Genomic DNA, 114414 nt, shown 5'->3' on the forward strand with positions numbered 1-114414 from the left:
AGCACGTCGGCCAGCCCGGCCGCCCGCGCGGCGGCCAATCCGGAGCCCACACCGAACCAGCCCGGCACGATCTGCCGGGTCTGCGTCCAGCCGAACACCCACGGGATGGCCCGCAGGCCGGACAGGCCGGCGCCGGTGTTCGGGCGCTTCGCCGGCCGGGAACCGATGTTCAGCGCACCGAGCAGCTCGGTCGGGGTGGACGCCCAGAAGTACGCGGGCAGGTCCGGGTCCTCGACCAGCGACCGGTACGACCGGAACGCCGAGGAGGACACCACGTCCATCGCCGCGTCCCAGCGCTCCAGCATCTCGGCCGGCTGCCGGGGAGCGGTGTGCAGCAGCGTCGCCTGGAGCACCGCCGCGACCGTCAGTTCCAGGTTCTCCCGGGCCAGCGCCGGCAGCGTGTACTTGTCGGAGATGACCTCACCCTGCTCGGTCACCTTGATCGCGCCGTCCAGCGTGCCGTACGGCTGGGCCAGGATCGCGTCGTGCGTGGGGCCGCCGCCCCGGCCGACGGTGCCGCCCCGGCCGTGGAACAACCGCAGATGTACGCCGTGCCGCGCGGCCACGTCCCGCAGCGCGCGCTGCGCCCGGTGGATGGACCACTGGCTGGTGGTGATGCCGGCCTCCTTGTTGGAGTCGGAGTAGCCGAGCATCACCTCCTGCACGTCGCCCCGGGCCGCCACGAGCGCCCGGTACGCGGGCAACGACAGCAGCTCGTCCAGCAGCTCACCACCGGCGTTCAGCTCGGCCGGGGTCTCCAGCAGCGGCACGATGCCGATGCGGGCCCGCCCGGAGTGCACGTCCACCAGGCCGGCCTCGCGGGCCAGCACCACGGCGGCCAGCACGTCGTCCACGCCGAGCGTCATCGAGATGATGTACGACTCGATCACCTCGGGGCCGAACCGGTCCTGCGCCTCGCGGATCGCCGCGAACACGTCGAACGTCTTGCGGGCCGACTCGGTGAGCGGGCTGTCCTGGGTGGAGAGCGGCCGGCGGCCGGTCAGCTCGTCGGCGAGCAGCTTGGTGCGTTCCAGCCGGGACAGCGCCGGGTAGTCGGACACCTCGCCCACCGCCTCGTAGAGCTGGGCCAGCACCTCGTGGTGCTTCTCCGCGTGCTCCCGGATGTCCATGGTGGCCAGGTGCAGGCCGAACGCGGACACCGTACGGATGGCCGAGGCGAGCCGCCCGACGGCGGTGAGCTGGCCGGAGTTACGGGCCAGCGACGCGCGCAGCAGTTCCAGGTCGGCGATCAGCTCGGCCGAGCCCCGGTAGTCGCGCCCCGGCACGTGCGGGGTGTCGGCGCGCAGCCGCTCCCGGGTGTTGGCGAGCTTCGCCTTCACGCACCGCGCCTTGAGCCGGTACGGCTCCTCCGCGTTGACCCGGCGGAACCGCGGCGCCACCTCTGGCAGCGCGTCCAGGTCCTTGGCCAGGCTGGCGGACAGGTCGAGCGACACCGCGCGCAGCCGCCGGGACACGCTGACCTCGGTGATCAGCTCGTCCATCGCCTTCTCGGTGGCGGCGATGCCGTGCTCGTGCTGGATGCGCAGCACCTCGCGGGTGACCACCGGCGTGACGAACGGGTTGCCGTCGCGGTCGCCGCCGATCCAGGTGCCGAAGCTCAGCGGGCGGGACGTCGGTGACGTCTCCACGCCGAGCGTGCGCAGCGTGTCGGCGAGGTCGTCGAGGACCTGCGGCGCGGCCTCGGCGTACAGGTCGCGCAGGTAGTAGATCGCGTTGCGCGCCTCGTCTGTCGGGTCCGGCCGGTCCAGCCGCAGCTCGTCGGTCTGCCACATGAGATCGAGCAGTTCGGCCAGGCGGCGGTTCGCCGGGCCCTCGTCGCTGGCGCCGTACAGGATCGCGTTCGCGGTCTCGGTGTCCAGCTCGTCGGCCACCGCGCGCAGCTTGGACAGGATGGACCGGCGGGCCGCCTCGGTGGGGTGGGCGGTGAAGACCGGGCGTACGGCCAGCCGGCGGGCCGCGGCGGCGATCTCCTCGGCCGGTACGCCGCGCTCGGCGATCATCTTGGCCGCCTGGTCCAGCCAGCCGCCGTGGGTGGCGCGGCGGCGGCGCAGGTCCCGGGCGCGGTGCACCTGCTCGGTGATGTTCGCCAGGTGGAAGTAGGTGGAGAAGGCACGGGCCAGCTTCGTGCCGGTGGTGACGTCGAGCCCGGCGAGGCGCTGGGCGGCGGCCGGCGCGTCGGAGCGGACCTGGGCGCGGATCTCCTCGACCAGGTCGAGCAGCGGCCGGCCCTCCTGACGGGCGAGCGTCTGCCCGAGCAGCGTGCCGAGGCGGCGGATGTCGGCCCGGAGAGCGGCGTCGGGGCCGTCGTGGTCGTGCTGGTCGGTCACGGTTGCGCTCCTTACGCGAGGACGAAGGACAGCGCTGTCCGACTCCTCTGGATGGTATCCGCGCGGCCCCGGGGGACAGGAGGGGGACGGCGTGATGATCTGCACTCTGGGACGGCCCGCCGGTCAACCCCGCTCGACCGCGTGCCGTCCCGCCTTCGGTCCGCGGCGCGCCCGGAACATGGTCGCGGTGAGCAGGCCGGCCAGGCCGGCGACCACCCAGACCAGCAGCCCGGTCAGTGCCCAGCCGCCGCCGCGCCAGTCGAAGTAGATCGCCGACTTGAACAGGTCGGTGGCCAGGCCGGGCACGTTCCAGCGGTGCATCCCGCGCAGGAACGGCGGCAGGAACTCGGGCGCGTAGATACCGCCCGAGCCGGGGTTGCCGAGCACCACGAGCAGCAGGATCACGATGCCGGTGCCGAGCAGCCCGAGCCAGCCCTGCACGGCGGCGGCGACCATCCCGGCCGCGAACGCGGCGAGCGCGCCGACCACCGCCACCGTCGCCACCTGATCGGGGAACACGCCGAGCACCGGCCCGACCAGGATCGCCCCGATGACGCCGAGCAGGATGGCGTGCACCGCCAGCGTGGCGATCCGCAGCCCGGCCCGGCGCAGGTCGCGCGGGCTGGTGCCGAGCGAGATGCCGAGCGCCGTGGACGCCAGGTAGCCGCCGAGCACCACGCCGACGGCCAGGTAGAACGGGACCAGGCCGCGCGGGTCGTCGGCGGAGACCGGCACGTCGTCGGTGACCTCCAGTGGCACCCCGGCCTGCCGGGCCGCCTCGGTGAACACCTCGGTGACGAGTTCGGTGGCGGCGGGCGCTCCCGCGCTGGCGGTGGCGAGCGTCAGGCCGCCGTCCGGGGCGGAGCTGAGCACCGCGTACACCGATCGGTCGGTGAGTCCGTCCTGGGCGGCGCCGCGGCTGTCGTACCCGACGGGTTTGATCGTGTCGGTGCGGGCGCGGACGGCGGACGTCACGGCCTGGGCCTGCTGGTCGCTCGTGACCACGGCGACCGGCACGTCACGCGGGTCCGGCTTGTGCAGCGCGCCGACGTAGGCGGCGATGAACGCGCTCGCCAGCGCGAGGGTGCCGAGGATCAGCGCCGCCGTGCGGGGCAGCCAGTCGCGGGTACGCAGCTCCGGCTCGTCGTCCACGGCCTCAGCCTATTGCGGGCATATGCCCGGCTCGTGGGGTTTCGCCTGGTGAAAACCGGTGGCCCGGGCCGGTAGCGTCGGACCATGCAGGCACCCATCTATCCCGCCAAACCGCAGCCCGGCGACCGGGTCGCGGTCGTCTCACCCTCCGCCGGCCTGCCGGGTCTCTTCCCCCACGTGTACGAGCTGGGCCTGCGCCGGCTCCGCGACGAGCTGGGGCTGGAACCGGTGGAGTACCCGACCACCCGCGTCATGGGCGCCGACCCGCGCGACCGGGCGCGTGACCTGACCGCCGCGTTCGCCGACCCGACGATCACCGCCGTGCTGGCCACGGTCGGCGGGGACGACCTGATCACCGTCACGCCGTACCTGGACGACGAGGTGCTGCGGGCCAACCCGAAGCCGTACTTCGGCTACTCGGACAACACCAACGTGCTCAACCACCTGTACCGGCTGGGTGTCGTCGGCTACCACGGCGGCTCGGTGCTGGTGCACCTCGGGCGCTCCGGCAAGCCGCACCCGCTCACGCTCGACTCGCTGCGCGCCGCGCTGTTCACCACCGGCTGGTACGACCTGACCGCCGCCCCCGAGTGGGGCGACGAGCCGTGCGACTGGCGTGACCCGGCCGCGCTGGCCGAGGAGCCGCCGATGTACCCGTCCGACGGTTGGCGCTGGCACGGCCCGGCCCGGGTGGTGCAGGGCCGGACGTGGGGCGGCTGCCTGGAGATCGTGCACTGGCTGATGGCGACCGACCGCGTTCCGTCGGCGGCCGACCTGGCCGGGTCGGTGCTGGTGCTGGAGACGTCGAACGAGCTGCCGCCCGCGCAGGAGGTCTTCCGGATCGTGCGGAACATGGGCGAGCGAGGGCTGCTCGCCGCCGTCCCGGCGATCGTGGTGGGCCGCCCCAAGGCGTGGGACTTCGACCGTCCGCACTCCGTCGCGGAGCGGCTGGCCTGGGGTGAGGAGCAGCGGGCGGCGATCCTGTCGGCACTCGCCCCCTACGCCGACGACCCGGTGGTGGTCTTCGACGTCGACCTGGGCCACACCGACCCGCAGCTGATCATCCCGTACGGCGGCGAGATCCGCGTTGACGCGGTGGAGCGCCGCATCGCCGTCCGCTACTGACCCGCCCTCACCCGCCGCCTCACCCCTCGGTTGGCGGCGTGGGCGACGCAGGCAAGATCCACTCCGTTTCGCCGAGGTGGCGGCATTGGAGGGCGTTGGACCCCGCCATTTCGGGGAAGTGGAGTGGATCTTGCGCGAGGATCAGACGATCGCGAAGGCGCGGACCGGGAACGTGCCCATGCCTGCTACCCGCGGCGGGGCGGCGGTGAACCGGAAGCCGGTCGGGGGCAGCGCGTCCAGGCCGGTCAGGTGCTCCACGATCGGGATGCCGGCGGCCAGCAGACCGGTGTGCGCCGGGCGCTGACCCGCTGCCGCCGGAGTCATGTCGTCGATGTTGATCGAGTCGATGCCGACCAGCGCCGCGCCCGCCTCGGCCAGCCACTGCGCGCCGTCACCGGTCAGGTAGGGCGCCTCCGCAGCGGCGTACGCGTCGGTGCCGAAGTGTGCGTCCCAGCCGGTGTGCAGCAGCACCGCGCACCCGGCCACGTCGTACGGGGCGAGCATCAGCCGGTCCACCGCCCGCGTACCGGCCGGCACGCGTACCACCAGGCCGGGCAGGTCGGCGAGACGGTCCAGCGGCATCCCGGTCAGGTCCGGGCCGTCGGCGAAGCGGTGCGACGGCGTGTCCACGTACGTGCCGGTGTTGGCGATCATGTTGATCCGCGCGACGTGGAACTCGACACCCGGCGCGTACCGCTTCCGGGAGTCCTCCCGGGTCAGCCAGTCGGTGATCGACGGTCCGGGCCAGCCGGGCAGCGTGACCATGCCGTCGGTGACCACGTGACTCAGTTCGACGAGCTTCCGCCCACCGGAGGCTGGCACATCGAGGCCCCGCCCGCCCTTGTGCGGCTCCTCGACGACGGTCCGGTCGGTGATCCGTACCTCGCCGACCATGAGCAGCCCGAGGTGCCGGACCAGCAGCGCGGCCACCTCGTCGTCGGTGACGTCCGGGTGCGGCACGTCCAGCCGGAACCCGTCGGTGCGCAGACCACCGCCGTTGGAGAAAAGCACCTCGGCGTCGAAGACCGTCCGATACTCGACCATCCACCCACCGCACCACGCCCGGTGGCAGCCGGTCAAGATCGAAGATCGGGCGGGCCCGGATCGTCGGTGGAGGGGGATAGGCTCGAACGGTGCACCCCCCGTCCGGCTGGACGCGGGGTCGTCGTCGTGTGTCGATCCGCTGGAAGTGATCACTGATGCTCACCGGACTCTTCTCCGCCGCCCTGGCCGACCCGGGGCTGGCCCGGGCGCGTGACCTGGCGCGCTCCGGTGCCGCGCAGGTCGACGGGCTCGACCTCACCGCCCCGGCCGCGCTGCGCCCGTTCGCGGTCGCCGCGGTCGCCGCCGACGAGCCGGCCGGTGGCGCGGGGCGCCCCGTGCTCGCGGTCACCGCCACCACCCGCGAGGCCGACGACCTGGCCTCCGCACTGGGCAGTCTGCTGCCGCCGGAGCAGGTGGCGGTCTTCCCGTCCTGGGAGACGCTGCCGCACGAGCGCCTGTCGCCCCGCTCCGACACGGTCGGGCGGCGCCTCGCCGTGCTCCGCCGCCTGGCCCACCCGGACGCCGCCGACGCGCACGGCCGCACCGGCCCGCTGCGGGTCGTCGTGGCGCCGGTCCGGTCGCTGCTCCAGCCGCAGCTCAAGGGGCTCGGCGACCTGGAGCCGGTGCAGCTCGCCGCCGGGGACGAGGCCGACCTGGAGGAGGTCGCCCGCCGGCTCACCGACATGGCGTACGCCCGGGTCGACCTGGTCACCAAGCGCGGCGAGTTCGCCGTACGCGGCGGCATCCTGGACGTCTTCCCGCCCACCGACGAGCACCCGTCCCGGGTCGAGTTCTGGGGCGACGAGGTGGAGGAGATCCGCACCTTCGCGGTCGCCGACCAGCGCACCATCGAGGGCGTCGCGCAGCTCTGGGCGCCGCCGTGCCGGGAGCTGCTGCTGACCCCGGCGGTGCGGGAGCGGGCCGCCGCGCTGGCCGCCGAGCACCCGGAGCTGGCCGAGATCCTGGACAAGCTGGCCGAGGGCATCCCGGTCGAGGGCATGGAGTCCCTCGCCCCCGCGCTGATCGGCGCCGACGCGCTGGAACTGCTCGTCGACTGCATGCCGGCCGGCACCCACGTACTCCTCTGCGACCCCGAGCGCATCCGCACCCGCGCGCACGACCTGGTCCGTACCTCGGAGGAGTTCCTCCAGGCCAGCTGGGCCGCGGCCGCCGTCGGCGGCCAGGCCCCGGTCGACCTCGGCGCCGCCGCCTTCAAGACCCTGGCCGAGGTACGCACGGCAGCCCGCGCCCTGCGCCAGCCCTGGTGGACGCTCGCGCCGTTCGGCCTGGTCGAGGCGGACGCGGCACCGGCCCGGCAGCCCTGGGAGGACGAGCCCGCCGAGGTCGACGTCACCCCCGACGACGCCATCGCGGTGAGCCTGGCCGCCCAGCCGGCCCCGCTCTACCACGGCGAGACCGCCCGGGTGGTCGACGACCTCAAGCGGTGGGCCGGCGAGGGCTGGTCGATCGCGCTCGTCTTCGAGGGGCACGGCCCCGCCCAGCGGGCCGTCGAGGTGCTCCGCGACGCCGGTCTCGGCGCCCGGCTCACCGAGGAGGTGCCCGCCGCGCCGGCACCGGGCGAGCTGCTCGTGTCGTGTGGCTGCCTGACCGCCGGGTTCGTCGACGAAGCGTCGAAGTTCGTGCTGCTCACCGGCAACGACGTCACCGGCGGCCGGGGCACCTCCACCCGCGACATGCGCAAGATGCCCAGCCGGCGGCGCAACACCATCGACCCGCTGGAGCTGAAGGCCGGCGACTACGTCGTGCACGAGCAGCACGGCATCGGCCGGTACGTCGAGCTGGTGCAGCGCACCGTCAACGGTGCCAGCCGCGAATACCTGGTCATCGAGTACGCGCCCAGCAAGCGCGGCCAGCCCGGCGACCGCCTGTTCGTCCCCACCGACCAGCTCGACCAGCTCTCCCGCTACGTCGGCGGTGAGCAGCCCACGCTGCACAAGATGGGCGGCTCGGACTGGCAGAAGTCCAAGGCCCGGGCGCGCAAGGCGGTCCGTGAGATCGCCGCACAGCTCATCCAGCTGTACGCCGCCCGTAAGGCGTCGAAGGGGCACAACTTCGGCCCCGACACCCCGTGGCAGCGGGAGCTGGAGGACGCGTTCCCCTGGCAGGAGACGCCCGACCAGCTGGCCGCCATCGAGGAGGTCAAGCGGGACATGGAACAGACCGTCCCGATGGACCGGCTGATCTGCGGCGACGTCGGCTACGGCAAGACCGAGATCGCGGTACGGGCGGCGTTCAAGGCGGTGCAGGACGGCAAGCAGGTGGCGGTGCTGGTGCCGACCACGCTGCTGGTGCAGCAGCACTACAACACGTTCGCCGAGCGGATGAGCCAGTTCCCGGTGTCGATCCGGCAGCTGTCCCGGTTCCAGACGCCGAAGGAGACCGAGCAGACGCTGGAGATGGTCGCCGCCGGCACCGTCGACATCGTCATCGGCACCCACCGGCTGCTCCAGGCGTCCACCCGGTTCAAGTCTCTGGGGCTGGTCATCATCGACGAGGAGCAGCGGTTCGGCGTCGAGCACAAGGAGCACCTGAAGACGCTGCGCGCCTCGGTCGACGTGCTCGCCATGTCGGCCACCCCGATCCCGCGCACGCTGGAGATGGCGATCACCGGCATCCGGGAGATGTCCACCATCGCCACCCCGCCGGAGGAGCGGCACCCGGTGCTCACGTTCGTCGGGGCGTACGACGACCGGCAGGTGGCCGCCTCCATCCACCGTGAGCTGCTGCGCGACGGGCAGGTCTTCTACCTGCACAACCGGGTCGAGTCGATCGAGAAGACCGCCCGCAGGCTGCGGGAGCTGGTGCCGGAGGCCCGGGTCGCGGTGGCGCACGGCCAGATGGGCGAGGAAGCGCTGGAGAAGGTGATGGTCGGCTTCTGGGAGAAGGAGTTCGACGTCCTCGTCTGCACCACCATCGTCGAGTCCGGCATCGACATCCCGAACGCCAACACGCTCATCGTCGAGCGGGCCGACCTGCTCGGCCTGGCCCAGCTGCACCAGATCCGCGGCCGGGTCGGCCGAGGCCGGGAGCGGGCGTACGCGTACTTCCTCTACCCGCCGGAGAAGCCGCTCACCGAGAACGCGCACGAGCGGCTGGCCACCATCGCCCAGCACACCGAACTCGGCGCGGGCATGTACGTGGCGATGAAGGACCTGGAGATCCGCGGCGCCGGCAACCTGCTCGGCGGCGAGCAGTCCGGCCACATCGAGGGCGTCGGCTTCGACCTGTACGTCCGGATGGTCGGCGAGGCCGTGTCCGCCTTCAAGGGCGAGAGCACTGAGGAGGAGAGCGAGGTCAAGGTCGACCTGCCGATCGACGCGCACCTGCCGCACGACTACGTGGCGGTGGAGCGACTGCGTCTGGAGATGTACCGCAAGCTCGCCGAGGCCCGTGACTCCGAACGCCTGCGCGAGGTGGTCGCCGAGATGACCGACCGGTACGGCGAGCCGCCCGCGCCGGTGCAGAACCTGGTCGCGGTGGCGCGGTTCCGGCTGCTGGCCCGCCGCTACGGGCTGACCGACGTGTCGATGCAGGGCAAGCACATCCGGTTCGGCCCGCTGCCGCTGCCCGACTCGAAGCAGATGCGGCTCAAGCGCTACCACCCGGACTCGGTCTACAAGCAGGCGCTCGACCAGGTCAGTGTGCCCCGGCCGAGCACCCGGCGGATCGGCGGCGAGCCGTTGCGCGACCAGGCCCTGCTGGAGTGGTGCGGTCAGCTCCTGGCCGACGTCCTCGGCAAGCCCGAGGAGCTGGCCGGTGTTGCCAGCCCCGCAGTGGCGAGCGGACGATGACACAGCAAGCCCGAGGAGTTCGCCGGTGTCGCCCGGTCCGGGGCGGGTGCGCGATGAGGTGGGCGGAGTCACAGGCCGGTACTCGGCGTGAGAGAGTGACCCTCATGCGTGCTCGCCGTTCCCTCGTCGCTGTCAGCGTCGCGGCCCTCGCCGCGCTCTCCCTCGCCGCCTGTGGCCGCTCCGCCCCGGACGTCGCCGCGTACGTCGGCGACACCCGGTACTCCGTCGACCGGGTCGACGCGATCTACGAGGACGCGCAGCGGCAGTACGCGGACGCCGTCCGTAGCCAGGCCCCGCAGACGCCGTCGCCGGCGGAGCTGCGGTCCTCGGTGACCCGGCAGGACGTGCTGAACCTGCTGGTCGCGATCGACCTGGGCAAGCGTGTGGCGGCCGAGAAGGGCCTCCAGGTCACCGACCAGATCTCTCCGGAGCAGATCCAGCAGGCGCTCCGCATGCCGGCGACCACCGAGTACACGAAGCTGTGGGGCGAGTGGGTCGACCTCTCCGGCACGCTCCAGCAGAGCCTGCCTCCGGCCGACCTCAGCGACGAGTCCCTGATGGCCGTCTACCACGCCATCGAGAAGACCGGGGCGATCCAGCCGGGCCTGAGCGTCGACCAGGTCCGGCAGGCGTTCGGCGAGGCCGGCTTCGTCCGCACCGCCACCGCGCTCAGCAGCGCGCTGCAGGAGCAGGCCGACAAGTCGGACGTCCGGGTCAACCCCCGCTTCGGCGTGACCGGCGTGCCGTCGCTCGTCAACACCGGCCAGTCGTTCGTCTTCTACTCCCTGCCGTACGTCGACAAGGACGGCCCGGTCACCGACATCTCCACGTCGGAGGCGCCGGCCTCCGGATCGCCGGCTCCCGGAGCCGCATGACCGCCCGCATCGTCCTGCTCGTCACCTCACCCCGGCTGCCCGCCGGCCTGCTGACCTCGGCCGCCTGGGACTCCGTACGCTCCGCGCCGGTCCTCGCCGGTGCGGAGAGCGAGTTGACCCGCGCGGTCCGGACGGCCGGCGCCGAGGTGAGCGTGGTGACCGAGGGTGCGACCCAGGCACTGCTCGACGCCGCCGCCGCGCACGGCGGGGCGGTGTGGCTGGCCGGCCCGGCCGGCGACGAGGCGCTGGCCCGTGAGCTGGGGCTGCGGCTTGCCCGCGAGCCCGGGCTGGCCGAGCTGGAGCTGATGTACGGCTCGTGGGATCCGCCCGGCGCCCGGCTGCTCGACGCGGTCGAGGTGATGGACCGGCTGGCCTCCCCTGGCGGCGACCCGTGGAAGCGGGCGCAGACCCACCGCAGCCTGGCCGGTTTCCTGCTGGAGGAGTGCTACGAGGCGTACGACGCGATCAGCGCCGACGACACCGACGCGCTCCGCGAGGAACTGGGCGACGTGCTGCTCCAGGTGCTGCTGCACGCCCGGCTGGCGGAGAACCTGCCGGAGGGCGAGAGCTGGACCGTCGACGACGTCGCGGGCACCCTGGTCGACAAGATGGTGCGACGCAACCCGCATGTGTTCTCCGGTGAGCCGGCCGGTTCGATCGAGGAGATCGAGGCGAACTGGGAGCGGATCAAGCGGGCCGAGAAGACCCGCGAATCGGTACTCGACGGCATCGCGCTGAGCCAGCCCGCGCTGTCGCTGGCCGCGAAGATCCTGGACCGGGCCGGTCGGGTCGGTCTCGCCGTACCGCCCCCGCTGGCCGAGTCGCAGGTGGACCCGGAGGCCCGGCTCGGCGCGAGCCTGCTGGCCACGGTCGCCGCCGCCCGTCAGGCCGGTATCGACCCCGAGGCCGCCCTGCGGCGGGCCACCTTGGCGTACGCCGAAGCAGTCAGAGCCGCCGAACGCCCCACCCCGAACCACCCCACCTGACCCAACCCACCCCCGCCCCCGCCCCCGCCCCGCGATCTTGCACTTTCGGCCCGATCGGTGCCGCAAATGCCCCATCTGCCCGGGCGCAAAGTGCAAGATCGCCGAGTCGGACTGCCGGGCCGGCACCCCGGCAGGCGCCGGCCTTCCAGGGGACGCCCGGGTGATCAAGGGGTTTGGGTCAGGGGCGGGCTCGGGCGGGGACATCAACTCCTTGATCAACGGGGGGCGGCGAGGCGGGGGAGTGGGCGGGAGGGTCGGTAGGGTCGGGGGATGGAAGCGTTCGTGCCGCTGGCGGAGCGGATCGTGGAGGCGTTGCTGGAGAGCCGGCCCGGGCTGGCCACCTCCGTCGGGGACCACCGCTACGACGACCGGCTGCCCGATCTCTCCGCCGACGCCCTCGCCGCGGACCAGGCGATGCTGAAGGACGCGGCCGACGCACTCGCCGAGATCGACCCGGACGCGCTCGACCCGGCGGAGGGCGTCGACCACGCGCTGCTCACCAGCCTCGTCGACCGAGGTCTGTTCGAGGCCACCGAGATCCGCACCCACGAGTGGGATCCGCTGCACCACAATCCGGGGCCGCTGCTGCACGCCCTGCTGGCTCGTCCCTTCGCCCCGGCCGAGGAGCGCCTGACCAGTCTCGCCGGGCGTCTGTCGGCCGTACCCGATGCGCTGTCGACGGCGCGCGCGACGTTGCGGGACATGCCGCGGGTCCACGCGGAGACGGCGGTCGGGCAGTTCACCGGTACGGCGGCGCTGATCCGCGACGAGGTGCCCGGCCTGCTGGCCGAGGCGCCGGCGATGCGCGACCGGGTCGGCCCGGCGGCCACCGAGGCGATCGCCGCGCTGGAGGAGTTCGTGGCCTGGCTGCGACACGGCCTGGCCGCCGACGCCGGCCCGGGGCGTGACCCGCGGCTGGGCCGGCGGCGGTGGGAGGCGCGGCTGTGGCACACGCTCGACACCGAGCTGAGCGCCGCCGAGGTGCAGCGCCGCGCCTGGGCCAACCTCGAGCGGGTCACCGAGGAGATCCGCGCGGCGTCGGTCGAGCTGGTCGGTGGTCCGGCCGACGACGAGACGGTACGCCGGGCGCTGGACCTGCTGGCCGCCGAGCACCCGGACGACGCCACGATCGTCGACCTCGCCTCGGTGACGCTGGACGAGGCGAGTGACTTCGTCCGCCACCACGACCTGGTCAGCATGGTCGGCGACCCGTGCGTGATCCAGGAGATGCCGGAGTTCGCGCGCGGCGTGGCGGTGGCCTACTGCGACTCGCCGGGCCCGCTGGAGACGGCCGACGTGCCCACGTTCTACTGCATCTCGCCCACCCCGGCGGACTGGCCGGCGCAGCGGGTCGAGTCGTTCTACCGTGAGTACAACGACCACATGATCCGCAACCTGACCGTGCACGAGGCGATGCCCGGCCACTTCCTTCAGCTCGCGCACGCCCGCCGGTACGACGGCCCGACCCGGGTACGCGCGCTCACCGAGTCGGGTGTGTTCGTGGAGGGCTGGGCGGTCTACGCGGAGGAGCTGATGGCCGGGCTCGGCTTCGGCGGTCTGCCGGTGCGGTTGCAGCAGCTCAAGATGCAGCTCCGGATGACCATCAACGCGCTGCTGGACCAGCTCGTGCACTGCGACGACCTGCCCGAGTCCGAGGCGATGGCGCTGATGACCGGGCGCGGCTTCCAGGAGGAGGGCGAGGCGGCCGGCAAGTGGCGGCGGGCGCTGCTCACCTCGACGCAGCTCTCCACGTACTTCGTCGGGTACAGCGAGATGGCCGACATCGCCGCCGCCCGGCCGGACGGCGTGACGGTGCGCGACTGGCACGACGCCATGCTGGCGCACGACTGCCCGCCGCCGCGTCACCTGCGCACGCTGCTGGGGGTGTGAGGCTCACCGCCGGGCGGCGGCCCGCCTGCGGTCACCGCCCGGCGGCGACCGCGTCGATCAGCCAGCGGGACAGGGAGTACGCGGGCGGCAGCTCGGCGGGCAGCGCGTCGGCCGGGAACCAGCGCGCCTCGGTCAGCTCGGTGCCGTCGACGACGGGTTCGGCGGCCGGGTCGGTCACCTCGGCGGTGAACCCGGCGAGCAGCGTGCCCGGCCCGGACAGCGCCCAGGGTTGGCTGTCCACGTAGACCGGTCGCCGCAGCGTCAGGCCGACCTCCTCGGCGACCTCGCGGTGTACCGCCGCCTCCAGCGACTCGCCCGCCTCGACGAACCCGGCGACGAGCGCCCACAGCTGCGTCGGCCCCTGCGCGTGCCGGACCAGCAGCAGTTCGCCGGGGCCGCCGGCCGGTCCGGGGCGGGTGATCGCGGTCAGCACCGCGACGGACAGGGGCAGGAACGAGGTGAGCCCGCAGTCCGGGCAGCGCCGCGCGGTCTCGCCCGGCACGTCGGTCAGCTCGGCCCGGCACGCCCCGCACCACCTGTGGGTACGCCGCCAGGTGACCACGGCGAGCGCCCGCCCGGCCAGGTCGGCGTGGGGTGCGGGCAGTTCGGCGGCGAGGCCCCGCCAGCTGCGCCAGCGGCCGGGTAGCGACTCCGGGTCGGTCACCTCGGCCGCCCACGCGGGGATGCCGTCGAGCGTGCCGACCGAGGTCCAGGCGAGGTCGCCGGGCAGCGCGCCGATCCGCAGCGGCTGCTCGTCCGGGCCGGTCAGCAGCTTCCGCCCGGACACCGGCAGCGCCAGGTCGTCCGGGCGCGGCGGACGCCCGTGATCGGCAGCGGGCAGGAACCCCGGGGTCACGACGTGGACGGGCGGCGGTCCACCACGCCGGCGCCGGCCGGAACCGCGAACGCGGCCGCCTCGACGCTCTCGGTGTAGCGGCTCAGCGTCACCTCGGCGGGCTTGCCGTCGAGCGTGCCGGAGAAGCTGCCCAGCACGCCCTCGGTCGTCACGCACGCGTTGAAGCGTTCCCCGTCGTGGGTGACGTCGACGCAGGTTGCGTGGCGGCCGGCGAGCGTGGTGTCGCTCTGCTCGATGACCGCGTCCGGTGCGAGCGCCGCGTCGGTGAGCAGCCGGATCACCGCGGGCGGCGTGACCAGGCCCTGCTTGCGCGCCTCGTCGTAGACGATCACCGACGGCTTCCCGGCGGTGAGCACCGGCGGCGAGACGGTGCAGGAGGTACGGGCGGCGGTGCTGGCGCACCGGGTCACCGACTCCTGGGTCACGGTGATCTTGCCGCCGGGCCAGGTGTACGTGGAGCGCAGCGGCTTCTTGGTCTGCGCGATCGAGGCGGTCCGGCCGCCGTCGATCTGGTAGTCGGCGGCCCAGGTCTGCTCCAGCGCCCGGTCCATCCGCGCGGCGAGGTCGTTGACCAGGTCGGCGCGACCGAGTGCGACGTTCGCGTCGTCCAGGGCCTGACAGCCGGTGACCGAGAGCGACGCGATGACCGAGGCGGCGAGCACGCGGAGAGTCGTCGAGGCGGCAGGCATGATGCCCAGCCTTGTCGATTGACGCAACGTCTCGCAAACCGGTTGCCGGTTGACGACCGGTAATCCGGGAATGTCCGTCTCAGCAAGCGCCTCGGGGGCCGCCCCGAGCGGGGTGCGGGAGGGCGGGGACCGATACGCTGCGTTCAACACCTGCCTCAGCCGCACCGTCGCGGCCCATACGGACCGGAACCACACAAACGAGGAGCGACTCAGTGGCAACCATCGAGGGAATCGTCGCCCGGGAGATCCTGGACTCGCGGGGCAACCCGACGGTCGAGGTCGAGGTCGGGCTCGACGACGGCACGATCGCCCGCGCCGCGGTGCCGTCCGGCGCCTCCACCGGCGCCTTCGAGGCGGTCGAGCTGCGCGACGGTGACAAGGATCGCTACCTGGGCAAGGGTGTCGAGAAGGCGGTCGCCAACATCGAGGACCGCATCGTCGACCAGCTCATCGGCTACGAGGCCAGCGAGCAGCGGCTGATCGACCAGAAGATGATCGACATCGACGGCTCGGACAACAAGGGTGAGCTGGGCGCGAACGCCATCCTCGGCGTCTCCCTGGCCGTGGCGAAGGCCGCCGCCGGCAGCGCCGAGCTGAGCCTGTTCCGCTACCTGGGCGGCCCGAACGCGCACCTGCTCCCGGTGCCGATGATGAACATCCTCAACGGTGGCGCGCACGCCGACTCGAACGTCGACATCCAGGAGTTCATGATCGCGCCGATCGGCGCGCCGACGTTCCGGGACGCGCTGCGCTCGGGCGCCGAGGTCTACCACGCGCTGAAGTCGGTGCTGAAGAAGAAGGATCTGTCGACCGGCCTGGGTGACGAGGGCGGCTTCGCCCCGAACCTGCCCACCAACGCCGCCGCGCTGGACCTGATCGCCGAGGCCGTGGAGAAGGCCGGCTACCGGCTGGGCACCGACATCGTCTTCGCGCTCGACGTGGCCGCCACCGAGTTCTTCGACAACGGCACCTACACGTTCGAGGGCAGCGCCAAGAGCGCCGAGGAGATGAGCAACTACTACACCAAGCTCGCCGGCGACTACCCGATCGTGTCGATCGAGGACCCGCTGGCCGAGGACGACTGGAGCGGCTGGGCCACCCTCACCGCCGCGCTCGGCGACCGCATCCAGATCGTCGGCGACGACCTGTTCGTGACCAACCCGCAGCGCATCGCCCGGGGCATCGCGGAGCAGGCCGCCAACGCGGTGCTCGTCAAGGTCAACCAGATCGGCTCGCTCACCGAGACGCTCGACGCCGTCGACCTGGCCCACCGGGCCGGCTTCAAGTGCATGATGAGCCACCGTTCCGGCGAGACCGAGGACACCACCATCGCCGACCTGGCCGTCGCCACCGGCTGCGGGCAGATCAAGACCGGCGCGCCGGCCCGCTCGGACCGGGTGGCCAAGTACAACCAGCTCCTGCGGATCGAGGAGGAGCTGGCCGACGCGGCGCGGTACGCCGGTGCCGGCGCGTTCCCGCGCTACCGTTCGGCCTGAGCGAGCGCTCCGGGGGAGGGGTGTGACGATGCAGCAGCGCCGCACACCGGGTGGCCAGCGGCCCGCCCGTCGGCCGGGGCAGCCCGGCCGGACGGGCGGTGCCCGGGTCCGGTCCACGGCACGCGACAACGGCGTCCGCGCGGAGGCGCGCACCGCCGGCCGGTCACCCGGCGCGTCTCGTGCCACCGACGGCGTACGCTCCGCGAGCCGCCCCGCCGCGGCTCGGCGTACCGCCGCCGGTGGTCCGGTCAAGCGGCTCACCGCACCCCAACCCCGGCGCTTCACCGGGCGCGCCACGGTGCTGTTCGCGGTGCTGATCGCGCTCGCCCTGGCGTACACCTATCCGGTCCGGGTCTACCTGGACCAGCAGGCCGACATCGAGCGGATGGAAGCCGCGCAGGCCGCCCAGCGGGCCGAGATCGAGCGGCTCACCGCCGAGGCGGCCAAGTGGCAGGACCCGGAGTACGTCAAGACGCAGGCCCGGGAGCGGTTCTTCATGGGCAAGCCGGGCGAGACGCTGCTCGTGGTGCTCTCCGACCCGGAGGGCGCCGCGAAGGACGCCGGCAAGGGCGCGAAGCCGGGGGCGCCGAAGCCGCCCGAGCCCTGGTACGACACCCTGTGGTCGAGCGTGCGGGCGGCCAACGCCGACCGCGGGGACAAGTGAGCTTTGATTCGAGAGGCACAACCTTGAGCGTCGTACCACCGCAGGAGCCGGCGGCGGACTCCGTACCCCCGCCGGAACGCCAGCCGGCCACCGAGGCCGACCTGGCCGCGGTGGCCGCGCAGCTCGGACGCCCGCCGCGCGGCACCCGCGCGGTGGCCCACAGGTGTCCGTGTGGTCTGCCCGACGTGGTGGAGACGACGCCCCGGCTGGCCGACGGCACGCCGTTCCCGACGCTGTTCTACCTGACCTGCCCGCGCGCCACCGCGGCGTGCAGCCGGCTGGAGTCGGCCGGGCTGATGAAGGAGATGGCCGAGCGGCTGGCGGAGGATCCGGAGCTGGCGGCGCGGTACCGGGCGGCGCACGAGGACTACCTGACCCGCCGGGAGGCGATCGGTGAGGTGCCGGAGATCGCCGGCATCTCGGCCGGCGGCATGCCGGGGCGGGTGAAGTGCCTGCACGTGCATCTCGGGCACGCGCTCGCCGCCGGGCCGGGGGTAAACCCGTTCGGCGACGAGACGCTGGCGCTGGTGGAGAAGTGGTGGGCGGCCGGCCCCTGCGTGGACGTGCCGCCGGCGGAGTGAGATGAGCGCCGACGAGATCACTGTGCGCCGGGCCCGCACCACCGACGTGCGCGGCATCCGGCGGCTGGTGGACACCTACACCGACGACCGGCGGCTGCTCAGCAAGGCGACTGTGACGCTGTACGAGGACGTACAGGAGTTCCGGGTCGCGGTGACCTCGGACGGCACTGTGGTCGGCTGCGGCGCGCTGCACGTCATGTGGGAGGACCTGGCCGAGATCCGGACGGTGGCGGTCGACCCGTCCTGCCGGGGTCACAAGATCGGGCATCGGATCGTCGGCGGGCTGATCGACGCGGCACGGGAGCTGGGCATCGCCCGGATCTTCGTGCTCACGTTCGAGACCGGCTTCTTCGGCTCGTTCGGTTTCCGCGAGATCGACGGCGCACCCGTCCCGCAGCCGGTGTACGAGCAGCTCCTGCGCTCGTACGACGAGGGCGTCGCGGAGTTCCTGGACCTGGAACGGGTCAAGCCCAACACCCTGGGCAACACTCGAATGCTGCTGCGCCTCTGACCGCGCGGGCCCGGGGTTGGGCTGCCGTAGGGTGGGCGCCGTGAGTGCGCGTGTGGCCGCCATCGACTGCGGGACCAACTCGATCCGACTGCTGATCGCCGACCTGCCCGAGCCGTCGGCCGGGGACGCCGCGCCACTGGTGGACGTCTCGCGGCGGATGGAGATCGTCCGGCTGGGGCAGGGCGTCGACCAGACCGGCATGCTCGCCCCGGAGGCGATCGAGCGGACCCGCGTCGCGCTCGCCGACTACGCGGCCGAGATCGAGAAGTCCGGCGCCGACCGGGTACGCATGTGTGCCACCTCGGCCTCCCGCGACGCCTCCAACGCCGCCGACTTCCGCGCGATGGTCGAGCGCACGCTCGGCGTACCGCCCGAGGTGGTGACCGGCGACGAGGAGGCGCGCCTGTCGTTCACCGGCGCGGTGCGCGGACTGCCCGCCGACGCCGAGCCGCCTTACCTGGTGGTCGACATCGGCGGCGGCTCGACCGAGTTCGTCGTCGGCACCCGCGCCGACGGTGTGCGCGGCGCGATCTCGGTGGACATCGGCTGCGTCCGGATGACCGAACGGCACCTGCACGACGACCCGCCGACAGCGGCGCAGGTCGCCGCCGCCGAGGCCGACATCGCCGCCGCCGTCGACCGTGCGCTCGCCGCCGTGCCCGGCCGCGAGGCCGCCACGCTGGTCGGCCTCGCCGGTTCGGTCACCACTGTGGTCGCCCTGGCCGAAGGGCTCCAGGAGTACGACCCGAGCCGCATCCACCACGCCCGGGTCTCGTACGAGCAGGTGGCCGAGGTGACCGCCGACCTGCTCGGCCAGAGCAGCGAGCAGCGGCTGGCGTACCCGGTGATGCACCCGGGGCGGGCCGACGTGATCGGCGCGGGCGCGCTGGTGCTGCGGGTGATCATGGAGCGGGCCGGGATGTCGTCGGTGGTCGCCTCCGAGCACGACATCCTCGACGGCATCGCCTGGAGCCTGGCGGCGACCTCGAGGTAGGTGGTTTCCCTGCGTGCGGCCGGTATGATTTCCATATGGTCACCACGGTCAATCTTCCTGACGGACTGCACGAACGGCTCAAGCAGCTTGCCGAGCAGGAGCACCGGTCGATGAACGCCACCATCGTTGTCGCAGTCGAGGAGTACGTCTCGGCGCGCAATCATCGTGCCCGCGTGCGGGATCTTGCGCGGGAGGTTGCCGAGCGTGACGCTGAGCTGCTGCGGCGGTTGGCGGAGTGATCAACTACCTCGAGGTCGACGACCTCGTGGAGATCGCCTCGATCGTATTGGGTGAGACGCCGCAGGTCCGTGACTTCGGTCTGCTCTCTTCGGCGGTGGTCCGCCCGGCCACCGTGGCGTTCGGCCAGGAGGCTTATCCCGATCTCTGGACCAAGGCCGCCGCGCTGCTGCACTCGGTCTGCATGAACCATGCGCTGATTGATGGGAACAAGCGTCTCGCCTGGGCGGCGGGGCGGGTGTTTCTGGCCCTCAATGAGGTGCCTATCCAGGATGTCGACGTTGATCAGGCCGAGGCTCTCGTGATGTCGGTGGCCAGCGGCACCCTGACCGAGGTCTCGGACATCGCCCGCGAGCTCCGCAAGCTCTATGTCTGAGCCATCGACGGAAATGCTGTCGCAGATGCCGGACGGCATCGCCTGGAGCCTCGCCTAGCCCTCTGGCTCTCTCGCCGCCGCCTCTCAGGCGGTGATCAAGGAGTTTGTGTCTGTGGGGGGCTGCCTGTTCGACGCCACCGCCGACCTGCTGCGCACCAACCCGAGTCCGGCCGACCTGTTCGACCGTTTCATCGGGTGGACTGCTCGCCGGTAGGTGCTGTGTCGTTGACGGTAGTGCGCATTGCGCACTAGTGTGCTGAGCGTGGATACCACGCAGCTCCTCAAGGGCGTGCTCGACCTGGCGGTGCTCGCCGTGCTCAAGGACGAGGACGGATACGGCTACGACATCCTGCGGCGGCTGCGCGAGGCCGGCCTGACCGAGGTCGGCGACGCCTCGGTCTACGGCACGCTGCGCCGGCTGTTCGCGGCAGGCCTGCTCACCACGTACGTGGTGCCGAGCGAATCCGGGCCGCACCGCAAGTACTACTCACTGAACGCGGCCGGGCGTGACCAGCTCACCCGCTCCGGCAAGACCTGGCGCTCGTTCGCCACCACCATGGACGCACTGCTCGACGATCGGGGGATGGCGGCATGACCGTCACTGGGCAGGAGATCACGGACTACGTCGACCGGGTACGCGCGGCGCTCGCCGACCTGCCGCCGGTGGTCCGCGACGAGCTGACCGAGGACCTGCCGGAACACCTCGCCGAGGTGGCCGCCGAGGGCGACGGCGCGCTCGTGGACCGGCTGGGCACCCCCGAGGCGTACGCGGCCGAGCTGCGCGCCGCCGCCGGCGCCGGGGAGGGGCGGCGACCGGCGCGCTTCCACCGCCTGACCGAGGCGCGGGAGCAGGCGGCCACGCAGATCCGCCTGCTGGATCGTCAGCTCGGCCCGGTGCTCGGGCACGAGACGGTGAGCGACTTCCTGCGTCCGCTGCGCCCGGCCTGGTGGCTGGTGCGCGGCTGGCTGGCCGCGCTGCTGATCAGCGTGCTGGTGGACGGTGGCCGGCCCGGTCTGCTGCCCCGGCCGAACGACAACGCGTCGGCCGGTCTGCTGCTGCTCATCGGCGCGGTGGCCGCGTCGCTGTGGCTCGGCCGTCGTTCCGCGGGCTTCACCGGCTGGCCGCGCCGCCTGCACCGGCTGGGTACGGCCGGGCTGCTGCTCTTCGGCTTCGCGGTGCTCGTCGATGTCGACCGGAACGCCAGTTCCGACGTCTACAGCGGGTACGAGCAGACGTCTGTGGACCGGCGGTACGACCGGATCGAGGACGTCTTCGTCTACGACCAGCAGGGGCGGCTGATCCGCGACGCGCAGCTGTTCGACCAGAACGGCGTGCCGATCCGGCTCGGCTGGCCGAACTGCCTCGACTCGTCCGGCGCCGTGCCCGCGCCCCGCAACGCCTACCCGTACTGCCCGGAACGGGCCCCGTTCGGCGCACCGGCCTCCCCGTCGATCGCCCCGCCGGCACCCGCACCCACAGGCAGTGCCACCCCGACCGCGCCCGCCACGCCCAGCACCAGCGCTTCCCCGGAACCCACGCCAACGCGCTAGACCGCGCGCGATCCCGCGAGATCTTGGTACGAAAGGGCCCTCATAGGGGCCGGAATCCTCCAAGATCTCGCTGGCCTGCGCCATGAGGCGTCCGGCGGTCGTCTGTGAGGTCGACAGGAGGTGAATGCCACTGTTGTTCCGTCTTCCCCGCGCCGGTGACGGCGTGGCACGCTACCGGCACGTAGCAGCCAACTGGGCGACCAGCCAATGATGACTGACCGCTAGGAGGACGGGCCCATGGGCGAGATGGTGAGCTTCACCGGCAACGGGGGGACGAGCGAGGGGTATCTCGCGATACCCTCCGGCGGTGCGGCCAGCCCGGCGGTCATCGTCATCCAGGACTGGTGGGGACTGGTGCCCCACGTCCGGGCCGTGGTGGACCGCTTCGCCGAGGCCGGCTTCGTCGCCCTCGCGCCCGACTTCCGGCACGGCGGGCCGGCCGTGAAGCCGACCGAGCCGCGGCTGATGCTGAACAGCTCCCAGATGGACGAGGCGGCCAGCGACATCGCCGCCGCAGCCGAATACCTGGCGAGCCGGTCCGAGGTCGCCGGCAAGGTAGGCTGCGCCGGGTTCTGCGCGGGCGCCAGCCTGGCCCTGTGGTCCGCCACGTTCTCCGAGCGCATCGTCGCGACCGCCGGGTTCTACCCGCGCCTGCCCTGGGAGGGCATGGCCACCGACTGGGCCGACTACGCCGGGAAGGCAGCGCTCATCCACTGCTCCGAGGCCGACGGCCTGTCCGCCGCCGACGGGGTGCAGAGCGTACGCCGGTCCATCGAGTCCGCCGGTGGCACCTGCCAGACGTTCGACTACCCGGGCACCGCGCACGCCTTCTTCAACGAGGACCGGCCCGAGCACTTCGACCAGCGGGCGGCCGCCACCGCCTGGGCCCGCACGCTGGAACTGTTCCGGGCGAAGCTTGGCTGAGTCGCGTACCCCGCAGGACGTGGCCGCCCGCGCCGCGCGGGCGGCCGACCTGGCCGACCTCGACGGCGCGGTCAGCGACTGCTTCGCCTGCCCACGCCTGGTGACGTGGCGGGAGGAGGTCGCCCGGGTCAAGCGGGCGGCCTTCCGCGACCAGGACTACTGGGGACGGCCGGTGCCCGGCCTCGGGCCGGCGGACGCCCGGATCGCGATCCTCGGCCTGGCGCCGGCCGCGCACGGCGGCAACCGCACCGGCCGGATCTTCACCGGGGACCGGTCCGGTGACGTGCTGTTCGCCGCGCTGCACCGCGCCGGGCTGGCCAACCAGCCGACGAGCGTGTCCGCCGACGACGGCCTGACGCTGCGTGACACCCGTATCTTCGCGGCCGTGCGGTGCGCGCCGCCGGACAACAAACCCACCCCGGACGAGCGGGACACCTGCGCGCCGTGGCTGCACCGCGAGGTCGAGTTGATCCGGCCCACGCTGCGCGTCGTGGTCGCGCTCGGGGCGTTCGCGTGGGCCGCGTGGTGGCCTGTGCTACGCCAGGTGTACGGGCAGCGACCGCCCACTCCGCGACCGGTGTTCGGTCATGGGGCACACTGGTCCGGCGAGTCGGTGCCGGCGTTGCTGGGCTGCTATCACGTCAGCCAGCAGAACACGTTCACCGGCCGGCTCACACCGGCGATGCTGGACGACGTGTTCACCCGGGCGAAGGACCTGGCCGGGGCGGACTGAGGAACACCTGAGGCGGTGGGATGGATTTCGGCGTACTGCGCAGGTGGTGGCCGGTCGCCGCGGTGACGGTGCTGCTCGCGCTCGCCGCGTTCGCCGCCGGTCACTCCGCCATCGGGGCCAGCCGGATCCCGCCCGCCGCCGACACCATCCCGTACGTGCCGGACTACCCGTCGCCCGAGGCCGTGCCGTCGATCCCTGTCGAACCCCGCGACGTGGGTGAGTCCACGTCGGGCGGTGTGCCCGACTGGCTGGCCACCACCGCTGTGGCGTTGCTGTTCGCGGCGGTGCTGGGCGCCGTCGGGTACGTCCTGTGGAACGTGCTCCGGGGCGCGCTGCGGCGCACGACTCGCGCGGTTCCGGTGCGGCGCTCGCGGCGTACCGCGGAGGGGACCGCCCGTGAGGTGGTGGCCGCGCTCGACGCGGGACTCGTCGAACTGGACGACCGCTCCACCGACCCGCGGACCGCTGTGATCGCCTGCTGGGTACGCCTGGAGGAGGCGGCCGAGGACGCGGGTGTGCCCCGGCACACCGGTGACACCCCGACCGACCTGGTCGGCCGGCTGCTGCGCGGCGACCCGGCGGCCGGGATCCCGGCGATCGCCAGTGCCGACGTGCTCGACGGTTTCGCGCACGTCTACCGGGAGGCCCGCTACGCCACGCACCCGGTCGACGAGCGCACCCGGGACCAGGCCCGCGCCGCGCTGCGCCGGTTGCGCGGCGAGTTGACCAGCCTGGCGGGGGAGGCGTCGTGAGCACCAGCATCGACGACCTGATGTCGTTCGGCGAGGAGCCCGCCGGGGAGGACGTCCGCCCTTCGGGGAGTGGCCGGGCGCGCCTGCTGCTGCGGACGGCCGCGGTCACCGCGGCCGTCGTCGTGGTGATCGTGGTCGGGCTGCGCGCGGTCGGCCTGAAGGTGCCGATCTGGATCATCGTGGCCGGGGTGCTCGCCGTGCTCGCCGTACGCCGGGTCACCGCCGCGCTCTCGCCCCCGCCGCCGCCCCGCGCAGGCGCCCGGGCGCCCGCCGGTGAGGAGCCCGGCACCTGGAACTGGTCCGCCCGGGACGCGCTGCGTACCGCGATCAACGGCTGGGAGCGCCCGCTGGACTGGTCCTCAGACAACCGGGAGCGGTTCACCGAACGCATCCTGCCCCGCCTCGGCGAGCTGGCCGACGAACGGCTGCGTCAACGGCACGGCGTCACCCGTGAGTCCGACCCGGCCCGCGCCCGAACCCTGTTGGGCGAGCCACTGTGGACGTTCCTCGCCACCCCCGTCCGCCGCCCTCCGTCGCCGCGCGACCTCGCGGCGATCGTCGCCGAACTGGAGAAGATCTGATGAACGACGTGGACCGGAGCATGGCCCCCGCCGAGGTGGGCCGGCTCGCCCGGGCCGTGCTGGAGGCGGTCGGCACCGTCGTGGTCGGCAAGCGGGACGCGCTGGAGCTGGTGCTGGCCGGCATCCTCGCCGGTGGTCACGTGCTGCTGGAGGATCTGCCCGGCCTGGGCAAGACGCTCACCGCGCGCTGTTTCGCGCAGGCGCTCGGGCTGGACTTCCGGCGCCTCCAGTTCACCCCGGACCTGCTGCCCGCCGACGTGACCGGCTCGTTCCTCTACGACCAGAGCAGCGGCGACTTCGCCTTCCGGGCCGGGCCGGTGTTCACCAACCTGCTGCTCGCCGACGAGATCAACCGGACGCCGCCGAAGACGCAGTCGGCGCTGCTGGAGGCGATGCAGGAGAAGCAGGTCTCGGTGGAGGGCGTGACCTACCGCCTCGACGAGCCGTTCCACGTGCTCGCCACCGCAAACCCCATCGAGTACGAGGGCACGTACCCGCTGCCGGAGGCGCAGCTCGACCGGTTCCTGCTGCGGGTCTCGTTCGGCTACCCCAGCCACGACGAGGAGTGGGACGTGCTGCGCCGCCGGATCGCCCGTCGCCGCGAGGAGGCGGAGATCAAGCCGGTGGTGGACGCCGCCACGCTGCGCGCCATGCAGGCCGCGCTGGAGGACGTGGTGGTCGAGGACTCGGTCGGCCGCTACATCGTGGCGCTCACCGCGGCCACCCGGGAGCACCCGTCGGTGCTCGTCGGCGCGTCCCCGCGCGGCTCGCTGGCGCTGCTGCTGCTGTCCCGGGTCCGGGCGGTGCTCGCCAACCGGGACTACGTGGTGCCGGAGGACGTCAAGGCCGTGGCGGCGCCCGCGCTGGCGCACCGGATCACGCTGAGGCCGGAGATGTGGCTGCGCCGCGTCGACCCCTCGTTCGTCGTCGGCGAGGTGCTGGAGTCGACGCCCGCCCCGGCCAGCGGCGCGCTGCCCAGCTACGCCGCCGGACGCTGATGGACCGGTCCGACGCGGCGAGCGGCTGGGCGCCCACCTGGGCGCTGGGCCGGGCCGTGCTGCTCACCGGCGTGCTGCTCGTCGCCGCCGTCCTGCTCGGCCGCATCGACCTGGTGGTGCTCGCCACGCCGTTCGCGCTCGGGACCGCGTACGCGCTGCGCCGCCGCCCCGCCGGGCTGCCCGAGCTGGAACTGGGCGTGGGAGACACCCACCTGGTCGAGGGCGCGCCGCTGGCCGCCACCGTCGCCGTCGCCAACCCCGACCTGATCGGGTACGACCTGGCGGTGGTCCGGACCCGGATGTCGCGCTGGCTTCGGGTGGAGCAGGTCGGCTTCGGCGGCGCCGGGCTGGACGTGAGCCGCTCCGGCGGGGCGGACCGCCCGTTCGTCACCTCCGTACCTCCGGGGAGCGCCGTCGACCTGGAACTGACCGGCACCGCCCTGCGGTGGGGACGGCACCCGATCGGCCCGGCCGGGGTGCGGGTCGCCGCCGCCGACGGGCTGCTGGTCTCCCGCGCGGTGATCACCGACCCGATCCGGGCGCGGGTCTATCCGCGTACCGAACCGTTCGACGCGGTCGAGGCGATGCCCAGGGCCGCCGGGCTGGTCGGCGCGCACCGGTCGCGGCGGCCGGGCGAGGGCGGCGAACTGGCCGGGGTACGCGTGTTCGCACCCGGCGACCGGCTGCGCCGCATCGACTGGCGGGTGTCGCTGCGGGCCCGCCAACTGCACGTCGCCGCCACGCTCTCGGACCGGGACGCCGAGGTGGTGGTGCTGCTGGACGTACTGGCCGAGGCCGGGCGCTCCGGTGGCGTGAACGGCACCGCGTCGGTGCTGGACACCACCGTGCGGGCCGCCGCCGCGATCGCCGAGCACTACCTGCACCGCGGTGACCGGGTGTCGATGCTGGAGTACGGCCCGGCCGCCCGCCGGCTGCGTCCGGCGACCGGCCGGCGGCAGTACCTCACTGTGCTGGAGTGGCTGCTCGACGTGCAGGCCGAGTCGTCCCCGCACGAGCCGTACGACCAGGTCTTCGGCCCGCAGGTGCTCTCCTCGGACGCGCTGGTGGTGGTGCTCACCCCGCTGCTCGACGAGCGGTCCGCGCAGATGCTGGCCCGGCTGGCCCGGGGCGGCCGGTTCGTGGTGGCGGTGGACACGCTGCCGGCCGAGCTGCCGATGCCGAAGGAACGCGGCTGGGCCGAGGTGGCGTACCGGCTGTGGCGGCTGGACCGGGACACGATGATCGGCCAGCTCCGCGAGCACGGGGTGCCGGTGGTGCGCTGGGCGGGCGCGGGCAGCCTCGACGAGGTGCTGCGCGACGTGGCCCGGCTGGCGACCGCCCCGAAGGCAGGTTTCAAATGACGGACGCTCTTGTGGAGCGGGTGCGAGCGCTGCGGTACGCCGTCGCCCGGGTCAGTCCGCTGCCGTTGCTCGTACGCGGCGGCATCTTCCTCACCGTGCTGGCCGGCTTCCTGCTCGCGTACCCGGTGCAGGCCCTCACCCCGCGTTCGCTGCTGGCCATGACGGTGGCCGCGGTGCTCCCGGCGGCCGGGCCGCGCCGGATCTGGCCGACGTTCACCGCGCTGGTGACAGTCGGCGGCTGGCTGCTGGCCACGCTCGGCTTCGACCGGCCACCGGCGCTGTGGCGGCTGCTCGCCGTGGCGACGCTGCTCTACCTGGCGCACTCGCTCTGCGCGCTGGCCGCGCTGCTGCCCTACGACGGGCTGATCGATCCGGACGTGGTGCTGCGGTGGCTGGGCCGGGTGGGCGGCGTGGTGCTCGCCAGCGCCGTGCTCGGCGTGGTGCTGGCGAGGCTCGGGGGAGTGGGCGGCACCGACGGCTCCCAGGCCGCGACAGTGGCGGGACTGCTGGTGGCGGTGGGGCTGAGCGGCTTGCTGGGCTGGTTGCTCCGACGCAGGTGACGCAGCGTTCCGGCGACGTTGCGCAGGTCACACCGGTTGTGCTCCGTCACAGAAGGGGGTCTCGCGCGGGATTACCCGAAGCACCCGGGGAAAGATAGATGACGTGAACCCGAAGCGGATCCTTGTCGTGGGTGCCGGTCACGTGGGCCTGTACGCCGCTCTGCGCCTGTCCAAGAAGCTGAGCAGGCGTGAGGCGGAGGTCATCGTCGTCGACCCGCAGCCGCACATGACGTACCAGCCGTTCCTCCCGGAGGCATCGGCGGGCAACATCTCCCCTCGGCACGCCGTGGTGCCGCTGCGGCGGGAGTTGCGCAAGTGCACCGTGGTGGCGGGCACCGTCACCCGGATCGACCACGACCGCATGACCGCCGTGGTGCAGCCGATCAGCGGCCCGGCCCGGGAGATCCAGTACGACCACGTGGTCGTCGCCCCCGGCTCGGTCTCCCGCACCCTGCCGATCCCCGGCCTGCACGAGCACGGCATCGGGTTCAAGACCATCGGTGAGGCCATCTTCCTGCGCAACCACGTGCTGGACCGGCTCGACGTGGCGGCCTCCACCACCGACCCGGCGGTCCGCAGCCGTGCGCTGACGTTCACCTTCGTGGGCGGCGGCTACGCCGGCATCGAGGCGCTCGCCGAGATGGAGGACATGGCCCGGGACGCGCTGCGCTACTACCCGGAGCTGAAGCCGGAGGAGATGCGCTGGGTGCTCGTCGAGGCGACCCAGCGGGTGCTGCCCGAGGTCGACCGGGACATGGGCGCCTACACGGTGCAGCAGCTGATGAAGCGGGACATGGACATCCGCCTCGACACCCGGCTGGAGTCCTGCGTCGACGGTGTGGTGAAGCTCTCCGACGGGGACAGCTTCCCGTCCGACACCATCGTCTGGACCGCCGGTGTGAAGCCGTCGCCGATGCTGGACGCGACGGACTTCCCGCGTGACGAGCGCCGCCGGGTCACCTGCCGGCCGACGCTGCAGATCGTGGACGGCGACCGGGTGGTCGAGGGCGCGTGGAGCGCCGGCGACTGCGCCGCCGTACCGGACCTGACCAAGGAGCCGGGTAACTTCTGCTCCCCGAGCGCCCAGCACGCGGTGCGGCAGGCGGCGCGGATGGCCGACAACATCGCGAACGTGATCCGCGGGCGCGAGCCGGTCGACTACAAGCACAAGCACGCCGGCAGCGTGGCGAGCCTCGGCCTGCACAAGGGCGTGGCGCAGGTCTACGGCATCAAGATGACGGGCTGGCCCGCCTGGTTCATGCACCGGACGTACCACATGTCGCGGATCCCCTCGTTCAACCGCAAGGTGCGCGTGGTGGTCGACTGGACGCTGGCGTTCTTCCTCAAGCGTGAGGTGGTCGCGCTGGGCCAGCTGCACGACCCGCGCGAGGAGTTCGCCGAGGCGTCCGCCCCGCCGGTCGCCGCGCGCGTCTGACGCCTGCCGGACGAAAGGCCCTTCCCGTACGCGGGAGGGGCCTTCGCCGTGTCCGGGATCAGAACCGCCAGGTCCAGGCGTCGGCGAGCCGCGTACCCGGCCGCCCGAACAGCTGCTCCACGGTGCGGCGCAGCATCTCCGCGTGCGGCGTGTCGTCGGTCACCGCCACGCACGAGGCGTGCCAGAACTCGACGTCCCGCGCGGCCTGGCGGCGTTGCCGGTCACCGATCGCGGGTGCCACGCCCCGGCGGGCCACGTCGGCGAGCAGCGTCGAGGTGGGACGCTGCCAGGTGCCCATTGTCGCCTCGCCGTGCGGGCCGTACGGGCCGATGAAGAAGCCCTCCGGCATGGCGAACGCGACGCCGGTGGCGGTGGCCCAGCGCATCGGCCAGGGAGCCTGCGGAGTGGCGGTGGGCACCGGCACCAGCACCCCGCCGGGGCGTACGCACTTCCGCCAGTGGCCGCCGGTGACGAACTCGGGCAGCGGCGGCCGGTCCATCGTGGGCAGCGGCGTGGGAAGGACACTGAGCAGCGCCGCGCCGACCGCGAACGGGACGACCCGGCGGGCCCGCCCGGGTTCACCGAGCGCCCGGTGCACGGCGAGGGTGAGCACGGTGCCGACGAGCGGCAGCACCGCCAGCGCGAAACGCATCGGCAGCGCGCCGTCCACCACCGGCAGCCCGGCCAGCAGCGCGTACGGGCCGGGGATCCCGGTCCGCTCACCGCCCGCCACCACCTCCGGGCCGAGCGCGAGTGCGGCCATCACCAGCGCCCCGGCCACGAGCGCCACCACCGGGGCCCGCCGCCCCAGCCAGGCCGCGCAGGCGGCGGCGACCAGCAGCAGCGGCCAGCCCAGGAACGTGGTGAACTCGGCCGGGCCGGTGGTGAGCCGTACCGCCTCCGGGCTGCCGAACACCGTCAGCGCGGACAAGCGGGTCCAGCCGATCAGATCGGCGGAGAAGTAGGCGGGCGGGAACATGCCGTCCGCGACACCCTGCGGGCCGGCGAACTGCACCCACAGCGGGTACGCCAGCACCGGCAGCGCCAGCCCGGCGGCGACGAGCAGGCCACCGGCGAACCCGGAGCCGGCCCGGCGCAGCAGGTCCCGGTCGGCCAGCCCGTACGCGACTGCGGTCACCGCCAGGGTGAGCGCGGCGAGGAACAGCACCTCCTCGCCGACGAAGACCTGCACGGTGACGACCGCGGCGAGCCCGGCCGCGGAGGAGGCCGTCCGGCGTCGGTCCGGGCCCTCCGGGCGACCGGCCGGGTCGGCGGCACGCAGCAGCCGGACCACGAGCCAGACCAGCACCGGGACCAGCCACTGCGCGGTCATGTGCAGGTGGCCGTTGCTCTGCGAGACCATGCCCGGCCCGAAGCCGCAGAGCGCCGCGCCGAGTACGGCAGCGAGCCGGCGGGCCCGCAGGACGCGGACGAACAGCAGGTACCAGGCGAGCGCCGTACCGGCCATGTTCACGGCGACGAGCAGCGCGAACGTGACAGGCGCCCCGAACGCCAGCGTGGCCGGGGCGAGCAGCACGCCGAGCGCCACCACCGAGGTGTTCGCCATCAGGTTGACCCCGTCCGGCGCGTTCAACCGGCCGGTGACCAGGCCCAGCTCGCCGCGCAGGGCACGCGCGTCCAGCGCCAGGAACCACTCGTACAGCGTCTGGTCCGCCGGGTTGAGCGCGAGTGCGCGCGTGCCCGGCGCCGGCCAGAGGCCGTGGGTGAGCCAGGCGGCGAGCGCGACGAACGCCAGCCCCACGAGCAGGTCCGCGCGGTGCCGCCGGACGGCGGCCGTCACCCGCCGCGCGACCCCCGCCGGACCGGCCGTCCGGCGGTGATCGGGCCGGAGGGCCGGGCGGGCGGCGCTGGTCACGGCCTCGACCATAACGGCCGCACCCGCCGGGGTACGCCGCGTCGCGGCCGAGCCGCTACGGTGAGATCTGCACCGCCGCGTGGCGACGCGCCGGTGTCACCCGCCCGGGTGGTGGAACGGCAGACACGGCCGCCTTAAAAGCGGCTGCCGCAAGGCGTGCGGGTTCGACCCCCGCCCCGGGCACACGACAGCTCCCCTCATGATCACGGGCGGCTCGCCGCGGGCCCGCAACGGGTTCACCGGAGGCGGGCCGGATCCTCACCCTGGTCTTCCTCGGCCGGGCCGTTCGCCGCCGCGTCGGCGGGAACATCGTCGCGCCAGACCAGTACCGCCGTTCTGTCGTCGTGCGAGCCCTGCCGCCGATAGCGCAGAGTGTCGCCGACGCCGAACGGCAGATGTGGTACCTGCCACTGCCCGCCCAGCCACTCCCGGAGTGTGCCGGAGTGGCGCAGGTCGTTCGCCAGCCCGTCGGTCCCGAGGACCACCACGGCGGCCGAGGGCAGCTCGGCCACCTCGATGTCCTCCTCTGCCTGATACGGCATCGTCGCCGTCACCAGGTTGAGTGGGCCGGTCTCGGCCGGGAATGCCTCGGTGAAGACGCCGGTCCGGAGAGTGAAGGCGGACACGTCCCCGATCCGGGCGACGACGCAGCCACGCTCCGAGAACACCGCTACCGCGCCGACGCAACCCGCCGCCCTTGGATCTATGCCGTACGCCTCCCGGACCTTCTGTTCCATTCGTTCGCTCGCCCGGACGAGTAGCCGAGCAGGATCCGCCTCGGTCGGCTCGTCGGCCTCGGCTCTGCCCGCCGAGATCAGCACCGACTCGACGAAAAGGTGCGCACCCAGTTGCGAGTACGGTTTGGAGCCCAGACCGTCGGCGACGGCTACGTACAACCGGCCGGATTCGCCGAGCATGAAGTTGTACGCGTCCTGCCGCGGTTGCCCGGACTGCAGGTGGCCCACGCCGATCATCGACGCGCCGGCCACCCGGTAGCCGCCGGCCACGATGCCGTCCAGGGCGATCGCGGGTGGGCGGAGGGTGAGGCCGGCCTTGAGCCGCCCGTGCTGGACGTCTGCGACCCGCCCGATCACCGGGGCGGCCGACGGGAGGTCGGCCGGCTTCGGCTCGTCCTCCGGGAGGGGCGCCGGCTGCACCGGAACCGGCTGTTCCGGTGCCGAGGATGGCTCGGACGGGGTGAGGTCCGGCTCAGCCGGTGACTCGCCTCCGCTCCACAGGTGGGCGAACGGGAAAGGCATGCCGGCCTCAGATCGTCAGGGCCGGGAGGGGCGTGAAGTGGTCGCTCGGCGCCTCCAGGTACAGCCCTTCCTGCTTGGTCGGGTCGGCGAGGCTCGTCGAGGTGGTCCGGATGCTCCCGATCAGCGCGTTCATGATCTCGCGGACCTGGCTGACCGGGTCGGCGTCCTTGGCCATGAAGGCGAACCGGGTGGCGATCTTCTGGAGCTCCTCCCGGTGCGCGTCGGCGAGACCGAAGGCGACCACCTCGGGCGCGAACTTCCATCCCGGGTCCCGCAGGCTCTTGAGCGCTTCGGTCCAGTCTTCGGCGGCCTGGTGCGCCCCGTCGCTCATGAAGAACACGACCGGCCGGTAGACCGGCGTGCCCTTGGGCAGGGAGCGCATACCGGCCTCGATCGCCTGCCGGGCGCCACGGAAACCGGCTGCGAAGTTGGTGCCGCCCTCGACCAGCAGTTCGGGCAGCGGAGCTTCGGCGATGTCGCAGAGGGGGAGGGCTACCCGGCTCTCATCCGAGAACGTCACCACGGCGATGCGGGCGATCTCGCCGACCGTCGGGTTGGACCGCATCTCGTGCTGAATCTCCGGCAGGGCCTTGTTCACCGCCTCGATCGGGCCACCCGACATCGAGGCGCTGACGTCGACCAGCAGGAAGACCGGGAAGATGGTGAAGAGCTCGTTCGATGACATGTTGGTTCTCCCTTTCCGGGGTGTGATGTCAGGCGGCCAGGCCTACCAGCCACGACAGGAGAGCGAAGCCGCTCAGACCGAGGCCGAGGCAGCTGCTGACGATGGCGGCGGTGCGGCCGGGGTAACCGGAGTAGGTCCTGATGGACTGGGCCAGGACGAGACCACAGACGATTCCGCCGACCGGCCACAGGCAGAACGACAGCAAGGCCAGCGGCAGGTACCAGGCGACTCCGCCGCCCATCGCCCAACGTGCCAGTGCCCCTGGATCCTTTCCGGGTGTCGGCGCGTAGGGCGGTGGGGACACGTATTGAGGCGGCGGGTACTGCGGAAGAGGCGGCTGCGGTATGGGCGGCCTCTGATACACCTGCGCTGGTCGATGTGGCGGCGGAGGTGGGGGCCGATGCCAGTAGGGCTGCTGTTGCGGTTGTGGTGGCCGGTACTGCTGATACGGCGGCGGCTGATGCCGTGTCCCGGACGACGGTTGCGGAGGGCTGGGCGGCGGTAGCGGGGTAAAGGTTCCCGGCGTCACGCCCTGCCGGGGTCTCGGCGCGTTCAGCTCCTTGTCCAGCCGGGCCAACGCGGTCTCGTCGTACTTCCCGCCGGCCACGTAGACCTCGATCAGGACCCTGACCCACTCGGCCGGCTCCGGCCGCTTGCTCGCGTCCAGCGGATCGGTCAGTCCTCGCCGCATCAGCGCAGCAACTCGCGGATCGAGGTCCGACGGGATCTGGCCCGGTGCCGACCAGGTGCCGTCCTTCTGCTTGCCGAGCGCGCCCCCCTTGATCAGCAACAGCCCGCGGTAGAACGCCAGCGCCAGGCAGTACCAGTCGCTGTAGTGGTCGTGCGCCGGCACGACCTTGTCCACCACCCGCGGGTCGGTCCAGTAGACGGCCTGCACCCCCACCTTCGGCGGCGGATCCTGCGGCACCATGCCGTCGCAGTCGATCAGATACGCCTCCGGCGTCGGGGTGACCGTCCAGGCGACGTTCTTGGCGTTGATGTCGCCGTGCACCAGCCCTTTGCTGTGCACGAACGCGAGGATCTCGGCCATCCGGAGCAGTACGATCAACCGTTTGGTGGCGGGCGGTGGTTTCGACCGGATCATGACCAGGAAGTCGAGCGTGTTGACGGTGCCGAGCGTCGGGTGGAAGTAGCGCTGTGGGATGGCCGGCAGCACGCATCCGATGATCTGGCGATCGGACTGGCGGACGATGTCGACCGGCCAGTTGACAGACGACTCCGGCCGAGCACCGATCTCCAGCCCCTGCTGGATCAGCACGTCCCGGCCGATCTCGACGAGCTGCTCCAGGTGCACGGCCGTCGGGGCCTTGTCCGGGGAGTGGTACTCCTTGTAGACCCAACGCGGGTCGGTGAGACGGTAGATGGCTCCGACACCGCCCTTGCTGATCGGGCCGCCGACCACCGTGTACGTCCCGTGATCACCGTGGGCGATCCGCCGGGCGGCGGGGGTGGTCATGAACTGCCCAGCCCGGAGAGGCTGTCGATGGTGCCGTCGACCCGCCCCGAGTTGCCGCAGCGCGGGCAGTTGAAGACTTCCCAGCTGCGGTCATGGCAGCTGAGCTCACGGCACCGCCCGCAGCGGACGAAATTGTCCGCTGCGCAGTACACGCAGCCCGGATAAGCCGCGCCGAGGCTGAACGACCCGTTGATCGAGCCGTTCCCGTGCTGCGGTGGCACCACGCTGCCGGGCCGTTGCTTCGAACCGGCTGTCGCCACGTACGACTCGCCGTCCCACCGGAACCGGATCACCGCAGGCAGGCGCGTCGAGCTGCACACCATGCTGACGAAGAGAGCATCGTCCGTCATCGGCCTGAGTCCTTCCCTGTACACATCCACCGTTCTCTGACGGACAGGGCTTCCCCGGCCGACGAAAGCCCGTCGGCGCCTGGTACGGAACTCTCAGCTTTCCCACAGCTAGCCGTGGCGCGCGCGATTGCGCCCACGTCTACCCTGGAGTAGCACGTCTTTCGTGCGATCGACCCCCTGAGGGAGGCCTGAGAAGTGAAGACGTCGAACCCGGTGCTCGCCCGGCTCGGCCAGGCGGCAGAGCGTGAGCGGGCGGCCGGGTACGCCCAGCCCGGGCCGTACGGTCAGCCCGGATACCCCCAGCAGTACCCGCAGCAGCAGTACCCCCAGCAGCCCTACGCCCAGCCCTACCCGGGCGGCTACGGCCAGCCGGTGGCCCCGCCCACCGTGACCCCGATGACCCTCGACGACGTGGTCGTCAAGACGGTCCTCATGCTCGCCATCCTCGGCGCCTCGGCCGCGGCGGCCTGGGTCCTCGTGCCGGACTCGCTTGTCGGCGTCGCGTGGATCGGCGCCGCGGTGGTCGGCCTGGTGCTCGGCCTGATCATCTCGTTCTCGCGGATGGCCAACCCGGCGCTCGTCGTGGCGTACTCGGTCATCGAGGGCGTCTTCGTCGGCATGGTCAGCAAGGCGTTCGAGTCGCTCTACGACGGCATCGTGCTCCAGGCGGTCGTGGCCACGTTCGGCGTCTTCTTCCTGATGGCGATGATCTACAAGGCGCGGATCATCCGGGCCACGCCGAAGTTCGCCCGGATCATGGTGGCGATCATGGCCGGCCTGTTCGGCGTGATGCTGGTCAACCTGGTGCTGGCGCTGTTCGGCGTCAACACCGGCCTGCGTGACGGCAGCCCGCTCGCGATCGGCTTCAGCCTGGTCTGCATCGTGGTGGCGTCGCTGAGCTTCGTGCTCAACTTCGCCGACATCGAGGAGGGGGTCCGGATGGGCCTCCCGCAGCGCTACTCCTGGACCGCCGCCTTCGGCATCGTGGTCGGCCTGGTCTGGCTCTACATCGAGATCCTGCGGCTGCTCAGCTACTTCCAGGGCGACGACTGACATCACGCCCTCCCCGACGACGCCCGCCTGCCGCATCCGCGGCGGCGGGCGTCGCCGTTTCCCCGTCCCCGCCGGGCCGCCCGGGGCAGAGTGGGATCCGGGTACGTGGGCGGGAGGTGGTCACGGTGCGCAGTGCCAACCCGGTGCTGGACCGGCTGGACGACGTCGGCCGCGTCGAGCGGCAGGTGCTCAGGGCCGGGACCGCCGACACGATGACGGTGGCCGACGTGGTCAGCCGGACCGTGGGTCTGCTGCTGGTCACCGGCGTCACGGCGGCGGTGTCCTGGGTGGTGGTGCCGCAGGCCGCGTGGATCTCCGCCGCGCTCGCCGGGAGCGCGCTGGCCAGCCTGGCCCTGGTGCTCGTCATCTCGCTGAAGCAGATCACCAGTCCACCGGTGATCGTCGGGTACGCGGTGCTCCAGGGACTGCTGCTCGGGGTGGCCAGCCGCGCCTTCGAACTGGTCTATCCGGGCATCGTGGCGCAGGCGGTGGTCGGCACGTTCGGCGTCTTCCTCGGCATGGCGGTGCTCTACCGGGCCCGGCTGGTACGCGCCACCCCGCGCCTGGCCCGGCTCGTCATCGGCATGCTCGTCGGGATCGTGGCGATCGGCCTGGTCAACCTGTTCGCGTACCTGTTCACCGGGCGGCAGGGGGTGGTCGTCTACAGCCTCAGTGACCGGGTGGGCTGGTTGCCGTACCTGTTCTCGGTGGTGGCGATCATCGCGGGCGCGCTCAGCTTCATCCTCGACTTCGACCTGGTCGAACGGTCGGCCGCGAACCGGCTGCCCAGCCGTTACGCCTGGTACTGCGCCTTCGGTCTGCTGGTCGGGCTGATCTTCCTGTACTGGCAGATCCTCCGCCTGCTCAGCTACGTACGCCGCTGACCGTAGACTCGGCGGCGATGAGCGCAGCGGAACTGGACCGGGCGGTGACCCTGCTGGTCCGACAGGTCGGGCACTGGCAGCAGCCGCGCTGGTCGGCCAAGGCGGACGGCGGCAACGTGTCCCGGGCCGACCTGGTGCACAAGCTGGTCCAGGAGATCGCCAACCTGGCCGCCGACGCGGCCGGTGAGCCGCGCCGCGACGTGCCCCGCCTCCCCAGCGACCTGGCCCTGCCCGACCAGCTCCGCGTGGTCACCGCCGACCTGACCCTCGCCGCGCCCCCCGACCAGATCCTGGCCACCGCCACGGAAGCGGTGACCCGAACCCGCGCCGCCCTCTGACCCCCCGCCCTGACCCCGTTGATCATGAAGTTGGCGGCGACAAAACGGACGCTGATCCCCGTCAACTTCATGATCGACCGAGTGGGGGCCGGGAGAGGGCGGGTCAGGGGTTCAGCCAGCGGCGTACCTTGCGGTGTCTTGAGCGGTCGCGCGCCCGCAGGACGGCCGGGCGGTCGTGGCCGGCGGCCTCGGCCTGCCTCGCGTGCAGCAGGCCGTACGTGAACGCGTTCTCGCCGTCGGCGTACGCCTGGAGCGCCTGCCGCCGCAGCACCTCCCGGGTGACCACCGAGTCCTGCTGGGTGCCGAGCAGGTCCTGGAGCGCCTTGAACCGCTTCACCAGGCGAGCGGCCCGCTTGCCGGCGGCCGGCGCGCGCACCTCCACCGCGTAGCGGGCGGCCTTGAGCTTCTTGCGCGCCTCGTGCAACGCGACGTCCCCGTCCGGCCCGGTGGTGGCGAGCGCCCGGTCCAGCCGGGTGTCGGCACGGCGTACCGCCTTGCGGACCCTGCGGTCCACCCACCGCCGGCCGACGTCGGCGGGCGGGCCGTCGGCCAGCCGATCCAGGCGGGCCAGCAGAGCGGGGTAGCGGTCGGCGTCCAGCGCGGACCGCAGCGCGATGGTCGCCTCGGCCCGGTCGGCGGCGAACCATTGGCCGATCCGCGCCGCCACCGGGCCGAGCACCAGCTCGTCCGGCAGCTCGTGCATCGCCTCGGTGAGCCGGTCGGCCATCACCTGGGTGTCGCGGACCCGGCCCAGCTCGCCGCCGAGGCGGCGCAGCTCGGCCCGGACCGCCTCACTCTCCCGGCGGTCCCACAACCCCCGGAAGGTACGCAGGGTCGCCCGCAACCGGCGGGTCGCCACGCGCATGTCGTGGACCGCGTCCTCGTTCCCCTGGTACGCGGCCGCGTGGTTGCCGACGATCGCGTCGCGCTGTGCCCTGACGTACGCGAGGACAGGTCCCGCCGGGCCGACCGGCTCCCGGTCGTCGAAGCGCTCGATCCGGCCGGCGACGGCCCGGTGCGACTTGCTGACCGCCACCTCGCGGGCGCCTGCCGCGCGCAGCCGCTCCCCGAGTGCGTCGAGCAGCGCCTCGTCGCCCTCGACCAGCTCGATCTCGATCTCGTGCCAGGTCCGCGCGGTGCCGTCCACCAGGTCCTCGGACCGGACGTCGTCCTCGGCCACCTCGGCCAGCACCCGGCCGTCCGCGTCGAGCAGCCGGTGCTCCCGGCGGCGATTGACGACCCGGGCCGCCGGAGTGACAGGGCGACCGCGCGACGCGCCCCGGATCAGCGCGACCAGCTCGGGCGGCGGGCCGTCGTCGGACGCCCCGGCCGGGAACTGGTGCTCGACCCGGGCGCCACCGACAGCGCCCACCTTGAGGTGCCAGCCCGCGTCGTGCCCACCGGTACGCCGGCGCAGTGCGTGCCCGCTGCGCAGCAGGAGCAGGTCGCCGGTGTCCCAGTAGACGGCGTCCAGATCCGAGACGGTGGCGTCGGACATGGTCACGACGCCACCGCACCCGGTCAGGTCGGGCAGCCGGAAACCCTCGTCGCCGGAGTACTTGCGCTCACGTTCCACGACGGTCGCCATGCGGCCTCCCGTACCCGGCTCGCGCACCGGCGAACCGGTCTCAGCTCAGTCGTTCGAGCACCATCGCCATGCCCTGGCCGCCGCCGACGCACATGGTCTCCAGACCGATGGTCTTGTCGTGCCACTCCAGCGCGTTCAGCAGCGTGCCGGTGATCCGGGCACCGGTCATGCCGAACGGGTGGCCGACGGCGATCGCGCCACCGGCGACGTTCAGCTTCTCCTCCGGGATACCGAGCTGCCGGTACGAGGGGATCACCTGGGCGGCGAACGCCTCGTTGATCTCGACCAGGTCGACGTCGTCGATGGTCATGCCGGCGCGCTTGAGTGCCTGCTTCGACGCCTCGACCGGGCCCAGGCCCATGATCTCGGGGGAGAGCCCGGTGACGCCGGTGGAGACGATCCGGGCCAGCGGGGTGAGCCCCAGCTCGGACGCGCGCTCGGCGCTCATGATCACCACGGCGGCGGCGCCGTCGTTGAGCGGGCAGCAGTTGCCCGCGGTGATCCGGCCGTCCGGGCGGAACACCGGCTTCAGGCCGGCCACCGCCTCCAGGGTCACCCCGGCTCGCGGGCCGTCGTCGGTGCTGACGACGGTGCCGTCCGGCGTGGTGACCGGGGTGATCTCGCGGGCCCAGAAGCCGTCGGCGATCGCCTTCTCGGCGAGGTTCTGGCTGCGGACGCCGAACGCGTCCATGTCCTCGCGGGTCACGTCGTACACCTGGGCCAGGTTCTCCGCGGTCTGCCCCATGGCGAGGTAGATGTCGGGGAGCTGCCCGGCCTCGCGCGGGTCGGTCCACACCTCGGCGCCGCCCTGGGCGCGGGCCGCGGAACGCTCCCGGGCCTCGGCGAAGCGGGGGTTCTCCCAGCCGCCGCCGACGAGGGCCTGCGCCTCCGGCGGCAGCGTGTCCGAGTTGCCCCGGGCGTACCGGGACACCATCTCCACACCGGCGGAGATGAACACGTCACCCTCACCGGCCCGGATCGCGTGCATCGCCATCCGGGTGGTCTGGAGCGAGGACGCGCAGTAGCGGGTCAGCGTGGCGCCGGGCAGGCCGTCGAGGCCCATCAGGGTGGCGACCACCCGGGCCATGTTGAAGCCCTGCTCGCCGCCGGGCAGACCGCACCCGAGGTGGAGGTCGTCGATGGTGGTGGGATCGAGCGCCGGGACCTTGTCGAGGGCGGCCTGGACGATGGTGGCGGCGAGGTCGTCCGGGCGGACCTCGCGGAGGGAACCCTTGAACGCGCGGCCGATGGGGGACCGGGCGGTGGCGACGATGACGGCGTCGCGGGGCGACTCAATCGGCATGAGCCAACGTTAACGCGCGAGTAACATGCCCGGGAAGTCGCACGGCGGGCGGGAAATGTCACCCCGTGGGCGGTCGCCGGTGATGCCGGAACGCGACGGCAGCGGCCGCCTCGACCGCCGGGAGCAGGGCGTGCGCCCACACCCGGTAGCCGTCGGCCGACGGGTGGAAGCCGTCGTGGCAGAGCGTCCCCGCGTCCGCGCGGAACACCGGGCCGGTCTCGGTGCCCAGGTCGACGACGGTGCCGCCGGCGTCCAGCACGGCCGCCGTCTGCGCCCGCGCCATCCGCCGCCCGGACCAGCCGAGCACCTGACGCAGCGGTGCGGCGACCGCGCGTACCGCCCCGAGGTCGGGGCACGTGCCCACCACCACCTCGACGTGTGCCTCCCGCAGACGGCGTACCGCCGAGCCGAGATAGGCCGCCGCGTCGCCGGGCCGGGACATCGCGGTGGCGTCGTTCGCCCCGATCAGCACCACCGCCACGTCCGGCCGCTCACCGAGCAGCGCCCGGGCCACCTGGGTCGCCAGGTCGGTGGCGCGCGAGCCGGAGACCCCGACGCTGGACAGCTGCACCCGGCGCCCGGTCGGACCCTCGGCGAGCAGGTTGGCGAGCTGACCGCCGATGGTGTCCTCGAACCGGTCGACGCCCACACCGAGCGCCGACGAGTCACCCAGCAGCACCAGCCGCAGCGGCGGCGCGTCCGCGCGGCCGACAGTCGCGCGCAGGACCAGACCCAGCTCGGGCTGGGCGTACTCGCGGGTGCGGGCAGCGATGGCCTGGCCGGCCAGGACCGCCGCGCCGCCCACAGTGCCGGCCAGCAGCGACAGGGCCGCGGCCCGGCCCCACCGGGCCACCTCACCGCGCTCGCTCATGACGTTCCCTCCAGCGTTGCCGAGTCGGCGGCGCTGCCGGTCGGTGGCACCGCGCCGACGCCGAAGAAGGCCCGCCGGCGAAGCTGCGCCCACCGCCCGCCCGGCCCGCGGTCGCGACCCCGGAGCTGGGCGCCGCTGACCTCCGTGCCTGCGTGCCGGGCCGCTTGGTGGGCGGCCTCCGGGAGCGACCGTACGCCCTCCACGCCCGGCAGGACAGGCCTGCGTTCCGGGACCGCGCCCAACGCGGACAACACGGTGGGCAGCAACGCCGCTGCGGCTATCGCGTACCCCTCGGCGGAGGGGTGGAACCGGTCCCAGGCGAACATCCGCCCGGGGTCGGCGGCGAAGCGCGGCCCGAGCATGTCGCCGAGCGAGACGGCACGGCCGCCGGCCTCGACCACGCCCACCGTCTGCGCGGCGGCGAGCTGGCGGCTCCAGCGCCGGGCCAGCCAGCGCAGCGGCGGCTGAATAGGCCGGATGGTGCCCAGGTCGGGGCAGGTGCCGACGACCACCTCACAGCCGGCCGCCCGGAGCGTACGGACCGCGTCGACCAGATATCGCACCGCTACCGAGAACGGTGAGCGGTTGGTGACGTCGTTGCCGCCGACCAGGATCACTGCGACGTCCGGCTCGACCTCCAGGGCGGACTCGACCTGCGGCTTCAGCCCTGACGACAACGCGCCGACCACGGCGAACCGGTGCAGCCGGACCGGCCGGTGCAGGCGGCGGGACAGCCCGGTGGCCAGCAGTGATCCCGGTGTCTCCCGGCGCCTGTGCACGCCGTACCCGGCCGCTGAGGAGTCGCCCAGGATGACCACGGTGATCGGCGGGCCGGGCAGTCTCGCGCCGTACACACCGTCGCAGCGCGGCGGCGGGGCCTGCGCCATCGGGATGGTGCGGCGGGCCTGCCGGGCCTGGCCGAGCAGCACCCCACCGGTGGCGGCGGTGGCCGCCACCGTGGCGCCCGTGCCGATCGCCGCGAGGCGGGCGATCTGCCGGGCGCGCTGCCGGCGGACCGGCGCGACGGAACCAGCGTCCCCCATGAACCGACAGTATCGCGCCGGTACGACCACTGCTGTCCTTGATCGGATGGCTGGGCGGTGCCCGGATTGGGTACCGATGAGGGGCAGCGGACATGGACTTGCCATCGGGCCGCACCATGGTCGAGCGGAGAGGGGCGACATCATGGGGAAGACGTTGAAGCGCAGCGCCGCGTTCGCGGCGCTGGCCCGGGCGCTGGCGGCCGGTACGCGGGGCGGGCCGTCGCTCGGGGCACGGCTGGCGGCGCTGCCGCGGATGATCCGCGCGACCACCCGGGGCGAGTACGACGGTGGCCTGCGCCTGGCGCTGATGGCCGGGGCGACGGCGTACATCGTCTCCCCGATCGACCTGCTGCCGGAGATCCCGCTGGCGATCTTCGGGCTGGCCGACGACGCGGTCATGGTCACCTGGCTGGCCGGCAGCGTGCTCGCCGAGACCGAGCGGTTCCTGGAGTGGGAGGCACGTCGCAGCTCCGTCATCCCCGGGCATGCGGTGCCCTGACGGCACGTACGCTGGTCGGCGAACTGACCGCTGACCGACCGCCCCACGACGGCGGCGCGACGAAGGGCACAACGAGGTGCAGTACTACGACAACGTCGTCGAGCTGATCGGCAACACCCCGCTGGTACGCCTGCGCAACGTCACCGAGGGCATCCAGGCCACCGTGCTGGCGAAGGTGGAGTACGTGAACCCGGGCGGCTCGGTCAAGGACCGGATCGCGCTGCGCATGGTGGAGGACGCCGAGAAGGCGGGCATCCTGGGGCCGGGCGGCACGATCGTGGAGCCGACCAGCGGCAACACCGGCGTCGGGCTGGCCCTGGTGGCCCAGCTCCGGGGCTACCGCTGCGTCTTCGTCTGCCCGGACAAGGTCAGCCAGGACAAGCAGGACGTGCTGCGCGCGTACGGCGCCGAGGTGGTGGTCTGCCCGACCGCCGTCGCGCCGGAGGACCCGCGCTCCTACTACAACGTCTCCGACCGGCTGGCCCGGGAGATCCCCGGCGCGTGGAAGCCCAACCAGTACAGCAACCCGGCCAACCCGCGTTCGCACTACGAGACCACCGGCCCGGAGCTGTGGCGGCAGACCGAAGGCAGGATCACCCACTTCGTCGCGGGCGTCGGCACCGGCGGCACCATCTCCGGCATCGGCCGCTACCTCAAGGAGGCGTCCGAGGGCCGGGTCAAGGTGATCGGCGCGGACCCGGAGGGCTCGGTCTACTCGGGCGGCACCGGGCGGCCGTACCTGGTCGAGGGCGTCGGTGAGGACTTCTGGCCCGAGACGTACGACCGGGGGATCGCCGACGAGATCGTCGAGGTGTCGGACAAGGAGTCCTTCGAGATGACCCGCCGGCTGGCCCGCGAGGAGGGGCTGCTGGTCGGCGGCTCCTGCGGTATGGCCGTGGTGGGCGCGCTGGAGGTGGCCCGCAAGGCCGGCCCGGACGACGTGATCGTGGTGCTGCTGCCGGACGGCGGCCGGGGCTACCTGTCGAAGATCTTCAACGACAAGTGGATGGCCCGGTACGGTTTCCTGGACGACTCGGGCACCGAGCCGACCGTCGCCGACGCGCTCGCCGGCAAGCCCGGCGGCCTGCCCGAGCTGGTGCACGTGCACCCGACCGAGACGGTCCGCGACGCGATCGACTACATGCGCGAGTACGGCGTCTCCCAGCTCCCGGTGCTCAAGGCCGAGCCGCCGGTGGTGACCGGTGAGGTGGCCGGTTCGATCGCCGAGAAGGACCTGCTCGACGCGTTGTTCACCGGCCAGGCCCACCTGCACGACACGATCGAGCGGCACATGGGCGAGCCGCTGCCGATGATCGGCGGCGGCCAGCCGGTGAGCGAGGCGGTCGGGCTGCTGGAGAAGGCGGACGCGGCGCTGGTGCTGGTCGACGGCAAGCCCAAGGGCGTGCTGACCCGCCAGGACCTGCTGGCCCACCTCGGCGCCCGCTGAGCGGGGCGGGGCCCCGGGATCCGGGGCCCGCCCGTTCACAGCTCGCGGCCGTACCGCAGTTGCGGCACCAGCGCCGAGCCGATGTGCTCGTCCCGCTGCAGACCGGTCAGGACCCAGCCGCCGCGCTCGTAGAACCGGCGCGCGGCGGCGTTGTCCCGCAGCACCCACAGCACCGCGCGGGTCCATCCCCGGGCCCGCATCGCGTCGAGCGCGTCCACCATCAGCGCCCGGCCGGTGCCCCGGCCCCGCTCGGACGGCTCCAGGTGGATCGCGTTGAGCAGCCCGGTCGCCGGGTCGCCCTCGTCGTCCGGCCCGAGGTAGCTGAAGCCCACCAGCCGCCCGTCCCGCTCGGCCACCGTCATCCGGTGGTCGGCGCCCTCCCAGGTCAGCCGTTCCACCCAGTAGCGGCCCATCGCCTCGGGCGTCGGGTCGGCCAGCGCCTCGGGCGGCAGGAACGACGAGTACGCCGCCACCCGTGAACGCTGGTGCAGGGCGCCGACCGCCATCAGGTCGGCTTCGGTCGCGGAACGTAGGGAGATCGTCACCCGGGCGACGGTACCCGCCGGGGCGGCACCTGTACCGTCTGAAGATCCTCGGCGATCACCAGGTCGCCGGTGAAGTGCTCGCGGGCCTCGTCGTGGAAGCGGCGCGGGTCGGCGTACCGCTGGGAGAAGTGGGTGAGCACGAGCGTCCGTACCCCCGACTCGGCCGCCACCCGCGCGGCCTGGCCGGCGGTGAGGTGCCCGACCTCGGCGGCGAGGGCCGCCTCCGACTCCAGGAACGTCGACTCGATCACCAGCAGGTCGGCGTGCTCGGCCAGTGCGTACACGCCGTCGCAGAGCCCGGTGTCCATCACGAACGCGAACCGCTGCCCCGGCCGGGTCACGCTCACCTCGTCGCGGGTCACGCGGCGTCCGTCGCGGTCCAGGTGGCCGTCGCGCAGCAACCGCCCCACGTCCGGACCGGCGATGCCGTACGCGCTCAGCCGCTCCGGAAGCATCCGGCAGCCGTCCGGCTCGACCAGGCGGTACCCGTACGTCTCGATCGGGTGCCGCAGCCGGCGGGCCTCCAGCGTGCCGACGCCCAGCGTGATCCGCTGCCCGTCGGTGTCGATCGGCTCGACTGCCAGTTCGGCGGTCTCGTAGAAGCTGGAGGCGTGCCGCAGCCGGGCGAAGTACTCGGCGCCGCCGGCCGGGAAGTGCACCGCCACCGGACGCGGTACGCGGTCCAGCGAGAGGCGCTGGATCGTGCCGGGCAGCCCGAGGCAGTGATCGCCGTGGAAGTGGGTGACGCAGATCCGGGTCAGGTCGGTGGCGGTGATCCCGGTGTGCAGCATCTGGCGCTGGCTGCCCTCGCCCGGGTCGAAGAGGATCACCTCGTCGTCCCAGCGCAGCAGGTAGCCGTTGTGGTTGCGTTGCCGGGTCGGGGCCTGGCTGGCCGTACCGAGCACCACCAGCTCACGCATGGACACGGCATCCTCCGGAAGGCAAAAAGCGACCCCCGGGGCTTCCGCGCTCGCGCGCGGGCCGGCTGGACTGGGCCGGCACCCCGGGGGTCGGGTGGCTGTCGTGGTTTCGCCGCACCGCTGCCACACGGTCTCGACGATCCTGCAGGTGCCCGCCTCGCGGCGGACGAGATTTCACTGTCGAGGACAGCGGCTAGCGGACAGCCACCTCACGAGTCCGATTGCTATACAAGTCTGGACCACCTCCTTTCCCGTGTACCGCCACGCTATCCACTTCGCGGCGGCCGCGGCAACGGATTTCGATCACAGGCCCGGTCAGTCCAGGCCGATCGGGCCCTCGCGCGGGCCCTCCTCGTTCGCCGGCTGCACTGCGAGCGACGGGAAGTCGGCCAGGTCGCCCTCCGGCTCGGCGTCCCACTCCGGGAAGACCAGGGGGCTCTGGAGATAGAGGCAGAGCAACTGGGTGAGCTGGTGCAGGCCGTCGAGGTGGGTGCGTTCGTGCCCGTGGGTGGCGTCCACGCCGAACCCGAGCAGCGCGACCCGGGCGTGCGCCCCGGCCTCGACCGCGGCGGCCACGTCCGAGCGGTAGTAGTCGAACACGTCCCGGACCAGGTCGACGCCGTGCTCCTTCGCGATCGAGGCGAGGTTGCGGGTCAGGTGGTAGTCGAACGGGCCGACGCCGTCGCCCATCGCCAGCGTGGCGGCGGTCTCCCGGGACTGCTGGCCCGGCGCGACCACCGCCGCGTCCACCGAGACGATCTCCGCGACGTCCGGGTCCAGCCCGTGGCTGGCGCCGTGGCCGATCTCCTCGGTGACGGTGACCAGCAGGTGCGCGGTGACCGCCGGGATGATCCCGGCGTCGACCATCGCCTTGAACGCGGTCAGCACCGCCGCCACGCCCGCCTTGTCGTCCAGGTGCCGGGACTTGACGTACCCGTTCGGAGTGATCGTGGGGTTGGGCAGGAACGCCACGAAGTCCCCGGCGTCGATGCCGAGCGCCCGCAGCCCGGCCTCGTCGTGCACGGGCTCGTCCACCCGCACCTCGACCAGCTCCCAGCCGACGCCCTGGAGGTCGACCGCCTCGTTGTAGCGGTGGCCGCTCGCCTTCAGCGGCAGCACCTGGCCGGTGACGACCCGCTCCAGGTCGTCGGTGAAGATCCGCACGTGGGCGCCCTCGGCGAAGCGGGCGCTGTGCGTACCGATCGGGTTGACCTCCAGCCGGCCGTTCTCCTTGAGCCGCTTCACCATGCCGCCGATGGTGTCGGTGTGCACCACCACGGCCCGGTCTGCGCCGGTCGACCGGGGGCCGGGCAGACAGGCGCTCAGCGCCCCGCGACGGGTCAGCGTGGAGCTGATCCCGATCGCGGAGAGCCGCTCGCCCACGTACTGCTGGATGTGGTCGGTGCGCCCCGACGGGCTGGGGATCTCCAGCAGCTCCACCAGCACCTGGCGGAGGTAGTCGAGGTCGAGCTTGAGCGGTTGCGGCTTGCGTGCGGTCATGCCCCAGAGCTTGCCGCACCGGCCGGCGACCAGAGTCGCTGCGGTGCCCGGGTACCCGGGAAGAGCAGGTCGACGAAGCGCTCGGCGGTGGGCTGCGGCTCGTGGTTGGCCAGTCCGGGCCGCTCGTTCGCCTCGATGAACACGTGTTCCGGCCGGTCCGGCGCGGGGACCAGCAGGTCCAGCCCGGTGACCGGGATGTCCAGCGCCCGGCTCGCGGTGACGCACGCCTCGGCGATCGCCGGGTGCAGCTCGGCGGTCACGTCGTGGATCGTGCCGCCGGTGTGCAGGTTGGCCGTCCGCCGGACCGCCAGCACCTCGCCCTCCGGCAGCACGTCGTGCATCCGGTACCCGGCCTCCGCCACCACCTCGCGGGTCATGTCGTCGACGGGGATGCGGGACTCGCCGCCGGTGGCGGCGGCCCGGCGACGGCTCTGCCGCTCGATCAGCTCGGTGATGTCGTGCACGCCGTCGCCGGTGATCTGCGCCGGCCGGCGGACCGCGGCGGCGACCACCTCGTGGTCGATCACCACGACCCGCAGGTCCTCGCCCGCGCGCAGTTCCTCGATCAGCACGTCCGGGCAGAACCGGCGGGCCAGCTCGACGGCCGCGGTCAGGGCCTCCGGCGTACGCACGCCGACGGTGATGCCGTTGCCCTGCTCGCCGCGCGCCGGCTTGACCACCACCGGGCCCACGTCGTTCAGGAACGCCACGTCGTCGGGCTCGCCGGTGGCCGTACGCCCGCGCGGCACCGACAGCCCCGCCTCGGTGAGGATGCGCCGGGTCACCCGCTTGTCGTCGCAGCGGCTCATCGCCACCGCCGAGGTCAGCTCCGACAGCGACTCGCGGGTGTGGATGGTCCGGCCGCCGGTGGTCAGCTTCAGCTCACCCCAGTGCGGGTCGGTCACCTCGACCCGGATGCCGCGGCGCATCGCCTCGTCCGCGACGATCTTCGCGTACGGGTTCAGCTCGTCGTACCCCTCGGGCATGGCGGGCAGGAACAGGCGCTCGTTGATCGGGTTCTTCCGCTTCACGCAGAGCGTGCCGGTGCGGTGGAAGCCGAGGCGCTCGTACAGCCGGATCGCACCCGAGTTCTCGGCCAGCACGGACAGGTCCACGAACGCCCGGCCGCGCTCGTCGAGCCGGTCCGCGAGCGCGGTCAGCAGCGCCTGCCCGGTGCCGGGCGGGGCGGTGTTGAAGTCGACTGTGAGGCACCACAGGCTGGCGCCGTCCTCCGGGTCGCCGAAGACCGCGACGTGGTCCACGCCGGTGATGGTGCCGACCACCTCACCGGTGGTGTCCTCGGCCACCAGGTGCAGGAACCGGTCCGTGCCGGCGTTGTCCACCAGCACCTCCACCGGGGCGGTGACCATGCCGTTGCGCGCGTAGATCCGGTTCACCGCCTCGGCGTCGGCGGCGTCACGCAGCGGCCGGACGGTCAGCCCGGGCACCTCGCCGCCCTCGGTGGCGGCGGGCCGCTTGTCGCCCAGCGGCAGCCGGTACGTCAGCGACGGGTCGATGAACAGCTCGTCCGGCAGCCGGGACACCAGCACGTGCGGGTCGCGCAGGTAGATGCAGATGTCCCGGGCGCCGACCGCCTCGGAGCGCAGCACGTCGGCCACGTGCACCTGGTCGTCGAACGTCTGCCCGAACACCAGCCGGCCCCAGCCGCAGTCCAGCACCACGCCCGAGGCGTCGGTGGACGCGGTCTCCGGCTGCCGCGGCTCCGGCGTACCCGGTGCGACCGGGTCACCGCCGGGGCCGATGCGTTCCCGGCGGCGCCCCAGCACCCGTTCCCGGTCGGTACGCGCCGTTCCGGTGGCGAGGGTGTCGGTCACGGTCAGTCGATTCCGTGGCTCTGGAGCCACATTTCCAGGAGTCCCAGTTGCCACAGCTTGTTTCCGTTCAACGGGGTCAGTTCGGCATTCGGGTCGGCGAGCAGCGCATCGACGTAGTCGGCGCGGAACAGGTCACGACGGCGCGCCTCCGGGGCGGTGAGCGCGTCGCGTACCCGGTCGAGGAGCTTGCCCTCCAGGTGGGTGAGACCGGGCACCGGGAAGTAGCCCTTGGGCCGGTCGATGACCTCGTGCGGCAGGACCCGGCGGCCGATCTCCTTGAGCACGCCCTTGCCACCCTGGGCAAGCTTCAGCTCCGGCGGGCAGCTCGCGGCCAGCTCGACGAACTCGTGGTCGAGGAACGGCACCCGGGCCTCCAGCCCGTGCGCCATGGTCATGTTGTCGACCCGCTTCACCGGGTCGTCGGTCAGCATGACCTGGGTGTCGATCCGCAGGCCGGCGTCGACGGCGGTCTGCGCGCCCGCGCGGCCCAGGTGCGCGGCCACGAACTCCCGCGCCGGGTCGCCGTCGGCCAGCCACGCCGGGTTGAGCACCCGGGCCAGTCCGGCCGCGTCGCGGTCGAAGAACGCCTTCGCGTACGTCTCGAGCGCCTGCTCCCGGTCCACCCCGGCGAGCGGCGGGTACCAGTGGTAGCCACCCAGGATCTCGTCCGCGCCCTGGCCCGACTGCACCACCTTGACGTGCTTCGCGACCTCCTGGCTGAGCAGCCAGAACGCGACGCAGTCGTGGCTGACCATCGGTTCGCTCATCGCCGCGACGGCGGCCTCCAGCGGCGGCAGCAGGTCACCGGTGGGCACCCGGATCTGGTGGTGGTCGGTGCCGAACGTCTTCGCGACCAGATCGGAGTAGACGAACTCGTCGCCCTCCCGGCCGCCGACCGCGTCGAAGCCGATGGAGAACGTGGCCAGACCGGACCGGGCCTGCCCCTCGCCGGCGAGCAGCGCGACCACCAGGCTGGAGTCGAGGCCGCCGGAGAGCAGCACGCCCACCGGGACGTCGGCCACCATGCGGCGGCGCACGGCGGTGGTCAGCGAGTCGAGCAGCGCGTCCTGCCAGTCCCGCTCGGACCAGCCGGCCCGCTCGGCGGCGCGGCCGAAGGACGGATCCCAGTAGACCCGCTCGTGGGTGGAGCCGTCCGCCTCGTACACCCGGACCGTGGCCGGCGGCAGCTTGGTGACGCCGGCCAGGATGGTGCGCGGCGGCGGCACGATGCTGTGGAAGCTCAGGTAGTGGGCGAGCGCAACCCGGTCGATGGTGGTGTCGATGCCGCCGCCGGCGAGCAGCGCCGGCAGCGTCGAGGCGAACCGGACCACACCGGGGCTCTCGGCCAGGTAGAGCGGCTTGATGCCGAGGCGGTCCCGGGCCAGCACCAGGCGGCCGGTGTCGCGCTCGCTGATCGCCACCGCGAACATGCCGATCAGGTGGTCGACGAAGTCGAGCCCCCACTCGGCGTACGCCTTGACCACGACCTCGCTGTCACCGGACGAGAAGAACCGGTGGCCCTTGGCCTGCAGCTCGGCGCGTAGTTCCCGGTAGTTGTAGATGCAGCCGTTGAAGACACCGGTGAGCCCGGCGGCGGCGTCCACGATGGGTTGGCCGCTCGCCGCGGACAGGTCGATGATCTTCAGGCGCCGGTGTCCCAGCGCGGTCGGGCCCTGCGACCAGATGCCGCTGTCGTCGGGCCCTCGGTCACTCATCGTGGCCGCCATCCGCTCCACGGCCGAGACGTCGGCGCGTGAACCGTCACGGCGGAACTCTCCCGCAAGTCCGCACATACGAGCCAATGCTGCCAGAGCTTGTTGCAGTTCGCCTGTTGAGACGATGACGAACGTGTGACAGCTTGCTACGATGCGCCGTCACGCAGGGTGGTTGCCTGTCACGCCTTCGGTTCCTGCCCCTCCACGCCCGGATGCCGGAAACCCGGCCCGTCCCCGGTGTGAGGAATACCGCACGGACCGGCGCGCCCCGGCATCGGCGGCTTTCCCCGATCTTGCACTTTGGTGCCCCGTAATCCTCGTAATCCGGGCAACTCGTGGGCCGAAACTGCAAGATCGCGTGAGCGTAGACGCTGCCGGCACGGTGATCGGCCTCGCCGTTCACCGTGCCGGACTCGTGGTGCGGGTCGCGGGCTAGCCCGCGGTGCGGGCCACGCCGACCGGGCAGCTCAGCCCGTTCGGTCCGTGGTTGCAGTAGCCGTTCGGGTTCTTCGTCGGAGCCAGGTACTGCTGGTGGTAGTCCTCGGCGAAGTAGTAGTCGCCGAGCGGGGCGATCTCGGTGGTGATCTCACCCTTGCCGGCCCGGGCCACGATCGGCGCGAACGCGTCCCGCGACGCCTTCGCGGCGGCGGCCTGCTCGTCGGTGGTGGTGTAGATCGCCGAGCGGTACTGGGTGCCCACGTCGTTGCCCTGGCGCATGCCCTGGGTCGGGTCATGGTTCTCCCAGAAGACCTTCAGCAGGTCCTCGTAGGCGATCTTCGACGGGTCGTAGACCACCTGGACCACCTCGGCGTGCCCGGTCATGCCCGAGCAGACCTCCTCGTACGTCGGGTTGGTGGTGTAGCCACCCGCGTAGCCGGCGGACGTGGTGATCACGCCGGGGAGGGTCCAGAACAGCCGCTCGGCGCCCCAGAAGCAGCCCATCCCGAAGACGGCGACCTGCGCGCCCTCGGGGAACGGGCCCTTCAGCGTCGACGGCAGCACCTCGTGCCGGTCGGCGATCGGCATCGCGATCGGGCGACCCGGCAGGGCTTGGTCAGGAGAGATCATTTCAGCCTTCATGCGGCGGAGGAACACGGTGGGACTCCTCTCTTGGCTTTCCCAGCGTGTGCAACAGCGTCGCCCCCCGGTTCCTTACCCGCCCACGCTCCCGTCAGGCCAGCGCCGCCGAGATCCGCCCGGCGAACGTCTCGGCCTCGGCGTCGTCGGCGTACCGGGTACGCGGCCAGAAGAAGCCGCGCAGCCCGTCGCCCTTCGTCCTGGGAACCACGTGGGTGTGCAGGTGCGGTACGGACTGGGACACCCGGTTGTTCATCGCCACGAACGTCCCACCGGCGTCCATGCCGGTCTCCACGGCCACGGCGATCCGCTGCACCAGCCGGAAGTAGCCGGGCAGCGCGTCGGCCGGCAGGTCGGCCAGGGTGACCAGGTGGGTACGGGGCACCACGAGCACGTGCCCCTTGAACACCGGGCGGGTGTCCAGGAAAGCGACCCCGTCCGGCTCGTCGGTCACCCGGAAGGCCGGCACCTCGCCCGCCACGATCCCGCAGAACACGCACCCGCTCATCCGACCACCCTAGGCCCGGCCCGGCCACCCCACCTCCGGGCGAGCGTTGATCATGAGGTTGGCTGCGACAAATCGGACCGTCGGCACCGCTAACCTCATGATCGGCGCGAAACCGGGCGGGTCAGGAGCGGTCCAGGTAGGCGTCCCAGTCGTCTTCGGGGATGCCAGTCGGGCCGGTCTCGCCGTTGGCGAGGCGCGCCCGGATGTCCGCCTCCCATCGCAGCGCCCATCCGCGCAACTCGTCGACCTGTTGCTCGGTGAGCCCGTACGAACGGAAGGTCCGGCCGTCCCGCTCCGTCACACCACCCAGCCGGTCGGCCAGTTCGTCCAACGAGAAGCCGGCGGTGTGACGGGCGCCGAGGTGCTCCAACTCCGACCAGGTGAGCCGCTCGGAGGCCGCGCGGACGTCGATGTAGTCCCGGTGGGCGGCTCGGTCGTGCAGCGCGCGGACCTTCAGCCCCACCGCGTCCTCGAAGGCCAGCACCGGGCCCCGAGGCGATCCGTCACGGCGTCGAGCGGCAGCGCGGCGGCCGTGGCGAAGTCGATGTCCTGGGAGGGCCGGTCGACCAGGTCGTGGGCGCACATGGCATAGCCGCCGGCGAGCATCAACCCTAGGTCGTCACCGGCAGCGAGACCCAGCGAGGCCGGGATCCGGTCGGCGACGCCGTGCAGGCGAGAGGGGAGCGCCTCGGTCGAACTCACCGGACCAGTATGGCCGACCGCCCCGACACCTTCGCGCTTGTGACTCGCACCGGGTTGCCGGGAGCGGGACCGGGCGGGGGACTAACGTCTGCGGCATGAGCCACGGCTTCGAGACACTCGCCATCCACGCCGGTCAGGACCCGGAGGCCCGCACCGGTGCGGTGATCCCGCCGATCTACCAGACCAGCACGTACGCCCAGGACGCCGTCGGCGCGCCCCGCGAGGGCTACGAGTACAGCCGCTCCGGTAACCCGACGCGCGACGCGCTCCAGGAGTGCCTGGCCGCGCTGGAGGGCGGCCCGGTGGCGCTCGCCTTCGCCAGCGGCCTGGCCGCCGAGGACACGCTGCTGCGGACCGTCTGCAAGCCGGGCGACCACGTGGTGATCCCGGACGACGCGTACGGCGGCACGTACCGGCTGTTCGCCAAGGTGGCCGAGCGCTGGGGCCTGGCGTACACCCCGGCGAAGGTCTCCGACCCGGACGCCGTGCGGGCCGCGATCCGTCCCGGCGCGACAAAGATCGTGTGGGTGGAGACGCCGACCAACCCGCTGCTCGGCATCGCCGACATCGCCGCGCTCGCCGCAGTGGCGCACGACGCCGGCGCGCTGCTGGTGGTCGACAACACGTTCGCCTCGCCGTACCTCCAGCAGCCGATCGCGTTCGGCGCGGACGTGGTGGTGCACTCCACCACCAAGTACGTCGGCGGACACTCCGACGTGGTCGGCGGCGCGCTCGTCGCGGCGGATCGCGCGCTCGGCGAGGAGCTGCGCTACCACCAGAACGCGATGGGCGCGGTCAACGGGCCGTTCGACGCCTGGCTCACCCTGCGCGGCATCAAGACCCTCGGGGTACGGATGGACCGGCACTGCGACAACGCCGAGCGGATCGCGGCCTACCTGGACGGACACGCCAAGGTCGCCCAGGTCGTCTACCCGGGCCTGCCCTCGCACCCCGGCCACGAGGTGGCCGCCAAGCAGATGCGCCGGTTCGGCGGCATGATCTCGTTCCGCGCGGCGGGCGGCGAGGAGCACGCCGTCCAGATCTGCAACCGGGCCCGGTTGTTCGTGCTCGCCGAGTCGCTCGGCGGCGTCGAGTCCCTGATCGAGCACCCGGGCCGGATGACACACGCAAGCGCTGCGGGCTCGCCGCTTGAAGTTCCCGGCGATCTCGTGCGACTGTCTGTCGGCATCGAGACGGTCGACGACCTGCTCGCCGATCTGGAGCAGGCCCTGGGCTGACCGCTGGTTGGGGAGGGTGGCAGTGCCGGACATCTTGCCGACGACCTGGGTCGGGACGACCGCGAAACAGATCGCCCGGGCGGTACGCCGTGGCGACGTCTCCGCCACCCAGGTCGTCGCCGACCACCTGGACCACGTCGCCCGGGTGGATCCCGAGCTGGGCGCGTTCCGCGCGGTGCGCGGCGGTGAGGCGATCACCGAGGCGGAGAAGGTCGACGAGCAGGAGGAACTGGCGAACCTGCCGCTCGCCGGGGTGCCGGTGGCGGTCAAGGAGAACACGCCGGTGGCCGGCCTGCCCACCTGGAACGGGTCGGCCGCGATGCGTACGCCGGTGGCGGAGGCCGACCACGAGGTGGTCCGGCGGCTGCGCGGCGCGGGCGCTGTCATCCTCGGTGTGACCCGGATGCCGGAGCTGGGCCTGTGGGCGCTCACCGACGACGACACCGCTGTCACCCGCAACCCGTGGGATCCGGCGCGTACCCCCGGTGGTTCGTCCGGCGGCGCGGCCGCCGCGGTGGCCGCCGGGCTGGTGCCGATGGCCCACGGCAACGACGGTCTCGGGTCGATCCGCATCCCGGCGGCCTGCTGCGGCCTGGTCGGGCTCAAGCCCGGCCGGGGCGTGGTGCCCTGCCAGCTCGGCGCGGACGACTGGTTCGGCCTCACCGAGCACGGCATGCTGACCAGCACCGTCGCCGACGCGGTGGTGGGTTTCTCGGTGCTGGCCGGCCGCCGGCCGGACAAGCTGGTCCCGCCGGAGCGGCTGCGGGTGGGCGTCTCGCTGCGCTCGCCGGTGCGTGGCGTCTCGCCGGACGCGCCGAACCGGGACGCGGTCGCCGCCGCCGGCCGGCTGCTGGCCGCCGCCGGTCACGACACCGTGCCCGCCGATCCGGTCTACCCGACCCGGCTCGGACTCCAGGGGATCGCCACCTGGTTCGCGGCGGCCGCCGCCGACGTGCGCGCCGCCGGGGTGGCGCCGCGTCAGCTCCAGCGCCGCAGTCGCCGGCACGTCACGCTCGGCGAGTGGGCGCAGCGCCGGGGGTACGTGCGGGAGGCCGACCGGGCCGCCTGGCGCGAACGGTCGGTGCACTTCTTCGCGGACAACTCGATCGACCTGCTGCTCACCCCGGCGCTGGCCGGGCCCCCGCCGGAGGCCGCCGGGTGGTCGGGCCGCTCCTGGCTGGCGAACATGTCGACCAACATCAGGTACGCCCCGTACGCGGCGCCGTGGAACATCGCCGGGCTCCCGTCGATAGTGGTGCCGGTCGGCCGCCGCCCGGACGGCCTGCCGGTGGGCGTGCAGTTCGTCGGCCCGCCCGGCTCCGAACTGCTGTTGCTCGGCGTGGCCGGCCAGTTCGAGATGCAGGCGCCGTGGGCCCGGCACGCACCCGGCTATCCCCGGGTCGGAACGGGGTCGCCGGCCACCGCGTGATCGTCTAGCGTGTGCGCACCCTGTCGCGCACACCACCTCGGACGGTCCCCGATGAACTGCCAGACCTGCGGGGACCCCACGTCCCCGGCCTATGAGGAGTGCCGGCGCTGCGGCACCCGAGTCGGTCAGCCCGCCGTGAGTCCCGGCGTGCCCACGTACGGCGTGCGCGGCCTGGCCGTGGCCGGCGCGTTCGCGGTCGGTGCCGCCACCCTGTGCTACCTGCTCACCGCCCTGTTCCCGCTCGTGGGTGTGCAGATGGCCCGCTCGGCCGCCGGGCAGCTCGACCGGGACGTGCTGCTCGGCGCGGTGCTGGCCGAGGTGCTGTTCTCGCTGCCGTACCTGCTCGCCCTGCTGACCGCCGGGACGCTCGTGGTGATCTGGACCTGGCGGGCGCGCAAGAACCTGGACGCGTTCCCGGGCGCGGTGCCGAACCTGAGCCCGGCGTGGGCCATCGCCGGGTGGCTGGTGCCGCTGGCCAACTTCGTCGTCCCCGCCCGGGTGCTCGCCGACCTGCTCCGCAACAGCGTGTGGCAGCGCCGCCAGTCGTGGCTGGTCGGGGTGTGGTGGGTGAGCTGGCTGGTGTTCCTGATCGGTGACCGGTTCGTCGCGCGGGCCGAGCAGCAGCGCTACGACCGGCTGACCGAGCTGCCCCGCAACGACGCGGAGTTCGCCACGTACGTGCGCTTCTACGAGGACGCGCTCGCACCCCGGCTGGTGCCGGCGGTGGCCTGCCTGGTCGCCGGGATCGCGTTCGTCGTGCTGATCCGCCGGATCTCCGCCGCCCAGCAGGACCGGCTCTCCCGGGCCGTGCCCGCGTGGCCCGGCCCGCCGGGCTGGCCCGGTCAGCCCGCCTGGCCCGGCCGACCGGGCCGGCCCGCGCCCGCCGCGCCGATGCCGGTTGCGCCGACGTCGCCGCAGGTTCCGCCTGCCCCGGGTGGCACGATCGGGGCATGACGGAACTGGTCGGCCTCGCCGACGTACAGGCCGCGCGGGAGCTGCTCGCCGGTGTCACTCGTACCACCCCGCTGGAGCCGTCCCGGCCGCTCAGCGCCGCGCTCGGCGGGCCGGTCTGGCTCAAGTGCGAGAACCTCCAGCGCGCCGGGTCGTACAAGGTGCGCGGCGCGTACGTGCGGATCTCCCGGCTCTCGGCCGAGGAGCGGGCCCGCGGTGTGGTCGCGGCGAGCGCCGGCAACCACGCCCAGGGGGTGGCGCTCGCCGCCGGGCTGGTCGGCGCGCACGCCACCGTCTTCATGCCGGTGAACGCGCCGCTGCCGAAGGTCGCCGCGACGAAGGGGTACGGCGCGCAGATCGAGCTGGTCGGCAACACGGTGGACGAGTCGCTCGTCGCGGCGCAGACGTTCGCCGAGCGGACCGGGGCGGTGTTCATCCACCCGTTCGACCACGCCGACGTCATCGCCGGGCAGGGCACCGTGGCGCTGGAGATCCTCGAACAGTGCCCGGAGGTGCGCACCATCGTGACCGGGGTGGGCGGCGGCGGGCTCGTCTCGGGCATGGCGGTGGCGGCCAAGGCGCTGCGTCCCGACGTACGCGTGATCGGGGTCCAGGCGGCGAGCGCCGCCGCCTTCCCGCCCTCGCTGCGGGCCGGCGAGCCGCTGCGGCTGCCCTCGTTCGCGACGATCGCCGACGGCATCGCCGTGGGCCGTCCGGGCGAGCTGACCTTCACCCATGTCCGCAAGCTGGTCGACGACGTGGTCACGGTCTCGGAGGAGGACATCTCCCGGGCGCTGCTGATGCTGCTGGAACGCGGCAAGCAGGTGGTCGAGCCGGCCGGCGCGGTCGGCGTGGCGGCGCTGCTGGCCGGCGCGGTGGAGGTGACCGCGCCGGTCGTCGCGGTGCTCTCCGGCGGCAACATCGACCCGCTGCTCATGCTCCGGGTGATCGAGCACGGCCTGGCGGCGGCGGGGCGGTTCCTGCGGATCACCGTGCGCTGCACGGACCGGCCCGGCCAGCTCGCCTCCCTGCTCGGCGAGATCGCCGAGCACCGGGCCAACGTGGTGGACGTGGTGCACCAGCGCGCCAACCCGCACCTGCGCCTCGGCGAGGTGGAGGTGGCCCTGTCCGTGGAGACCCGCGGGGTGGAGCACTCGGACACGCTGATCAGCGCGCTGCGGGCCAGCGGCTACCAGGTGGTCTTCACCGGCGAGGGCTGAACCCCGGCGGAACGCGAACGCCCCGGCCGGATGATCCGGTCGGGGCGTTCGGGTGTGCGGCTCGGGTCCGAGGAGGGCCTGTCAGCCTCGGTCGGGTTCGGGACCCGAGCCATCCGGCGCGGGTCCGGAGGGGTCAGCCGCTGTACGGCTCGAAGGAGACGATGGTCACCTTGATATCGGCGCCGCTGGGCGCCGTGTAGGTGCAGGTCTGCCCCGCCTTGCCGCCGAGGATGGCCTTGCCGAGCGCGGACTCGGGGCTGTAGACCGTCAGGTCGGTGGTGGAGGCGATCTCCCGGGAGCCGAGCAGGAAGGTCTCGCTGTCGTCGGCGTCGTCGTCGAAGTAGATCTTCACGACCATGCCCGGCGACACCGCGTCGGTGTCCGGTGCCTCGCCGACCTTGGCGGTGCGCAGCAGCTCCTTGAGGTAGAGAATGCGGCCCTCGGCCTTGCCCTGCTCCTCGCGGGCGGCGTGGTAGCCGCCGTTCTCCCGCAGGTCGCCCTCCTCGCGCCGGGCGTTGATCTCGGCGGCGATGACCGGCCGGTTGGCGATCAGCTCGTCGAGCTCGGCCTGCAGACGGTCGTAGGCGTCCTGGGACAGCCAGGTGGCGGGCGCCTCGTTTCCATTTGTGGACACAGGCGGTCTCCTCGATTGGTGCGGACTGGCTGACAGGTGAACTTGCAAGGCTACCAGTGCGGGTCGCGTCGAGGTGTGATCAATCACCCCGGGTGCCGGCGGCGGGACCGGGGTGCGGTGGCCGGCGACTCGCCGGCGGCCCGGCTCAGCCGGCGGGCCGGCAGCGCAGGACCTCGCCGATGAACGGCCGGGCGCTCGTGGGCACCTCCTGCCGGGTCCGGATGTGGCGCTGGCCGGGCTCCGCGGTCACGGTGGCCTCGGCGCTGCCCACCTGGGCCCCGTCGTGGGAGCGGGCCCGCAGCAGACAGGTGGCGGAGCCGCCCGGCGGCACGGTGACCCGGAAGTCGACGATCACCCGGGAGTCGGTGATGTCGGAGTAGCTGATCATCTCGCCCTGGTACTCCGGGTCGCCGTACTGGTAGTAGAGCTTCGCCGCGCCCAGCCCGAGGACGGCGAGCATGACCGTCACCGTCAGGGCGAGCAGGACCGGCCGGCGGCGCCCCGGCTCCCGGCGGCGGCCGTAGCGGCCCGGCGGGAAGACCGGTGCCTTCGCGGCGACTGTGGCGTGCGTCTCGCTCACCGGCGGGTATCTCCTGGCGTTGTTGTCGGCGGCATCGGCAAGAATGGCTAGGTCCATCTTCCCAGCCCGGCGCTGAGTCAAGGATGGCAGGTCGGCCTGGACCGGCGGGCGTGGCCCTGGCCACTCCGGTGGCGGCCCCCCGACCGGCCGTCACGGGGGCTTTCGCGGGCGCGGGGGGAGATTCCGGCAGGTCAGCCGGTCGGCCCGGAGGCCGGTCGGCGGGCACAGACGAGGAGCGCCGAAGGTGGCAGAACAACTGCGTCTCATGGCGGTGCACGCCCATCCCGACGACGAGTCGAGCAAGGGCGCCGCCACCATGGCGAAATACGTCGCCGAGGGGGTGGACGTCCTGGTCGTCACCGCCACCGGTGGCGAGCGGGGCAGTGTGCTCAACCCCAAGATGGACCGCCCCGACGTCTGGGCGAACATCGGTGACATCCGGCGGGCCGAGATGGACGCCGCCCGGGCCATCCTCGGCGTCGAGCAGGCGTGGCTCGGCTTCGTCGACTCCGGGCTGCCCGAGGGCGACCCGCTGCCGCCGCTGCCGGAGGGCTGCTTCGCCCTCCAGGACGTGGACGTCGCCGCCGCGCCGCTGGTGCGCCTGATGCGGCAGTTCCGGCCGCATGTCGTCACCACCTACGACGAGGAGGGCGGCTACCCGCACCCCGACCACATCATGACCCACAAGGTCACCGTGGCGGCGTTCGACGCGGCCGGTGACCCGGACCGCCACCCCGAGCTGGGCGAGCCGTGGCAGCCGCTGAAGCTCTACTACGACGTGGGCTTCTCCCGCGCCAAGATCATGAGCCTGCACGAGGCGGTGCTCGCCGCCGGGCTCGAGTCGCCGTACGGCGAGTGGATGAAGCGCTGGGACGAGCGCCCCGACAAGGGCGCCCGGATCACCACCCGGGTCGAGTGCGCCGACTACTTCCCGGTCCGCGACGACGCGCTGCGCGCGCACGCCACCCAGATCGACCCGGACGGCTTCTGGTTCCAGGTGCCGATGGAACTGCAGAAGCGCGCCTGGCCGACGGAGGACTTCCAACTCGCCCGCTCGCTGGTCGACAGCCCGCTGCCCGAGTCCGACCTGTTCGCCGGCGTACGAGAGGCGTGCCGTGCCCACTGACCCGGCCGGGGTCTACCCTGGTGCTCAGTCGCACATCGGAGGAACACCATGCTGACCACCGTCGAGGTGCTCGCGCAGAACAACTTCGGTGACACCCGTACGGGTGGTCTGGCCGGTCCGATGGGCCTCTTCCTCATCGTCGCGCTGGCCACCGTCACCGTCCTGCTGATCCGCAACATGAACGCCCGGCTGCGCCGGCTGCCCGACCGCTTCCCGCAGCAGGGCACCCCGGGCCGGGCCGATTCCGCAGTCGCCGATCCGACAGACGGGCTCGTCGAGCAGGATTCACCGACGAACGCCCCCAACGGCTCCCAGCAGGGTCGCAACAGCTGAACACCGCGTGAATCACGTCGAAGCCGGTCGTCGCCCCCTGTTGCGGCCACCGGCTTTGGCTTAGCCTTCCGCCGGGGGGACCGTCAGGCCCCGGACCCTGCGCGGAAGGGGGACGCCGATGTCGATGGCAGCACCGGCCCCCGACCATGCCCCGGCCCGACGCGTCGACGGGGCGGCCCCGTGACCACCGAGCCGGCCGACCGTTCCCCCGACCGGATCGGCCTGCGCGGGACACCGGTGGGCGTCGTCCTGCTCACCGTCGCGGTCGCGCTGACCGGTCTGCTCGCCGCCGTGCTGGGCCTCACCGTCCCGTCGCACCTGCCGGCCGACGACTCGCTCCCGGGTGCGGCCCGGTTCGGCATCGCCGCTGCCGCGTTCGCGGTGGCCCAGCTCGCCCGGCTGCGCTTCCGCAGCGCTTCGGGCATGGTGAGCATCACCTGGGGCGAGGCCGCACTCGTGGTCTGCCTCTGGCTGGTGCCTGCCGGCTGGCTCCCGGCCGCCGCCCTGCTGGGCGTGGGCACCTCCTGGACCGTGATGTCGCTGGTCTCCGACCGTCGTCCCGCGCTGGAACTGGTGGGGATCGCCGGTTCGCTCACCGCCGCCACCGCGCTCGCCGCCGCCGTGGCCACCGCGCTCGGCCCGCCGCTGCTCGCCGCGCCCACGCCGGAGCTGGCGCTCACGCTCAGCGCCGCCGCGGTGACGTACCTGCTCACCACAGCCTTCCTGGGTGCTGTCACGCTCGCCCTGCGGCACGGCATCGCGATCGGGCCGCCGCTGCTCGCCGCGTTGCGCGGCAAGCTGCTCATGTTCGTCGGCAACGTGGCGGTCGGCCTGGTGGTCGTCGCGCTGCTCGAACTCGACGCGCGCTGGCTGCTGCTCCTGCCGCCGCCGCTGTGGCTGCTCCAGCAGACGTACCGCCACCGGCTCCGCGCCGACCAGGAGCGGCGTACGTGGCGGGCGTTCGCCGAGGCCACCGCCGCACTCAACCAGCTCGACGAGCGCGGCGTGGCGACCGCGGCGGTGACCGGCGCGCTCACCCTGTTCGGCGCGGAACTGGTCGAGGTCGACGTGGCCCGGGGCGAGGGCCGCTGGCGCCGCTACCGGGCCGACCGCGGCGGGCAGGTACGCGACCGGGAGGTGGAACCGTCGGCCGGCGCCGAGGCGGGGGAGCACGAGCTGGTGCGCCGCCTCGTGGTTGGCTCCGCCGACGTCGGCCGCCTGCGGGTGCGCTTCGCCCGGTCCGCCCCGCCGAGCGCCCGGGAACGCGACGGCGTGGCGGCCTTCGGGGACGCGCTGGCCGCCGCCCTGCACGACGCCGCCACGCACCGGGAGCTGCGGCTGGTCACCGCCCGCTCGTCGTACGACGCGGTGCACGACCAGCTCACCGGGCTGCTCAACCGGGCGGCGCTGCTCGCCAAGGGGGACCAGGCGCTGCGGCAGCGCGCCCACGACCACCCGGTGGCACTGCTGCTGCTCGACGTGAACCAGTTCAAGGAGGTCAACGACACGCTCGGGCACTCGGCGGGCGACCAGCTGCTGCGGCTCACCTCCAACCGGCTCGCCGCGCTGACCCGGCCGGGTGACCTGCTCGGGCGCCTCGGCGGCGACGAGTTCGCGCTGCTGCTGACCTCGGTGCCGCTGGTCGAGGAGCGGACCGCCCCGCTGGCGTACGCGCTGCGCCAGGCCCGGGAGGTCGCCGAGCGCCTCGCCGCGCCGACCGAGGTGGCGGGGGTGCGGATGTCCGTCGAGGTGGCGGTGGGCGTCGTGGTGGCCGACGCGGGCGCGGCCGACCTGACCGAGTTGCTGCGGCGCGCCGACATCGCCATGTACCAGGCGAAGGAGGGCGGCGGCAGCGTCGCCGCGTACGACAGCTCCCGCGACGCGGCGAGCACCGACCACCTGGCGCTGCTCGCGGAGATGCGGGAGGCGCTGGCCGCCGACGACCAGCTGGTGCTCGCGTTGCAGCCGGCGGTGGACCTGGCGACCGGCGCGCCGACCGGGGTGGAGGCGCTGATCCGGTGGCGGCATCCGCGCCGGGGCTGGCTCGGCCCGGCCGACTTCATCCGCCCGGTGGAGAACAGCGAGCAGCTCGGCAGCTTCACCCGGTACGTGCTGGACAAGGCGCTGGCGGTCGCCGCCGGGTGGGCGCGGGACGGGCTGGACATCCCGATCTCGGTGAACCTGTCCGCGCGCAGCCTGCTCGACCCGCGGCTGCCCGCGGAGATCGACGAGGCACTGCGCCGTCACCAGGTGCCGCCGCACCGGCTGGTCCTGGAGATCACCGAGACGGTGGTGATGAGTGAGCTGGAGGTCATCGACGAGGTGCTGGCCACGCTGCGGGGCATGGGCGTGCAGCTCGCCGTGGACGACTTCGGCACCGGGTTCTCGTCGCTGACGTTCCTCACCCGGATCGCGGTGGACGAGTTGAAGGTGGACCGCTCGTTCGTGCTCCGGATGGCTGACTCGCCGGAGGCGGCGGCGATCGTCCGGACCACAGTGGGGCTGGCCCACGAGCTGGGGCTGCGGGTGGTGGCCGAGGGCGTGGAGACGGCCGAGCAGCGCACCGCGCTGGCCGAGCTGGGCTGTACCGCCGCCCAGGGCTACCACTTCTTCAAGCCGATGCCGGCCGACAAGATCTCCGCGGTGCTCGGATCACTGCGCGACGCCGCCCGCGGCAACGTCTTCCCGCTGCGCGCGGACGGCGCCTCCTGACCCGTCCGTCCGCCGTGGACGGGGCAGCGGAGAACGCCCGGCCGGTCCTACGCTGCTGGCACGGCGGGTGCGGCAGGCGTACCCGCTGACGTCCACACGGGGAGGACGACGATGAGACGTTCCTGGCGACGGATTCTGCTCGCCTCGACCTTGGCGCTGACCACCGGCGCTGCCGGCCTGGTCATGTCCGCGCCGGCTCAGGCCCGGCCGGCGGAGTCCTGGTCGTTCGCCGTGACCGGCGAGCCGGGTGATCCGATCACCGCCGGCAACTCCTACTCCTACAGCTCCGCGGCACCGACGCCCGGCGACGAGATGAACGCGTGGGGCCACGACCAGCAGCACTTCGGGATGGAGTTCTGGAGCGACGCCGACAACACCTGGCGTCTGGGCATCTCCGCCCCGGCCGGTCAGACGCTGAAGGCGGGTGACACCTACCAGAACGTCAGCCAGCCGGTCTACGGGAGCGACGCGGCCAGCCTGCAGCTCTACAACGGCGGATGGGGGCGCTCCTGCGCGCAGAGCATCGGTTCGTTCACGGTCCTGCACGCCGACTGGGGCCCGTTCGACTACGTCGAGCGCTTCGACGCCACCTTCGAGATCCGGTGCGAGGGCGCGACCGGCGGCCTGCGGGGCGAGATCCACATCGGCAACCCGCCGCCGCTGCCGGCACTCGACGTCACACTGACCGTCGACCCGGTGGCGACGGTGGACAACAAGGGCATCGCCACCGTCCGCGGTTCGATCACCTGCACCCGGGCGGACTCCTTCTCCATCGCGGGCGAGCTGGTCCAGGAGCAGAAGAAGGCGGGCATGGTGCGCGGCTACTTCTCACCCCACATCCCGTGCGTTCCGGGCCAGGTGGTGCCCTGGTCGGCCACCACCTACCCGGCCGACGTCAAGTTCCAGCGCGGCACCGCCCAGGCGGTCAGCGAGATCCTGGTCCGCGACTTCGAGTACTGGAACGAGTTCACCGTGCGGGACACCTCGACGCTCACCCTGACCCGGTGAGAGGGCGGCCGGGCCGGGACCACGACCCCGGCCCGGCCGCCGCACTCGCGCCGCACCGGCTCCGCGCGCTCGCTAAGGTCGGGTGGTGAACCGACTCGCCGAGGCCACGTCGCCCTACCTGCTCCAGCACGCCGACAACCCGGTCGACTGGTGGCCCTGGTGCGACGAGGCGTTCGCCGAGGCGAAACGGCGCGACGTGCCGGTTCTGATCTCGGTCGGCTACGCGGCCTGCCACTGGTGCCACGTGATGGCCCACGAGTCGTTCGAGAACGAGGCAGTGGCCCGGCTGATGAACGACGACTTCGTCTGCGTCAAGGTCGACCGCGAGGAGCGTCCCGACGTCGACGCGGTCTACATGACCGCCACCCAGGCGATGACCGGGCAGGGCGGCTGGCCGATGACCGTCTTCGCCACGCCGGACGGCACCCCGTTCTTCTGCGGCACGTACTTCCCCCGCGCCAACTTCATCCGGCTGCTCGGCTCGGTCGCCACCGCCTGGCGCGACCAGCGCGAGGCCGTGCTGCGGCAGGGCGCCGCCGTGGTCGAGGCGATCGGCGGCGCGCAGGCAGTCGGTGGCGTGACGGCCCCGCTCACCGCCGATCTGCTCGACGCCGCCGCGAGCCGGCTCGCCGGGGAGTACGACGAGACGAACGGCGGTTTCGGCGGCGCACCGAAGTTCCCGCCGCACATGAACCTGCTCTTCCTGCTCCGGCACCACCAGCGCACCGGCTCGGCGCGCAGCCTGGAGATCGCCCGGCACACCTGCGAGGCGATGGCCCGCGGCGGCCTCAACGACCAGCTCGCCGGTGGGTTCGCCCGCTACTCGGTGGACGGCCACTGGACCGTGCCGCACTTCGAGAAGATGCTCTACGACAACGCGCTGCTGCTGCGGGTCTACACCCAGATGTGGCGGCTCACCGGCGACCGGCTGGCCCGCCGGGTGGCCCGCGACACCGCCCGGTTCCTCGCCGACGAGCTGCACCGCGCCGGTGAGGGCTTCGCCTCCGCGCTCGACGCGGACACCGAGGGCGTCGAGGGGCTCACCTACGTCTGGACGCCCGGCCAGCTCGTCGAGGTGCTGGGGGCCGACGACGGCCGGTTCGCCGCGGACCTGTTCGGGGTGACCGCCGACGGCACGTTCGAGCACGGCACCAGCGTGCTGCGGCTGGCCCGGGACGTCGACGACGCCGACCCGGCGGTGCGGGCCCGCTGGCAGGACGTGGTGGGCCGGCTGCTGGCCGCCCGCGACACCCGCCCCCAGCCGGCCCGCGACGACAAGGTGGTGGCCGCGTGGAACGGGCTCGCGATCACCGCCATCGCGGAGTTCCAGCAGGTCGCCGCGCTGCTCGTGTCGCCCGACGACGAGGACGCGAACCTGATGGACGGCGTGCTGATCGTCTCCGACGGCGCGATGCGGGACGCCGCCGAGCACCTGGCCACCGTGCACCTGGTGGACGGCCGGCTGCGCCGGGTCTCCCGGGACAAGGTCGTGGGTCAGCCGGCCGGGGTGCTGGAGGACTACGGCTGCGTCGCCGAGGCGTTCTGCGCGATGCACCAGCTCACCGGCGAGGGGCGGTGGCTGACGCTGGCCGGTGAGCTGCTCGACGTGGCGCTGGCCCGGTTCGCCGGCCCGGACGGCGCGTTCTACGACACCGCCGACGACGCCGAGCGCCTGGTCACCCGGCCCGCCGACCCGACCGACAACGCGACCCCGTCGGGCCGGTCGGCGATCGTCGCGGCGCTCGTTGCGTACGCGGCGCTGACAGGCGAGACCCGCTACCGGGAGGCGGCCGAGAAGACGCTGTCGACGGTCGCGCCGATCGTCGACCGGCACGCCCGGTTCACCGGGTACGCGGCAACCGTCGGCGAGGCGCTGTTGTCCGGGCCGTACGAGATCGCGGTGGCGACCGGCGACCCGGAGGGCGACCCGCTGGTGGCCGCGGCGCGGCGTCACGCCCCGCCCGGCGCGGTGGTGGTGGCCGGCGCCCCGGACCAGCCCGGCGTGCCGCTGCTGGCCGGGCGGCCGTTCGTCGACGGGAAGCCCGCCGCCTACGTCTGCCGGGGCTTCGTCTGCCAGCGGCCGGTGACCGGCGTCGAGGAGCTGATCGCGCAGCTCGGCTGAGCGGAGTGGGCCGGACCGCCCTCACGGTCCGGCCCGGCACCGGCCCTTATAGGCTGGCGGCGCTATGGACTCCCGTACCGGTCTCCCCGTCGTGGGCATGGTGGGTGGCGGCCAGCTGGCCCGGATGACCCACCAGGCCGCCATCGCTCTCGGCCAGTCGCTGCGCGTGCTGGCGCTCGCCCCGGACGACGGTGCCGCGCTGGTCGCCGCCGACGTCCAGTACGGCGACCACACCGACCTGGCCGCGCTGCGGACGTTCGCCAAGGGCTGCGACGTGGTCACCTTCGACCACGAGCACGTCCCCAACGAGCACATCCGCGCCCTGACCGACGAGGGCGTGAAGCTGTTCCCGCCGGCCGAGGCGCTGGTGCACGCGCAGGACAAGCGGGTGATGCGGGAACGGCTCGGTGAGCTGGGCGCGCCGAACCCGGCCTGGCGTCCGGTCGAGTCCCCGGCCGACCTGATCGCCTTCGGCGAGGAGACCGGCTGGCCGGTGGTGCTCAAGGCCGCCCGTGGCGGCTACGACGGGCGCGGCGTCTGGATGGTCGACGACGCCGGTCAGGCCGGTGAGCTGGCCGCCACGCTGCTCGCCGGTGGAACCCCGCTGCTGGTCGAGGAGCGGGTGGCGCTGCGCCGGGAACTGGCCGTGCAGGTCGCGCGTTCGCCGTTCGGGCAGGTCGCCGCGTACCCGGTGGTGGAGACGGTGCAGCGCGACGGCATCTGCGTCGAGGTGCTGGCGCCCGCGCCCGACCTGCCGGAGGAGCAGGCCGTGGCCGCGCAACAGCTCGCCATCGACCTGGCGACGGCGCTCGGCGTGGTCGGCCTGCTCGCGGTGGAACTGTTCGACACGCCGTCCGGGCTGGTCGTCAACGAGCTGGCGATGCGGCCGCACAACTCCGGGCACTGGACCATCGAGGGGGCCCGGACCTCGCAGTTCGAGCAGCACCTGCGGGCGGTGCTCGACTACCCGATGGGGGACACGTCGCTGACCGCGCCGGTCGTGGTGATGGCGAACGTGCTCGGCGGCGAGCCGGGCGGCATCTCCATCGACGAGCGGCTGCACCACCTGTTCGCCGCCGAGCCCGGGGCCAAGGTCCACCTGTACGGCAAGCAGGTCCGCCCGGGCCGCAAGATCGGGCACGTCACGGTGCTCGGCAACGACCTTGAAGACGTACGGGCCCGGGCCGCGCGCGCCGCCCGCTGGCTCCAGGAGGGGCACTGATGAGCACCGTCGGGCTGATCATGGGCAGCGACTCGGACTGGCCGGTCATGAAGGCCGCCGCCGAGGCGCTCGACGAGTTCGGCGTGCCGTACGAGGTGGGTGTGGTCTCGGCGCACCGCACCCCGGTCAAGATGATCGAGTACGGCCGGGCCGCCGCCGACCGTGGCGTGCAGGTGATCATCGCGGGCGCGGGCGGGGCGGCTCACCTGCCCGGCATGGTCGCCTCGGTCACCCCGCTGCCGGTGATCGGCGTCCCGGTGCCGTTGAAGTACCTCGACGGCATGGACTCGCTGCTGTCGATCGTGCAGATGCCGGCCGGCGTGCCGGTCGCCACCGTGTCGATCGGCAACGCCCGCAACGCCGGCCTGCTCGCGGTACGCATCCTGGGCGCCTCGGATCCGGTGCTGCGCGACAGGATGGCCGCCTACCAGGCGAGCCTGGAGGACCTGGTCGCGGAGAAGGACGCCGCACTGCGCGCCTCCCTGATCTGACCGTCTCGTCACTCTCTGTTCCACAGGCGCCCGGTCGCTCAGCGTGACCGGCCGGGTCGACGGGTGTCTGTGCCCTCCGCCGACTTTGCTCTGCAGCCATCGGCGCAGCATGGCCCTGACCTGCGCTCCGACCTCGCGCCGCCAAACGGCTCGGCTGCAGCCGTCGTCACGGCTGGTGACTGTCGCCTCCGTGGGTGCAGAGCAAAGGCGGCAGAGGGCCGGCATCCCCGCCGCAGCTCGTCGACACGGAGCGTGACCTGTTCCGCGACGGGTCAGGCCGGCCGGGACCGGCTCACCGCATCCCGCGCAGGGCGGTCTGCAGGCGCTCCTGGGCGCGGCGACGCCGCTCGTTGCTCGCGCCCAGCGCCAGCAGGACGATGCCGACCGGGATCAGCACCAGCCACGGGCCCAGGCTGAACAACGCGTGCACGGCCGCGATCGCGGTCACCGTCGCCCCGACGATCACCGGCGCCTGCTGCCGGCTGGTCGAGCCGAAGATCAGCACCGCGACGGCGCCGAGCAGCAGCAGCACCTGGCGCAGCATGCTGGATTCGGTCGCGATCACGATCGCCAGCGTGGGCAGGAACGCGGTGACCAGCGCCGGCCCGTACGCCACCCAGCTCGACAGGTCGGGTCGGTGCCGCAGTTGCAGGACGCCGACCAGCAGGGCGAGCGCGGCGAACGGCAGCGTGTACGCCTCCGGCAGCGCCACGTCGGCCACCCGCATCAGGATCCACCAGGCGCTGATCTCGCAGGCCACCACCGCCCAGAACAGCAGATTGCGTTCCATCGGGCGGCGTCCCGGACGGCTCGCCGCCACCCCGAGGACCGCACCCCAGGCGGCGAGCAGCGCGGCGATGTGCCGGGGCGAGTCGTACGCCAGCGCCAGCGCGATGAGCGCCGCCCCGTAGCCGCTCCACTCGACGGTGGCCGCCTCCCGGTACGCCTCGGGACGGCGCAGCCGGGGCAGCGTGGCGGCGAACACCTGCAACGCCGCGCCGACAGCGAGCACCCCGAACGCGGACCAGACAGCAGCCAGCCCGGACTTGAGGCCGATCGTGAGTACGAACAGCTGCGCCATCACCGAGCCGAACAACCAGCCCAGGATGCGCGCCCGCTGGGTGGTGCCGAACAATGCGGCGACGGCGCCCACGCCGACCGCCCCGCCGAGCGTGAACACGGTCAGGTCGCTCGTGGCGAGGCTGCCGGCCAGCCCGGCGCCACCGGCGGCCAGCCCGAGCGCGAAGACCAGCACCCGGGCCACCCGGATCGACCGGCCCGGCTCGGCGATCGCCGGCGGCGGGGTGAGCGCCAGCCCGAGCATCGAGATGGTGAACACCGCCAGCGCGGCCAGCGCGGTCACCGGCCAGCCCTTGCCGAGCGCCACCGGCGTGATCAGCAGCGTGATCGCCGCCCCGGGCAGGATCACCGGCACCGCCCGGGACCGCCGGCCGCCGCTGAAGCCGGTGGCGGCGAGCGCCGCGGTCACCGTCAGAAGCAGCGCGGTGAGCACGTGCGTGGGGTCGACCGCATCCGGCGGCGGGGTCAGCAGCTCCGGCGGCGGCCCCTGCCACACCCGGCGCAGCACCGCGAACGGCGAGAACAAGGCCACCACGAGCGAGGGCGCGAGGGTGGCCAGGGCCAGCGCGGTGGGCAGCGCCGCGGCGGCGAGCGCACCGGCGGCCGGGCTGACCCGCCAGCGCAGCTCGGGATCGTCCGGGGCGCGCCGTAGCGCCCCGTTGAGCAGCACGGTCCAGCGGCGTACCGGCCGGCCCGAACCGGCGGGCGGGACGGTGGCCGCCCGGATCAGCTCGGCGAGCACACCGAGCAACGCGGCGGCGGCGGCGAACACGCCCGCCGGCAGGCCGACCGCGAGCGCCGCGGCGGCGGTCACGGTGGCCGCGCCGACCACCGCGACGCTGGCGTACGGGAGATATTGCGGCACCTGCCGTCGTACCGCCGCGATCGCGGCCAGACCGATGCTGGCGGCGGCGAGCGCGGCGGTGAGCACCACCTGTGGTGGGCGGCCGTACTCGACTGCCAGCGCGGCCACCGCGCCCGGCAGCGCGAGCAGTGCGGCTCCGGCACCCGCGCCGCCCACCTGCACCAGGTGCGGCGGCATGCCCTCGGTGCGAACGTCGTCGACGAGCGACGGCGCGACCGTCCGGGCCACGGCGGCCACCGTGGCGCCGATCAGCGCGATGCTGCCCAGCGCCAGCGCGGTGGTCCACGGCCGCACCAGCCCGGCCCCGGCGGCGTGCAGCGCCACCACCCCGGCCACAGTGGCCCGGGACAGTGCGGCCCGGGGATCGGCCGACGCGGCGGCCGCCATGCCGTAGACGGTGGCCACCATGCAGCCGACCAGCACCGGGGACCACCAGGGCAGGTCGAACGCGGCCGGGGCGCCCACAGTGGCGAGCACGGCGGCCAGCCCGGAGACGTCGTACTTCCACGGCGGCGGCAGCAGGATCGCCGCGGTCACCCCCAGCAGCGCCAGCGCCACCGGGGCCTGCCAGGTCGATCCGCCGGTCGGTGCGGCCGGCCAGCCGGTCAGGTCACCGGCCCAGATCGGGCCGGGCGTGGCCAGCACGCCGAGCCCGCCGCGCAACGCGCTCCAGGCGGCGATCAGGCCGATCAGCGTGCCACCGGCGGCGATGCCGAGGATCGGGCCGCGCCGCCACTCCTCGGGTAGTGCCCGGGCGGCCACCGCCACCAGCAGTACCAGCGCGGAGGCCACCACGAGCTGACCGCCGGGGGCGAGCACCGCGGCGATCCGGGCCAGCGTGGCGACGAGCGCCACTGTGGTGGCGGCGAGCGCCAGGTCGGACCCGTCGAGGGACATGTCCGCGCGGCGCCCGGCGTCGATGCGCGGGGCGAGCGCCAGCAGCGCGGCGGCGACCAGGAGCAGGCTGCCCACCCAGGCGTCGGCCGAGGTCGCACCAGGCGCACCGAACGCGGCGGCGGCGACCGCCACCGCGCCGAGCACCGTACCGAGCGCGTGCGGCATGCTCAGGTGCCGCTGCGCCACCTGCACCAGGGCGGCATAGCCGAGCGTGACGCAGACGGCGAGGAAGCTCGCCGCGAGGATCGGCACGGTGATCTCGCGCAGGTTCGCCGGTGTGGCGACCGGCGGCGTCGGCACCGTGGCCGCCACGAACGCGGCGACGGCACCGGGCAGGGCGAACGCCGCGCCACCGGCGGCCCAGGAGCAGACCGTCTCCGTCGCGGCGGCGGCGAGCCGGACCCGCGGGGCGAGGGACACCAGCGCCCCGGCCAGGAACAGCACCGTCAGCGCGGCGGCGGTGAGCGCCGGGCGGGCGAGCGAAGCGCCCGCGCCGATCAGGCCCAGCCCGGCCGCCGTCACCGCGTGCGCCACAGCGGACCGTTCGGTACGCGCGGTCAGCCCGAGCACGCCGACCGCTACTGCTGTGAGCAGCATCGGCCAGCAGGCCGCCGCCCAGCCCAGACCGAGCGACGCGGGTACGGCGAGGGCGGTGAGAGCCGCGCCGACCACAGCGAACTCGCGCCGGATCTCGGCCGGCAGCGCGATCACGGCGGCGATCGTGAGCAGCAACGCGCTGGCCGCGAGCTGCCAGCCGGTCGGGCCGACCGCCCGGGCCAGCTCGGCGTGCCATCCGCTCAGATCCGCCGACCAGGCCGGCAGGGCGGCCCGGACCGGGGCCAGCCCGGCGCGCAGCGCGCCACCGGCGACCACCAGGCCGCTGACCGTGAGCGCCACCGCGGAGGCGATCTGCGGCCCACGCCGGGCCGTCTCCGGTACGGCCCGGACGGCGAGCCCGGTCAGCGCGATGACGGCGGAGATGAGCAGCAGGGACCGGCCGGGCAGGGCCACCGAGGCGACCCGGCCGAGCGCGCCGATGACCGCCAGCGTGAGGATGCCGGCGCCCACGTCCGGCAGCGGCGGCCGACGCAGGACGAGCGTCCCGGCCAGCGCGACCAGGGCGGCGAGGAGCAACGTCGCGCCCGCGGCGGCGGCCGGCGGCACCGTGGCGGCGCGCAGGAGGCCGGTGACCGCGTACGCCAGCGCGAACGCGACCGCCACGCCGTGCAGCAGCCAGGTCAGCTCGGGCAGCCAGGGCACCGGCCGGGCGGTGGCGGTGGCGGCCGGACCCGGCGGCGTCTCACCGCCCAGCACCTCGGCGGACTCCTCCGGCGCCGACTCGGGCCGGACGTCGTCGGCGCGCTGCCGGGGCGGGACCGGCGGTGCCGGCTCGGTGACCGGCAGGTCCTGCCGGACCGGCCGCTCGCGTACCACCGCTGAGCGGGCCAGCGCCAGGTCGAGCACCGCCACCACGGTGAGCACCAGCGCCCAGCCGACCGGCCCGGTGATCCGCTCGTACGCGAGCAGCGGCAGCACCGGCTGGGCGGCCAGCACCGTGGCGAAGCGTGGCGCGCGCAGACCCGTCCCGTACGCGTACCCGAGAGCGACGAGCGTGGTGACCAGGAAGATCGTCCCGGCGAACGCGGCACCTGATCCGTCGCCGCCGATCCGGTCGACGGCCCACAGCGCGTACCCGGCCAGCGGCACCAGCAGCAACCCGACCGCGGCGATGGTCTCGGCGGTGGAGGTGAGCCCGCGCCGGGCCAGCACCGGCGGGGCGAGCAACATCAGCGCCGTCGCCACCAGCAGCACGCCGAGGCGGGCCAGCGCGTCCATCGAGCTGGTGGCGACCGCGGCGAAGACCACCGCGGCGACGCCGAGCAGGAGCGCGCCCAGCCCGAGCGGGATGTTCTGCACCTCGCGCGAGGACGCCTCGGGCGGGTGCTCCGGGTCGTCCGCGTCGAGCCAGCGCGGGCGGCCGCGCGGCGGCGACGGGGGCAGGTCCTCCGGCGGGCCGGGCGGCGGGGTGCCCTGGCGGGGCACCCGGGGCGGCGCGCCGGTGGCCGCGGTGGGCGGGCGGCGGCCGGGCCGGCGGCGCAGGACCCGGCGCGGCCGGGTGGCCTGCCGGATCCGTTCCTCACCGGCGTGCGCCAGGATGTCCCGCTGGAAGAGTGCGGCCTGCATCTTGGCGGCGATCTGCCGCTGTTCCCGGGCGATCTCGGCGTCGCGGGCCTTCATCTCGGCGATCGAGCGCTCGATGTCGGCCAGGTGCTCGGCCCACTGCGGCTGGTGCGCGCCGCAGTGCGGGCAGACGACGGCGGGCTTGATGTCCTGCCCGCACGAGGCGCACCTGAAGCTCTCCACGACAGTCTCCCGTCCGCCCGTGCCCCCGCACTGTGGACCTCCCAGAGGCAGCATGCCTTGAGTGGGCCGGGATTTCGACAGTTGCCGCCGCGTTCCGGACAACAAAAACGGACCGGCCGCCGGGAGACGATCCCCGGCGGCCGGTCCGCGCGCTCAGCGGATCAGGGGCGGCCCATGCCGCGGTACTCCCAGCCGGCCTGAGTCCACAGTGTGGAGTCGAGGCAGTTGCGCCCGTCGACCACCTTGCGGCCGTTCGCCAGCTCGCCCAGGGCCACCGGGTCGGCGTTGCGGAACTCGGCCCACTCGGTGAGCACGCAGACCAGGTCGGCGCCGCGGACGGCGTCGTTCATCGTCTCCTCGTACGTCAGCTCGGGCACCGCCCGGCGCGCGTTCTCGACCCCCTGCGGATCGAACACGTGCACGTCGGCGCCGGCCTTGCCGAGCAGCGAGGCGACCGCGAGCGCCGGCGCGTCGCGTACGTCGTCGGTGTTGGGTTTGAACGTGGCGCCGAGCACCGCGACCCGCGTGCCGGACAGGTCCGGGCCGGCCGGCCCGGAGCGGCGGCCGAGCAGCTCGGCGGCGAGCTGCACGACGCGGCTGCGGCGGCGCTGGTTGATCAGGTCGACCTCGTGCAGGAAGCGCAGGGCCTCACCGGCGCCCAGTTCCTGCGCGCGGGCCTGGAAGGCGCGGATGTCCTTGGGCAGGCAGGCGCCGCCGAAGCCGAGCCCGGCCTGGAGGAACCGGTTGCCGATGCGCGGGTCGTAGCCGATCGAGCGGGCGAGCTGGGTGACGTCGCCGCCGGCCGCCTCGCAGACCTCGGCCATCGCGTTGATGAAGGAGATCTTGGTGGCGAGGAACGCGTTCGCGGCGACCTTGACCAGCTCGGCGGTCGCGAAGTCGGTGACCACCAGCGGCACCTCGCGGTCCTCGGTGGCGGCCAGGTCGAAGACGCCCTTGTGGGCGGCGAACAGCATGCCGTTTGCCCACTCGCTCTTGACCCCGACCACGATCCGGTTCGGACGCAGCACGTCGTCGACGGCGAAGCCCTCCTGGAGGAACTCGGGGCTCCACGCCACCTCGACGCCGAGGTCGGCCGGGGTGTGCTTGCCGACGAGCTGCTCCACCCATTCGGCGGTGCCCACCGGCACGGTGGACTTGCCGACGATCAGCGCCTTGCGGGTCAGGTGCTGGGCGAGGCTGGTCACCGACGCCTCGACGTACGACAGGTCGGCGCCCATCCCGTCGGCCCGTTGCGGGGTGCCGACGCAGATGAAGTGGACGTCGCCGAAGTCGGCGGTCTCCTGGATGTCGGTGCTGAACCGCAGCCGGCCGGCGGCGAGGTTGCGCCGCAGCAGCTCGTCGAGGCCCGGCTCGTGGATCGGCACCTCGCCGGCGTTCAGTTTGGCGATCTTGTCGGCGTCCACGTCGAAGCCGAGCACCTCGTAGCCCAGCTCCGCATAGCAGATGGCGTAGGTCGCACCGAGGTAGCCGGTGCCGAGGAACGTCACCCGCGGGCGGGCGGCGCCGGACGGCGGGGTCACCGCGGCGATGGCGGGCATCGGCTGGGTGTTCGGGTACGGAATCGTCACGCCTGTCTTCTCCGCTCGCACTGGCGGCGCTTCCACGCGTCGCATTCTGCTGGGGCGCCGAGGCCGGGCACCGAGGGAACTGGATGTCTGCTGTGAGGGTAATGGGGTCGGGCGGGCGAGGCTCGGGCGCGAGCCTACCCGCCGGTAAGGTTCGGCCGGGGCCGGTGGCTATCCTTCAGTTTGCGGCAGTCGTCGGCCCCCGGGCGGCACAGACTGCGCATGATAGCGGTGAAAGGGGAGGGCCGACATGGCCGCAGAGCAGTCGTTCGACGTCTACCGGTTGCCGGAGGAGCACGAGGCGATCCGGGAGGCGGTCCGTGAGGTCTGTGCGGCCAAGGTGGCTCCGCACGCCGCCGAGGCGGATGAGACAGGTGAGTTCCCCAAGGCGTCGTACGAGGCCCTGCGCGCCGCCGACTTCCACGCCCCGCACATCCCGGTCGAGTACGGCGGCGCCGGTGCGGATGCGCTGGCCACGGCCATCGTGATCGAGGAGGTGGCCCGGGCCTGCGCGTCGTCCTCGCTGATTCCGGCGGTGAACAAGCTGGGCACCATGCCGCTGCTGCTGGCCGGCTCCGAGGAGCTGAAGCGCAAGTACCTCACCCCGGTCGCGGCCGGGGAGGGCATGTTCTCCTACTGCCTCTCCGAGCCCGAGGCGGGCAGCGACGCCGCCTCGATGACGACGAAGGCGGTGCGTGACGGAGACCACTGGGTGCTCAACGGCGTGAAGCGGTGGATCACCAACGCGGGCGTGTCCGAGTACTACACCGTGTTCGCCGTGACCGATCCCACAGCCCGGTCGAAGGGCATCTCCGCGTTCGTGGTGGAGAAGTCCGACCCGGGCGTCAGCTTCGGTGCCCCGGAGAAGAAGCTCGGCATCAAGGGCTCGCCCACCCGCGAGGTCTACTTCGACAACGTCCGGATCCCGGCCGACCGCATGATCGGCGCCGAGGGCACCGGCTTCGCCACCGCGATGAAGACGCTCGACCACACCCGGGTCACCATCGCCGCGCAGGCGGTCGGCATCGCCCAGGGCGCGCTGGACTACGCCAAGGGCTACGTCCAGGAGCGCAAGCAGTTCGGCAAGCCGGTGGCCGACTTCCAGGGCATCCAGTTCATGCTCGCCGACATGGGCATGAAGCTGGAGGCGGCGCGGCAGCTCACGTACGCCGCCGCCGGCAAGTCCGAGCGCGGCGACGCGGACCTGACCTACTTCGGCGCGGCCGCCAAGTGCTTCGCGTCCGACGCCGCCATGGAGATCACCACCGACGCGGTCCAGCTGCTCGGCGGCTACGGCTACACCCGCGACTACCCGGTCGAGCGGATGATGCGGGACGCCAAGATCACCCAGATCTACGAGGGCACCAACCAGGTGCAGCGCATCGTCATGGCGCGTCAGCTGCTCAAGGGCTGACGAGCGACGTTCGGGCGGGCGGACCGGTCACGTACCGGCCCGCCCGCACTCGTTCAACGGCTCTCGGTGCCCTCCGGCCGGCCCGCTCCGCGCGGGGGCGCGGACCACGGCGACTCGCCGCCGGTGCGGCGGGGCAGCGGTTCGGTGGGGGACTCGGGGTACGCCAGCGTCAGCGGCGGCGTGTCCGGGTCCTTTGCCGGCGCCGGCGGCCAGTCGGTGAGCGTCGGCTTGTGCTCCACCGGTGCGACGGCCGGGGTCAGCTCCGCCTCGGCCGTCGCGGGTGTGGCGGGACGCCGCCAGCGGCTCGTGCTGAACACGGCCATCAGCAGCAGCGCGCCGATGAGGAACAGCGTGCCGTTGTCGAGCGGGTCGCGCAGCGGCAGCGGGTCACCGAGCAGCCTCAGGTCGTCCGGCACCCGGTCCCGCACACTGAACGGCGCGACGAACAGCCCGAGGTACGGAACCGCGAGCAGCAGGCCCGCCGCCAGCGGGCCGAACGGCGAGAAGCGCAACGTGCCGAGCAGGCCGAGCAGGATGCCGGCGACGCCCAGATAGACGGCCGGCTCGATCAGGTTCGGCGTGCTGTACGTCCCGATCTCCACCCAGCGGTCGACGGTCCGCTCAGATCCGTCCTGACCGAGCGTGACGAGCACCCAGGTGACGGGCGCCACCGCCAACCCGGCGAGGAAGCTCCAGAGATGTCGCATCCGCGCACCGTACCGTTTTCGGCATGACAGATCATCCCGCGGTCCCGCCGGGTAAGCCGACCTCGTACTCCCGCGTCACGCTCAGTCGCATCATGACCGCGGTCGATGTCAATCTGTACGGGACCGTGCACGGTGGGGTACTGATGAAATTCGTGGACGACGTTGCCGGTGCGGCGGCGGCGAGGCACAGCGGCGGCACCGCGGTGACCGCCTCCATCGACGAGATCGTCTTCTCCGAGCCGGTCCGGGTGGGCGATCTCGTGCACGCCCACGCGCAGATCAACTGGACCGGCCAGACCTCGATGGAGGTCGGGGTGAAGGTGGTCGCCGAGCGCTGGGACTCGGCCGAGGACGAGCCGCTGCCGGTCGCCACCGCGTACCTGGTGTTCGTGGGCGTCGACGTGGGCGGGGCGCCCCGCCCGGTCCGCCCGGTGCTGCCCGAGACGCCGGAGGACGAGCGCCGTTTCCGGGAGGCCGAGATCCGGCGCGCGCACCGGCTGGCCCGGCGCCGCGCGATCCAGGCCCACCGCGCCGGCTGACCGGTGCCCGCCCACACCGGTCCGGGGTGTGGGGTGTGGGCGGCGCACGCCCCGTACGGCCCACCCGGCGCGGACAATGGCGGCACGAGGTAGGGCAAGATGGCGCCACGGCTCCGGCACACCGTCGTGGCGGGCCCAGGGGAGGGTGGATCAGTGGCTGACGTGCTGTGGACGCCGCCGGCGGACGTGCGGGAGCGGTCCCGGATCGGTGACTACCTGCGCTGGCTGGCCGAGCACCGCGGGCTGGAGTTCGCCGACTACGACGCGCTGTGGCAGTGGTCGGTGACCGACCTGGACGCGTTCTGGCGCTCGATCTGGGACTGGTTCGACGTGGTCGCGCACACCCCGCCGACCGCCACCCTCACCGACCGGGCCATGCCGGGCACCCGCTGGTTCCCCGGCGCGACGCTCAACTACGCCGAGAACGTGCTGCGCATGCCGGGGCTGGGCGACGACGACCCGGCGGTGATCGCGCACGGTCAGACCCGCGCGCCGGAGACGCTCACCGCCGCCGAGCTGCACGAGCGGGTCCGCCGGGTGGCGGCCGGGCTGCGCCGCCTCGGCGTGGGACCGGGCGACCGGGTGGCCGCGTACGCGCCGAACATCCCCGAGACGTACGTCCTGCTGCTCGCCACCGCCAGCCTCGGCGCGATCTTCTCCTCCTGCGCGCCCGAGTTCGGCACCCGCAGCGTCACCGACCGCTGGCAGCAGATCGAACCGACGGTCCTGGTCGCCGTGGACGGCTACCGGTACGGCGACAAGCCTGTCGACAGGCGCGCCGAGGTGGCCGCGATCCGGGCCGCGCTGCCGTCGCTGCGGCACACGGTCGCCGTCGCGTACCTCGATCCGGACGGCCCGGCCCCCGACGGCGCGCTGCCGTGGGCGGAGCTGGCGGCGCCGACGGACGAGCCGTTGACGTTCACGCCGGTGGCGTTCGACCACCCGCTCTACGTGCTCTACTCCTCCGGCACCACCGGCCTGCCCAAGCCGATCGTGCACGGCCACGGTGGCATCCTGCTGGAACACCTCAAGATGCTGGCGCTGCACCACGACCTGGGCCCGTCCGACCGGTTCCTGTGGTTCACCACGACCGGCTGGATGATGTGGAACTTCCTGGTCTCCGGTCCGGCGGTGGGCGCCGCGATCGTGCTGTTCGACGGCAACCCGGGCCACCCCGACCTGGGCGCGCTGTGGCGGCTGGCCGCCGACACCGGCACCACGTACTTCGGCACGTCCGCGCCGTTCCTGCTGGCCTGCCGCAAGGCCGGGCTGGTGCCGCGCGAGGTCGCCGACCTGTCCGCGGTGCGCGGCCTCGGCTCGACCGGCGCGCCGCTGCCGGCCGAGGGCTTCACCTGGGTGTACGAGAACGTGAGCGACCGCCTCCAGCTCCAGTCGCTGTCCGGCGGCACTGACGTGTGCACCGGGTTCGTCGGCGGCGTGCCGCTGCTGCCGGTGTACGCGGGGGAGATCGCCTGCCGGGCGCTCGGCGCGAAGGTGGAGGCCCGCTCCGCCGACGGCAGCGCGGTGATCGGGCAGCTCGGCGAACTGGTGATCACCGAGCCGATGCCGAGCATGCCGGTCGGGTTCTGGAACGACCCGGACGGCGCCCGCTACCGGGAGGCGTACTTCGAGGTCTATCCCGGCGTGTGGCGGCACGGTGACTGGATCACGGTGAACGAGCGCGGCGGGTGCGTGATCACCGGCCGGTCCGACGCCACGCTCAACCGGGGCGGCGTACGCCTGGGCACCGCCGAGTTCTACTCGGTGGTCGAAGGGCTGGACGAGGTGGTCGACTCGGTGGTCGTGCACCTGGAGGACGACGAGGGCGGCGCCGGTGAGCTGCTGCTGTTCGTGGTGCTCGCCGAGGGCATGGAACTCGACGACGACATGCGGAAGAAGATCTGCCGGGAGCTGCGTACCGCGCTGTCGCCGCGGCACGTGCCGGACGAGATCCATCAGGTCCGGGCCGTGCCCCGCACGCTGAGCGCGAAGAAGCTGGAGGTGCCGGTGAAGAAGATCCTGACCGGTACCCCGGTGGACAGCGCGGCGGCCAAGGGCGCACTGGCGAATCCCGAGTCCCTGACGGCGTTCGCCGCCCTGGCCCAGCGCCGGGCCACCACCGACAGCCCCGCCGCACCGCGCTGATCTTGCACTTTCCGCCCCGGCGAAAGGGGTGAATGCCCCGCGCCGAGGGCCGAAACCGCAAGATCAACGGGGAAGGGGAGGGCGCCGGGCTCAGGGCAGGGTGTGGGTGGTCTTCTCGGTTTCGGCACGGGAAGGCAGGCGGGTCGGGTCGGGGTGGGCGCATGCGACCACGCTCGCGCCCGCGATCAGCGGGGTGAGCAGCCACTCGACCGGGTCGGGGTGGGTGCTCACGTCGACCAGGAGGCGGTCGCCCTGGGCCAGGCCCAGCTCGGTGGCGCGGGCCGTCGCGCGGGCCAGCAGTGCCGCGTCCCCGTCACCGGCGGCCGGGTGCGGCGTGAAGTGGTCGCCGTGTCCGCGTACGGCGGAGACGAAGTCGGTGCAGCCCGCCGGCACCTGCCGCATTGGCAGCGCGAACGGGTCGAGCGCCAGCGCGTACCGCTCGCCGGCCGGCCACCCGGCCGCCTCGTCGACCCGGTCGACTGCGACGAACAGCGCCTCCACCGGAACCGGCGTGCCCGCCACCGTCAGCTTCGCCGACCAGCAGCCGAGCAGCACTGCGGCGGTCTGCCAGTGCGGCGGCAGCAGCACCCCGGCCGTGTCGCCGGGCGCGGCGCCCACCTCGTCGGTGAGCAGGTTCGCTGTCTTCGCCACCCAGTTCGCGAGCGTCGCCCCGGAGAGTTCGGTGCGCTCGCCGGTGGCGTCGTCGTACCAGGTCAGCAGCGGTCGGGTGGGGTCGGTCGCGATCGCGTCGGCGAACACCCGGGCAATGTTGTCGGCCATCGGCGCGAACGATACGCGCCCCGCGTGCGTACTCGATGACAACGACAAGTCGGCGTACCGTCGGGTCGCGGTCAGCGCCTTCCGCCGGGCCCGGCGTAGGCTTGCCGAGAGTGTTCTTCCCCACAACTGCGCCACCTGAGGAGTCGCCCCGTGACCGCCGGTCGCCCGCCCCGCGTTCTCATCGACGCCACGAGTGTCCCCGCCGACCGTGGCGGCGTCGGTAGATACGTCGACGGACTGCTCGGCGCGCTGGGCCGGGTCTGCGGCACCAGCGTCGACCTGGCCGTGGTCAGCCTCCGCACCGACCTGGAGCGCTACACCCGGATGCTGCCCGGCGCGGAGGTGATCCCCGCCCCGGCGGCGGTCGCGCACCGGCCGGCGCGGCTGGCCTGGGAGCAGACCGGCCTGCCGCTGCTGGCCCAGCAGGTCGGCGCCGAGGTGCTGCACTCGCCGTTCTACACCTGCCCGCTGCGCGCCGGCTGCCCGGTGACTGTCACCGTGCACGACGCGACCTTCTTCACCGAGCCGGAGCACTACGACAAGTCGCGCCGGACGTTCTTCCGCAGCGCGATCAAGACGTCGCTGCGCCGGGCCGGCCGGGTGATCGTGCCGAGCAAGGCGACCCGCGACGAGCTGATCCGGCTGTTGGACGCCGACCCGACCCGGATCGACGTCGCCTACCACGGCGTCGACCAGGACGCGTTCCACGCGCCCGGTGACGAGGAGAAGGCACGTGTCCGGGCCCGCCTGGGCCTCGGCGACAGCAGCTACATCGCGTTCCTCGGGGCCAAGGAGCCGCGCAAGAACGTACCCAACCTGATCCGCGGCTGGGCCCGGGCGGTGGCCGACCGGCCGAACCCGCCCGCGCTGGTGGTGGCCGGTGGCCAGGGCCACGACGACGACATCGACCGCGCGGTGGCCGAGGTCCCGTCGCATCTGCGGCTGCTGCGCCCGGGTTACCTGCGCTACGCCGACCTGCCCGGCTTCCTCGGCGGCGCGCTGGTGGCGGCCTACCCCTCGTACGGCGAGGGTTTCGGCCTGCCGATCCTGGAGGCGATGGCGTGCGCCGCCCCGGTGCTCACCACGCCGCGCCTGTCCCTGCCCGAGGTGGGCGGCGACGCGGTGGCCTACACCAGCGAGGACCCGGACCAGATCGCCACCGACCTGGCCGCCCTGCTGGACGACGAGCAGCGGCGGCTGTCCCTGGCCAAGGCCGGTTTCGACAGGGCCAAGGAGTTCACCTGGGAGTCCAGCGCCGAGGTCCACATCGCGGCGTGGCGACGGGCCCGGTCCTGAGCGCCGGCTGCCGGTCCCGGGCGACCGACCGTGACGGCTCGCCCGCTTCGGGCATGATGTGCTGATGTTCTACGCCGTCATCCCGGCGGGTGGCAGCGGCACGAGGTTGTGGCCGTTGTCCCGTGCCGGCCATCCCAAATTCCTCCACCCGCTGACCGGCACCGCCGCCTCGCTGTTGCAGGCCACTGTCGACCGGTTGTCGCCGCTGACCACTCCGGAGCGCACGCTCGTGGTCACCGGTGCCGCGCACGCCGCGGCGGTGGCTCGGCAACTGGCTGGCCTGCCGGAAGAGAACATCCTGGTCGAGCCGTCGCCGCGCGACTCCTGCGCCGCGATCGCGCTCGCCGCGGCGGTGATCGCCACCCGGACCCCGGACGCGGTGATGGGCTCGTTCGCCGCCGACCACCTGATCGGCGACCCGGCCCGGCTGGCCGAGGTGGTACGGCAGGCCATCCGGGGCGCGGAGCAGGGGCTGCTGATGACTGTGGGCATCACCCCGACGCGTCCGGAGACCGGCTACGGCTACCTGGAGACCGGTGAGCCGGTGGGTGACGGCACGCTGCGCCCGGTACGCGAGTTCAAGGAGAAGCCGGCCGCCGAGGTGGCCGAGGTGTACGTCCGTTCCGGGCGGCACCTCTGGAACGCCAGCATGTTCGTCTGGCGGGTGGACGTCTTCCTGTCCGAGCTGGCCCGCCAGCAGCCGGAGCTGCACGCCGGGATCACCGCCATCGCGGCGGCCTGGGGCACCCCGGAGCAGGACGACGTGCTCGGCCGGATCTGGCCGACGCTGCCGAAGATCTCGGTCGACTACGCGGTGATGGAGGGCGCGGCGACTGCGGGCCGGGTGGGTACGGTGCCCGGCGACTTCGGCTGGAACGACGTGGGCGACTTCCACACGCTCGGCGAGGTGCTGCCCGCCGACGGCGCCGGCAACGTGGTGCTGGGCGGGGACGCCAAGCCGGGCGTGCTGCTGCACGACACCACGGGCACCGTGGTGGTGCCGCACTCGGGCCGGCTGGTGGCGACCGTCGGGGTGCACGACCTGATCGTCGTGGACACCCCGGACGCGCTGCTGGTGTGCCCGCGCGACCGTGCGCAGGACGTGAAGAAGATCGTGGACGAGCTGAAGGAACGCGGCGAGGAGGGCCTGGTCTGATCCGCCGGGCCGCCGGAGGGGGCACGCGTCCGGCGGCGCGGCGCGGTACCGCCGCTCAGCCGCCGGCGTGGCGGGCTAGCACCGCGAGCGCCGGCGGCACGAGCTGGGCGGTGGCGTGGGCGAGCGGCTCGGGCAGCCGGTCCGGCGAGAACCAGCCGAGAGCCTCGGACTCCGCGCTGACCCGCTCGACCGCGCCCGCGGGGGCCAGGGCGACGTACCGGACGTCGTAGTGGAACGACCCGCCCTGGCAGGTGACCTCGTGGATGTCCACGTCGATCGGCTCCGGCTCGACGGTCAGGCCGGTGATGCCGGACTCCTCGGTGGCCTCGCGCAGCGCTGCGGCCACGAGCGTCCGGTCGCCGGGCTCGCAGTGCCCGCCGAGCTGCATCCACCTGCGGATCTTGCCGTGCAGGCAGAGCAGCACCCGGCCGTCCGGGTCGAGCACCAGCGCGCTCGCCGTGACGTGCCCGGCGCGGTGCGTCCGGCTCATCGCGACCGGCCCGTCGGCCAGCAGCGCCAGCGTCCGGTCCCGGGCGGCGCCGGCGGCGTGGCTGGTCGCCGTCCAGTGGCTCAGCGTCGCGACGGCGTCGGCGTGCAGTTCGGTGTACGAGGTGAGGTCGGGCATCCGGACACTCTACGAGCGCCGCCTCCGTACCCTGGCGCGGTGACCCTGCGACTCGTCGAGTTCCTGGTGGCCGGCAACGAGGCCAGCGACCTCCTGCCGGTGCGGTCGGCCGCGCTGCTGCGGGCGCACGGCGCGCGCCGCGGCTTCTGGACCGTGCTGGACGAGGGGCCGGTCGAGCAGTGCCTGGCGCTGCTGCTGGAACGCGACGACGGCCACTGGGAGGCGCACCACGTGGCCGCCGACGCGGGCCCGGAGAACGGCCGCACCGAGGACGGCGAGGCGCTGGCCCATCACGACGGCTGGGCGTACGTCTTCGGCTCGCACTTCGGGTCCAAGCGCGGCCCGCTGCGGCCCCGGCGCGCGTTCGTGGCCCGGTTCCGGGAGGACGACGCGGTCGCCGGGTCGCTGCCGGTGCACGTGGTGCGCAACCGCTTCCGGCTGCACCGGGCGGTGAACGACGCGCTCGCCGCCGCCCCGCTGACGCTGCTGCCGGCAGGTGACCGGGTCCGGGAGCGGTTCATCGTGGAGACGCTGGCCCGGGGCACCGCCCGCGCCAAGAGCTGGGTGACCCGGCTCGCCGCCGACGACCTGCCGATCAACGTGGAGGCGGCGGCGTTCACCCCGGACGGTACGGCGCTGCTCGGGCTGCGTTTCCCGGTGACCGCCGAGGGGGAGCCGGTCTACGTCGAGCTGGCCGGCGTACCGGAGATGTTCGACGACCCGGAGCGGCCGGGTGACCTGCGTGCGCTCGGGGCGTACGCGCTGACCGGGGTGACGCCGCCCGGTGCGCTCACCGGTTTCCGCGCGATCACCCCGACCGGCGACGGCGGCTACGCGGCGGTGACCGGGTCGATCGACGCGCTGGGCAAGGGTTCGGTGCTGCTGGACGACCACCCGCACGGCGGCGAGGTGACCTCCCGGCACGTGCGGTTCCGGCACGACGCGGGCGGGGACGCCCTGGTGACCGGGGAGGTGGTCGCGGAGCTGGCGCCGTTCCACCACGTGGAGGGGCTGGCCGAGCTGGCGGGACGCTGCTATTACGTCACCGACGAGGACCATCGGGTGGCGCTCTGGATCGGATGAGCGAGGGCCGGGCGGCACCCCTGCGACTGATGTCGCAGACCCTCGTGGTGCCACCCGGCCACGCCCGTCAGCCGGCGTCCGGGTCATCGTTGCGCCCCGGCGTCGGCAGGCAACAGAGAGTTTGCCGAACCCGCCCGCCCACCGTCGAGGTTTTTCACCTGACGCTTAAAGATGGAGATTAGTACCGGCGGGTACAGTGCGAAGTGTGGCGGGCACCCCCGCCGTCCGCACGGGAGCAATCCATGTTGAAGATCATTTTCTCGGGCGAGGACGTCCTGCGGACCCGGGTCGCACCGGCCGCGGACCCGCTCTGGGAGCTGGTCCTCAGCCTGCACCTGCTCCAGGGGCGCAGCCGGGACCCGATGATGACCACGTGGCGGCGCACCGTGGCGCACGGACTGCGGACCGATACCGACGCCGAGCAGTACCGTCTCCTGCTCGCGCTCAACCCGCCGCGCGGCTACTTCCCCGACTTCCTCACCCCGTCCGCCAGCCGGGAGGGCATCGAGGCCGGACTGGACGCGGTCCGGGGCACCCCTGTGGACATGCTGCGCCGCGACCTGACGCGGCTGGCCGGGGAGACAGCGCTCCCGTCGTCGGCCAGCGCGCTCGCCCGCGGCGAACCGGAGACGCTGCACCACCTCACCGACGCCATGGCCCGCTACCAGTCGCTGGCGGTCACGCCCTACTGGGCCCGGGTGCAGGCGGCGGTCGAGGCGGACCGGGCCCGGCGTGCGCGCGCCATGCTCGACGGCGGCGCCGAAGGGCTGCTGGCCAGCCTGCGGCCGAACATGCGCTGGGTCTCGGGCGTGCTGGAGGTCCTCGACTATCCGGACACCCGGGAACTGCACCTGGACGGCCGGGGGCTGCTGCTCGTGCCGTCGTTCTTCTGCTCGCGTACGCCGGTGGCGCTGGTCGACCCGACGCTGCCGCCGGTGCTGGTCTACCCGGTGGACCGGCTCGCCGGCCTGACGCCCGCGTCCGGCGCCGCCGCGTCACCGCAGGGCGAGGCGCTCGCCGCCCTGCTCGGCCGTACCCGATCCCGGGTGCTCCAGGCCGCCGACGAGGGCTGCACCACCGGCGAGATGGCCCGCCGGCTGCGCATCTCCGCCGCCGCGGCCAGCCAGCACACCACAGTGCTGCGCAACGCGGGCCTGCTGGTCAGCCAGCGTGACCGCAACACCGTCCTGCACACGCTCACCCCGCTGGGCCGGGCCGTCCTCGACGCCTGAGCGCGCCCGCCGGAGTCAGAGCGCCAGCGTGGCGCTCGCGGCGCTGCCGGACGGGGGCGGGAGCAACGTCGAGTCGATCCCCTCCGCGGCCAGCGCGGCGCGCAGGCGTTGCAGGTCCGCGCCGAACCGGACCAGGTCCGCCCGGTCCACCGGGGTGGGCGCCGCGCCGAGCAGCAGGCCGGTGGCCGAGGCGGGCCAGCCGGGCACTGTCGCGGCCAGTCCGTCGCGTACCTCGTCGTCGGTGACGTGGGTGAAGACGGTGCCCGGGGCGACCACGCCGGCCATCGCCTCGATCGCCCGCCGCACCGCGTCCGCGTCGGCGGGCTCGGGGCCGACCCGGTCCGCGAGCGTCGCCGCCGCCCGCAGACCGGCGGCGCGCGCCTCGGCCGTGCCGAGCGAGAACAGGTCCATCGAGGCGTCGCGCACCAGCGTGCGGGCGCCCTCGTCGTCGTCCCGGGTCGCGGCGAGGTAACCCCGCACCACGGCGACCGGCACCTGGTCGCACTTGCCCTTGATCAGCTCACCGGCCGCTGCCAGCTCGTCGACCACCGCCATCTGGGTGACGAACAGCTCGTTGCCGTACGGGTCGACCTCGCCCCGGTGGTCGCGGATCGCCGGCATGCCGGCCACCCCGAGCGCCACGTCGGTGAGCCCGTTGCGCCACGGCCGGCCCATCGTGTCGCTGACGATGACCGCCACGTCGAGGCCGTACCTGTCCCGTAGCGCGTCGCGCAGCGCCCGGGCGGACGCGTCCGGGTCGACGGGCAGCAGCACCAGCCGGGTCTTGTCCACGTTCGAGGCGTCGATGCCGGCGGAGGCCATCACGAACCCGTGGTGGGTCTGCACGATCCGGGTCGCGCCGCGCGTCGCCACCACCCGGGCGGTCTCCCCGGCCAGGATGCGGTCCCGCTCGGCGAGCCGTTCCGGGCCGTCGGCCGGCACGTCGACCAGCCGCCCCTCCGCCTTCGACACGATCTTGCTGGTGACCACGAGCACGTCGTGGTCGCGCAGCCAGGGCGCCGCACCGGTGATCAGCGCCGCCAAGTCGTCGCCCTCGGTCACGTCGCCGATGCCCTGCACCGGCAGGATCTCCAGCCTCACATCAACTCCAGCGCGGCGCGCACCATCGCGGCGGTCGCCGCCTCGTCGGTCATCCGCAGCGGCGCCGCGCGGACGGTCACGTCCGGCACCACGGTGCCCTCGTCCTCCGGCGCGACCAGCCAGCCGTCGAGCAGGCCGCCCGCCGATCGGGCGCCGTAGAGGCCGCCCACGCCGGCCGCGCTGCATTCCACGCCGAGCACCTCAAGACAGCGGTCGGCCATCCCGCGTACCGGCGCGCCGCCGATGATCGGCGACACCCCGATCACCGGCGCCGGTCCGCCGGTCACCGCGTCGCGCAGACCGGGCACCGCCAGCACCGGGGCGATGCTCACCACCGGGTTGCTCGGCGCGATCAGCACCACGTCCGCGGCGGCGATCGCCTCGACCACGCCCGGCGCGGGCTTCGCCGCGTCGGCGCCGACGAAGACGAACCGGTCGGTGGGTACGGCGGCGCGATGACGAACCCACCACTCCTGGAAGTGGATCGCCCGCCGGCCCTGCTCGTCGGTGACGACGGCGTGGGTCTCCAGGCGGTCGTCGGTGGCGGGCAGCAGCCGTACGCCCGGTTGCCAGCGGGCCGCCAGCGCCTCGGTCACCTGGGACAGCGGGTAGCCGGCGTTGATCATCTGGGTGCGCACCAGGTGGGTGGCGACGTCCTTGTCGCCGAGGCCGAACCAGCTCGGCTCCGCGCCGTACGCGGCCAGCTCGTTCTTCACCGTCCAGGTCTCGCCCGACCGCCCCCAGCCGCGCTCCGGGTCGGCGCCGCCGCCGAGCGTGTAGAGCACGCTGTCCAGGTCGGGGCAGACCTTCAGCCCGTGCAGCAGCAGATCGTCGCCGACGTTCACCACGGCGGTCACCTCGGCGCCCACCTCGCGGGCGTACGCCCGCGCGCCGAGCAGGAAACGGGCGCCCCCGATGCCGCCGGTCAGTACCACGATGCGCATGGCGTCCATCCTTCCGCACGCGCCGCCATCGATCGTCCGGTGGCCGGAGAGACTACGCTCACTTCGGCAACTGTCCGCTTTCGTCCCCTGGGGGAGTCCGTGACCAGCCCCGCCGAGCCCGCGTCCGGCGACGCCGCGCAGGCCAGCCAGTTGATCAAGCCGTTGCGCGAGCTCGCAGCGCTCGTCCTTCTCGGCGCCAACGCCGTGCTTCTCTTCGTCGGCCTGGTGCGCCTGCTGCCGATCGACGACTACAGCACGGCCAGTGGCCGGGCCGGGAGCACGTATTTCACCTTCGTCGGCCTGGAGTCGACGGTCCTGCCGCTGCTCGCCGTCCTGATCGCCACCGCGATCCTCCCGGTCGTACCGAAGGCCAAGCTGATCACGCAGGTGGCGCTCGTCGAGTACGCCGTGTCCGTGGTGTTCGGCGCGCTGACGTTCCTGATCTGGCTGGTCGGCCGGCTCGCCGACGGTGAGGTGCTGGACGCCTTCCTCGGTCTGCTCACCCGCGTGGCGTGGCTGGCGATCTTCGGGGTCGCCGCGTTCGTGGTGTTCAAGATCTGGCGCACGCTCTACTACGTGCCGAAGCCCAAGCCGCAGCCGGGCGTGTACGGCCAGGCCCAGCCCGGCTGGCCGCAGCAGCCGGGTCAGCCCGGCGGCTACCCCGGTCCGGGCGGCTACCCGCAGCAGCCCGGCCCGGGCTTCCCGCAGGCCGGCTCGCCGCCGCCCGGCTGGCCGCAGCAGCCCGGTCCGTACGGCCAGCCGCAGTCGGCGCCGCCGTTCAACACCGCCCCGCCGCACGCGCCGCAGTCCGGCCCGCCGTCCGCCGACCCGCAGGCCGGCGTCCCGTACGCCGGTCCGCAACAGGCGCCGCAGTACGGCTCGCCGCAGTCCGCGCCGCCGTTCGGCCAGCCGCCGTCGGCCGACCCGACGCAGGCGATCCCGCGCCAGTCCGCCGAGCCGGGCGCGCCGTCGGCCGCCGCCGACGACGAGCGCACCCAGCGGTTCGACCGCGAGGACCCGAACCAGCCCCGCTGAGGTCCGGGCGGCGGGCGACGGAGCATCGTCGCCCGCCGCCACCGGAGCCCGTCGCTGTGCGGGGGACCACCCGGTTCGTCCCGCTGCCCGGATCGCGACCGGGGGCGGGCATCCGGCCGTCCGGCAGCGCCTAGGCTGGGCGGATGGTTGATCGCAGCGACCCCCAACCGACCGAGGCGAGCATCCGGCGGGCACTGGGGCGGGCCGCCACCGGCCGGGCGCTCGACGCCGGCGAGGCGAGCGCCTTGCTCGCCGCTCGCGGGCCGATGCTCGACGACCTGCTCCGGACCGCCGGCGACATCCGCGACGCCGGGCTGCGCGACGCCGGGCGGCCGGGCGTTGTCACGTACTCGAAGAAGGTCTTCATCCCGCTGACCCGGCTCTGCCGGGACCGCTGCCACTACTGCACGTTCGCCACCGTGCCGCACCGGCTGCCCGCCGCCTACCTGGAACGCGACGAGGTGCTGGCGATCGCCCGTGAGGGCGCCGCGCAGGGCTGCAAGGAGGCGCTGTTCACGCTCGGCGACCGGCCGGAGGAGCGGTGGCCGGCGGCCCGCCGGTGGCTGGACGAGCGGGGGTACGACTCGACGCTCGACTACCTGCGCGCCTGCGCGGTGGCGGTGCTGGAGGAGACCGGCCTGCTGCCGCACCTGAATCCGGGCGTGCTCACCTGGTCGGAGTTGCAGCGGCTCAAGCCGGTGGCGCCGAGCATGGGCATGATGCTGGAGACCACAGCCACCCGGCTCTGGTCGGAGCCGGGCGGCCCGCACTACGGCTCGCCGGACAAGGAACCCGCGGTACGCCTGCGGGTGCTCGACGACGCCGGCCGGGTCGGGGTGCCTTTCACCACCGGCATCCTGATCGGCATCGGCGAGGACCGGGCCGAGCGGGTCGACGCGATCTTCGCGATCCGCCGGGCGATGCGGGAGTACGGCCACCTCCAGGAGGTGATCGTGCAGAACTTCCGCGCCAAGCCGGACACCGCGATGCGCGGCATGCCGGACGCGGAGCTGCACGACCTGGCCGCCACAGTGGCGGTGGCCCGGGTGCTGCTCGGCCCGAAGGCCCGCATCCAGGCCCCGCCGAACCTCATCGCGGGCGAGTACGACCTGCTGCTGCGCGCCGGCATCGACGACTGGGGCGGCGTCTCCCCGGTCACGCCCGACCACGTCAACCCGGAGCGGCCCTGGCCGCACCTGGACGAGCTGGCGGCGCGTACCGCGAGTGCCGGGTTCACGCTGCGCGAGCGGCTGACCGTCTACCCGGAGTACGTCCGGGCGGGCGAGCCGTGGCTGGACCCGCGCCTGCTGCCGCACGTGAGCGCGCTCGCCGACCCGGCCACCGGGCTCGCGGTCGAGGCGGCCCGCCCGGAGGGACGGCCCTGGCAGGAGCCGGAGGAGGTGTACGGCGGCCGCACCGACCTGCACGTCACGATCGACGTCACCGGCCGTACCGACGACCGGCGGGGCGACTTCGACAGCGTGTACGGCGACTGGGCCGAGGTGGCCGGCAAGGTGGCGCCGGAGGCGCGCGCCGGCGTACCCCTGGGTGCCGGCGCGGACGCCGACCTGCGCGCGGGCCTGCGGCTGGCGGCCGACGACCCGGCGGCGCTGCTGACGCCGGCGCACGAGGCGAAGGCGCTGGCGCTGTTCGGCGCGGACGGCCCGGCGCTGGACGAGCTGTGCCGGCTGGCCGACGACGCGCGCCGGGACGCGGTCGGCGACGACGTGACCTACGTGGTCAACCGCAACATCAATTTCACGAACGTCTGCTACGTGGGCTGCCGGTTCTGTGCGTTCGCCCAGCGGGAGAGCGACGCCGACGCGTTCCGGCTCTCGCTGGAGCAGGTCGCCGACCGGGCCGAGGAGGCGTGGACCGCGGGCGCGACCGAGGTGTGCCTCCAGGGCGGCATCGACCCGAAGATGCCGGTGACCGGGTACGCCGACATCGTCCGCGCGATCAAGGCGCGGGTGCCGGACATGCACGTGCACGCGTTCTCCCCGATGGAGATCGTCACCGCCGCCGCGAAGGCCGGCGTGCCGGTGCGGGAGTGGTTGCTCCAGCTCCGCGAGGCCGGGCTGGACACCATCCCGGGCACCGCCGCCGAGATCCTCGACGACGACGTGCGCTGGGTGCTCACCAAGGGCAAGCTGCCGGCCGCCGCCTGGGTCGAGGTGGTGAGCACGGCCCACGAGCTGGGCATCCGGTCCAGCTCCACGATGATGTACGGCCACGTGGACCACCCGGGCCAGTGGCTGGCCCACTTCCGGGTGCTGGCCGGTGTGCAGGACCGGACCGGCGGGTTCACCGAGTTCGTGGCGCTGCCGTTCGTGCACACGAACGCGCCGATCTACCTGGCCGGCATCGCCCGCCCGGGCCCGACCTGGCGGGAGAACCGGGCGGTGCACGCGATGGCCCGGCTGCTGCTGCACGGCCGGATCGACAACATCCAGTGCTCGTGGGTGAAGCTCGGCGACGAAGGCACCGTGGAGATGCTGCGCGGCGGCTGCAACGACCTGGGCGGCACGCTGATGGAGGAGACGATCTCCCGGATGGCCGGCTCGGGCAACGGGTCGGCCCGTACCGAGGAGCAGTTGCGCGCCATCGCGACCGCCGCGGGGCGGCCGTTCCGCAAGCGGACGACCGCGTACGGTCACGCCCGCGCCTGAGGTCGAACCTTTGCCCGCCGCGGCCCGTACCTGTGGATGCCGGCGGCGGTTTCGGCGAGGACCGCCGCCGGTGACCCCGAACCGGGGCCCGGCGGTGTCCGGGCGCCCGGCCGCTGCGGCGCTGCGGCGCCGGTCCGGAAAGGTTGCCGATGAGCACTGACGAGACCACCGAGGCGCCGAAACGGCGGACCTGGCCGCGGTTGACCCGCAGGCAGACGCTCACCGCCGCGGCGAGCGCGACACTGGGCGCCGCCGCCCTCACCGTGCCGGGCCTGTCCGCCGCGCAGAACGCTCCCACGGCGAGCCGGCGCGACGAGCCGATCGTGGTCCACCTCCGCGACGCCGCGGCCGGCGTCATGGACGTCTTCGTCGGCACCAACCGGGTCGAGGTGCGCGACCGCGGCCTGGCCGACCGCCTGGTGCGCGCCGCCGGCCGGCGCTGATCCCACTCTTCACCGGCGCGGGCTCCCGGCGCCGGTTCCGACTTCCGTTCCCCCCGACGAAGGTGCGTCCGCCATGTCCTCTCACCGCGAGGCCCCGGAGATCGCCAAGGATCCGGTCGCCGACAGTTCCGACCTGTACGCGTTCGTCACGCCGAGCCAGCCGGACACGGTCACGTTGATCGCCAACTACGTGCCGGTGCAGCTTCCGTCCGGCGGCCCGAACTTCTTCGAGTTCGGTGACGACGTCCGGTACGAGATTCACATCGACAACGACGGGGACGGTTATCCGGACGTCACCTATCGTTTCGAATTCACTACCGAGATCACGAACCAGAACAGTTTTCTCTACAACACCGGGCCGATCGAGTCGCTGGAGAGCAAGAACTGGAACCGGCGCCAGTTCTACCGGCTGACCCGGATCGCTGACGGTCGCGCCCGTGTGCTGGCGCACAAACTGCCCTGCCCGCCGTGCAACGTCGGGCCGCTGTCCACGCCGAACTACCAGAACCTGGTCCGGCAGGCGACGTTCAAGCTGTCCACCGGCGAGAAGGTGTTCGCCGGGCAACGCGCCGACGGGTTCTTCGTCGACCTGGGCGCGGTGTTCGACCTGGGCACGCTGCGGCCGTTCCAGCAGTTGCACGTGGCCGGCAAGAAGCTGTTCCGGACCGAGGGCGAGCCGGTGAACGCGCTGGACCGGCTCAACGTGCACAGCCTCGCCGTGCAGGTGCCGCTGCGCCAGGTACGCCGCAAGGCGTCCCGCTACGGCTACGCCGACCGTGCCTCGACGATCGGGGTCTGGACCAGCGCGTCCCGCCAACAGGTGCGGGTGCTGGGGGACCGGGTCGCCGCCGACACCGCCGCCGGACCCTTCACGCAGGTGTCGCGACTCGGTAACCCGTTGTTCAACGAGGTCATCGTGCCGATGTCCAGGAAGGACGTCTGGAACACGCTGCCGCCGTCGGAGGACAAGCGGTTCGCCGGGTTCGTGGAGCGGCCCGAGCTGGCCGGGCTGCTGCCGGCGCTCTACCCGGGGGTTTTCCCCAATCTGGACGCGCTCAACAAGTCCAAGAAGCCGCGCGCCGACCTGGTGGCGATCCTGCTCACCGGCGTACCGGCCGGACTGATCGACGGCTTCGCCAACACCACCGGTGACGTGCAGGCGGACGTGCTGCGGCTGAACACGGCGATCCGGCCCAGCCGTACCCCGGACCGGTTCGGCGTGCTCGGCGGCGACCTGGCCGGCTTCCCCAACGGCCGCCGTCCCGCCGACGACGTGGTGACGATCGCGCTGCGCGCCATCGCCGGGCTGACCGTGCCGCTGGTCGACAAGACGTTCCGGCCGGACGCCGCCGCGGCGGCGGTGACACCGGGCCTGAGCGCGGCCGACGTGACAGCGCCGTTCCTGGCCGACTTCCCGTTCCTCGGCACGCCGTACGACGGGTTCGGCAACCCGCAGGCGAAGAAGTCCTGACGGGAGCCGGCGAATGTCACACCATCACGATCTCGGCCCGTCGGAGGTCGGCAGCGTCGTGCTCGACCTCGGCGGCGACCGGGGCGCGCTGATCATCCACACCGGGCGGGACCTGCACGGCCGGGAGATCGAGATCAGCCGCGTCGACCTCGACGGCCCGCGTACCCACTCCGCCGTACGCGAGCGGCACGTCCGGGACGGGGTGTTCCACAGTGCGGTTTACCCGGATCTGGAGGCGGGTGTGTATACCGTCTGGTGGGACGAGAGTACGTCCGCCGGCGCGATCTCGGTCACCGGTGGGTCGATCGCCGAATTCGTTTGGCCCACCAGCTCACCAGCCCGTCTGGACTGATCCGTCAGTCGCGCCGGAACCCGCGCTCCGTCCACATGATGGACGGGGCGCGGTCGGCGTTGGACGGCTCGACGGGCGGTACCGCGGGAAGCGGGTTACCCTTTGCCCCACCAATTCTGATCTTGGTACGAGCGGCCGGCGGGGGCGTCCGGCCGGCCTGTCGGCGATGCGCCACGGCAGAAAACTTCCGGCAACTCGCCGGGGAGGGCGTTACTCGTCCGGGGTCTGAATCGATAGGGCAGGTTGCGAGGCTACGGGCGACCGGGGCGGTCGTCACGGACGTGTCGGGAGGGCGACTCCATTATCAAGTTTGGCTTGACGGCGCACGCATTACACGCGTGTAATTTGAATGGGGTTGTTCGCACGGAACGCAACAAATGGTGACCGTACGGACAGGCACGCCTTTCGCGTGGGGGGTTGCAGCGGCGAATGACGCCGGTGCGCGACAAGGAGGCAATCGATGGACGGCCAGCTCGAGGTGGCCGACCTGCTCGGGAACGCGCCGGAGTGGCAGGAGCGAGCGCTCTGCTCGCAGACCGACCCGGAGGCGTTCTTTCCCGAGAAGGGCGGCTCGACCCGCGAGGCGAAGCGCATCTGCTCGCGGTGCGAAGTGAAGACGGAATGCCTGGAGTACGCGCTCGGCCACGACGAGCGGTTCGGAATCTGGGGTGGCCTCTCCGAGCGGGAGCGGCGCAAGCTCAAGCGGCGGGTCGCCGCCTGATCCACGTACGGGTCCACGGGCGGTGGGGGCCGCCCGGACCCGGGTCGTCGTCCGGCCGGCGCGTCCGGCCGGGTGGCGGCGCCTGGCCGGCCGGCCCGGTCAGGCCAGCTCGTCCGGGTCGACCCCGAGCAGATTCGCCACCTGCTCGATGATCACGTCGTGCACCAGGTCGGCGAGGTCCTCGCGGTCCATCGCGCGGAACTCCAGCGGCCGCCGGTAGAGCACGATCCGCGGCGGCACCTCCTGGCGGCCGGGCCGCCCCGGCAGCAGCCGGGCGAGCGGCACCTCGCCGTCCTCCAGCACGTCCGAGTCGTAGACGTTCAGATCCGGCGGGACGTCCTCGACCGCGAACTCCACCCCGGCCAGCTCCTTGGCGAACCGGCGTTCGAGCGTCTCCACCGTGTCGAGCACCAGATCGTCGAAGACCTCGGCCTTCGTCCGCGCCAGCGGCACCGTGGCCGGCACCAGCCGCCCGCGCAGCCCGCGACCGTGCCGGTCACGGTGGGTGCGCCGGCCGGAGCCGGGGCGGCGGTTCTGGGGGCTCGTCATGACGGACAGGGTAGCCCGGGTCGGCGGTCCACCCGCCGTCGCGCGGCCGACCGGCGCGCCGGTGTGCCGATCGACGGAATTGTGATCACCATGACGGGCGTGTCGTAACGCGAAGCGGTGCGCCGGACCCGGTAATGGGGATACCCTGCCGCCGTGAGGTCACCACGGCGCTGCTCCCGTAACGGCTGCCCCCGGCAAGCGGTCGCCACACTGACCTATGTCTACAACGAGTCGACGGCGGTGGTGGGCCCGCTCGCCGCGTTCGCCGAACCGCACACGTACGACCTGTGTGAGCCGCACGCCCGTAGCCTGACCGCCCCGCGGGGCTGGGACGTGGTGCGGCACGAGGGCGAGTTCGAGCCGCCGCCGCCCACCACCGACGACCTGGTGGCGCTGGCCGAGGCGGTACGCGAGGCCGCCCGCCCCGCCCCGCCGCGTCCCCCGGAGGACGAACCCACCAGCAAGCCCCAGACCCCCCACCAGCAGGGCCGCCGGGGCCACCTCCGGGTCATCCCACCCCACCACTGAACGAGACCCCGCCCCGGACCCTCCATCGGTCGATCATGAAGGTCCCGCTGGTCGGCCAAGTGCACGGACCAACGGGCGCCCGCCGGCCGGTCTCGGCCAGCTCGTCCGGGGTGGCGGGCGGGAGGCCCTGGATCGGGCTGACCGGCCCGGCGACGTCCGCGCCACCCTCGGCCGGTGCGACCGCCGTGGCCCGGCCAGACCGAGGTCAACACCAGTACGGGGAAGTGGCGCCATCCAGGCCACCCGGACCCCACCACCACCCCGGACTGGTGTCGATCATGAACGCCGGGCGCACTTGGCCCCGCGAAGATCAACACCAGTACGGCGAGGTGGCCGCATCCAGGCCACCCGGACCCCACCGCCACCCCGGACTGGTGTCGATCATGAAACCCGGGCGCACCGGGGTCAGTGGCCCAGGAAGCGGTTGAAGGCCTCGGCTCGGCGGGACGGGCGATGGGTTCTGTGCTCGGTGTGGTCGGCTGAGGACATGATCTTCAGGCCGGCGTTCATGGCGAGCCAGCGCAGCGGCTCCGGCTCCCAGCGCGGGGAGCGGTGGCCCACCCAGGGCAGCGCCGTCAGGTCGCTCTCCACGCCCCGGATCAGGTCGGCGAGCGTACGCCCGGCGAGGTTGCTGGTGCCGACGCCGTCACCGACGTAGCCGCCGGCCCAGGCCAGCCCGGTACGGCGGTCCAGCCCCACCGACGCGGCCCAGTCCCGGGCCACCCCGAGCGGCCCGCCCCAGGCGTGCGTCACCGGCGCCTCCGGCCCGAGCACCGGGAACAGTTCCCCGAGCGCCCGGCGCAGCGCCGCGAACACCCGCGGCTCCCGGTCGAAGCCCGGCCGGACCCGGGAGGCGTAGTGGTACGGCGCGCCCCGCCCGCCGAACGCGAGCCGGCCGTCGGCGGTGCGCTGGCCGTACACGATGACGTGCCGGTAGTCGGAGAACGTCTCCCGCTCCGCCAGCCCGATCCGTGCCCAGGTCTCCTCGGGCAGCGGCGGGGTGGCCACCATCAGCGAGTAGACGGGCGCCACTGTGCGCCGCCGGCCCGGTAGCCCCGGCGTGTAGCCCTCCGTCGCACGCACCACCACGGGGGCCCGGACCACGCCCGCCGGTGTCACCGCCGCGCCCGGCCGCAGCGCGGTCACCGGGGTGCGCTCGTGGATGCGTACGCCCCGGCGCTCCACCGCCCGCGCCAGGCCCCGGACCAGCTTCGCCGGGTGCACGGCGGCGCAGTGCGGGGTGTACGTGCCGCCGCGTACCCCGTCGGCGGCGCAGCGCGCGGCGGCCTCGCCGGCGTCGAGCAGCGTCAGGTCGTCGTCGGTGAGCCCGTGCGCGTGGGCCTGGGCGATCTCGGCGCGGGCCCGCTCAAGCTGGGCCTCACTGCGGGCGAGCGTCACCGTGCCGCCGGCCTGCCAGTCGCAGTCGATGCCCTCGGCGGCGGCGACCCGCCCCACCTCGGCGACCGTGTCGTGCATGGCCCGTTGCAGGGCGAGCGCGCGGTCCCGGCCGTGGCGTCGGGCCAGCGCCGGCAGCGAGGTGGGGAACAGCGCCGAGCACCAGCCGCCGTTGCGCCCCGACGCGCCGTACCCGGCGATCTCCCGCTCCAGCACGACGACGCGCAACGTGGGGTCGGCCTCGGCCAGGTAGTACGCCGTCCACAGCCCGGTGTACCCGGCGCCCACGATCGCCACGTCGGCGTCCGTGTCGCCGGGCAACCCGGGTCGCGGCGTCAGCGGCTCGTCCAGGCCGGACAGCCAGTACGACAGCTGCTGGTATCCCGTCATCGGCGTCAGAGCCGCGACCACGCCTCGGTCAGCACCGCGCGCAGGATCTGCTCGATCTCGTCGAAATGCTGCTGGTCGGCGATCAGCGGGGGCGCGAGCTGCACCACCGGGTCGCCACGGTCGTCGGCCCGGCAGTAGAGCCCGGCGTCGAACAGCGCTGTGGACAGGAAGCCGCGCAGCAGCCGCTCGGACTCGGCCTCGTCGAACGTCTCCCGGGTCGTCTTGTCCTTGACGAGCTCGATGCCGTAGAAGTAGCCGTCGCCCCGGACGTCGCCGACGATCGGCAGGTCGTGCAGCTTCTCCAGGGTGGACCGGAACGCGCCCTCGTTCGCCCGGACGTGCCCGATCAGGTCCTCCCGGGCGAACACCTCCAGGTTGGCCAGCGCGACCGCGCAGGAGACCGGGTGGCCGCCGAACGTCACGCCGTGCGCGAACATGCCGGTCTCGGTGAGGAACGGCTCCATCAGCCGCTCGCTGGCGATCATCGCGCCGAGCGGGGCGTAGCCGGAGGTGATGCCCTTGGCGGTGGTGATGATGTCCGGCTGGTAGCCGTAGCGGACGGCGCCGAAGTACTCGCCGAGCCGGCCCCAGGAGCAGATCACCTCGTCGCTGACGAGCAGCACGTCGTACGCGTCGCAGATCTCGCGTACCCGCTCGAAGTAGCCGGGCGGCGGCGGGAAGCAGCCGCCGGAGTTCTGCACCGGCTCCAGGAAGACGGCGGCGACCGTCTCCGGCCCCTCCCGCTCGATCGCCCGGCCGATCTCCTCGGCGGCCCAGCGGCCGAACGCCTCGGCGTCGTCGCCGTGCTCGGGGGCCCGGTAGAAGTTGGTGTTCGGCACCTTGATGCCACCCGGAACCAGTGGCTCGAAGTCGGTCTTGATGCCGGGCAGGCCGGTGATCGACAGCGCGCCCATCGAGGTGCCGTGGTAGGCGATGTAGCGGCTGACCACCTTGTGCTTGGTGGGCTTGCCGGTGCGCTTGAAGTAGACCCGGGCCAGCTTCCACGCCGCCTCGACGGCCTCGGAGCCGCCGGTGGTGAAGAAGACCCGGTTCAGGTCGCCAGGGGTGAGCGTGGCGATCTTCTCGGCCAGCTCGACGGCCTTCGGGTGGGCGTACGACCAGAGCGGGAAGTAGGCCAGCTCGCCGGCCTGCTTGGCGGCGGCCTCGGCCAGCTCGGCGCGGCCGTGACCGGCGTTCACCACGAACAGCCCGGCCAGCCCGTCCAGGTAGCGGCGGCCCTGCGCGTCCCAGACGTACGCGCCCTCGCCCCGGACGATTGTCGGAACCTCGCCGGCGGGGTAGCTCGCCATGCGGGTGAAGTGCATCCAGAGATGGTCGGTGGCGTTGGCCATGTCAGCCCCATCGGGTCTCGGGCCGGTCAGGGGTGACACCGGCCGCTCTGCCCACGGTTATCCCACAGGCGATGCCGATAAGGCAAGCGAACAAGCTTAAGCGCGACGGATTCAGCGCTATATCACTGAGCTGTCAACGGAATCCGCATCAGGCGGTGCCCCAGCTGTAGGTCTGCTTGCGCAGCTTCAGGTAGACGAACGCCTCGGTGGAGAGCACCCCGGGCACGCCGCGCAGCTTCTGCAGGATCTCCAGCAGGTGCGCGTCGTTGCGGCAGACCACCTCCGCCAGCAGGTCGAACGAGCCGGCGGTGATCACCACGTAATCGATCTCCTCGAACTCGGCCAGCCGGTCGGCGACGGATTCCAGGTCGCCGTCGGTACGCAGCCCGATCATGGCCTGGCGGGGGAAGCCGAGCTGGAGCGGATCGGTGACCGCGACGATCTGCATGACACCCGCGTCGAGCAGCCGCTGCACCCGCTGGCGTACCGCCGCCTCGGAGAGGCCGACCGCCTTGCCGATGCTCGCGTACGGGCGGCGCCCGTCCTCCTGGAGCTGCTCGATGATCTGCTTGGCCACGTCATCGAGCAGAGCGTGGTTGGCGCCGTCACGCACAGTGATGCGACGGCCGCCGTTTCCGTTCTCCTGGTGTCGGTTGACCATCGACGCTCCTCGTGTCCGGTTCTCGGTGTTGAGCGTAGTGCCCCGCGCAGTCTGGCGTATTTCGTGGCGACTGGCTATTCCGGCAACGGAATCCCTTGTGAGAGACGTTTTCTCATGTCAGGATCAGTCGTCCATCGCCACTGACCCTCCCGCCGGCGCGCCGCCCCCGTCCCGCCGCCGACGATGCCCCCCAAGGAGTCGTCACATGCGTAGTCCCCTCCGGCCCCTCACCCGGCGTGGTCTGCTCACCGGGACCCTCGGCTCGGCCGCGCTGCTCGCCACTGCGGGCACCCTGGCCGGCTGCGGGACCAAGGGCGCCCAGCAGACCGAAGCCGGATGCAAGAGCGAGGATCTGTCCGCCACCGAGAAGAAGGTCGCCTTCTCGAACTGGCCGCAGTACATGGACACCGACGAGAAGGACGAGTCCAAGCGCCCCACGCTCGACGCGTTCGTCGCCGCCACCGGTATCCAGGTGACGTACACCGAGGACGTCAACGACAACAACGAGTTCTTCGGCAAGGTACGCAACCAGCTCGCCGGATGTCAGAGCACCGGCCGGGACATCATGGTGCTCACCGACTGGATGGCCGCCCGGGTGATCCGCCTCGGCTGGGTCCAGAAGCTGGACAAGTCGAAGATGCCGAACGTCGAGGCGAACCTGCTGCAGTCGCTGCGCGGGCGCTCCTTCGACGCCGAGACCCAGCTCGCCGTCCCGTGGCAGTCCGGCCTGGCCGGGCTCGCGTACAACGCCAACGTCACCAAGGAGATCCGCACCGTCGACGAGCTGCTCACCCGCCCCGATCTCAAGGGCAAGGTGACTGTGCTGTCGGAGATGCGCGACACCATCGGCCTGCTGCTCCAGTCGCTCGGCCACGACCCGGCCAAGTTCACCGCGGCCCAGTTCGACGACGCGCTGAACAAGCTGAAGAAGGCCGTGGACAGCAAACAGATCCGGCGGTTCACCGGCAACGACTACGCGCCCGACCTGGCCAAGGGCGACATCGCCGCGTGCATCGGCTGGTCCGGCGACGTGGTCCAGCTCGGCTTCGACGACGAGAAGATCAAGTTCGTGGTGCCGGAGTCCGGCGTGATGCTCTGGTCGGACAACATGCTGGTGCCGAACAAGGCCACCCACAAGGCCAACGCCGAGGCGTTGATGAACCACTACTACGACCCGGCGGTGGCGGCGAAGCTGGCCGCGTACGTCAACTACATCTGCCCGGTGCAGGGCGCGCAGGCCGAGATGGAGAAGATCGACCCGGACCTGGCGAGCAACCCGCTGATCTTCCCGGACGACTCGATGCTCTCCAAAGCCAAGGTCTTCATGGCGCTCGACGAGGCGCAGGAGAAGGAGTACGAGACCAAGTTCCAGCAGGTGATCGGCGCGTGAAGGGGCAGCAGACCCCGGCCGGCGACCTGCGCCTGGTCGACCTGACCAAGCGGTTCGGCGTCTTCACCGCCGTTGACGACCTCACCCTCACCATCCCGCAGGGCTCGTTCTTCGCCCTGCTCGGCGCGTCCGGCTGCGGCAAGACCACCACACTGCGGATGATCGCCGGGCTGGAGCAGCCGACCAGCGGGCAGGTGCTGCTCGGCGAGCAGGACATCGCCGGGCTGCGGCCGTACAAGCGGCCGGTCAACACGGTGTTCCAGAGCTACGCGCTCTTCCCGCACCTGGACATCCACGAGAACGTGGCGTTCGGGCTGCGCCGCCGCGGCATCCGCAAGGTGAGCGACCAGGTGGAGCAGATGCTCGCGCTGGTGCAGCTCGAAGGGTACGGCCGACGCCGCCCGGCCCAGCTCTCCGGCGGCCAGCAGCAGCGCGTCGCGCTGGCCCGGGCGCTCATCAACCACCCGCAGGTGCTGCTGCTCGACGAGCCGCTCGGCGCGCTCGACCTCAAGCTGCGCCGGCAGATGCAGATCGAGCTGAAACGGATCCAGACCGAGGTCGGCATCACGTTCGTGCACGTCACCCACGACCAGGAGGAGGCCATGACGATGGCCGACACGGTCGCGGTGATGAACGCCGGCCGGATCGAGCAGCTCGGCGCGCCCGCCGACATCTACGAGTACCCGGCCACCGCGTTCGTGGCGAACTTCCTCGGCCAGTCCAACCTGCTCGCCGCCGAAGCCGGCGGGCGCGCCGCCGACGACGTGCTGGTCACGGCGCACGGCTCGCGCTTCTCGGTGCCCGCCGGCCGGTCCCGGCTCACCGACGGTCCGGCCTTCCTCGGCGTACGTCCGGAGAAGCTGCACCTGGTCGAGAGCCCGGACCGGGTGCCGGCCGGGCACCAGCACGTCGACGGTGTGGTCACCGACGCCTCCTACGTCGGGGTGAGCACCCAGTACCTGGTGCGCACCGCGTGGGGCAGCGAGCTGACCGCGTTCGCCGCGAACAGCGGGCTGGGCGGTCAGTTGGCGGTCGGCACGACGGTGACCGCGCACTGGGATCCGCGGCACGCGTTCCTGCTGCCCCGGGCCGCCGGTGCGGACGACCAGACCACGCCGCTGCTCGACGAGCCGCCGGTGGGTGCGTCGGCATGAGCGAGCGAATTGGCGGAGTGGCGGCATGAGCGCGCTGGCCCACGTACCGACCTCCGCCGGGAAACCGGCGCCGCCGCCGGTGCGGCGCGGGCGCAACCGGCTCCTGCCGTACCTGTTGCTGCTGCCCGGCGCGGTCTGGCTGTTCGTCTTCTTCGCACTCCCGCTGGTGCAGCTCGCCTCGGCCAGCCTCTACGACCCGGCCGGCTCGCTCTCCACCGGGTACGCCATGACCTGGGCGTTCAGCAACTACCCGGACGCGTTGCAGGCGTACTGGCCGCAGTTCTCCCGGTCGTTCCTCTACTCGGCCATCGCGCTGGTGCTCGCGCTGCTGATGGGCTACCCGCTGGCGTACGCGATCGCGCAGAAGGCCGGCCGGTGGAAGAACCTGCTGCTGGTCGCCGTGGTCGCGCCGATGTTCACCAGCTTCCTGGTGCGCACGCTGGCCTGGAAGACCATCCTGTCGGACAACGGCGCGCTGGTCGGGCTGCTGCGCGACGTGCACCTGCTCGGACCGGACGGCCGGCTGCTGGCCACGCCGATCGCCGTGGTGCTCGGTCTGACGTACAACTTCCTGCCGTTCCTGGTGCTGCCGCTGTACGCGAGCCTGGAGCGGCTCGATCCCCGGCTGCTGGAAGCGGCGAGCGACCTGTACGCGAGCCCGCTGCGCGCGTTCGCCAAGGTGACGCTGCCGCTGTCGATGCCCGGCCTGATCGCCGGCACGCTGCTGTTCTTCATCCCGGCCACCGGTGACTACATCAACGCCGAGCTGCTCGGTACGCCGAACGAGTACATGATCGGCAACGTCATCGACTCGGCGTTCCTGGTCCGGCTGGATTATCCGCAGGGCGCGGCGCTGTCGTTCCTGCTGATGGCCGCGATCCTGGCGATCGTCTTCGTCTACCTGCGTAAGGCCGGCACGGAGGAGGTGCTCTGATGCGGCGCTGGCTCGCCGACCGGTGGGTGATGGGCGTGGCACTGCTGGTCCTCGGCTACCTGACGCTGCCGATCATGGTGGTCGCCGGTCTGTCCTTCAACCGGCCCTCAAGCCGGCTCTCCTACGACTTCAACGAGTTCACGCTCGACAACTGGAAGCAGCCCTGCGCCACCTCGGACATGTGCGACGCCGTGGTGCGCAGCATGCAGATCGGCCTCATCGCCACAGTCGTCTCCACGCTCCTCGGCACGCTGATGGCGTTCGCGCTGGTCCGGCACAGCTTCCGCGGCCGCTCCGGGCTCAACGGGCTGATCTTCCTGCCGATGGCCACCCCGGAACTGGTGATGGGCACCTCGCTGCTCGCCCTCTTCGTCGCCGCCGGGGTGCCGCAGGGCTTCTGGACCATCGTCATCGCGCACGTCATGTTCTGCGTGTCGTTCGTCGTGGTCACCGTGAAAGCCCGGCTCTCCGGCATGGACCGGCGGCTGGAGGAAGCCGCGATGGACCTGTACGCCAGCGAGTGGCAGACGTTCCGCCGGATCACGCTGCCACTCGTGCTGCCCGGCATCGTGGCCGCCGCGCTGCTGGCGTTCTCGCTCAGCTTCGACGACTTCATCATCACGAACTTCAACGCCGGCACCACTGTCACGTTCCCCATGTACGTCTGGGGCGCCTCCCAGCGCGGCATCCCGCCGCAGGTCAACGTGATCGGCACGGCCATGTTCGTGATCGCGTTGCTGCTCGTCGGGGCCACCTCGCTGCGCGGGCGGCGGGCACGCCGGGCCGCTCTCGCGGTGGTCGCCACACCGGCGGGCAAGCCATGACACTCCCGCATACCGGCCGGGCGCTGGCCGACGCCGCGCCCGTGTCGTACTGGCTGGACCGCCCGGAGCGGCCCGACCCGCTGCCGCCGCTGTCCGGGACGCACACCGCCGACCTGCTCGTGGTCGGCGGCGGGTACGCCGGACTGTGGACCGCGCTGCTCGCGAAGGAGGCCGACCCGGACCGCGACGTCCTGCTCGTCGACGCGGGCACGTGCGGCTGGGCGGCGTCCGGGCGCAACGGCGGGTTCTGCGCCGCGTCGCTGACCCACGGGCTCGCCAACGGCGTCGAGCGGTTCCCCGGCGAGATCGGCGAGCTGGAACGGCTGGGCCGGGAGAACCTGGACTCCATCGGCGCCACCGTGGCGAAGTACGACATCGACTGCGACTTCGAACGCACCGGGGAACTGGCGGTGGCGGTCGAGCCGTACCAGCTCGACGGGCTCGCCGCCGACGCCGAGCTGGCCCGCCGGTACGGCCACGACGTGCGGCTGCTCGACCGCGACGAGGTACGCGCCGAGGTGGCGTCGCCGACGTACCTGGGCGGGATGTGGGATCGCGACCGGGTGGCCCTGCTCGACCCGGCGAAGCTCGCCTGGGGACTGCGCCGCGCCGCGCTCGACCTGGGCGTACGCATGCACGAGCACACCCGCGTCACCGGCCTGGCCGGCGACGGCGCCGGGATACGGGCCACCACTGCGGGCGGCGCGGAAGCGGCGCCCGGCACGGTACGGGCGCGGCAGGTCGTGCTGGCCACGAACGCGTTCCCGCCGCTGCTGCGTCGGCTGCGCTCCTGGATCGTGCCGGTCTACGACTACGCGCTGATGACCGAGCCGCTGACCGAAGCGCAGCGCGACGCGATCGGCTGGCGGAACCGGCAAGGGCTCGCCGACACCGGCAACCAGTTCCACTACTACCGGCTCACCGCCGACAACCGGATCCTGTTCGGCGGCTACGACGCGATCTACCACTACGGCAACCGGGTGGCGCCCGCGCTGGAGCAGCGCGAGGCCACCTTCACCACGCTCGCCTCGCACTTCTTCACGACGTTCCCGCAGCTCGCCGATGTGCGCTTCAGCCACCGCTGGGGTGGCGTCATCGACACGTGCACCCGGTTCTGCGCGTTCTTCGGCACCGCGTACGAAGGACGCCTGGCGTACGCGGCCGGGTTCACCGGGCTCGGCGTCGGCGCGACCCGGTTCGGCGCCCGCGTCACGCTCGACCTGCTCTCCGGCACCGACACCCCGCTGACCCGGCTCGACCTGGTGCGCCGCAAGCCGCTGCCGTTCCCGCCGGAACCGGCCCGGTCCGTGGGCATCAACCTCACCCGCTGGTCGCTCGCCCGCGCCGACGCGCGCGACGGCCGGCGCAACCTCTGGCTCCGTACTCTCGACCGTCTTGGACTGGGGTTCGACTCCTGATGCGTATCCTCCTCGTCGGCGCCGGTGGCGTCGGCTCCGCCGCCGTATCCATTGCCGCCCGCCGTACCTTCTTCGAGCTCATGGTGGTCGCCGACCACGATCCGGCGCGTGCGGCGCGGGCCGTCGCCGGGCTCGGCGACCGGTTCGTGGCCGCCACAGTCGACGCGTCCTCCGCCGACGCGGTGGCCGCGCTGTGCCGGGAACACCGGATCACGCACGTGCTGAACGCGGTCGACCCGCGCTTCGTCATGCCGATCTTCGACGGCGCGTTCGCCGCCGGGGCCGACTACCTGGACATGGCGATGTCGCTGTCCCGGCCGCACCCCGAGCGCCCCTACGCCGAGACCGGGGTCAAGCTCGGCGACGAGCAGTTCGCCGTCGCGGAGCGGTGGGCCGCCGCCGGGCGGCTCGCGCTGTGCGGCATCGGCGTCGAACCGGGCCTGTCGGACGTCTTCGCCCGCTACGCCGCCGACGAACTCTTCGCCGAGATCGACGAGATCGGGGTACGCGACGGCGCGAACCTCACAGTCGCCGGCTACGAGTTCGCGCCCTCGTTCTCCATCTGGACCACCATCGAGGAGTGCCTCAACCCGCCGGTGATCTGGGAGGCCGGGCGCGGCTGGTTCACCACCGAACCGTTCAGCGAGCCGGAGGTGTTCGACTTCCCGGCCGGGATCGGCCCGGTCGAGTGCGTCAACGTCGAGCACGAGGAGGTGCTGCTCATCCCGCGCTGGGTGCCGGCGAAGCGGGTCACCTTCAAGTACGGCCTCGGCGCCGAGTTCATCGAGGTGCTCCGCACGCTGCACAAGCTCGGACTGGACTCGACCCAGCCGGTGCGCGTACGCGGCGTCGAGGTGTCGCCGCGCGACCTGGTGGCCGCCGCGCTGCCCGACCCGGCCACGCTCGGCGACCGGATGAGCGGCAAGACGTGCGCCGGTACGTACGTCACCGGCACCGGCCCCGACGGGCGGCCGCGCCGCGTCTACCTCTACCACGTGGTCGACAACGAGTGGTCGATGGCCGAGTACGGCCACCAGGCGGTGGTCTGGCAGACCGCCGTCAACCCGGTCGTCGCGCTGGAACTGCTCGCCACCGGCGCCTGGTCCGGCACGGGCGTGCTCGGGCCGGAGGCGTTCCCGCCGACCCCCTTCCTCGACCTGCTCACCGGCTACGGTTCGCCGTGGGGGATGGAGGAACGATGACCCGGTACGGCCCGATGTACGGTCCCGACATCACGTTCCTCGGTGTGCCGCCGTGCACGGTCGAGGAGCCGGTCACGTACGCCGACGCGGACGTGGTGATCATCGGCGCGCCGTTCGACGGCGGCACCTCGCACCGGCCGGGCACCCGGTTCGGGCCGTCCGCCATCCGGCAGGCCTGCTACCTGCCGCACGACGGTTCCCGTCCGTCGCTGGCGCTGCGCGTGGACGGGCTGAAGGACCTGTGCGTCTACGACGCCGGGGACGTGGAGATGTTCGGCGGCGACATCGAGCGCTCGCTCGCCGCGCTGGAGACCGCCGTGCACGCGGTCGCCTCGGCCGGGGCGATCCCGGTGGTGCTCGGCGGCGACCACTCCATCGCGCTGCCGGACGCCACAGGCGTGGCCCGGCACCACGGGCTCGGCCGGGTGTCGCTCGTGCACTTCGACGCGCACGCCGACACCGGCGACGTCGAGTTCGGTTCGCTGCACGGCCACGGCCAGCCGATGCGCCGGCTCATCGAGTCCGGCGCGGTACGCGGCGACCGCTTCCTCCAGATCGGGCTGCGCGGCTACTGGCCCGGCGCGGACACGCTGGCGTGGATGGCGGAGCAGCGGATGCGCTCGTACGAGATGACCGAGATCGTGGCGCGCGGGCTGGACGCCTGCCTGACCGAGGCGTTCGGCATCGCGACCGACGAGTGCGAGGGCGTGTTCCTCTCCGTCGACGTGGACGTGGTCGACCCCGGCATGGCGCCCGGCACCGGCACACCCGAGCCGGGCGGGTTCACCTCCCGGCAACTACTCGACGCGGTGCGCCGGGTCTGTTACGAGCTGCCGGTGGTCGGGCTGGACGTGGTCGAGGTCGCCCCGCCGTACGACCATGCCGACATCACCGCGTACCTGGGCAACCGGGTGGTGCTGGAGGCGCTCTCAGCGATAGCCCGCCGCCGCCACGACGCCGAGACCGGAACCCCGTGGAACCCCACCCAGCCGCTCCTGGATGGTCGCTGACTGGTAGTCGGCGATGTTTAGCTCGGGCTATGGTTGGAGCATGGGTGCGGACGGGAAGCGCTGGTCGGTCCGGGTCACCGGAGAGGTCCGGCACTGGCTGCGCGACCTGCGGGACCACGACCCGGCGTCGTATGAGAGCGTCCGGGTGGCGGTGGACAAGCTGGCCGAGGTGGGGCCGGGGCTAGGTCGCCCGCTCGTGGACACGCTGCGTGGAAGCAGTCTCCGTAATCTGAAGGAGTTGCGGCCCCGCTCCGGTCGGGACGTGGCTATCCGGGTGCTGTTCGTCTTCGATCCCTGGTCGCAGGCGGTCCTTCTGGTCGCCGGCAACAAGGCGGGCAACTGGACCCGCTGGTACCGGCAGCACATTCCGGCGGCGGAGGTTGCCTACAAGGCTTGGCTCGACAGCGAGCGCGAGCGAAGGGGGGAGTCGTGACGGAGTTCTATCACTGGGACGAGGTCCGCGCCGAACTCGGCGGTGACGACGAGGCGTACGAGGCGGAGCGCGCCCGGACCGACGCGTGGGTGAGCGCGTTCCACCTGGCCGAGGAGCGCAAGCGGCTGGGGCTCACCCAGCGGCAGGTAGCCGAGATCATGGGGGTCACGCCGGGCCGGGTCAGCCAGATCGAGAACGGCGACCTCGACGTCAACGAGGTGGCCACGCTGAGCCGGTACGCCAACGCCCTCGGCGCCCGGCTGCGGATCATCTTCGACTACGGCGACGACCTCCGGCAGATCGCCTGACCGGAGGCCGCCGACGCGGTCAGGGGTGGGCGCAGCGGGGGCGCAGGCGTACGGGCTCGGTGGTTTCGGTAATCGAGTTGGGCTCGATCACCAGGCGGGCGATCGTCGTTGCCCGGCCGGGACGGAATCTGCCCTGGTCGGCGGGGATGGTTGCGGTCCAGGTGCCGGCGGTGCGCTCGTCGGTGCACGCGCCGATCACGCCGAATCCGAAGCCGGTGACCGAGCCGCGCCGGACCCGCTGGTCGAGGTGCACCTCGATGTACGCGAGGCCGCGCTCCGCGCCGCAGTCGAACCGGCCACCGACGGTGGCGGTGTGCGCCCGCGCGTCGGCCGTGCCGAACCAGTTGACGGAGATGCTGGGGGAGGCCGCCGGGGCGGCGACGGCGGCGCCGGGTGCGAGCCCGAGCGTGGCGGCGGTGGCCAGGGCGGTGAGGCCGGCGGCGAGCACTGGCTGTCGGACCGGGTGCATGGGCGGTCTCCTGTCGGGCGGTGGCGGACGCGACCCGGTAGCGACTCGAGCGGTGGTGGGACGCGTACTCCGAAGTGGACGGCGTCAGCATCCCACCGCCGCGATGCCCGCGAGCTGCAAGATCTCGGACAGATCAGCGGTTCAGGTGGGACCGGATGAGGAAGCGGACGCCCTCCGGCGCCTCCAGGGAGAAGCCGCTGCCCCGGCCGGGCACCACGTCGACAGTGAGCCGGGTGTGCCGCCACAGCTCCCACTGGGCCTTCGACATCCAGAACTCCACCGGCTCGGGCACGCCGTCGACAGCCAGCGAGGCGAGCAGCACGTCCGAGCCGCCGGTGCGGAACTCACCGGCCGGGTAGCACATCGGGGCGCTGCCGTCGCAGCAGCCGCCGGACTGGTGGAACATGAGTGGGCCGTGCTGCCCCCGCAGCGACCGGATCAGGTCGGCCGCCGCGGAGGTCACTGTCACGGTGTCACCCATCAGAAGAAGCCCAGCTTCTTCGGCGAGTAGCTGACCAGGAGGTTCTTGGTCTGCTGGTAGTGCTCCAGCATCATCTTGTGGTTCTCCCGGCCGATGCCGGACTGCTTGTAGCCGCCGAACGCCGCGTGCGCCGGGTAGGCGTGGTAGCAGTTCGTCCACACCCGGCCGGCCTGGATCGCCCGCCCGGCCCGGTACGCGGTGTTCAGGTCCCGGGTCCACACGCCCGCGCCGAGCCCGTACAGCGTGTCGTTGGCGATCTTCACGGCGTCGTCCAGGTCGGCGAAGGAGGTCACCGACACGACCGGGCCGAAGATCTCCTCCTGGAAGATCCGCATCGAGTTGTCGCCCTCGAAGATGGTCGGCTGGACGTAGTAGCCGCCGGAGAGTTCGCCGCCGAGGTCCGACCGCTCACCGCCGGTGAGGACGCGAGCGCCCTCCTGCCGGCCGATGTCCAGGTAGGACAAGATCTTCTCGAGCTGGTCGTTGGAGGCCTGCGCGCCGACCATCGTGTCGGTGTCCAGCGGGTGCCCCTGCTTGACCGCCTTCGTCCGCTCGACGGCGGCGGCGAGGAAGTCCGAGTAGTGGCCCTGCTGGATGAGCGCCCGGGACGGGCAGGTGCACACCTCGCCCTGATTGAGCGCGAACATGGTGAAGCCTTCCAGGGCCTTGTCCAGGAAGTCGTCGGAGGCGGCGCTGACGTCGTCGAAGAAGATGTTCGGGCTCTTGCCGCCCAGCTCCAGCGTGACCGGCTTGATGTTCTCGCTGGCGTACTGCATGATCAGCCGCCCGGTGGTGGTCTCGCCGGTGAACGCCACCTTCGCCACCCGCGGCGAGGAGGCCAGCGGCTTGCCCGCCTCGACGCCGAAGCCGTTCACCACGTTGATCACGCCGGGCGGCAGCAGGTCGCCGATCAGCGAGAGCAGGTAGTGGATCGACGCGGGCGTCTGCTCGGCCGGCTTGAGCACCACCGCGTTGCCGGCGGCGAGCGCCGGGGCGAGCTTCCACACCGCCATGAGGATCGGGAAGTTCCACGGGATTATCTGCCCGACCACACCGAGCGGCTCGTGGAAGTGGTAGGCGACCGTGTCGTCGTCGAGTTCGCCGAGCGAGCCCTCCTGCGCCCGGATCGCCCCGGCGAAGTAGCGGAAGTGGTCGATCGCGAGCGGGATGTCGGCGGCGAGCGTCTCGCGTACCGGCTTGCCGTTCTCCCACGTCTCGGCGATCGCCAGGGACTCCAGGTTGTCCTGCATCCGGTCGGCGATCCGGTTGAGGATCAGCGAGCGTTCGGCGACCGAGGTGCGGCCCCACGCGTCGGCCGCGCCGTGCGCCGCGTCGAGCGCCTTCTCCACGTCCTCGGCGGTGCCCCGGGCCACCTCGCAGAAGGTCTGCCCGGTCACCGGGGTCGGGTTCTCGAAGTACTTCCCACCGTGCGGCTTCACGTACTCGCCGCCGATGTAGTGGTCGTAACGGGACTGCCAGTGGGTGGGGGCGTCGTAGCGCGTCATGGGTACCTCCGCCGTCCGTCTGGGGTGGATGGCGGGCAGGCTAGTTTCCGGGACGTTGCAGGAACGTTGCGCGCGGCAGCGCGTACTCCTCGGCGAGCTGACGGGCCCGCGCGAGCGCGAGCGGCCGGCGGGGCGCGCCCGGCGGCAACGCCCGGGCCAGGGCCTGCCACGCGGCCAGGTCGTCGGCCCCGGCCGCCGTCGCGGTCCAGGCCGCGAGCAGCCCCGGGTCGGCGCCGGCCAGCACGGCGGCGCGCAACTGGCCGTCGACCAGGCGGCGCAGCCGCGCCACTCCCGGCGCGTCCGACAGGGGCAGCAGGGGCCCGGGGTACGCGCGCAGCGCCGCCGCCGGATCGCCACGTTCCAGCAGTTCGGTGACGGTACGGAAATCGGCGCGCACGGCCGGCCGCAGCCGGTACGGGCGGGAGTCGAGCAGTTCGTCGCCGAGCACGCGGCGCAGCCGGGACAGTTCGGCGCGCAGTGTGACGGGGTGCCGCCTGTCGTCGCCGTAGAGGTCGAGGCCGAGCTGTTCCCCGGTGCGGCCCTCGGGATGGTCGACGAGTAGTACCAGCAGTTCGCTGTGCCGCCGGCCGAGCCGGATGCGCCGGCCGCCGACGCGCAGCTCCGCCTCGTCCCGGCCGAGCGCCGACACGTACGCCACGTCCGGCGCGGCGGGCGCGGCGCCGGCCAGGAACGCCTCGGCGGCCCGGGCGGTGGCCCGCACCAGGGCGAGGCTCTGCGGGTTGGCCAGGTGGTCCCCGCCGGTGATGTCGACGGCGCCGAGCAGCGCGCCGCTGGCGGGGTCGTGGATCGGCGCGGCGGCGCAGGTCCAGCGCTGCACCGGCCGGACGAAGTGCTCGGTGGCGAAGATCTGCACGCCGTGGTCGACGGCGAGGGCGGTGCCGGGAGCGTTCGTGCCGGCGTGCGCCTCGTCCCAGCGGGCGCCCGGTACGAAGTTCATCCGCTCGGCGTGCCGCAGCACCCCGGGGTGGCCCTCCACCCAGAGCAGCCGCCCGGCGGCGTCGCAGACCGCCATCAGGTGCGCGCCGTCCTGCGCGATGCCGCCGAGCAGGTCGCGGAAGAGCGGCATCACCCGGGCGAGCGGGTGCGCGGCGCGGTAGCTCTTCAGCGCGTCGTCGGCGAGGTCGACCGGCGCGGTGGTCTCCGGGTCGAGCAGCGCGGACCGCTCCCAGGAGCGGGCGACCACCTCTCGGACACCGCCTGTGGTCCCCGCGGTGAGGAACGCCTCGTGGGCGGCACCGATCTGCGCGATCCGCTCCACCGGATCCGCGCCGAACTCCAGGGCGAGCCACGGGTCAGCCACCAGCGCCTCCTTCCACCCATCGTGACCCACCTCACCCCGGAGCGCCAATGCGTGATCCGGGTCACTTGAGCGGTGCTCGCGTCGGCTGCGGACCGGACGAACGGCCCAGACGGCCCTGTGGCGGTTGTCGCAGCACGGCCCGCGTGGAGGATGGCTGCTGCGGACGCTTACGGAACCCTTAACTCCGGCCTGCGAAGGTGTGCCGGACGACGAGGGAAGACACGGGGGAGCGCAACGGTGCGGGTGCTGGTGGCGGACGACGAGCGGCTCTTGGCGGACACGGTCGCCGAGGGGTTGCGACGGTTCTCCATGGCTGTCGACGTCTGCTACGACGGGGACGGCGCGCTGGAACGGATCGGGGTGAACCGGTACGACGTGGCGGTGCTGGACCGGGACATGCCCGGCGCCACCGGCGACGAGGTGTGCCGGAGCCTGGCCGGGTCCGACGCCGGCACCCGTGTGCTGCTGCTCACCGCCGCCGCCGGCATCCGCGACCGGGTCGCCGGCCTCGGGCTGGGCGCCGACGACTACCTGACCAAGCCGTTCGCGTTCGCCGAGCTGGTGGCGCGGGTGCAGGCGCTGGGCCGCCGGTCCACCCCGGCGCTGCCGCCGGTGCTGGAACGGCACGGCGTGGTGCTCGACGTGGCCCGGCACACCGCGACCCGGGACGGCAGCCCGCTCGGGCTGAGCCCGAAGGAGTTCGCCGTCCTGCACGTGCTGATGCGGGCCGGCGGCCGGGTGGTCAGCGCCGAGGAGCTGCTGGAACAGGCGTGGGACGAGTTCGCCGACCCGTTCACCAACGCGGTCCGGGTGACGGTGATGACCCTGCGCAAGAAGCTCGGCCAGCCGTCGGTCATCCACACCGTGCCGAAGGCCGGCTACCGGATCGGCGAGCCGGAATGAGCCCCCGTCGCCGCATCCTGCTGGTCGGGGTGCTCGCCCTGCTGGCCGGGTTCTTCGTGCCCAACATGGTCAAGTCGCTGCTCGAACTGGTGTGGGGGCAGGCCCAGTGGTTCTGCGGCCTGGCCACAATCGGCGCGGTGTGCGAACCGGGCCGCCCGTTCGTCCCGCTGTTGCCGCTGCTGGTCCAACTGCTGGTGCTGGTGGCCGCCGGATTCGCGGTGTGGGGCGCGGCCCGCTGGTGCCTGCGCCCGGTGCGCGACCTGGCCGCCCCGATGGCGAACCTGGGCCCGCAGAACCTCGGTTACCGCATCCGGCATCGCGGCCGGGACGAGCTGGCCGGGCTCGCCCGCGCGATCGACGCGATGCTGGACCGCGTCACCGCCGGATACGAGGGGCAGCGGCGGTTCGCCGCGAACGCCTCGCACGAACTCCGTACGCCGCTCGCGGTGCAACGCACCCTGATCGAGGTCGGCATGGCCCAGTCGCTGACCGGCGAGCAACTGGACCTGCTGACCGCCCAACTGCTCGCCACGAACGAACGCAACGAGCGGCTGATCGAAGGGCTGCTCGCGCTCAGCGAGAGCGACCAGGGCCTACGGTCCTCCACCCCGCAACGCCTCGAACAGATCGTCAGCGGCGTGCTGGCCGCGTACGCCGACCGGGCCGCCGAGGCGGGCGTGACGGTGGAGTCCCGGCTGTCGCCCCGGATCGTGACCGGTGAGCGGGTGCTGCTGGAACGCCTTGTCACGAACCTGGTGGAGAACGGCATCAAGTACAACCGCGAGGGCGGCCGGCTCGTCGTCACTGTCGGCGGCGATCCCGCGCTGACGGTCACCAACAGCGGCCAGAACGTCCCCACCGAGGCGGTCGACGGGCTGTTCGAGCCGTTCCGGCGCCTCGCCCGGGACCGGACCAACCAGGGCGGCGGCGCCGGGCTCGGCCTGGCCATCGCCCGCTCCATCACCCAGGCGCACGGCGGCATCATCGCCGCCCGCTCGGGTGAGGACGGCGGCCTGCGGGTCGACGTCCACCTGCCCCCCGTGGGCTGACCACCACACACACGACTCCGGGAGCCGCCGTCGCGGCGTCCCGCGATGACACCTGCCCGAGGACGGGACCGGCGGCGCCGCCTCCCATCCGCAGACGGCCGGAGAGGAGACCGCAGTGCCGACAGGTACCGAGGGGAACGCGCCGCCCGGCGGTCGGGTGGCCTGGGCCGACGTGGCGAAGGGCGCCTGCATCGTGCTCGTGGTGCTGTGGCACGTCGTCGTCAAGGACTACCTGCGTGTCGACTGGCGGGTCGGCCTGCCGGTGCCGGGTGCGTGGGGGCTGCTCGGCGAGCAGTTGCTGCCGCTACGGATGCCGTTGTTCTTCGCGATCTCCGGCATCTTCGCGGCGAACGCGGTGGCCCGCCCGTGGCGGGTGGCCGGGCGGCCCCGGATCGCCCGGAACCTCTACCTGTACGCGATCTGGCTGCTGATCCACACCGCGCTGCTGGCGCTGGCGCCCGGATTCCCGACCGACCGGGCCACCGACAGCGGTGAACTGCTGGCCCAGCTCACCGTGACGCCCTCGAACCTGTGGTACCTGTACGCGCTGGCGCTCTACTTCGTGATCGCGAAGGCACTGCGCCGGGTCCATCCGGCGGTGCTGCTGACCGCTGCGGGCGCGCTGTCCGCGATGGCCGCCACCGGGCTGCTGGACAGCCCCGGCAACCGGGGGCAGGTCTACCAGAACCTGGTGTTCTTCCTGGCCGGGGTGCACCTGCGGCCGTACCTGACGCGGTGGGCGGACGGCGCGAGCACCCGGCGGCTCGCCGGTACCGGCGCGGCGTACGCGGTCGCGCTGGCCGTCATGGCGTTCGCCGGTGCGCAGAGGTGGCCCGGCGTGTACCTGCTCGTCTCCGTGCTCGCGGTGGCGTTCGGGCTGACCGCCGCCGCCCGGCTGGCCCGGTACCGCCTGGCCGGTCCGGCACTGGCCCGGCTGGGCCGCCGCACCCTCCCCGTCTACGTGATCCACATGCCGGTGCTGGCGCTGCTGGACCGGCTCCTCGCCACACCCGTGGCCGGCCTGCCCGGGCCGGCCCGGGCGCTGCTCGTGACCGTCTACCCGGTCCTGCTCACCGCGCTCGTACTGGCACTGAGCCTCGCCGCGCACCGCGGCCTCACCGCGCTCGGCGCGCGCCGGCTGTTCGACCTGCCGCGCCGCCGCGTCCACTCGAATCCCGAAGGAGAGACCATGCCCCGAACCGACGCGCCGGTGCTGCCGGACCGCACACGTGTCGAGGAGGCCGCCCGCGCGCTGTCCGGCCGGGTGGTGCGTACCCCGGTGCTGCACAGCCCGGCGATCGACCGCCTGGCCGGCACCCGCGTCCTGCTCAAGGCGGAGAACCTCCAGGACGGCGGCTCGTACAAGATGCGCGGCGCGATGCTGGCGGTGGGCCGGCTCGCCGCCGCCGGGCACACCGGTGTGGTCGCGCAGAGCACCGGCAACCACGCGGTAGCGGTCGCGCTCGCCGCCCGCCGGCACGGTGTCGCCGCCACTGTCGTGCTGCCGGTGGACGCCGCGCCGGTCAAGGTGGACCGGGCACGGGCGGCCGGGGCACGGGTG

Annotated in this window: 104 protein-coding genes and 1 tRNA gene (2 of these 105 running past the window's edge); 65 read left to right on the top strand and 40 right to left on the bottom strand. The window is 73.0% G+C overall.

Going from position 1 to position 114414, the window contains the following annotated elements:
* Both ppc and O7546_RS02805 read right to left on the bottom strand, forming a co-directional pair.
* A protein-coding gene (gene ppc / locus O7546_RS02800) for a phosphoenolpyruvate carboxylase (protein ID WP_194798567.1) crosses the window boundary here: on the bottom strand, positions 1-2348 show its 5' portion. 439 nt of this gene lie to the left of the window's left edge; 2348 of the gene's 2787 nt are visible here — the first part of the coding sequence; its start codon is at positions 2346-2348; its stop codon lies beyond the left edge, outside the window.
* Positions 2349-2471: 123 nt separating this feature from the next.
* Complete coding sequence (locus tag O7546_RS02805; RefSeq protein ID WP_269696136.1) at positions 2472-3500, bottom strand: hypothetical protein; 1029 nt, start codon at positions 3498-3500, stop codon at positions 2472-2474.
* Positions 3501-3584: 84 nt separating this feature from the next.
* Between O7546_RS02805 and O7546_RS02810 the strand changes: the two genes are divergently transcribed.
* Complete coding sequence (locus O7546_RS02810) at positions 3585-4625, top strand: S66 peptidase family protein (protein WP_194798565.1); 1041 nt, start codon at positions 3585-3587, stop codon at positions 4623-4625.
* A gap of 141 nt (positions 4626-4766) precedes the next feature.
* Here O7546_RS02810 and O7546_RS02815 read toward each other — a convergent pair whose 3' ends face one another.
* Positions 4767-5669, bottom strand: a complete 903-nt coding sequence (locus O7546_RS02815) for a cyclase family protein (protein WP_194798564.1) — start codon at positions 5667-5669, stop codon at positions 4767-4769.
* Between the two features lie 155 nt (positions 5670-5824).
* On the opposite strand from O7546_RS02815, the gene mfd reads away from it, so the two are divergent.
* From mfd to O7546_RS02835, 4 genes are all read left to right on the top strand, one after another.
* Complete coding sequence (mfd, locus tag O7546_RS02820; protein WP_269696137.1) at positions 5825-9481, top strand: transcription-repair coupling factor; 3657 nt, start codon at positions 5825-5827, stop codon at positions 9479-9481.
* Positions 9482-9585: 104 nt separating this feature from the next.
* A complete protein-coding gene (locus tag O7546_RS02825) occupies positions 9586-10356 on the top strand; it encodes a hypothetical protein (protein WP_194798562.1) in 771 nt (256 codons plus the stop codon).
* Positions 10353-11342 carry a nucleoside triphosphate pyrophosphohydrolase gene (locus tag O7546_RS02830; protein WP_194798561.1) on the top strand — a complete coding sequence of 330 codons (990 nt, stop codon included), beginning with the start codon at positions 10353-10355 and terminating at the stop codon, positions 11340-11342. Before O7546_RS02825 ends, O7546_RS02830 begins: the two co-directional genes overlap by 4 nt.
* 270 nt (positions 11343-11612) lie before the next feature.
* Positions 11613-13232 (top strand): DUF885 domain-containing protein, encoded by a 1620-nt coding sequence (locus O7546_RS02835; protein WP_269696138.1) that lies wholly within the window; start codon positions 11613-11615, stop codon positions 13230-13232.
* 31 nt (positions 13233-13263) lie between these two features.
* Here O7546_RS02835 and O7546_RS02840 read toward each other — a convergent pair whose 3' ends face one another.
* Both O7546_RS02840 and O7546_RS02845 read right to left on the bottom strand, forming a co-directional pair.
* Positions 13264-14088: an NUDIX domain-containing protein gene (locus tag O7546_RS02840; RefSeq protein WP_269696139.1), complete on the bottom strand. Its 825-nt coding sequence runs from the start codon at positions 14086-14088 to the stop codon at positions 13264-13266.
* Positions 14085-14777: a hypothetical protein gene (locus O7546_RS02845; protein ID WP_194798558.1), complete on the bottom strand. Its 693-nt coding sequence runs from the start codon at positions 14775-14777 to the stop codon at positions 14085-14087. Before O7546_RS02845 ends, O7546_RS02840 begins: the two co-directional genes overlap by 4 nt.
* 212 nt (positions 14778-14989) lie before the next feature.
* Between O7546_RS02845 and eno the strand changes: the two genes are divergently transcribed.
* The 17 genes from eno (at position 14990) to O7546_RS02930 (ending at position 28531) form a co-directional block, all read left to right on the top strand.
* Positions 14990-16273, top strand: coding sequence for a phosphopyruvate hydratase (eno, locus tag O7546_RS02850; RefSeq protein WP_013284093.1), 1284 nt, complete (start codon positions 14990-14992; stop codon positions 16271-16273).
* A 28-nt stretch (positions 16274-16301) separates the two neighbouring features.
* Positions 16302-16937, top strand: a complete 636-nt coding sequence (locus tag O7546_RS02855; protein WP_269696140.1) for a septum formation initiator family protein — start codon at positions 16302-16304, stop codon at positions 16935-16937.
* A 23-nt stretch (positions 16938-16960) separates the two neighbouring features.
* Positions 16961-17518, top strand: coding sequence for a DUF501 domain-containing protein (locus O7546_RS02860; protein WP_135243360.1), 558 nt, complete (start codon positions 16961-16963; stop codon positions 17516-17518).
* Position 17519: 1 nt separating this feature from the next.
* Complete coding sequence (locus O7546_RS02865; RefSeq protein ID WP_013284096.1) at positions 17520-18029, top strand: amino-acid N-acetyltransferase; 510 nt, start codon at positions 17520-17522, stop codon at positions 18027-18029.
* 52 nt (positions 18030-18081) lie between these two features.
* Entirely contained in the window at positions 18082-19023 is a 942-nt protein-coding gene (locus tag O7546_RS02870; RefSeq protein ID WP_281601135.1) for a Ppx/GppA phosphatase family protein, read from the top strand.
* Between the two features lie 35 nt (positions 19024-19058).
* Complete coding sequence (locus O7546_RS02875) at positions 19059-19262, top strand: Arc family DNA-binding protein (RefSeq protein ID WP_013731632.1); 204 nt, start codon at positions 19059-19061, stop codon at positions 19260-19262.
* Positions 19259-19636, top strand: a complete 378-nt coding sequence (locus O7546_RS02880; protein ID WP_281600423.1) for a Fic family protein — start codon at positions 19259-19261, stop codon at positions 19634-19636. Before O7546_RS02875 ends, O7546_RS02880 begins: the two co-directional genes overlap by 4 nt.
* A 262-nt stretch (positions 19637-19898) precedes the next feature.
* Positions 19899-20231, top strand: coding sequence for a PadR family transcriptional regulator (locus tag O7546_RS02885; protein ID WP_030271259.1), 333 nt, complete (start codon positions 19899-19901; stop codon positions 20229-20231).
* Positions 20228-21187 (top strand): hypothetical protein, encoded by a 960-nt coding sequence (locus O7546_RS02890; RefSeq protein WP_281600424.1) that lies wholly within the window; start codon positions 20228-20230, stop codon positions 21185-21187. The genes O7546_RS02885 and O7546_RS02890 overlap by 4 nt, the downstream gene beginning before the upstream one ends.
* Before the next feature lie 237 nt (positions 21188-21424).
* The gene (locus tag O7546_RS02895; protein WP_135243364.1) at positions 21425-22111 is read left to right on the top strand and encodes a dienelactone hydrolase family protein; all 687 of its coding nucleotides are present in this window, start codon (positions 21425-21427) and stop codon (positions 22109-22111) included.
* A gap of 19 nt (positions 22112-22130) precedes the next feature.
* Positions 22131-22844 carry a uracil-DNA glycosylase gene (locus tag O7546_RS02900; protein ID WP_194798553.1) on the top strand — a complete coding sequence of 238 codons (714 nt, stop codon included), beginning with the start codon at positions 22131-22133 and terminating at the stop codon, positions 22842-22844.
* A gap of 20 nt (positions 22845-22864) precedes the next feature.
* Positions 22865-23596 (top strand): DUF4129 domain-containing protein, encoded by a 732-nt coding sequence (locus tag O7546_RS02905; protein ID WP_194798552.1) that lies wholly within the window; start codon positions 22865-22867, stop codon positions 23594-23596.
* Positions 23597-23616: 20 nt separating this feature from the next.
* Positions 23617-24177, top strand: a complete 561-nt coding sequence (locus tag O7546_RS02910; RefSeq protein ID WP_194798952.1) for a hypothetical protein — start codon at positions 23617-23619, stop codon at positions 24175-24177.
* Positions 24177-25175 (top strand): MoxR family ATPase, encoded by a 999-nt coding sequence (locus tag O7546_RS02915; protein ID WP_194798551.1) that lies wholly within the window; start codon positions 24177-24179, stop codon positions 25173-25175. Before O7546_RS02910 ends, O7546_RS02915 begins: the two co-directional genes overlap by 1 nt.
* Positions 25175-26536, top strand: a complete 1362-nt coding sequence (locus O7546_RS02920; RefSeq protein ID WP_269696143.1) for a DUF58 domain-containing protein — start codon at positions 25175-25177, stop codon at positions 26534-26536. Before O7546_RS02915 ends, O7546_RS02920 begins: the two co-directional genes overlap by 1 nt.
* Positions 26533-27096 carry a hypothetical protein gene (locus O7546_RS02925; protein WP_194798549.1) on the top strand — a complete coding sequence of 188 codons (564 nt, stop codon included), beginning with the start codon at positions 26533-26535 and terminating at the stop codon, positions 27094-27096. Before O7546_RS02920 ends, O7546_RS02925 begins: the two co-directional genes overlap by 4 nt.
* A 103-nt stretch (positions 27097-27199) precedes the next feature.
* Entirely contained in the window at positions 27200-28531 is a 1332-nt protein-coding gene (locus O7546_RS02930) for an NAD(P)/FAD-dependent oxidoreductase (protein ID WP_194798548.1), read from the top strand.
* A 58-nt stretch (positions 28532-28589) separates the two neighbouring features.
* Here O7546_RS02930 and O7546_RS02935 read toward each other — a convergent pair whose 3' ends face one another.
* Positions 28590-30419, bottom strand: coding sequence for a hypothetical protein (locus O7546_RS02935; protein WP_194798547.1), 1830 nt, complete (start codon positions 30417-30419; stop codon positions 28590-28592).
* A 90-nt stretch (positions 30420-30509) separates the two neighbouring features.
* Between O7546_RS02935 and O7546_RS02940 the strand changes: the two genes are divergently transcribed.
* Positions 30510-30590, top strand: a tRNA-Leu gene (locus O7546_RS02940).
* 53 nt (positions 30591-30643) lie between these two features.
* On the opposite strand, the gene O7546_RS02945 is transcribed toward O7546_RS02940, so the two are convergent.
* The 4 genes from O7546_RS02945 to O7546_RS02960 all read right to left on the bottom strand — a co-directional run bounded on the left by O7546_RS02945 (position 30644) and on the right by O7546_RS02960 (position 34178).
* Entirely contained in the window at positions 30644-31564 is a 921-nt protein-coding gene (locus O7546_RS02945; protein ID WP_281600425.1) for a protein phosphatase 2C domain-containing protein, read from the bottom strand.
* A gap of 109 nt (positions 31565-31673) precedes the next feature.
* Complete coding sequence (locus tag O7546_RS02950) at positions 31674-32351, bottom strand: VWA domain-containing protein (protein WP_194798545.1); 678 nt, start codon at positions 32349-32351, stop codon at positions 31674-31676.
* A 28-nt stretch (positions 32352-32379) separates the two neighbouring features.
* Complete coding sequence (locus O7546_RS02955; protein ID WP_269696146.1) at positions 32380-33774, bottom strand: hypothetical protein; 1395 nt, start codon at positions 33772-33774, stop codon at positions 32380-32382.
* A gap of 50 nt (positions 33775-33824) precedes the next feature.
* On the bottom strand, positions 33825-34178 hold the full coding sequence (locus tag O7546_RS02960; RefSeq protein ID WP_194798543.1) for a hypothetical protein: 354 nt from the start codon (positions 34176-34178) through the stop codon (positions 33825-33827).
* A gap of 195 nt (positions 34179-34373) precedes the next feature.
* Between O7546_RS02960 and O7546_RS02965 the strand changes: the two genes are divergently transcribed.
* From O7546_RS02965 to O7546_RS02975, 3 genes are all read left to right on the top strand, one after another.
* Positions 34374-35231 (top strand): Bax inhibitor-1/YccA family protein, encoded by an 858-nt coding sequence (locus O7546_RS02965; RefSeq protein WP_194798542.1) that lies wholly within the window; start codon positions 34374-34376, stop codon positions 35229-35231.
* Positions 35232-35356: 125 nt separating this feature from the next.
* The gene (locus O7546_RS02970; RefSeq protein ID WP_194798541.1) at positions 35357-36115 is read left to right on the top strand and encodes a Bax inhibitor-1/YccA family protein; all 759 of its coding nucleotides are present in this window, start codon (positions 35357-35359) and stop codon (positions 36113-36115) included.
* Positions 36116-36132: 17 nt separating this feature from the next.
* The gene (locus tag O7546_RS02975) at positions 36133-36453 is read left to right on the top strand and encodes a hypothetical protein (RefSeq protein WP_194798540.1); all 321 of its coding nucleotides are present in this window, start codon (positions 36133-36135) and stop codon (positions 36451-36453) included.
* Positions 36454-36556: 103 nt separating this feature from the next.
* On the opposite strand, the gene O7546_RS02980 is transcribed toward O7546_RS02975, so the two are convergent.
* From O7546_RS02980 to O7546_RS02995, 4 genes are read right to left on the bottom strand one after another with little or no spacing between them, the layout of a single operon-like run.
* Entirely contained in the window at positions 36557-38041 is a 1485-nt protein-coding gene (locus tag O7546_RS02980) for a CYTH and CHAD domain-containing protein (protein WP_194798539.1), read from the bottom strand.
* Between the two features lie 40 nt (positions 38042-38081).
* Positions 38082-39344, bottom strand: a complete 1263-nt coding sequence (locus O7546_RS02985; RefSeq protein ID WP_281600426.1) for an acetyl-CoA C-acetyltransferase — start codon at positions 39342-39344, stop codon at positions 38082-38084.
* Between the two features lie 58 nt (positions 39345-39402).
* Complete coding sequence (locus O7546_RS02990) at positions 39403-40215, bottom strand: SGNH/GDSL hydrolase family protein (RefSeq protein WP_194798538.1); 813 nt, start codon at positions 40213-40215, stop codon at positions 39403-39405.
* The gene (locus O7546_RS02995) at positions 40212-41258 is read right to left on the bottom strand and encodes an SGNH/GDSL hydrolase family protein (RefSeq protein ID WP_194798537.1); all 1047 of its coding nucleotides are present in this window, start codon (positions 41256-41258) and stop codon (positions 40212-40214) included. The genes O7546_RS02990 and O7546_RS02995 overlap by 4 nt, the downstream gene beginning before the upstream one ends.
* Before the next feature lie 142 nt (positions 41259-41400).
* On the opposite strand from O7546_RS02995, the gene O7546_RS03000 reads away from it, so the two are divergent.
* The gene (locus O7546_RS03000) at positions 41401-41757 is read left to right on the top strand and encodes a YkvA family protein (protein WP_194798536.1); all 357 of its coding nucleotides are present in this window, start codon (positions 41401-41403) and stop codon (positions 41755-41757) included.
* A 76-nt stretch (positions 41758-41833) separates the two neighbouring features.
* Positions 41834-43204 (top strand): cystathionine beta-synthase, encoded by a 1371-nt coding sequence (locus O7546_RS03005; RefSeq protein WP_030501320.1) that lies wholly within the window; start codon positions 41834-41836, stop codon positions 43202-43204.
* 35 nt (positions 43205-43239) lie between these two features.
* Here the strand turns inward: O7546_RS03005 and O7546_RS03010 are convergent, their stop codons facing one another.
* From O7546_RS03010 to O7546_RS03050, 9 genes are all read right to left on the bottom strand, one after another.
* Complete coding sequence (locus O7546_RS03010) at positions 43240-43749, bottom strand: GNAT family N-acetyltransferase (protein WP_281600427.1); 510 nt, start codon at positions 43747-43749, stop codon at positions 43240-43242.
* Positions 43746-44675 carry a ribonuclease Z gene (locus O7546_RS03015; protein ID WP_269696147.1) on the bottom strand — a complete coding sequence of 310 codons (930 nt, stop codon included), beginning with the start codon at positions 44673-44675 and terminating at the stop codon, positions 43746-43748. The genes O7546_RS03010 and O7546_RS03015 overlap by 4 nt, the downstream gene beginning before the upstream one ends.
* A 309-nt stretch (positions 44676-44984) precedes the next feature.
* Positions 44985-46169, bottom strand: coding sequence for an osmoprotectant NAGGN system M42 family peptidase (locus O7546_RS03020; protein WP_194798532.1), 1185 nt, complete (start codon positions 46167-46169; stop codon positions 44985-44987).
* Positions 46166-48004, bottom strand: a complete 1839-nt coding sequence (ngg, locus tag O7546_RS03025; RefSeq protein ID WP_269696149.1) for an N-acetylglutaminylglutamine synthetase — start codon at positions 48002-48004, stop codon at positions 46166-46168. The genes O7546_RS03020 and ngg overlap by 4 nt, the downstream gene beginning before the upstream one ends.
* A 2-nt stretch (positions 48005-48006) precedes the next feature.
* Positions 48007-49797, bottom strand: a complete 1791-nt coding sequence (locus O7546_RS03030; RefSeq protein WP_262012495.1) for an N-acetylglutaminylglutamine amidotransferase — start codon at positions 49795-49797, stop codon at positions 48007-48009.
* Between the two features lie 354 nt (positions 49798-50151).
* Positions 50152-50814 (bottom strand): peptide-methionine (S)-S-oxide reductase MsrA, encoded by a 663-nt coding sequence (gene msrA / locus O7546_RS03035; protein ID WP_064447692.1) that lies wholly within the window; start codon positions 50812-50814, stop codon positions 50152-50154.
* Positions 50815-50890: 76 nt separating this feature from the next.
* Positions 50891-51304, bottom strand: coding sequence for an HIT family protein (locus tag O7546_RS03040; protein ID WP_269696150.1), 414 nt, complete (start codon positions 51302-51304; stop codon positions 50891-50893).
* Positions 51305-51425: 121 nt separating this feature from the next.
* On the bottom strand, positions 51426-51788 hold the full coding sequence (locus O7546_RS03045; protein ID WP_269696151.1) for a hypothetical protein: 363 nt from the start codon (positions 51786-51788) through the stop codon (positions 51426-51428).
* Positions 51758-52006, bottom strand: a complete 249-nt coding sequence (locus O7546_RS03050; RefSeq protein ID WP_228531232.1) for a hypothetical protein — start codon at positions 52004-52006, stop codon at positions 51758-51760. The genes O7546_RS03045 and O7546_RS03050 overlap by 31 nt, the downstream gene beginning before the upstream one ends.
* Before the next feature lie 95 nt (positions 52007-52101).
* On the opposite strand from O7546_RS03050, the gene O7546_RS03055 reads away from it, so the two are divergent.
* The 4 genes from O7546_RS03055 to ilvA all read left to right on the top strand — a co-directional run bounded on the left by O7546_RS03055 (position 52102) and on the right by ilvA (position 56844).
* Complete coding sequence (locus O7546_RS03055) at positions 52102-53244, top strand: cystathionine gamma-synthase (RefSeq protein WP_194798528.1); 1143 nt, start codon at positions 52102-52104, stop codon at positions 53242-53244.
* A gap of 16 nt (positions 53245-53260) precedes the next feature.
* Positions 53261-54673, top strand: a complete 1413-nt coding sequence (locus O7546_RS03060) for an amidase family protein (protein ID WP_194798527.1) — start codon at positions 53261-53263, stop codon at positions 54671-54673.
* 147 nt (positions 54674-54820) lie between these two features.
* Positions 54821-55627 carry a DUF4328 domain-containing protein gene (locus O7546_RS03065; RefSeq protein WP_281600428.1) on the top strand — a complete coding sequence of 269 codons (807 nt, stop codon included), beginning with the start codon at positions 54821-54823 and terminating at the stop codon, positions 55625-55627.
* A complete protein-coding gene (gene ilvA / locus O7546_RS03070) occupies positions 55624-56844 on the top strand; it encodes a threonine ammonia-lyase (RefSeq protein ID WP_194798525.1) in 1221 nt (406 codons plus the stop codon). The genes O7546_RS03065 and ilvA overlap by 4 nt, the downstream gene beginning before the upstream one ends.
* 133 nt (positions 56845-56977) lie before the next feature.
* On the opposite strand, the gene greA is transcribed toward ilvA, so the two are convergent.
* Together greA and O7546_RS03080 are read right to left on the bottom strand one after the other, a co-directional pair.
* Positions 56978-57478, bottom strand: a complete 501-nt coding sequence (gene greA / locus O7546_RS03075) for a transcription elongation factor GreA (protein ID WP_013284133.1) — start codon at positions 57476-57478, stop codon at positions 56978-56980.
* 145 nt (positions 57479-57623) lie between these two features.
* A complete protein-coding gene (locus O7546_RS03080; RefSeq protein WP_194798524.1) occupies positions 57624-58058 on the bottom strand; it encodes a DUF4307 domain-containing protein in 435 nt (144 codons plus the stop codon).
* A gap of 244 nt (positions 58059-58302) precedes the next feature.
* On the opposite strand from O7546_RS03080, the gene mca reads away from it, so the two are divergent.
* The 7 genes from mca to purE all read left to right on the top strand — a co-directional run bounded on the left by mca (position 58303) and on the right by purE (position 67072).
* Entirely contained in the window at positions 58303-59184 is an 882-nt protein-coding gene (gene mca / locus O7546_RS03085) for a mycothiol conjugate amidase Mca (RefSeq protein ID WP_135243394.1), read from the top strand.
* 48 nt (positions 59185-59232) lie between these two features.
* The gene (locus O7546_RS03090; protein WP_194798523.1) at positions 59233-59517 is read left to right on the top strand and encodes a hypothetical protein; all 285 of its coding nucleotides are present in this window, start codon (positions 59233-59235) and stop codon (positions 59515-59517) included.
* A 216-nt stretch (positions 59518-59733) separates the two neighbouring features.
* Positions 59734-62229 (top strand): bifunctional diguanylate cyclase/phosphodiesterase, encoded by a 2496-nt coding sequence (locus O7546_RS03095; protein ID WP_194798951.1) that lies wholly within the window; start codon positions 59734-59736, stop codon positions 62227-62229.
* Between the two features lie 111 nt (positions 62230-62340).
* Positions 62341-63237 carry a hypothetical protein gene (locus O7546_RS03100; RefSeq protein WP_194798522.1) on the top strand — a complete coding sequence of 299 codons (897 nt, stop codon included), beginning with the start codon at positions 62341-62343 and terminating at the stop codon, positions 63235-63237.
* A gap of 85 nt (positions 63238-63322) precedes the next feature.
* A complete protein-coding gene (locus O7546_RS03105) occupies positions 63323-65359 on the top strand; it encodes a thioredoxin domain-containing protein (RefSeq protein WP_269696154.1) in 2037 nt (678 codons plus the stop codon).
* A gap of 64 nt (positions 65360-65423) precedes the next feature.
* Positions 65424-66581, top strand: a complete 1158-nt coding sequence (locus O7546_RS03110) for a 5-(carboxyamino)imidazole ribonucleotide synthase (RefSeq protein ID WP_194798520.1) — start codon at positions 65424-65426, stop codon at positions 66579-66581.
* Positions 66581-67072, top strand: coding sequence for a 5-(carboxyamino)imidazole ribonucleotide mutase (purE, locus tag O7546_RS03115; RefSeq protein ID WP_194798519.1), 492 nt, complete (start codon positions 66581-66583; stop codon positions 67070-67072). Before O7546_RS03110 ends, purE begins: the two co-directional genes overlap by 1 nt.
* Before the next feature lie 292 nt (positions 67073-67364).
* Here the strand turns inward: purE and O7546_RS03120 are convergent, their stop codons facing one another.
* Both O7546_RS03120 and O7546_RS03125 read right to left on the bottom strand, forming a co-directional pair.
* The gene (locus O7546_RS03120; protein WP_194798518.1) at positions 67365-72278 is read right to left on the bottom strand and encodes a permease; all 4914 of its coding nucleotides are present in this window, start codon (positions 72276-72278) and stop codon (positions 67365-67367) included.
* Positions 72279-72439: 161 nt separating this feature from the next.
* Positions 72440-73867, bottom strand: coding sequence for a UDP-glucose/GDP-mannose dehydrogenase family protein (locus O7546_RS03125; RefSeq protein ID WP_013284143.1), 1428 nt, complete (start codon positions 73865-73867; stop codon positions 72440-72442).
* A gap of 247 nt (positions 73868-74114) precedes the next feature.
* Between O7546_RS03125 and O7546_RS03130 the strand changes: the two genes are divergently transcribed.
* Entirely contained in the window at positions 74115-75278 is a 1164-nt protein-coding gene (locus tag O7546_RS03130; protein ID WP_128138570.1) for an acyl-CoA dehydrogenase family protein, read from the top strand.
* A gap of 53 nt (positions 75279-75331) precedes the next feature.
* On the opposite strand, the gene O7546_RS03135 is transcribed toward O7546_RS03130, so the two are convergent.
* A complete protein-coding gene (locus tag O7546_RS03135) occupies positions 75332-75985 on the bottom strand; it encodes a hypothetical protein (RefSeq protein WP_194798516.1) in 654 nt (217 codons plus the stop codon).
* Between the two features lie 23 nt (positions 75986-76008).
* On the opposite strand from O7546_RS03135, the gene O7546_RS03140 reads away from it, so the two are divergent.
* Together O7546_RS03140 and O7546_RS03145 are read left to right on the top strand one after the other, a co-directional pair.
* Positions 76009-76524, top strand: a complete 516-nt coding sequence (locus tag O7546_RS03140) for an acyl-CoA thioesterase (RefSeq protein ID WP_194798515.1) — start codon at positions 76009-76011, stop codon at positions 76522-76524.
* 153 nt (positions 76525-76677) lie between these two features.
* Positions 76678-78669 carry an acetoacetate--CoA ligase gene (locus O7546_RS03145; protein WP_281600429.1) on the top strand — a complete coding sequence of 664 codons (1992 nt, stop codon included), beginning with the start codon at positions 76678-76680 and terminating at the stop codon, positions 78667-78669.
* Positions 78670-78759: 90 nt separating this feature from the next.
* Here O7546_RS03145 and O7546_RS03150 read toward each other — a convergent pair whose 3' ends face one another.
* Complete coding sequence (locus O7546_RS03150) at positions 78760-79449, bottom strand: TIGR03089 family protein (protein WP_194798513.1); 690 nt, start codon at positions 79447-79449, stop codon at positions 78760-78762.
* A gap of 150 nt (positions 79450-79599) precedes the next feature.
* Here O7546_RS03150 and O7546_RS03155 point away from each other — a divergent pair, with 150 nt between their 5' ends.
* Both O7546_RS03155 and O7546_RS03160 read left to right on the top strand, forming a co-directional pair.
* On the top strand, positions 79600-80745 hold the full coding sequence (locus O7546_RS03155) for a glycosyltransferase family 1 protein (protein ID WP_194798512.1): 1146 nt from the start codon (positions 79600-79602) through the stop codon (positions 80743-80745).
* A 64-nt stretch (positions 80746-80809) separates the two neighbouring features.
* A complete protein-coding gene (locus tag O7546_RS03160) occupies positions 80810-81901 on the top strand; it encodes a sugar phosphate nucleotidyltransferase (RefSeq protein ID WP_194798511.1) in 1092 nt (363 codons plus the stop codon).
* A 55-nt stretch (positions 81902-81956) separates the two neighbouring features.
* On the opposite strand, the gene O7546_RS03165 is transcribed toward O7546_RS03160, so the two are convergent.
* Complete coding sequence (locus O7546_RS03165) at positions 81957-82526, bottom strand: NUDIX domain-containing protein (RefSeq protein WP_194798510.1); 570 nt, start codon at positions 82524-82526, stop codon at positions 81957-81959.
* A gap of 39 nt (positions 82527-82565) precedes the next feature.
* Here O7546_RS03165 and O7546_RS03170 point away from each other — a divergent pair, with 39 nt between their 5' ends.
* Together O7546_RS03170 and O7546_RS03175 are read left to right on the top strand one after the other, a co-directional pair.
* On the top strand, positions 82566-83609 hold the full coding sequence (locus O7546_RS03170) for a hypothetical protein (protein WP_281600430.1): 1044 nt from the start codon (positions 82566-82568) through the stop codon (positions 83607-83609).
* Positions 83610-83851: 242 nt separating this feature from the next.
* A complete protein-coding gene (locus O7546_RS03175; protein WP_194798508.1) occupies positions 83852-84841 on the top strand; it encodes a winged helix-turn-helix domain-containing protein in 990 nt (329 codons plus the stop codon).
* A gap of 15 nt (positions 84842-84856) precedes the next feature.
* On the opposite strand, the gene O7546_RS03180 is transcribed toward O7546_RS03175, so the two are convergent.
* Positions 84857-85942, bottom strand: coding sequence for a coenzyme F420-0:L-glutamate ligase (locus tag O7546_RS03180; protein WP_194798507.1), 1086 nt, complete (start codon positions 85940-85942; stop codon positions 84857-84859).
* The gene (gene cofD / locus O7546_RS03185) at positions 85939-86886 is read right to left on the bottom strand and encodes a 2-phospho-L-lactate transferase (RefSeq protein WP_194798506.1); all 948 of its coding nucleotides are present in this window, start codon (positions 86884-86886) and stop codon (positions 85939-85941) included. Before cofD ends, O7546_RS03180 begins: the two co-directional genes overlap by 4 nt.
* Before the next feature lie 99 nt (positions 86887-86985).
* On the opposite strand from cofD, the gene O7546_RS03190 reads away from it, so the two are divergent.
* The 6 genes from O7546_RS03190 to O7546_RS03215 all read left to right on the top strand — a co-directional run bounded on the left by O7546_RS03190 (position 86986) and on the right by O7546_RS03215 (position 93577).
* Complete coding sequence (locus O7546_RS03190) at positions 86986-87921, top strand: hypothetical protein (protein ID WP_194798505.1); 936 nt, start codon at positions 86986-86988, stop codon at positions 87919-87921.
* A gap of 143 nt (positions 87922-88064) precedes the next feature.
* Positions 88065-90590 carry a bifunctional FO biosynthesis protein CofGH gene (locus tag O7546_RS03195; RefSeq protein ID WP_194798504.1) on the top strand — a complete coding sequence of 842 codons (2526 nt, stop codon included), beginning with the start codon at positions 88065-88067 and terminating at the stop codon, positions 90588-90590.
* Between the two features lie 149 nt (positions 90591-90739).
* On the top strand, positions 90740-91033 hold the full coding sequence (locus O7546_RS03200) for a hypothetical protein (RefSeq protein ID WP_091418605.1): 294 nt from the start codon (positions 90740-90742) through the stop codon (positions 91031-91033).
* 73 nt (positions 91034-91106) lie between these two features.
* The gene (locus tag O7546_RS03205) at positions 91107-92504 is read left to right on the top strand and encodes a DUF4331 domain-containing protein (RefSeq protein ID WP_194798503.1); all 1398 of its coding nucleotides are present in this window, start codon (positions 91107-91109) and stop codon (positions 92502-92504) included.
* Positions 92505-92517: 13 nt separating this feature from the next.
* Complete coding sequence (locus O7546_RS03210) at positions 92518-92856, top strand: hypothetical protein (RefSeq protein WP_013284160.1); 339 nt, start codon at positions 92518-92520, stop codon at positions 92854-92856.
* A gap of 460 nt (positions 92857-93316) precedes the next feature.
* A complete protein-coding gene (locus O7546_RS03215; RefSeq protein ID WP_013284161.1) occupies positions 93317-93577 on the top strand; it encodes a WhiB family transcriptional regulator in 261 nt (86 codons plus the stop codon).
* 99 nt (positions 93578-93676) lie between these two features.
* Here O7546_RS03215 and O7546_RS03220 read toward each other — a convergent pair whose 3' ends face one another.
* Positions 93677-94126, bottom strand: a complete 450-nt coding sequence (locus O7546_RS03220) for a metallopeptidase family protein (RefSeq protein WP_018787548.1) — start codon at positions 94124-94126, stop codon at positions 93677-93679.
* Between the two features lie 153 nt (positions 94127-94279).
* Between O7546_RS03220 and O7546_RS03225 the strand changes: the two genes are divergently transcribed.
* Positions 94280-94654 (top strand): DUF3499 domain-containing protein, encoded by a 375-nt coding sequence (locus O7546_RS03225; protein WP_194798502.1) that lies wholly within the window; start codon positions 94280-94282, stop codon positions 94652-94654.
* 405 nt (positions 94655-95059) lie between these two features.
* Here O7546_RS03225 and O7546_RS03230 read toward each other — a convergent pair whose 3' ends face one another.
* The 3 genes from O7546_RS03230 to O7546_RS03240 all read right to left on the bottom strand — a co-directional run bounded on the left by O7546_RS03230 (position 95060) and on the right by O7546_RS03240 (position 98452).
* A complete protein-coding gene (locus O7546_RS03230) occupies positions 95060-96439 on the bottom strand; it encodes an FAD-dependent oxidoreductase (protein WP_281600431.1) in 1380 nt (459 codons plus the stop codon).
* A gap of 5 nt (positions 96440-96444) precedes the next feature.
* Positions 96445-97791 carry an aspartate aminotransferase family protein gene (locus O7546_RS03235; protein WP_281600432.1) on the bottom strand — a complete coding sequence of 449 codons (1347 nt, stop codon included), beginning with the start codon at positions 97789-97791 and terminating at the stop codon, positions 96445-96447.
* A 148-nt stretch (positions 97792-97939) separates the two neighbouring features.
* The gene (locus tag O7546_RS03240; RefSeq protein ID WP_194798499.1) at positions 97940-98452 is read right to left on the bottom strand and encodes an Lrp/AsnC family transcriptional regulator; all 513 of its coding nucleotides are present in this window, start codon (positions 98450-98452) and stop codon (positions 97940-97942) included.
* A gap of 205 nt (positions 98453-98657) precedes the next feature.
* On the opposite strand from O7546_RS03240, the gene O7546_RS03245 reads away from it, so the two are divergent.
* From O7546_RS03245 to O7546_RS03285, 9 genes are read left to right on the top strand one after another with little or no spacing between them, the layout of a single operon-like run.
* Entirely contained in the window at positions 98658-99842 is a 1185-nt protein-coding gene (locus O7546_RS03245) for a spermidine/putrescine ABC transporter substrate-binding protein (protein ID WP_269696158.1), read from the top strand.
* Positions 99839-100996, top strand: a complete 1158-nt coding sequence (locus O7546_RS03250) for an ABC transporter ATP-binding protein (protein ID WP_269696159.1) — start codon at positions 99839-99841, stop codon at positions 100994-100996. The genes O7546_RS03245 and O7546_RS03250 overlap by 4 nt, the downstream gene beginning before the upstream one ends.
* A gap of 25 nt (positions 100997-101021) precedes the next feature.
* Positions 101022-101930, top strand: coding sequence for an ABC transporter permease (locus O7546_RS03255; protein ID WP_194798496.1), 909 nt, complete (start codon positions 101022-101024; stop codon positions 101928-101930).
* Positions 101930-102754, top strand: coding sequence for an ABC transporter permease (locus O7546_RS03260; protein ID WP_043326456.1), 825 nt, complete (start codon positions 101930-101932; stop codon positions 102752-102754). The genes O7546_RS03255 and O7546_RS03260 overlap by 1 nt, the downstream gene beginning before the upstream one ends.
* A complete protein-coding gene (locus tag O7546_RS03265; RefSeq protein ID WP_281600433.1) occupies positions 102751-104172 on the top strand; it encodes an FAD-dependent oxidoreductase in 1422 nt (473 codons plus the stop codon). The genes O7546_RS03260 and O7546_RS03265 overlap by 4 nt, the downstream gene beginning before the upstream one ends.
* Complete coding sequence (locus tag O7546_RS03270) at positions 104172-105374, top strand: saccharopine dehydrogenase C-terminal domain-containing protein (protein ID WP_194798494.1); 1203 nt, start codon at positions 104172-104174, stop codon at positions 105372-105374. The genes O7546_RS03265 and O7546_RS03270 overlap by 1 nt, the downstream gene beginning before the upstream one ends.
* Positions 105371-106384: an agmatinase gene (gene speB / locus O7546_RS03275; protein WP_269696161.1), complete on the top strand. Its 1014-nt coding sequence runs from the start codon at positions 105371-105373 to the stop codon at positions 106382-106384. Before O7546_RS03270 ends, speB begins: the two co-directional genes overlap by 4 nt.
* 40 nt (positions 106385-106424) lie before the next feature.
* Entirely contained in the window at positions 106425-106817 is a 393-nt protein-coding gene (locus O7546_RS03280; protein WP_186461666.1) for a type II toxin-antitoxin system RelE/ParE family toxin, read from the top strand.
* A complete protein-coding gene (locus O7546_RS03285) occupies positions 106814-107125 on the top strand; it encodes a helix-turn-helix domain-containing protein (RefSeq protein ID WP_013284175.1) in 312 nt (103 codons plus the stop codon). The genes O7546_RS03280 and O7546_RS03285 overlap by 4 nt, the downstream gene beginning before the upstream one ends.
* A 19-nt stretch (positions 107126-107144) precedes the next feature.
* Here O7546_RS03285 and O7546_RS03290 read toward each other — a convergent pair whose 3' ends face one another.
* From O7546_RS03290 to O7546_RS03305, 4 genes are all read right to left on the bottom strand, one after another.
* Entirely contained in the window at positions 107145-107594 is a 450-nt protein-coding gene (locus O7546_RS03290) for a hypothetical protein (RefSeq protein WP_194798492.1), read from the bottom strand.
* Positions 107595-107727: 133 nt separating this feature from the next.
* Positions 107728-108075, bottom strand: a complete 348-nt coding sequence (locus O7546_RS03295; protein ID WP_194798491.1) for a DUF779 domain-containing protein — start codon at positions 108073-108075, stop codon at positions 107728-107730.
* Positions 108075-109580, bottom strand: coding sequence for an aldehyde dehydrogenase (gene adh, locus O7546_RS03300; RefSeq protein ID WP_194798490.1), 1506 nt, complete (start codon positions 109578-109580; stop codon positions 108075-108077). Before adh ends, O7546_RS03295 begins: the two co-directional genes overlap by 1 nt.
* Positions 109581-109620: 40 nt before the next feature.
* Positions 109621-110901, bottom strand: a complete 1281-nt coding sequence (locus O7546_RS03305; RefSeq protein ID WP_194798489.1) for a transcriptional regulator — start codon at positions 110899-110901, stop codon at positions 109621-109623.
* Between the two features lie 237 nt (positions 110902-111138).
* Between O7546_RS03305 and O7546_RS03310 the strand changes: the two genes are divergently transcribed.
* The 3 genes from O7546_RS03310 to O7546_RS03320 all read left to right on the top strand — a co-directional run.
* Entirely contained in the window at positions 111139-111804 is a 666-nt protein-coding gene (locus O7546_RS03310) for a response regulator transcription factor (RefSeq protein WP_091418650.1), read from the top strand.
* Positions 111801-112853, top strand: a complete 1053-nt coding sequence (locus O7546_RS03315; RefSeq protein ID WP_194798488.1) for a HAMP domain-containing sensor histidine kinase — start codon at positions 111801-111803, stop codon at positions 112851-112853. The genes O7546_RS03310 and O7546_RS03315 overlap by 4 nt, the downstream gene beginning before the upstream one ends.
* A gap of 115 nt (positions 112854-112968) precedes the next feature.
* Positions 112969-114414, top strand: partial view of a pyridoxal-phosphate dependent enzyme gene (locus tag O7546_RS03320; RefSeq protein WP_281600434.1) — the 5' portion only. The gene runs 654 nt beyond the window's last position; the window shows 1446 of its 2100 coding nt (coding positions 1-1446); the start codon lies at positions 112969-112971; the stop codon falls past the right edge of the window.

Source organism: Micromonospora sp. WMMA1976 (assembly GCF_027497335.1).
Taxonomy (GTDB): domain Bacteria; phylum Actinomycetota; class Actinomycetes; order Mycobacteriales; family Micromonosporaceae; genus Micromonospora; species Micromonospora aurantiaca.

What these genes read in the sequence shown, in the direction of transcription:
- O7546_RS02810 (WP_194798565.1), top strand. Translation starts at nt 3,585, where the DNA reads ATGCAGGCACCCATCTATCCCGCCAAACCGCAGCCCGGCGACCGGGTC.
- O7546_RS02815 (WP_194798564.1), bottom strand. Translation starts at nt 5,669, where the DNA reads ATGGTCGAGTATCGGACGGTCTTCGACGCCGAGGTGCTTTTCTCCAAC.
- mfd (WP_269696137.1), top strand. Translation starts at nt 5,825, where the DNA reads ATGCTCACCGGACTCTTCTCCGCCGCCCTGGCCGACCCGGGGCTGGCC.
- O7546_RS02825 (WP_194798562.1), top strand. Translation starts at nt 9,586, where the DNA reads ATGCGTGCTCGCCGTTCCCTCGTCGCTGTCAGCGTCGCGGCCCTCGCC.
- O7546_RS02830 (WP_194798561.1), top strand. Translation starts at nt 10,353, where the DNA reads ATGACCGCCCGCATCGTCCTGCTCGTCACCTCACCCCGGCTGCCCGCC.
- O7546_RS02835 (WP_269696138.1), top strand. Translation starts at nt 11,613, where the DNA reads ATGGAAGCGTTCGTGCCGCTGGCGGAGCGGATCGTGGAGGCGTTGCTG.
- O7546_RS02845 (WP_194798558.1), bottom strand. Translation starts at nt 14,777, where the DNA reads ATGCCTGCCGCCTCGACGACTCTCCGCGTGCTCGCCGCCTCGGTCATC.
- O7546_RS02855 (WP_269696140.1), top strand. Translation starts at nt 16,302, where the DNA reads ATGCAGCAGCGCCGCACACCGGGTGGCCAGCGGCCCGCCCGTCGGCCG.
- O7546_RS02865 (WP_013284096.1), top strand. Translation starts at nt 17,520, where the DNA reads ATGAGCGCCGACGAGATCACTGTGCGCCGGGCCCGCACCACCGACGTG.
- O7546_RS02875 (WP_013731632.1), top strand. Translation starts at nt 19,059, where the DNA reads ATGGTCACCACGGTCAATCTTCCTGACGGACTGCACGAACGGCTCAAG.
- O7546_RS02890 (WP_281600424.1), top strand. Translation starts at nt 20,228, where the DNA reads ATGACCGTCACTGGGCAGGAGATCACGGACTACGTCGACCGGGTACGC.
- O7546_RS02895 (WP_135243364.1), top strand. Translation starts at nt 21,425, where the DNA reads ATGGGCGAGATGGTGAGCTTCACCGGCAACGGGGGGACGAGCGAGGGG.
- O7546_RS02905 (WP_194798552.1), top strand. Translation starts at nt 22,865, where the DNA reads ATGGATTTCGGCGTACTGCGCAGGTGGTGGCCGGTCGCCGCGGTGACG.
- O7546_RS02910 (WP_194798952.1), top strand. Translation starts at nt 23,617, where the DNA reads ATGTCGTTCGGCGAGGAGCCCGCCGGGGAGGACGTCCGCCCTTCGGGG.
- O7546_RS02915 (WP_194798551.1), top strand. Translation starts at nt 24,177, where the DNA reads ATGAACGACGTGGACCGGAGCATGGCCCCCGCCGAGGTGGGCCGGCTC.
- O7546_RS02920 (WP_269696143.1), top strand. Translation starts at nt 25,175, where the DNA reads ATGGACCGGTCCGACGCGGCGAGCGGCTGGGCGCCCACCTGGGCGCTG.
- O7546_RS02925 (WP_194798549.1), top strand. Translation starts at nt 26,533, where the DNA reads ATGACGGACGCTCTTGTGGAGCGGGTGCGAGCGCTGCGGTACGCCGTC.
- O7546_RS02935 (WP_194798547.1), bottom strand. Translation starts at nt 30,419, where the DNA reads ATGGTCGAGGCCGTGACCAGCGCCGCCCGCCCGGCCCTCCGGCCCGAT.
- O7546_RS02950 (WP_194798545.1), bottom strand. Translation starts at nt 32,351, where the DNA reads ATGTCATCGAACGAGCTCTTCACCATCTTCCCGGTCTTCCTGCTGGTC.
- O7546_RS02960 (WP_194798543.1), bottom strand. Translation starts at nt 34,178, where the DNA reads ATGACGGACGATGCTCTCTTCGTCAGCATGGTGTGCAGCTCGACGCGC.
- O7546_RS02975 (WP_194798540.1), top strand. Translation starts at nt 36,133, where the DNA reads ATGAGCGCAGCGGAACTGGACCGGGCGGTGACCCTGCTGGTCCGACAG.
- O7546_RS02980 (WP_194798539.1), bottom strand. Translation starts at nt 38,041, where the DNA reads ATGGCGACCGTCGTGGAACGTGAGCGCAAGTACTCCGGCGACGAGGGT.
- O7546_RS02985 (WP_281600426.1), bottom strand. Translation starts at nt 39,344, where the DNA reads ATGCCGATTGAGTCGCCCCGCGACGCCGTCATCGTCGCCACCGCCCGG.
- O7546_RS02990 (WP_194798538.1), bottom strand. Translation starts at nt 40,215, where the DNA reads ATGAGCGAGCGCGGTGAGGTGGCCCGGTGGGGCCGGGCCGCGGCCCTG.
- O7546_RS02995 (WP_194798537.1), bottom strand. Translation starts at nt 41,258, where the DNA reads ATGGGGGACGCTGGTTCCGTCGCGCCGGTCCGCCGGCAGCGCGCCCGG.
- O7546_RS03000 (WP_194798536.1), top strand. Translation starts at nt 41,401, where the DNA reads ATGGGGAAGACGTTGAAGCGCAGCGCCGCGTTCGCGGCGCTGGCCCGG.
- O7546_RS03020 (WP_194798532.1), bottom strand. Translation starts at nt 46,169, where the DNA reads ATGACCGCACGCAAGCCGCAACCGCTCAAGCTCGACCTCGACTACCTC.
- O7546_RS03030 (WP_262012495.1), bottom strand. Translation starts at nt 49,797, where the DNA reads ATGTGCGGACTTGCGGGAGAGTTCCGCCGTGACGGTTCACGCGCCGAC.
- O7546_RS03040 (WP_269696150.1), bottom strand. Translation starts at nt 51,304, where the DNA reads ATGAGCGGGTGCGTGTTCTGCGGGATCGTGGCGGGCGAGGTGCCGGCC.
- O7546_RS03055 (WP_194798528.1), top strand. Translation starts at nt 52,102, where the DNA reads ATGAGCCACGGCTTCGAGACACTCGCCATCCACGCCGGTCAGGACCCG.
- ilvA (WP_194798525.1), top strand. Translation starts at nt 55,624, where the DNA reads ATGACGGAACTGGTCGGCCTCGCCGACGTACAGGCCGCGCGGGAGCTG.
- O7546_RS03090 (WP_194798523.1), top strand. Translation starts at nt 59,233, where the DNA reads ATGCTGACCACCGTCGAGGTGCTCGCGCAGAACAACTTCGGTGACACC.
- O7546_RS03100 (WP_194798522.1), top strand. Translation starts at nt 62,341, where the DNA reads ATGAGACGTTCCTGGCGACGGATTCTGCTCGCCTCGACCTTGGCGCTG.
- O7546_RS03110 (WP_194798520.1), top strand. Translation starts at nt 65,424, where the DNA reads ATGGACTCCCGTACCGGTCTCCCCGTCGTGGGCATGGTGGGTGGCGGC.
- purE (WP_194798519.1), top strand. Translation starts at nt 66,581, where the DNA reads ATGAGCACCGTCGGGCTGATCATGGGCAGCGACTCGGACTGGCCGGTC.
- O7546_RS03130 (WP_128138570.1), top strand. Translation starts at nt 74,115, where the DNA reads ATGGCCGCAGAGCAGTCGTTCGACGTCTACCGGTTGCCGGAGGAGCAC.
- O7546_RS03135 (WP_194798516.1), bottom strand. Translation starts at nt 75,985, where the DNA reads ATGCGACATCTCTGGAGCTTCCTCGCCGGGTTGGCGGTGGCGCCCGTC.
- O7546_RS03140 (WP_194798515.1), top strand. Translation starts at nt 76,009, where the DNA reads ATGACAGATCATCCCGCGGTCCCGCCGGGTAAGCCGACCTCGTACTCC.
- O7546_RS03150 (WP_194798513.1), bottom strand. Translation starts at nt 79,449, where the DNA reads ATGGCCGACAACATTGCCCGGGTGTTCGCCGACGCGATCGCGACCGAC.
- O7546_RS03160 (WP_194798511.1), top strand. Translation starts at nt 80,810, where the DNA reads ATGTTCTACGCCGTCATCCCGGCGGGTGGCAGCGGCACGAGGTTGTGG.
- O7546_RS03165 (WP_194798510.1), bottom strand. Translation starts at nt 82,526, where the DNA reads ATGCCCGACCTCACCTCGTACACCGAACTGCACGCCGACGCCGTCGCG.
- O7546_RS03175 (WP_194798508.1), top strand. Translation starts at nt 83,852, where the DNA reads ATGTTGAAGATCATTTTCTCGGGCGAGGACGTCCTGCGGACCCGGGTC.
- cofD (WP_194798506.1), bottom strand. Translation starts at nt 86,886, where the DNA reads ATGCGCATCGTGGTACTGACCGGCGGCATCGGGGGCGCCCGTTTCCTG.
- O7546_RS03195 (WP_194798504.1), top strand. Translation starts at nt 88,065, where the DNA reads ATGGTTGATCGCAGCGACCCCCAACCGACCGAGGCGAGCATCCGGCGG.
- O7546_RS03200 (WP_091418605.1), top strand. Translation starts at nt 90,740, where the DNA reads ATGAGCACTGACGAGACCACCGAGGCGCCGAAACGGCGGACCTGGCCG.
- O7546_RS03205 (WP_194798503.1), top strand. Translation starts at nt 91,107, where the DNA reads ATGTCCTCTCACCGCGAGGCCCCGGAGATCGCCAAGGATCCGGTCGCC.
- O7546_RS03210 (WP_013284160.1), top strand. Translation starts at nt 92,518, where the DNA reads ATGTCACACCATCACGATCTCGGCCCGTCGGAGGTCGGCAGCGTCGTG.
- O7546_RS03215 (WP_013284161.1), top strand. Translation starts at nt 93,317, where the DNA reads ATGGACGGCCAGCTCGAGGTGGCCGACCTGCTCGGGAACGCGCCGGAG.
- O7546_RS03220 (WP_018787548.1), bottom strand. Translation starts at nt 94,126, where the DNA reads ATGACGAGCCCCCAGAACCGCCGCCCCGGCTCCGGCCGGCGCACCCAC.
- O7546_RS03230 (WP_281600431.1), bottom strand. Translation starts at nt 96,439, where the DNA reads ATGACGGGATACCAGCAGCTGTCGTACTGGCTGTCCGGCCTGGACGAG.
- O7546_RS03235 (WP_281600432.1), bottom strand. Translation starts at nt 97,791, where the DNA reads ATGGCCAACGCCACCGACCATCTCTGGATGCACTTCACCCGCATGGCG.
- O7546_RS03240 (WP_194798499.1), bottom strand. Translation starts at nt 98,452, where the DNA reads ATGGTCAACCGACACCAGGAGAACGGAAACGGCGGCCGTCGCATCACT.
- O7546_RS03245 (WP_269696158.1), top strand. Translation starts at nt 98,658, where the DNA reads ATGCGTAGTCCCCTCCGGCCCCTCACCCGGCGTGGTCTGCTCACCGGG.
- O7546_RS03255 (WP_194798496.1), top strand. Translation starts at nt 101,022, where the DNA reads ATGAGCGCGCTGGCCCACGTACCGACCTCCGCCGGGAAACCGGCGCCG.
- O7546_RS03260 (WP_043326456.1), top strand. Translation starts at nt 101,930, where the DNA reads ATGCGGCGCTGGCTCGCCGACCGGTGGGTGATGGGCGTGGCACTGCTG.
- O7546_RS03265 (WP_281600433.1), top strand. Translation starts at nt 102,751, where the DNA reads ATGACACTCCCGCATACCGGCCGGGCGCTGGCCGACGCCGCGCCCGTG.
- O7546_RS03270 (WP_194798494.1), top strand. Translation starts at nt 104,172, where the DNA reads ATGCGTATCCTCCTCGTCGGCGCCGGTGGCGTCGGCTCCGCCGCCGTA.
- speB (WP_269696161.1), top strand. Translation starts at nt 105,371, where the DNA reads ATGACCCGGTACGGCCCGATGTACGGTCCCGACATCACGTTCCTCGGT.
- O7546_RS03280 (WP_186461666.1), top strand. Translation starts at nt 106,425, where the DNA reads ATGGGTGCGGACGGGAAGCGCTGGTCGGTCCGGGTCACCGGAGAGGTC.
- O7546_RS03290 (WP_194798492.1), bottom strand. Translation starts at nt 107,594, where the DNA reads ATGCACCCGGTCCGACAGCCAGTGCTCGCCGCCGGCCTCACCGCCCTG.
- O7546_RS03295 (WP_194798491.1), bottom strand. Translation starts at nt 108,075, where the DNA reads ATGGGTGACACCGTGACAGTGACCTCCGCGGCGGCCGACCTGATCCGG.
- adh (WP_194798490.1), bottom strand. Translation starts at nt 109,580, where the DNA reads ATGACGCGCTACGACGCCCCCACCCACTGGCAGTCCCGTTACGACCAC.
- O7546_RS03315 (WP_194798488.1), top strand. Translation starts at nt 111,801, where the DNA reads ATGAGCCCCCGTCGCCGCATCCTGCTGGTCGGGGTGCTCGCCCTGCTG.